Source organism: Escherichia sp. E4702 (assembly GCF_963883545.1).
Classification (GTDB): domain Bacteria; phylum Pseudomonadota; class Gammaproteobacteria; order Enterobacterales; family Enterobacteriaceae; genus Escherichia.
Map to the genome: position 1 here is coordinate 1 of NZ_CAWORF010000039.1, position 115,343 is coordinate 115,343.

Genomic DNA, 115,343 nt, shown 5'->3' on the forward strand with positions numbered 1-115,343 from the left:
GATCCATGTGAAAGGGGATGTTAACGAAGAGACGTTCAGCGAAGCCTATATGATGCACACCACGACTTCACCGCACTACGGTATTGTCGCATCGATGGAAACTGCTGCGGCAATGATGAAAGGAAATGCCGGTAAGCGTCTGATTGATGGCTCTATTAATCGTGCAATCAGGTTCCGTAAAGAGATTAAACGCTTAAAAGGCGAATCGGACGGTTGGTTCTTTGATGTCTGGCAGCCAGAGCAGATTGACCAGGTTGAATGCTGGCCGCTCAATTCTGACAACGGCTGGCATGGTTTCCAGAACATTGACAACGAGCATATGTATCTGGACCCGATCAAAGTCACTCTGCTGACACCGGGTATGACGAAAGACGGCACAATGGACGATTTCGGTATTCCGGCGAGCATTGTGGCGAAATACCTTGATGAGCATGGCATTATCGTTGAGAAAACCGGTCCTTATAACCTGCTCTTCCTCTTCAGCATTGGTATCGATAAAACCAAAGCTCTGAGCCTGTTGCGTGGCCTGACCGAGTTCAAACGCGCCTTTGATTTAAACCTGCGTGTGAAAAACATGCTGCCGTCACTGTATCTGGAAGATCCTGAATTCTATGAAGACATGCGTATTCAGGAGTTGGCGCAGAATATTCATAAACTGATTTCTCACCATAATTTGCCAGATCTGATGTATCGCGCGTTCGAAGTTCTGCCAGAAATGGTGGTAACACCGTATCGTGCATTCCAGAAAGAACTGCATAGCGAAGTGGAAGAAGTTTATCTGGATGACATGGTCGGTCGCGTGAACGCCAATATGATCCTGCCGTATCCTCCGGGTGTACCGCTGGTGATGCCTGGCGAAATGATCACCGCTGAAAGCCGTCCGGTACTGGAGTTCCTGCAGATGCTGTGTGAAATTGGCGCGCATTATCCGGGCTTTGAAACCGATATTCATGGTGCGTATCGCCAGCCCGATGGCCGTTATACCGTGAAGGTACTCAAGTAATTAAAGTGACAAGTTGATATAACAGTTTATTTCCTTCTGTCTTATATCGATCCATTGGAAGGGGCCGGTGAATACATGCTGTCGTTCACCGGCTTTATTTTTGCCTGCTACCCACATCTGTTTTGCACTATTCTTAATTTCTCTCTGTTATTTTATGGCCTCACAACTAAGGTTAAATCCTGATGGTTTTCTTTTACGTTGAATGCCAGTATGTGATAGTGCATATATAAAATCTTACTCAGAAAATCAAAGGCTATTTAAGTTATAAGGGAAAGATGTTCCCCTACTTAAGTACCACAGATAAATGTTGTTCTGTAAAAGAAACAACCGGTGTTAACCAGAGTAAACAAGGAGAAGCAAGATGGAAGGATATGAAATTACGATCAGCAACCGAAAAGTTAAGTTTAGCCATCAGGTATCGATAAGTTTTTTACTCAGTGTTATCGGTTTTTTTGCTTTTACGGCAGCAGTAATTTTGTTATGGCACAATTACAATATATAGGTAATGACTGGAAATTACGTATCACTATCAGGGATTCGATTGTGGAGATAGCTGACGTGAAGGTTTATTTTCTTTCACGTCAGCGAGTTGCATAGTCTGATGTTCACCAGACATGACCCGTTCAAAGTATCACGGGGTATCAAATTGTCTTATCTATTGGGATAAGAGTGTACTTTATAATGCGTTTATTTAATTGTCTGGTCTGACATGTTTTATGTCATGTGAAATGATACAAATTAGAATATTATATTTTACTTAAAAACTGCGCAAGCATTTAAATATAAATTACCTATTTCCGAAAAACAAGAACTACCCCCATTGCAAAAATATGCTTTCCCATTATCGAAACCGTGTATTGCCGCGATATCATTATCACCATCATCGCTAAACCAACTGTAAACTACCAGTTTACCCCACTCCTTAAAAAGCCCTCCATTGATTTTACGTTCTGCATAGGTCATTACATTATCCTGGAGTTCTAGTACGTGTGGAAGTTGCCCGTTTACACTTGCCACCCATAACTTGGTTTCTTCAACATTAAGTGTTTTCTCTGTATTATGTTTGAAAAAATTTTTAATAGTAAAACTATAGACTTGTACACGAGATGTCTTTCTGTCGCGTGCTTCTACATAAAACGTCTTTCCAGCAAAACTTTCATTAGCATTGTTAAATTTCACGACGCCGTCCTGATCCACAGAAACAGGATTTCCGGGTAAATCAGATCTACAACTCCAGATAACGTTTTGATTATTCTTAACATCACCATTAATTACCATTTGAAAATAAGCTTCCGGGAAAAGTGTGGTAGGGAAGCGATTTTCTTGCATATCCTCGATGCAGTTAAACATATGACCGTTGACTAAAACATCTGTAATAATATTCATTATTCACCTCTAAAAATTATCGATTAGTGTTACTGACATTTTTATCCACTCCGGGGATACTAAATGTACGAGGTATAGTTTGCACTTTTTCTGGAAGAGAAGAATGTATAATGTTATTATTTTTATGGTTAATAAATGACAAACTAATTATGTGTTTGTTTGATTGTTATAATTTCTATTATTAATTTAATATTATTGGTGACATCTAATTATTAATGAATGGGGAATTTGTTACTTCACGGGAAATACAGAGGAAGATATATCGCTGTGGGCATGACAGACACTAGAAGCGACGACAGTGCGGATGTTTCTGCAATATATTGAATTTACAGGGGTTTGTAGGCCGGATAAGGCGTTTACGCCGCATCCGGCAAGAAACTACGTCGGGCTAAATAGCCATTACCGCACATTCATGATGTCCGCGCGAAAACACCTACTCAAGATGTCTGGCGAGCACGTCATTAATTGACTGCTCCAGCTCGTCCATAACTTCTTTTGTCAGACGATTAAATTCAAAAGAGATTGTTCGGCCATTAATGCGTTTACGCGCGTATCGGTCTTTGTCATCAAAAGCCCACAGCGAAACCACCTTCGCTTTCTCTTTTTTAGGCAGCGAGATCAGCAAAGACGATTTTTTCTGAATAAGCTTCAGCAGCTTATTTTTAATCTCATCTTCCGCAAGGCCACCTTCGCTCAGAATAAGATCAATATCTTCTGAAATTTGTTCGATCAGCGTGCTCAGTTCGACATTTTTCTCGGCGAGACTTTCGTCCACTGCCGCCAGCAATTTGTAATCGGAAAAATGAAGCTCTGACTGTACCGGGAACAGTGAAACCAGCTCCTGCGGAACGGATGCCGCCTGCATGGCGCGGGAGACTTTGGCCGGTGACAGTTTTTCCTGTGCGGCTATCTGTTTCTGATTCAGACCAGACGCTTTAAGCGCCATCAAGCGTAACCCGACTTCACGCAGGTTATGTTCTTTCGCCGTCTGAATATCTGCCGCCAGTTTACGGGCTTCATCGGCAGATACCGTTGAAGTGGTGACCAGTACTTTCAGCGGGGTATGACACAAAATGGCCGCCGCGCGTCTGCGGGAACCATCAATAATTTCCACGCCGTCTTCCCGCTCAATGCCGATGCAAGGGAAAAACTGTTGCAGGCGAAGGGTGCGGGTAATGTCTTTCAGGGACTCGCTGGTCAGCGAAGTTTGATCGCGGCCATTGATCTCCTGAATGACATAGGTCCCATTTTCAACCTCGTTGGCCGGGATGGTGCGCAGCGAAAAAGTAACATGACGTCCGGTAGAGAGGGTAAAGATTTGCTCCTGAGACGGTCCGCCATCATCCTCGTGCAGTGCAGGGGTTTTGAAGGTTCGGCCTATGGTTATTCTCTTGGCGCTCATCATACACCTCCATTGGTTCTGATAAATTCAATGCGGTCGAAGACTGCCCGGGCGAAATCTTCAGCGGCATGGCGGGCATTTTTTAATGCCTCACTGCTGCCAATATAGGTGGCCGGGTTTGCTGAGACCACGGTGTCGAAAGATTCGCCACAACGCTCAAAGCCATCCAGTCGCGGTAACGCGACATCGAGCATATCGCCGCCAAAAATTTCTTTCGCCAGGCTATGGCAAAGCTTATGGTCGGCCTTATTCGACAGTTTTGACATAAAGCCGATATTGCCTTGCAGATTACACTTCATGCCAGATTCATTAATAATTTCAACCAGTTCAGGGAGTCTGGTTAAATATTTCAACGTCGAGTGAAAATCCACCTGCGCAGGCGGAACCGGCGTTAACAGCAGATCGGCTGAGGCGATGGCATTTTTGAGAAATGCATCAAGGTGTGGGCCGCTGTCGATAAAGATGAAATCGTAATCTTTGCGCAGTTTATCAATCACATTCTCTTTCAACACCGCGTGAATATTTTGCCCCGGCAGGTGTTCGGCGCATAACTCATCCCAGCGCGAGGCGATAAACGCATCTTCAATTGAGGCTGGCAGTACGTCTACGCCCGGCACAATGGAAGGCACGATAAATTCTGAGAGTAGCTCCTCGCGCGACACATTTTGCAGCATGGCCTGTGCGGAGGTGGCATCAACCATGCCAATGGCCCGGGTATGGTTGAGGAACATGGTTGCTGAAGACTGCGGATCGAGATCAACCACCAGGATGCGTAAGTCTTCATAAAGCAGGTGAGGGTGGGTGCGTAGCGCATGAGCCAGAGAAACGGTAGAGACCGTTTTTGATACGCCACCTTTCAGGTTGCCGATGAAAACGGCAAATGCCGATGGATAGCGGTCGCGATATTTGGGAACCCCACGGTGATGGTAAATGTCGATAATGTTCTGAATCGACATCGCATACTTGGTGGAACTACCTGCAGGGCGCTTATCAAACACATAGCCGCTTTCTTCCATCTCGTTGACGGCGTAGTCCACGCTGGCGCGCGTGAGACGGGGCAGCCGGGCAAGCGCCGCCTTGGCATAGACCTGATAAAACTTGTTTTCCTGCAACTCTTCTTTCTGTGACTGAATTTGTTCGGTGAGAGAAAACAGCATTTTCTCTGAACGTTGCGCAACTTTTAACAGATGGACAGGCGTATCCATGATTTTCTGCCTTTATGCTGAAATGATGAATTTCGTCAAGAATGCTACATACAAGTGGCAAAGTAAACATTTCAGATGCAATAAGGTAAAAATAGCGGGTAGCGTCTCACTTATCCGCTGAGTAGTGAGCGTCTCTGGGCGTTATTCGCCAGATCGGAGCGGGGCAGAAGGGCGAGTTATGTCGTGCTGATGACGTACATAAAGCGTCTGTCTGGATAATATCGTTGTTGCGTTGCGTTCAACCTGATGGAACTCTGATAGCACTATTTTCAGGCAATACTCATCAGGTCAATAGTCCAAAAACATCAGTAACATCAGGGTATTTTTGATAAAAAAAAGCCTGCGCAATAAATGTTGCGCAGGCTATTGGTACAACAGAACCTTTTATTTACAGAGAATAACTCCAGTAAATAAACGGATAAATACCCTTCGGCGCGAATGTCATACCATTGGTTACCAGCAGAAATACCGGGTGCCTTACTTAGGGCTGACGGGGAAATATGTTTACCAGGATTTTGATATCACTGCACAGTTTAAATTCAGTCCGTGGGTAGAAGCTCGCGACCACGATGAGCATTACATGCGTGACCTGAGTTTTAACGAAAGTGCCAGTAACTCAAACTATTACTCAGGTACTATCAACGCGGGATATAACATTACTTCCCAGGCTCGTGTCTTCACTGAACTGAGCTGGACGCGTTTCTCTGAAGGCAGGGGGGACTCAACTGTGCATGATAAAGTCACAGGTGACTCTGAACATTACAATGATGCTGCAGGTATTCAAAACTATAACTACGCCATTGGCGCAGGGATTGAGTACCGCTTCTGATGGTTAAATGCGTCTTCGGGGGCAGTAAACGCCCCCGAATTTAAATAAAAATTACGTAGTTACAACATCCTGATAATTTACCCATCCGTTGCAGCAGCCGTCTTGCCAACATTAAGTACCTTTAGTCAGTAACTCTCTGGTGAAAAATTCAGTTATCCGCTATGTATAGCAATTGCTACACAGCAATAATCTGCTATGCTGTATAGCAAATGCTATACGGAGTGTTACCATGAAATCAGATGTCCAACTCAACCTTCGCGCCAGAGAATCCCAGCGGGCGCTGATAGATACGGCAGCAGAAATTCTGCATAAGTCGCGCACGGATTTTATCCTCGAAATGGCTTGCCAGGCCGCAGAGAATGTCATTCTTGAACGCCGGGTGTTTAATCTGAACGAGGAGCAGTATGCCGAGTTTATCGATATGATCGATGCACCGGTTGAATCTAATCCTGCATTAGAAAAACTTCTGGCAAGGAAACCACAGTGGGATTTGTAACTCAGCCTGAACCTTTATCGAGTTCACATCAACTTGCGGAATTTGTTAGCGGTGAGGCTGTTCTGGATGAATGGTTAAAACACCGGGGATTAAAGAATCAGGCGCTTGGGGCTGCGCGGACGTTTGTTATCTGCAAGCAAGAGACAAAACGTGTAGTTGGTTATTACTCACTTGCAACCGGTAGTGTGAATCATGTCGAAGCAACGGGAAATATTCGCCGTAATATGCCTGACCCCATACCGGTGATTATCCTGGCTCGTCTGGCGGTCGATCTTTCGTTCCACGGTAAAGGACTGGGCGCCGATCTGCTTCATGATGCGGTATTGCGCTGCTACAGAGTCGCTGAAAATATTGGTGTTCGAGCCATTATGGTCCATGCGCTTACCGACACTGCCCGACGCTTTTACCTGCATCATGGTTTTAAAGCATCACAAACGCAGGAGAGAACGTTGTTTCTCAGACTGCCGTAATAATGGGGGCAAGGGAGATTGAAATGTGCATACTGAGGGCTTACAGATGTGTTATTTAACATAATCTTTGTTATATGTACATTAAATGTCAGCACAAAGCGTTATTGTCGTCTCAGGGGCTGCGGATGTTTTCCTGGACTGTTATGTTGTGATCCCAAGATGCTGTTGTTGTTTCAAGTGCCTGATCATCACTTTACCCTCAGGCATAAACTCGGTCCCATACCGTACAAGCCCGATACCTCTCAGCTCGGCATCGATGGCGTAGCGCAACTCACCTGGCACTTGCTGTTCGAGTAATGTCACATTGAGTGACTGCAAACGGGGTTCATACTTGAGCAGGACACCGGCCAGCGTTTCGATCAGCTCGTGGGTTGTCCCGGGCATGCCTTGCAGAATTTTGGTCATATCGGGCAAGCCATAATCTGGTTGATGGGATACGGCACCGGCTCGGGCGTTCAAAATTCGCTGGATGTTATCCAGTACAGATAAAATGACCTGGTCTTCTTCGTTTACAACTTCAAGGGGAAGATCCCCTGTAAAGTTGCCAGTAAGAATTTCATATAAAGATGGTGATTTTCTATCTGGCATTTTGACCTCAGGAATCAGTTTCAGAGTCTTTACAGAGTGGAAGGCCTTGGGCCTTTCTCCATTTCAAAACAGTCTCAAGCAATCCTTCTGGAGTACATTTTGAATTATCTTCTGGGTAAAAAATTAAATCGCTTTTTTCAGGATGCTCTGTGACTTTGTCAAAGTGATTCGACAGCGTTGTCAAATAATCACTAAGTGCTTCCCCCTTTAAATTCACTTTCCGTAAATCTTTAAAAAATTCATTCAAAAAAAAGCAAGAGTTCTTGTTGTGTATATTCTGAAAATGAATCTTTAAGTTCCATAAATTACCTTCTATACATTTCGTGTGGTTTTATGAATCTTTAAAAAGCGCCAATCCATGATTTTTTCTTGATTTTTTATTTCCTTGATTACGGATTCTGTAATGTTTTCTTCTGGGGTGTTAGGGTAATATATAAAATCACCCACAGTAACTGAGCCAGCTAAGTAAATGATTTTATCCAAAAGCTCGTCCAAATAATTTTCTAATTCTGTATTGCTTAATGATTTTTTTGATACCTGCTCGGGATAGAATTCACTTACAATTTCGGTAAATTCGCTCTCTGTATAATCGGAAATGTTTTTTTCTCATCTCAGTTACATTTATCATTTTGTGTCTCCTATTTACCGTAGTGAATGAATTTATGTTGTTTAGGGGTCGTGATTCTCAAATTGTCAATATCATACACTCCGCCCCCTTCCTCAATAGGTTTATTGTGATGGTTTTCGGTCCATATTGATTTTTTTCCACACTTTATGCTGGTAATGGATAAGGCAAATCAATTTCGGGTGCGTCTGGTAACCAACGGCCTGATTTTTTCATTAAATACCCCAAAATCTCATCATTAGTTAAATTGACGTCAGACATTGAATCATTTTTGAACCAGTATTCAGGATAGTAGAATAGGTCTGAGGCACGTGGCTCTGAGAAATTCAACTCTATCAGGCTAAGAGCATAACCTTGTAAGGCCTCATTACCTTCAGCTGTACTTATAAATTCTATTATTTGTTTCGCCTCATGGAAAGACAAGTCCGCTTGATATTTAGCTTGATAAAGGGCCGTCTTAACAAAGTTTTCTGTAGAAATCCATGAGTGGTAGTCACGAAAATCGCTAAATTCAAACTTAGTAACAGCAAAGACATTCCATTTTTCTATCAATGCATTCACTTTGCCAGATGTTTCGTCGGACCCAGTATCTATGAGATTCGTTAATTCTTCTGAAATTGCTGTCATAGATTGCATTTTATCATGATGGATTTCAGAGGGGGTTAATCTAACTGGCAATGGCATAATAACCTCATGTACATTACTAACTTGCTAATTTATAGCTTAAGACCGCTGTGCGGTAGCCCTGTTGTTGTTCTATTCATGATTTTGTTTGACCTGAGCGTCTTTAAATAAAGGAAGGCCTTGAGATTTCCTCCATTCTTTGACGATTTCAATTACCCTATGAGGTTCCCCGTCTTCGTCTTTTTCAGGGTAAACAATTAAGTCGCTGCCTTTAGGGTGTGCCGTTACTTGAATAAAGTTATCCATTAATTTATCAAGATAATCATCCAGCTTACTTCCCTTTAAATCTTTAGCCTGCCTTGTGCTTTTCCTAAATTCTTTAAGAATGGCTAAAAACTCTTGCTCTGTATACTCTTCAATTTTGTTCTTTAAAACTATTGAGCTCATAATTTCACCTAACGTCTGTAATGTATCTCGTCATGTAGTTTAGGAGTAACTATACGTAAATTATCCATGGCATAAACTCCTCCTCCATCTTTTATGGGTACAACATGATGTATTGCAAATTTCTTGACAATAGAGTTGGGTCCTATGTACTGGCCTTCTTTAGGTACCCAAGGAGCAAGACCATCTTCAATTCGATCTTTGTTAACTGTTGTAAAATCTTTAGTTAATTCAGGATGTCTTCCTATTTCGCTCCAAATTGTTTCACGGAAATCATCAAATGAGTTGAATTTCTGACCTCGAAGCTTGTCTGCAATCTGAGAAGGTATAGGAGCTCCTTCACCTGAGTTTGTTACAGACATATCAAGCCAAGATTTATCTCCTGATAGTTTTACACCATTCCCAGTTGCTTCTCCAGGTACGTTGCGAGCATCATCTTTCAAATAAACATAAATCGGCTTAATCCCTGAATCCGCAGGGAACACCAGAATATAATCGTTAAGATCACGTTCTTTAGGCACCGGGAATGGTGGTGTCGTGTATTCATCTTTGCCGTCAGGAATTGGCGTGACGAGTATTGTAGCCTGGTCTATTGGCTTGATGTCGCTGCCGGTATGTGAGGGAAGGTCACTGCCCTCAGGTCTCTCTGGCGTCCAGGTAATCAGCGGACCATCGGCACCGTGAGCTGGAGTGAACTCATATTGATTATGCTCACTATTCCACACCATGTTTGCTGTGCGGACACCTTCATACGGGGTACCTTCACCCGTATGGACGCCATAGACCCACATGTTGCCCTGTTCATCCTGGCGCCAGAAGAATCTCACCCGGGTTGTCGCTTTTGCCCCGGTGATGGCTTTCTGCCGCAGCTCTTCCTCGTACCAGAATTCATCCCGGCCAGGAACCCTGTCACTCCCCTCGCCCGCAGATGGAACGTAGAGTGCGGACATCATCGCTCCTACATACGGAATTCCCCGGGCCGCGCCCAATACGCCGGTCAGGGACCATTCTCCCCAGACCTGGGTCATCACGCCCGTAGCAGCCCCAAGAGCAAGTGGTGCAGCCGTTGCCTGAGCAGGAGCATTTGCGCCCCCGGTGTCAGGCTTACGTTTTTTGGCTGACTGGGCATGCTGAACGACTTCATCATCTGCATGCTCATGCTGATGGCCATAACCGCAGCAGTCGTCCTCGACAGGCTGGGCAAAAATTGTCATCTGTCCAAAGTTATCAACGGGCTCTTCGGCAGTACCGGCATCCGTGCAGCCTTTCTCCTTCAGGCAGGATTTTGCATAAACCGGCGTCACCCACGGGGTGAGCGTTTCGGGATTGAATTCTCTCATGGTCGCTGGAGGCGGTAAGGATACGGCCTCCGGAGGTTTAGCACTGGCTGATGCCGCCATCGTCCGCTTCACTTTGCGCGTATACGACGCTGTCGTACCATACTCGACCTTTCCGGCCTCAAGCTTCAGATAACTGCCACCACCAATCAGCGTGATACGTTTTTTTCCGGCAAAGGAGATGTCACTCGCTGAGCTCAGCGTCAGCTTCTTCTCAGCGAACAACCGCATACTGGCGTTTTGCGCCTGGACATCGATTGGCCCTTCCCCGGATTTCAGGCTCAGTTGACCGGTGCGGGCAAAGAGCCCCAGCTTCTCCCCGGTCAAAGCGGTCGCATTGCCCATCACTCCAGCACTGAAGTCTTCTCCGGCGTTAAGCGCCAGGTTCCGGCCCGCGGCCAGCTGCATATCTTCACCGCTGGTCAGAGCCATGCCTTCCGGCGCCGAGAAAAGCACCGCTTCATTGAGCGGTTTCAGCCGTTGCTCAAACATCTGTATCTGGCTGTCGACATCCCCTTTCAGCGCCTGGGCCTTTTCAGCGGCCATTTCCAGCTGTTGCAGTTGCTGATTGAGCCTGTCGATTTTCTTCAGCGCGGCATCCATGTCCAGAGCATCACCCTGGGCTTTCGCCTGGGCATCAGCAGCGACAAAGAGTCCTTTTCCTGCTCTCAGGACTCCCCACTCATCGGTGCGCAGCTCTGTGCCTTTACCGCGAAGTTGCCCCTTGCTGTCCACCAGGTGCCCGTTGTTGAGCTGCGTCTTGCCGTATTCCGTGGCGAGTTTGATGTGCTCCTCACCGCGCTTGTCTTCCATCCGTAATTTTGAGTTGGCAGGCGTCCGGAGGATGTTCCGGGTGTGATTGTCCCGGTTCACGAGGTCGGGATGTTCGGAGTCGTGCAGCGCAAAGGCGATGTACGGCAGATCAATATCGCCATTGCTGTACGCAATCGCCACTTCGGTGCCATCGATGAGCGGCGTATGCCAGCCCAGCGTTTCACCGGCATAAGGCTTCGCCATCCTCAGCCACAGGTAACCGTAACCGGGTTCTGTCCCCTCCCGGTCGAAGTCCAGCTTCACCCGATAGCGCCCCTGCTCGTCCAGGTGTGGGTAGGTATCATTTTTTTCGCGACTTTCGATCCGGGCCGGAAGCGTACCCGCGATGAGCGGACGCGGGATCTCTGCCGGACGGAAGCAGTAACGTTCGGTGTAAGGCAGGCCCCAGACCGACACATGCAGACGGGAATCACGGGCGCCCCTGAAGGTCACCAGCGTGAGGATGACGCCCTCTTGCAGGGCCGTAATGACGCTGCCCTGCGGCTCCAGCACCTGCCCGGGTGTGAGGTGTGCCGCATTGCTGAACAGGTGAATACGGGCCGACCTGTTGAGCTCCCGCTCGTGGTGAAGTCGGGCGTAAAACGCGCCAGATTCGGTTTTCGGCTCCGGGCTGGCGTCGTCTCCCGCTTCACGATAAGGGACTGCGTAGCGGTAATGTTCCCCGGTGGTGACCGCATCATTACGCACGCTGACCGCAGCATCCATCGGCGTGGTGGCTGTCCGGTAGTTGTAATCACGCGTGGTGACAGTGCCGGTGGCAATGTTGTGCCAGGTCCGCACATCCCAGACCGATTCTGCTGCGCCGTCGAACAACTCCGACGGCTCGCTGTAGGGCAGGTGCACATCAAACTGATAGTTAAGCTGGCTGTCGGCCAGTATGTAAGTATCCAGACCGCGCACGTCGTCCATCTCCGTGCGCCAGTAAATCCCCACCTCGGACAGAATGCGCTGGATGAACTGCAAATCCGTTTCCCGCCACTGAGTGATAATTTCACGCGGTGGGTAGGTGCGCTCCAGTCTGAATTCAAAATCGGGACCTTCCAGACCGTGTTTACGCAGCACCTGCTCAACCACCTCAGGAACGGACTGGTTCTGATAGACCGCGCACTGTCGGGTATATCCCAGGAGCGCCAGGCGCGAACTGAGCGTAAGCCGGTAGTGAGACTGGTCCTTTGAGGTGGAAAGCCATTCCAGGCGGGTCACCATGCCGTGCACACTTTTACCGCTCCGCATCCGGAAAGAGGCATATTTCATCAGCACCTCTTCCGGGGGGATATTCGCCTGAAGCGTTGTGAACTCGATGTCCCAACTGAAGGGTTCGCTCAGTGCTTCCCTGCCGTAAAAGCGCAGAACATCCGGCTTCACTGAGCTGTCAAAAATATCCAGAAAATATCGGGTCTGTCCGTCAAAAAGCGCTAACCAGTTATCCATCACGTCACTCCTTCACCGGCACGAGGCTGAGCCAGCCATCACCCAGTTCAATCGTGCGGGGGTTGTCCGGGTCCAGATCGTCACGGGTCAGCACCAGGCGCCAGCGGTTGTCCTTCTGATCCGGGCGGTTAAATAATCCCACCACCGCCACGAACTGAGCGTCTTCATCCATGGGCATATTGAGTGTCATGCTGCCTTTTGGCATCACCAGCAGCTCTTTAGACGCCAGTACGTCGTCTTTAAGTACCGTATCGGCATTGCGCAGCAGTGTCTGGTAATCGGCGGCATCAACCGCTTTACGATCCCTGAGCTGATAAACTCTCACCATCGTCGCCAGCGGTGTCTGTGCGCCATCAGCGTTAATGGCCGTGCGCGGGGTAAAATCCAGATGCAGCGTTTTGATTTTCTTGTAGAAGATGGATTTCGTGATGCTGACCGTACCGTCCGTGACAGTCTGAGTCAGACCGCAGCCAGCGAGCAGGCTACAGGCAATAAGCGTCAGCGCCCACCAACGGGTTACTGTTGCCATTCAAAAGTTCCTTTATTGAGAGTGGGAGTACGTGATTATTCGAAGCGGTAGTGCCCGTCTTTAGCGGACGGTAGCGCAGAACATTGCAACCCTTCATAGCAGCCCAGACTGACGGTCAGACTCCCCCGACTATTGCTGAGTTTGCCTGCTTTCAGGCCCAGCAAGCCGGTGCGGCCCAGCTGGATACGTCTGCCTTTGCCAAGGCGTGGCTCAGGCAGCAATCGTACGGGGACGGTGAGGCGCAGTCGGGCGTCACTGCGGTAGCCGAGATAAACGCGCAGCAGGACCAGTAAATCGGTATGGATAAAACCACCAGGTAACCACCCTTCGGCTTCCTCCGGATCTTCTGTCTCCAGCGTCACCAGTACCCGACTGCATGCTTCCTTTGCCGTTTTACCCAGCGTGGCTCGCTGAGAAAGACAGATGCGGTTCCCGGTACCCAACCCGCTACGGTTATCGATATGGACCTTAACCGGATCGGGCTCGGTGATAATTGCCTGGGTATTCGGTGCCAGCAGGCTCACCAGGGCCCGAATGCCTTCTGCATTGCGGGTGGGTAATCGCATGGTACCCAGCAAGGCCAGAAAGCGTGAAACCGGCGTTGCCACCTGTTCAGCGGTGCCCGGTATACCAAGGCCGACCAGCCCCAGCAGACACTGAGATGTGGCATCGCGGCCACCTGCCTCGAAGGTGGCCGGCCAGGCGTATTTCCGCCAGATCCGATAATACTGGGTGGTGATGCGGTGGCTGAAAATATCCAGAAACGAGGTAACTGCCTCGTGCCCTTCGCGGCGCTGCGCAATGTCGTCCAGCCAGGACGTCGGCAGAGGGGAGTCCACGCCATATATCCCCAAAAATGTCGTACGGACCGTTGGGGGTAATGCCGGGTGGTCTTCGTCAGTCTCCACCGCTTTGAGGGTACTGACCGGGAAACCCATACCAGGCCAGGGCCTGAAGCGGACCGGATCGTTGGCTGGATGGCTGGAGGCGCCCAGTTTCGGCGCGTCCGGATTTTCCTGCTCCAGCAGCTGGCAGAAACGATAAAAATTGGCCCGCCAGATATCTTTGCTCAGGACTAGTGTTAGCCCGGTACGTACTGGCTGTGATTCTCGTGCCATCTCAGTCGTTTTCCTGTCGGTTGCAGCACCAGCGTGAGCTGGTTGAAGAGGTGAATATCAGCATAGCGCGCGAAGAACCGGTGCAGCATTTCGCCGAAGAGATTCACATCCCCCTCGCCTGCAAAATTATCCATGTTTAGCGTGACCTCTATGTCTACGCCCCGGAGCATAAAGCCCTTCTCAAAACGGCGGATCAGGGTGTGCTTCACGGCGACGATAGCTTCAAGCCGACGTCGGTTCATTTCATCATCGGTCCAGTCGTACAGCGCCAGCGTTCCCCGCAGGACCTCCGGATTGTCCATCATGCTGAGGAAGTTTGAGCCGAGGTGGCTCATCACACGCCAGTGAAAACGGTCGTTGGCGGGCGGGTACAGCGGTATCGTCGGTGCGGTGACGTTCAGTACCCTGACGGGCACTTTGCCGGTTTTTGCCACCCTGTCCAGGAGCGTACTTTCCAGCGCTGTGCGCGGAAGCTGCCCGTTGGTACCGGTTATTCGCATCGAAAGGGATTCTGGTTTATCGGACAGCTGCTCCAGCTCGAACGAACGCCCCCCGAGAATCAACCAGGTGTCATACAGGCCAGAGGGGCCGCGTCTCACGCGGGTGTGGTAATAACGTTCAGGGGCATCGTGGCGCATCATTCCTCCCCGGTGCCGGAAGCTGGTGAATGGTACATAGGGATGTTTGCCATTCTTTACCGCGCCATGGATATTATCGACGCTGTAAATCTCGGTGTGACCATCCTGAAGACGCAACGGCCTGAGCAGGTATTCGTTATCCAGCGGGTTAAGCGTCAGCGGATCGGCTTCCAGAGTGAAGAGGTTGATGACCGGTGCACAGTGCAGCCGGAAGTTTTCCGTTTCAAAAGGCAGATCGGATGACCAGGCTTCACTGAGCACGATGTCGATTTCAAACCAGGAGCTGGCTTCAGTGAGCCCGATGGTGTCGAGGCCACGCAGTTCAACAAACATAAATTTCGGACGGAAGCTAAAATACTCCAGCAGCAGCTGGTAACCACTGAAGGCAATATCGGCTTTCTTCCACAGGCCGTCATTGTCGTCAAAGCCCATGGGTTTGCACCAGCCATCAAACTGATGACGTTCGGTGTATATCCCTGAATGGCGGGCGTACATGGCGTGAACGCGACGGGTCAATGCCAGGTGGAGTGCTGAACTGATCGGACTCTCTGCGTCGAGGAATATGGCGATTTTGTCGATCCCGGCTTTGCTCCAGTCCACTTTTTCAGGGCATTCGAAGCGCAAACGGATAGCAGAGCGGCCATCAGTTTCAGTATGAAGGTGGGCATCCGCAAGATGCAGTGGTTGCAGAGGAACATCGCGAGTTGTCCGGTACTGGCAGGCGGTTTTATGCGGCCCGACAGGGCGTGATTGTACGGAGAAACCTTCGGCAAGAAGTTCAGCCTGACGAAGGCCACGCCAGTCAGGAGAGAATTCGACGATGGCCAGCGACGGGATGGTTCGCATATAGTGTGGCCACAGCAGACTCACCAGCCCTTCGGTCAGTTCCGGCAGGTCATCATCCAGCTTCTGACGCAAACGGCCCATCAGGAAGGCAAAACCTTCAAACAGGCGCTCTACATAAGGATCGCGGGCGCCGGGTTTATCCAGATTAAGCATCGCTGCCCGATCCGGATGGGCACGGGCGAACTCTTTGCCCGCCTCACGCAGATAGCGCATCTCAGCCTCATAATAACGAAGGGTTAAATCATCCATGCATGGCATTCCTGAAAATTATTAAAGAGAATATTAGCCACAGAGCACCATGGCGCGGGCCGGGGCAATGGCGTATCCATCTCAGGCATCAAACGGGCTTTATCAGATTCACTGTGTTCATATTTACTCAACGCCTTCAGTGCCAGCGGCAACGTTAAAAATGGACGCTGGCAGCGTAAATCCCTGTAGCTTCAGTAAGGCAAGCGGACCGTCGCCCAACTCGCTGCGTATGATGAACTTCAGAGGATTGCCATCGGCGGTGATCCACACCAGTTGTGTACGGCTGGCATCGAGTGGAGTGATCAGGGCTTTGTCCAGCAGGCGAATGAAGCCCCAGTTACCCTGGTTACTGGCGAAGAGTTGCATACCGCTGTTTACACTACGCCAGATGAGCGACACACCTGGATAGTAAGTATTCCCCGGCCAGGTGAAGCTTTGCCAGCTTTCCATCTGATTGAAGTAATCCAGGTTCTGCTCATCGAGGGTAAGCTGCACTCTGGCAACATCCCGTGAAGGACGCGCCATCAGTTCGAAGTGAACACTCGCATCGCCCTGAGAGAACATGATATCTGACAGTTCCGCCAGCTGATTAATCGCCCGGAGAAAATCCGGACTCACAACCATCCCCTGACTTGCGGAAGGATCAACGACCCAGCGATTCCCTTCATGGCGGAGGATCCCGCCGAGATTAGTTTTCAGGAAGGTAGTGATTCGACCCGAGTCGCTACGCAGGAACTGAGCCAGTAGCGGCAGGGAGGCATCGCTGCCAGTGGCTTTAAACGGGTACCGTCCCGCAAAGGCCTTATTCCACTGATCGACAATGGTTGTCTGCCAGCGGACATTGAGGCTACCCGCTGCCGGGGCAATTACCTGCCGCCAGGCCAGATCAAGCGGTTGCACAAATAACGACTGGCCAAATCCACTCCACCCCTGCCCCAGACTCGCCGCAACCAGACTGCCGTAGTCGCGGGTATCGGTCAGGTCGATGGCTTTGCCCTGGAATACTGTCTGGGCCAGCATCTGCGACATAGCCTGCGGATCCGGGGCGCTGGTGACTTGCTGAAGCTTCAGCCGCACCTGAGTTACGCGGGCCAGCCAGGACTGGAAACTGAGGTTACCGTTGGCACCGGTACCCTCTTTACCTTCCATAAGCCCCATCAGCGGTCCAAACACGCCATCAAGCGGACCTTTAGGGCCCTGTGCCTGTTCAATAAACTGCCTGGCATTTTTTTTCTGACCGATCAGCTTTTTCGCTGAGTCCACTATCGAATCAGCCAGAGCTTCACCTTTCTGCCCCGTTTTCCCCTGCCAGGCCAGCGTGTTCATCAGTGCCACTAGCGGGGACTGTCGGACATCACCGATCAGACTGAGCTGGGCAATCGCCTCAGACAGTGACGTGGCTTCCTGCCACTGTATGCTGTTGACCATGTTGAGCCAGGCGTTACCAAAGTCGGTGAAATAGCGTTCAGTCAGGCGGGCTTTCAGCGCCTCCGGGGAGATATCGCTCCCTGTCTGATGTGTCTTGTCCGACAGTACCCAGTCAATTTCATCGCGGCGGGTTTTCACGACCTCGTCAATCGCATCCTGTACCTGCTCTTCCCAGGCCTGACGCGTAAACATTCCCGGGACGACTTCGTCAGTGCTGAATACTGTTGAGGCATCGGTGTCACTGGTCATATCCGCAAGCGTTAAATCAGGCCAGTTGCTGGCCACGCGCTTAAGCATCTCCTGATATAACCCGGACTCAGCGTTCCGCTGGCCTATTTGCTTAAGCAGAATTTGACGGACCGTGCTGATTAATTCAGTGTCAGGCTTAATTTTCCATTCCGGATGAGCCGGAAGGTTTTGCGCATAAAAACCCAGCAGTTTCGGTGCGATGTTCTGCCATGTGCCAGCCGGCACATTCTGGCGTTTCGGTAAGGCTTTCAGCGCGTTTTTTGCCAGCCAGCCGGCGTCCGCTTTGTCCGGACGCGCCAGCATCAGATAACTTTTGAGTATGTCATATGTATGCTGTGTGCCCTGCGTACGGGCATCACTGGCAGGAGGGAGTTGCACAAAGGCATTCAGCTGCTGCCTGAGACTGTCTGCTGTAGCATCCCTCATCAGCTGTGCGTTATTTTTCGCATACAGGGGCCAGAGTGCAGCCAGCGTATCGCTGTCCTGATTAAGACCAAAGCGGGTGTACCACGGCGTGCCGGTCGTCTCACGATGTTGCAGACGGGCAATGGCCTGCTGGAGTACGAGCTGATTGTGCAGACGTTCAGCCAGTGGTTTTGCAGTATCCGCTGCCTGTCTTGCCGTTTCCTGCGCCTGATAAATCTGAGTACGGTTAACGATCAGAGACAGCAGTGTAGCGGCCCCCCACAGGACAATCAGAGAAAGCAGAATTAACCGCATCATCTTCAGCCAGTCGAAGCCCAGCTTCCTGCCGCTGACGGCATCACAGTCATCAATGACGGCTTTCCAGGTCAGTGTGTCGGGGCGTGTGTTTGGGACCGAACCGACAACGGCCACTTCAGGACTGAACATGACCCCTCGTAAACGAAAGGCCGCAGATCCCTGCATCAGCCCGCCGAGCAAAACATCCAGACTGGCTTTCAGCTCCTGCCGCAGTCGGAGGGATAACTGAAGCAGGCCGCAATCAGCCGGATTATTCAGTATCTGTGCCATACCTGCTTTTTGCAGATGCAGTGCCAGTGTAGAAAATCCTTCACCCGCCCCTTTCACGGTGCCATCAGGCCCGAATATGACCCCTGTCGCAGCAGTTTCCGCGCCCTGCTGAGCATCGGTGGCGTTGTCAGTCAGCCACAGCCAGACAGGCACCTGCCAGCCCAACTGATGGTCGGCTTTCTGACGGTAACGCAGGAGGGCATCCCGTTCGCCATCCGTCGGGAGAGCTGAAATACTCATCACCTGAATGATGCCATCAACCGGTTGCCCGGATCGCAGGTGCTTCAGTTTTGAAAGGAAGATCTCATCCGGGAGTGACTGCGCGTCACCGCCATAAATCAGCACATTGCCGTCGCCTTCCTGCCAGAGGTCATTACACAGGCCCGGGGCAGCTTTGTGAACGTCGTCCCGGTTGCCCATCACCAGAAGGAGTCGCACTTTACGCTTCCAGCGACGTCCATAGCGAAAGCGCAGGTATTCGGCTACGGCGTCTTCGCTGAAGACCGGTTCATCATCGTCTTCTTCACCGGGAATGGTGTTCATTACCGGAGTGTCGCTCTCAGCCTTTATCCGTCCCCACTGGAAATACAACCCAGATTTACCGGCGAAGTCGAAAGCCTTCTCTGTCAGCCAGCCGAGTAAAAACATCGCAGCAACCAGTATGGCGCAGAATGTGAGTATCCGTTGGCCGTCATACGGTCCGAAGCCGGTGGCCGAAGCTACGTTTTCCGGAAAGGCATAAAACAAAAATGCCACGATGGCTGTCAGGAAAAAGGCGACAGTTACAACGGAGCCGATGAGTGTTTTTACTTTTACCTTAGACATTCTTGGGCGATTCCTTGCGAACTTCTTCTTTGGTGATGACGGCGATCCAGACGTCGTCTTTGTCAGCGGTGGGTTGGGCGGCGATAACCTGTGGGCCATTATCTCTGCATGCCACTGATGCAAGAATAATAGCAAGCCAGGGGGCGGCGCGGCTGGCATATCCCAGAACGGAATCAATTCCATGATTGTCTTTTGACAGACTGAATGTCACCCCATTATCTTCACAAGCCATATTCCATCCACTTCCGCCTGAAAGGACTGGACCTGTATACCAGGCCGTTTTTAGTGCCTCAGAGGCTGTTGCGGCCCATAACAGTGCCCTGTCCAGCGTTTTTACAAGCTGGGCTTCCTTACCCTTTTCTGGGCGATGAAGGCATACTGCATCCGGATAGCCAGCAGCCTTACGGTTGCTGAACACCATAAGAGTAATGGCATCGGCGTCACCTTCATCAGGTTGCGCGGGCAATGAAAACGTCACCTCTGCAAGAATGCCTGGTGTGTTCCAGCACTGGTCCAGCCAGGCATCAAATCCCGCCAGACCTTTGCCTGCAAGGAGTCTGAAGACCCTCCCGGTTCTGGTCGTGAGTTCATTTCTGAAGTGCTCCTCCAGTCTGGGGCGGATATCGTCGTCACAGTCCAGCATCAGGCAGCAAGAAATATCCTGCGAAAGGGTGTCGGTAATTTTTTGTACATGGGCGACGAGTGTTGACGTGACAGAGATGAGTTCTGTATCCAGAGCTGTCTGAAAACTGGGTAAGGCTGCATACCTGACAGCAGATTTGGAACCACGTGGCGTTGAGGTCTCTGAAGCTGGAACAGTATGATTAACTGCTTTAACCAGTGCAGCGGGACTATTTCCTGAAAAGTGTTGAACGTAGGTATCGAGTATCCAGCCACAGCGCTGACCACGACAAGTTTCGCTATCAATAAGCGCTTCGCGCTCCACATTCCTGGACTCAGCCCCCACCTGCTCTACTTTGTATGCAAACCTGCGCAGGGAGAAAAGAAGCCCCCAGAGACAGAAAGGCAATCCCAGCGCAGTAAACCAGAAAATAAAGCCAGTGCGTTCTGCCGTCCAGTTCCAGAGCTGTAACGCAATTCCTCCTGACATGACAAATGCCAGGAACAGCAGCCATCGGCGGGTATCAGGTCGTGGAACCTTCGCCGCCTTTTCAGGGATAGCATCCAGCAGGACTGGCATACTCAGGCAACCTTTGCAGGAGCAAAAGAACTGATCAATGTACAGCCACAACCACATTTATGGCCGTGAAAGGCGACCGGGATCCCGTTATCAAGATAATCAGGATTACCTTCGATGATGGTTGTCGGACCATGTAGAGGTATCGGGCAGAAAACCATATCACCTTTACGTGCCACGCCAATCCCACCAAATATCATGGTGCCAGAACAGGTCATAACTGAACCGCCGTGAGTGGTTTTGTCGCCTTTTCGAATAATTTGCAACATTTTTATCTCCATTAATTTATTGTTTACAGGGCGGAATAAATTAATATTTATTGTTCAAGCATCTCAGCCTTGACCCAAGAAATAAGAGGTGAACCTTTTTTATTGATATATCCAATATTCACCCATTCATTATCTGGAGATATCTGAATAATCCTTACCTTATCTCCGGGAACAAGGTAAGCACTGGTTTTGCTATTGTCATTTGGCAAGCTAAATAAATTTGACTTGGTTTTTACTGTTGATTTTTCGGTAATGCCGCTCAGGTATCCAGAAATATATTCTAAAACAACCCTTTTCATTTTTTTGTTTTCTTTTGCCATTCTTTGATATGCATTTATATTTTCCTTAGATGGAGAGTCACACCGAAGCATATTAGCCACCTCTCTTTCATCTATTCCAGAAAAATCATCTATTGTTTTGTTGATCATCGGGCGCATTGACTGGAAGTCAAATTTATCTGCATTTACATCACCTGAACTGGCTAATACATCTTTATTACCCACCCAACTATAACCACACGCCTCACCATCCCAGTCACTAACAATGCAACCATTGGTCATGTCCACGACACTACAATAAGCCTTATCGGTATATTTTTTTTCACCATCACCGAACTCTACATACCCTCCAGAAACACTCGTTACGATAAGATATTTTCCAGATGGCGATGGTTTTGATGAACCATTTTCTATATAATATCTGTCGCTGCGACTGAGATCTGCCGAATATGCATTGCGAGAAAAAACGATTTTCCCCCATGAATTATTATCATAGTGCTCCCCTTTTTTCTCCTGAGAAAAAATTAAGCGCCCGCCTTCTGGAGATTTAATTTCTATATCAGCATAACTTATATTCGTAGTAAAAATAGCCAAAAAAATAATACTTAAAAAGTAAGTTCTTGTCATAACTTTGCCTTTAATGAATTAAACCGAGCAGAAGAATTTGTCATTCTTCTTGTTAATTTATATTCATCCAGTAGTTTGTTTTCATTTGTTCCGCTCTCAACGCCCCATGTTTGTGGGTCTAAGCTTATAGCAGGATTATTGGCGTGGAAGTTTTCGATTGCTTTTTGAAAATCAGGAACAACATAAGCAGGACGATTTACTGAATGATCTAATACTACTGCCCTACCCAAATTACTCTTGACGAAATCCTTTATTTTTTTGCCATCAGAAGTTACGGTGTTTTCTTCGACTGCGTGGAGTCTTTCTATAAAATCTAAAACTTGAATATCTAAATACTCAGGTAGTTTCAGAATCTTGACCAACGCAGCCAGAGGTTTGTTATGTACGATTGTTCCGAAATTACTTTCGAAACATCCTCTCCTTAGTACAACCTTTAATTCTGAAGATGTTATTTTGTTCCCCTGAGTTAAAATATTATCGCTGTAATAAATAATAGCAGAAGTTCCTGTTCCCTCTACAGACCAGCCACAACTCACAGAATATTTTTCATACAAATCAGGGTGACTATCTCTAAATTTCGCTAATTGGGTTGATAGCTCACCTTTTCCCTCTCGCCCAGGTTCATTTTTCACGGTTTTCTGCATCGCTCCCGCTGTAATGACTTCACTATCATATGAATGCACTGCATCCAAATTCCCTTCATTCTCAGACATAGCAATCAGTATTGTTTTTTCATCAGCCGTAATTCTATTTTCAACAATGAGAACATCCCAGCGGCTATAGCTATTTAAAGAGACACTCCCCCAATAGACCGGACCGTATTGACTACCATATCTAGTAACTTTAAATTTATCAGCATAGAGTTCTTCGCAATCACATTTCGCGCCTCTAAACATGTTCATAAATGTAGTCGGATGCATATGCCAGGGCTCTGCCCCCAGTGCCACACCTTTTTCACACACCGCCTTCATCCACGTCATTTTATCCAGAAATGCTTCCAGATACGTTTTCCATAACGGTGCATCCCCGGTTAATGTATCCAGATAGTTTTTCCACAACGGGTCATCCTTACCGTAGTACCATTCACTGGCGTGTTTCGCAATTACACGGTATAAGCGATCGCGGTAAGAGATATTATGGACCGCCTGAAGATACTCCTGCTCCGAGTAATACCCGTCCTGGTTACTGTCTATCATCTCCAGCAGTTGCTGGTAGTTATATTTGTTCAGGGCATGAGTGGTACGCCTTTCATCCTGTGCCGCTTTATACAACTGCTCCAGAATCCCCTTCACCACGTTATCCGGTTGTTTTACCCCATCAATCAGGTCAAAGCTCACTGGTGCTTTATTCAGCGTCACAAACCCCAGTTCGCCTAACGCATACTGCGATACCTTTTTTACACTGGCAGCAGGTAACCAGCCACCTTCCGGGCGTATCTGATAATACGCAGCATCCTGGTTACTGGTCAGTGTATTCCCCCTGGCATCAACGGCAGGGACTTTTGCCAGCGTCAGAATCCCCGGGGCCCTTGTTTTTCGACTTCCCGCAACCATACTCCGCTCACCTTTATCAAATAAGGGTGCGTTGGTTTGCCAGGTCAGATAAACCGGTGCATCTTCTCCTGCATTTCCGGAATTGGTGATGAAATTTTCCATATCATCCATGCTCAGGCACTCTATATGCACCTGGTAACGCGAGCGTTTGCCGTTTTCTTCCGGTAGCTGATAAAAACCCATATGCCCAAGACTGTCTCCGGCATTGACCGGTACAGGCGCTGAAGGCACATACACATCATTAAAAACGGATCCACTACCGGATGCTGCTGGTGCAACCGGCGTCAGACTGTCGCCGTCTGATACTACCCAAACCCGGTCGTCCTTTTTCAACTTATCCTTATCCCGGCCCAGAGTGACCAGACTGAATGTTCTTGCTGCATCGCCTGGATCCTTACCCGGACGGATGATCTGCTGTGCGGTATTACCGGGCTCGTATGAAAGCGGGAAATCGGCTGTCAGTCTGCCTGCCTTTTTATCGTGCAGCACATCGTCACTGCTCAGATAGTATGCCCAGTCTGTACGCGAAGTGCAGTTCACCACGCCTTCTGACTCATTAGTGTAAGCAGGAGTACATTTTTCCCACCAGGACGGAACTGGCGCTGATTTAACAGCCTTCAGAGCCCCCCTGTCTGATACCGTCCAGACTTTTGTTTCCGCTGCAAGCGTGTCTCCCGCTGCATTTTTCGTCTCTCTGATAATGGTCACTTCGGTAAACTGACGCAGGTCGCTGGTGCGGGTCACAATAGCGTCACTCAACGTGACTACCGTGTCTTTATTCAGTTTTCCGGCTGCGCGGCATGTCTGCACATCTTCCGCACTGGTGTAATAGCGCTGGACGCCTGCCACTTTTCTGTCCGCCTGGCTACCCTGTTGTTCATAAGCAGCATAGGGCGCCAGATTCATGTACAGCGTAAAAAACGTCAGTCCACTTTCTGCGTTATCAGCCGGCTGGATATAATGTTTCACCAGCACAAAAGAGGTCGAAATGAACAACTTTTCACCTCGCCATTCAATCGCGGCACTCTCGTAATCCTTGCATACCCGCCAGGCAACGATTTCACCATCGGCCATACAACGAATAAATTGCTCCCCTTTATAAAGCTCACGACAATATTCATTCTCAGCTTCACTGTCAGTACTCAGGGCGCACCAGGGAATGGTGGCATCAGTAATATGAATACCGCCATGCCACATTCCCTGGCTTCCCACCAGATACAGTCCTGATCTTTCCCCTCCGATCATCGATAACAACGCTTCCACAGAGGAAAAGGCATGGCCATTTTTGTTTGACGGTACGGGGTAACTGATTTTGGGTAACTTTGCTGTCATAAATCCCCTTCCATGCTATTCACTGCTCCATTTGGCGGAATTTTTAGCCGTGACCGTAACGTCTGTCATTTTAAAGTCCGGTGTTTCCAGTGGCAGGCTGCTGCCATTTCCGGGCACCAGATAGCTCGCTACCTTCATCACCATATTCCCTTTGGAGCCATGCTCAATCCCGTTCTTACTCAGTCTCAGGTAAGACCCGCCACCGTTCAGCGTAAGCGTTTCCGGGGTGCTGATAATAATTTCGTCTTTACTACTGGTCACCGTCAGCTGTTTTTCAGAAAACAGGGCCATCGTGTTGTGCTGAGCCTGAATCTCGATGTCTCCCTGGTTGGCAACCAGCTTCGCCCCGTCTTTATGCACAAACAGACCCAGGGCTTTTTCCACCGTAACCGACAGATTTTTCATCGCACCGATATCAAGATGTTGACCGGCATTGATCATGGTATTGCGGGTACTGCTGAGCTGAAGATGTTCACCTGAGGTAAACGCCACCCCCTGCGGAGCGCTACCCAGCAGGACCGCAGACTGGAGGTCCCTGATTTTGTCGGTCACAAAACTAATCTGGGTATTGATGTCAGAGACCAGGGCTCCGGCGGCTTCAGCGGCGCTGTTCAGCGCCTGCATCTGGCTGTTGGCCTGGTTAATCTGACTTATCACAGGGGCCATTTCCAGTACCGGTCCTTGGGCTTTGGCCTGGGCATCAGCCGTCAGGAACAGCCCTTTTGCCGCACGTACAGCACCATGCTCATCCGTTCGCAGTTCGAAACCGGCTCCGCGATTTTCACGCTGGCTGTTGACCAGGTGTCCCATGTTCAGCTGTGTTTTGCCATATTCCGTCGCGAGCTTGATATGCTCTTCCTGGCGCTTATCCTCCATCCGCAGCTTATTGTTCGCCGGCGTGCGCCAGACGTTCCGCGTATGATTGTCACTGGTGACAGGGTCCGGATGTTCTGAGTCGTGCAGGGCATAGGCGATGTAGGGACGATCTGGGTCTCCGCCGTCAAATACGACGGCCACTTCCGTTCCGTCGATAAGCGGTGAGTGGAAGCCGTACGTATCACCGGCATAGGGCCTGGCCAGCCGCAGCCACAAACAGGCATAACCCTGTTCAGTACTGTTGCGGTCAAAGTCCAGTTTTACCCGGTAGCGCCCGTCCGGGTCGAGCCAGGAACAGGTGTCACCTTTCTGTGTGCTTTCCACCCGGGCCGGAAGCGAGCCGGATATCACCGGGCGATTGAGCAGCGCCGGACGATAACAGACGGTTTCGCTATACGGGATGCCTTCAAAGGTCAGCGTAAAGCTACTTTTGCGTGAGCCGCTGGTGCGCACCGTGGTGATGACAATGCCTTCTTTCACGGTGTCGGGAAGCGCTCCGTCAGTTTCCAGTACCTGACCCGGAGCCAGATGAGGGCTGGAGGAATGCCCGCTGACGCGATACTGCGCGTTCAGAATGCGTTCATGATGCAGGCGTGCGAAGTATGCCCCGGTCTCCGGGCTTTCAGCGTCACCTGCTGTCAGGAAAGGTTCAGCATAATGGTACGTTTCTCCGGTGGTGATCCCTTCTTTGCTGAAAATGCTCTCGATACTGTCCTGAGGTTGTAGCGCTTCACGGTAGTTGTAGTCCCGGGTGGCCACACTTCCGCTCACCACGTTATATGCGGTCTGAATATCCCAGATGCTCTCCTGCCCGTTGTCTCTCATCCCGGCCTGGTTGCGTAACGGTAGCGTGACACCAAATTCATACTGCTGCTGGCTGTCCTGGAAAATCACCACGTCCTGTTCAAGACGGCTGTCCATTTCATAGCGCCAGTAAATGCCCACTTCTGCCAGCAGACGCTGGATAAACTCAAGGTCTGTTTCCCGCCACTGGGTGATGAGCTCCCGGGAGGGGTATTCGCGGGAGAGCCGGAACTCAAAATCAGGCCCTTCCAGACCGTGTTTACGCAGTACCTGTTCAACCACTTCAGTGACTGACTGATTGAGGTAGATCTCGCTCCCTTTCGTATAGCCCAGAAGGGCAATACGGGGAACGATCGTCAGCGCGTAATGGGTCTCATCATTCGAGGTAGACACGCGGCGAAACGACTCAACTACGCCAAATACCGTCCTGACCGGCAGGGCCGGAGTTCCGTCAAACACGGGGGTCTGGAAAGTGAATGAAGCGGGCTTCAGCAGTAACGAGTCACAAGCAATATCCGCAGAAGAGCAGGTGACCGCCACATTATAGCGCCAGGGCTGGCTGAGTGATTCAACGGCGTTGTAACGTAACACATCCAGGAAATGGTCGCATTCATGCACTTCAACCTGGTACCGTGATTGCCCTAAAAGCTGATGTACCAGGCTGGTAGCCTTGTTGGAGAGGGAACTGCTCATGACGGCTCTCCTTCTGCCTGCTCCAGCAGTTTCAGCAGCCAGTGCTCAGGCGTGATTTCTGTATGCGCATGGGACTGACATAAAAAAGCCGCCCCCTCCAGTACTCTGGTGCAATAAGGGGTAAGTCGTCGTAGCAGGACTGCTGAATGATGTTCCATGTCGTTCCCTCTTGTTCAGGCACGCTACCGCCCCTGGCCGTCAACCGATGCCCATAAGGTTCATGCCGATAAATTGTGAGACTGCTCTGCAAAGCGTCCGTCTGACAGGCGCTGTGCGGAGTAAAAAAAGCGGACAGAAAGGATCTGCCCGCCAGAGTCTTAGTCACGTACATCCTGTGACGCGTGTTGTGCGCCTGGCTGACGACAGGCGTCAACCTGCGGTACCAGACTGATCTCGACACGGCGGTTATGCGCACGGCCATCAGGCGTGTCGTTTGATGCAACCGGTCGGCTGTCACCGTAACCCTGCACGTCAATGCAACTTTCCGGTACGTCCCAGGTATCACGCATCCAGTTACGAACGGCTTCCGCTCGTTGTAAAGACAGGGTCTGGTTGAGCTGAACGCTGCCGGTATTGTCTGTGTGGCCACTGACCACGATGAGCCAGCCTGGTCTGGCTTTGACCCCCGCCAGTGCATTGACGAGTATTTTGGTAGAGCCGTCTTTGAGTGCCGATTTGCCGGAATCAAACAGCGACATGCCGTCGAGACGAACAATTTTCGGTACTGGTTTTTGGTTAGGTACTGGTTTATGTATTGGTGGAGTCCAGGTATCGATAGCCTGTTGCACGGCCAGCCACAGGCGTAGCCCCGGGTAATAGCCCAGGCTGTAACGCAAAGGCTCTCCCTGACGCTGCCAGCGTTCAAGCAGGAGCGCATCCAGCTTCAGGGCGACCAGTGCTTCTGCTTTAGGGCGATAGTGGTTCATCGGGATTGCATTCCAGCGCTGCAAATCGGTGCTCACCTGACAGATCAGGTCACGGTTATTGAGCGCAGAAATACCCAATGCGGTCAGAGCACACACCCACATCAGCAGGACCAGGCGACGGGTACGGTGCCCCCCCTGCACCGGTGATGCAAAAGGTGCCAGCAGCGGCAGAACTGCATCCGGAAATAAACTTACCGGATCTGTCTGCCCAGGCTTTCGGGAAAACTGCAAACAGGTGCGGGAATATAGCCAGTCGGCCCAGACTGACTGGGGTTCGGGAAGGACGGTACCGAGGCGGAGTGCCACGGAAAACGCTCGTTCAGGAGGGGTTAATCGATCAGGTTTCTCAAGTTCATCAGTCAGGATTTTACGGATAAATGAAAATGCCTGACTGATCGTGGGTAGCGCCGTAATATTGTCATTAGCCTGCTGCCAGTCGATGAAAGCCTGCGGCGAATCATTTACCGGACATACAATCGGCTTGTCACCACGAACGATTATCCACGGAGTCTCAGGTCCGGAGAATTCGGCACTCACCACAACCGGTAGTGTGAAACCCGTCAGAGTTTTGATTTGTTTACTCTGCTGGCGGAGCGTCTTTAATGTGGAGCGCAGAACCGCTTCATCCTGATGATGGTCTGGCAGGCAACGGTACATAACCGAAAGCTGACCGACCTGGCGTGGGAACTGCGTCTGTATGCTGCGGACAACATCCGTTAACCGGCTGACGTCATCGGCCCGGAGCCACCAACCCTGAGCTGTTTTACGCAGAGGCCCCCCCTGAAACAGCGCACCCAGCCCGTCACCGCATACCAGTACAACGGGGCCCTGGGTGTCGAGTAGTGGCAGGTCAGCAGCTGAAACGGAGGTGTCGGATACCGACTGCTCCCGGCGGTAGTTCTTAAAAACATACCAGCCTGCCAGCAGGAGGATCAGCACCGTGGTCAGGCCTTTAAACACGTTCCCTGTTGGGATGAAATACCAGAGCAACCACAGCAATGTGGCAACAGCTGCAAAGGTGTGCAGGGCAACCGGAATAATGACTGATCTACGCATTAGTTACGTAGCTCCGGTATTTGTGCTGACAAGAGTGCCTGGAGCCACAGATGACCGCCCCACCAGATAACACCGGTAAGGATGATGGCAAGCGCTATCCAGAACCAGACTGAACGCATCAGACTCCAGCGATGTTTCCCCATCCGGTAAACAATCAGAGACAGGCCTGCATCAGGCGGAGAGCATCGCTCAGACAGGGCTTTGACGACTTCATCCCGCTGCGACTGACTGACCGCCTTCAGTCCGTACACCCCCTGAAAACCCAGTGCAATTACCCGGTGATAACACGTCAAAACGGCCGGGTTCGGTGAGGGCTGACGCAGGACCTCTGCAATGCTATCCCACAGAGCCTCACCTGCTCGAAGTGATCCGAAAAATCGTGCCTGAAGCGGGACTTTACGCCATGCCACCTGGCCCTCATCAACTTTCGGCTCTTCTCCTTCCTCGCACTTTTCAGGCTTACGGCTCATCACCGCCTCGTCCAGCAAGGCACATTGTGCGTAGGAAATATGCCCGATACTGGCCTCGTCATAACCGGCACGCCCCAGCGCTTCCCGCACACTTTCAACCTGTTTAACGCACTTGTCGTAAAGCGCACTACCATTGAGCGTGACGGCGCCTTTCTTCAGCATGGTGACGGTGAGCCAGGTCTCTGTCATCAGCTGGTCGATATCGATATCCTGTTTCATGAGCGCAATACCGCAAACAGTTCAAGTTCCAGTGCACCAAGCATTTCAGGCACATAGAACATACACACGCCCTGCGCCTGCATTTCATGCGCAGCGGGGCTTTCCATATCAAGCGCGAAGTACTGGTTTTCCATGCGTACAGGCAAAGCTGCCGGGACCCTGCTGACAGGGATCAGAGGGATCCCCTTGAGTGCAACACCATAGATCTCATTGACGTCATCAGGTGAACCCGCCTGACAAAGTGCCGGGAATTTATCGGCAACCTGCCAGGCCGGTATGTCTGAGCGAACAGAGAGGTAGAGGTCCGCCTCTTCGCGCAGACGAATATCGTGAAGGTTTGCTTTCCAGGTTTGGCCGTCCGGACGGGACATTTCCAGAACAATGACCCTGGATGGCAGACTTGCCTCAAGTAACCCCGAGATCAGGTCAAACAGCGGAGGAAACGTATTGGCGGGTTCCTCGTGGTCATATCCCGGAATGGCGTCGAGATCATGGTCCAGGGAAAAGGTCAGCATGCTTCCTGCCAGGCGTGCAAGCTCTGCCCACACCTGTTCAGGCGGACGGGAAGGAAAACGTTCGTATTCCGTCAGCACCCTGGCGTGGGAATTTAGCGCATTCAGCAACCAGAAAAGGGAAACGTCGGCGACGGCAAAATCGGCAAGTCTCTCGTTGCTCTCACGACGCATTGTCATCAAACGCTGGCGTCGGGAACGTAACTGGCGATTTAGCAGCACCAGACGTTCGCGAAGAACCGGGCTTGCCGAAAATGACGCAACGGGAGGAATGAAAGACGGGTCCAGTAGCCACGCATTATGTCCGTCCCGGATTAGCCTTGCTACAGGGCAGACTTTCCAGGAATCATTACTTTCATGGGCAAACCGGATGGAGAAATTGAACCGGGCAACTGCCATTGATTCTTCTTCAGGCCCAAATGCATCCGGCAACGTCACCCATTCTTCTCGATAGCGAAGCGGTCGATCCGGGAAGATGCCTTCCTGCTCAACGTTGGCAACGCCCGGCTGCATATGAGGCAGTGCGATAACGACAGTTACCGCATCAAGACCTGCCAGCTGACTGGCATCTAACTCACGTGGCGCCGGAGGCAGATCGCTTCTTTGCGCATCAATCAGCGTTCCATCTTCCAGCCAGAGACGTAACTGCGTAATCTGGATCAGACCCGATGAAAGAAGACTGTCGTTAAACTCAATCTTTTCCACACCCCAGGGGAATGCAGATGCCAGTGCGGTTGCACCGGCGCTGCGAAAAGACTCCCATTCTGCCTGCTGCTGGAACTGCTGAGGGGACAGTAAAGCCCCCTCGTTCCACAATGGACGATAAATTTTCATCTCTGCGCCCACCTTATGCTTTTGCTTTCGGCATCTGAGATACCAGTGACAGATTGACGTCCATACCCTCTCAGGGTGTTAGCAACATCAATACTGACCTCTGGGTTAAGCTCGGATAGAACGCTATTAACGTTGTGTTTTGAAATAGTTAACTTGCTGCGTTCAGAAAGCGGGAGAGTTTCTTTACCGTTGCTGAAATTTCCCACCGCGAGAAGTTTTAAGGGCAACTCTACTTTCTTTTGGGCAGAACCCGTGTGCAGGTCGAGCTGGATGTTGACGCGTGCTTTTGGCACTTCATTCTGGAAGCTGGAATCTGCCATATCATTCCCTTTGTTGGGCAGTGGTGATAGTTACCACGAGGTATCTTTACAAAGCGATGATAGAGCGTTTTGCTAAAAAATATCAACTTAGCAGATCAAAAATCTATGATTGGAATTTTATAAAGAATTTTAATCTGATATGTAACAGGGCGCATCTCTAAGTATTGGGGTAAAGGTTTTTTTGTTCACTGCTTATGTCGTCATTTACAGGGGGATTAACTATAAGTAGGTGCCTTGGTGGTTGAATGTTTCATATGTGACCTTTTATTGATTAAGATCAGTGCAATGAGTGTGATGACTGTCTGGTGCGGATGCGTGCCTTTGCACTGATAAGTCACTGTAACAGTTACATTTTTTGTTACATGGCGTTGTGATAAAAATCCGAAAGCGGACTTATAGGAAAACATTGTAAGTAATGGAGGGTATTTCGTTTTAAAAACTATCTGATTTGTATGACATTGAATAAGTTACGGGTTATGTGGCAGGTTTCAGCATCAAAATCGTTGTTTCTCAACCGGTCGTTTACGAAACCGCGCCCGTGGTTACTGGGCGCGGAAAAATCCAGGTTTCCGGTGAAAAAAAACTATACGGCATTTCTTAGGGGGTCTTGACTCAATCGGATAACCTAAATGCGATGACCACTGACTTTAAATCAGGCCATTACAAATCAGGAGTGGTTAAATAATGCGCTTAACGTACAAAATTTTCCATTTCCCAAACCGACCCCACATACGGCTCGCGAGTCCTGCGGACAGTGTCTGTTATGATGATGGATGCAGGGCTACCTGCGGCAAACTCCGATTCAGCCATGAAGCACACTATACCGGGTGCGCACTTTCACTGGATCCACTACACAGGGTACAGCTTTCACTTCAGTATCATCACGTTATCAGAGCCGATCATCATTCACGATACACTGTACCAGGTAAAGTTTCCTAACCGTGCCGTCATGCTATCAGGTATGGTGGCAATAACGTGATCCACTATACCGGGTGAGGATCACATTCTTGGCTAAAATACACACAAGACACCCAGAAAAGGCAGAAGAAAATGGACTGCATCGGGGTAATGGGGCTGATGCCACCCGGTGTAGTGGAGATACACTATACCAGGTAAATCAAAGCGAGAGGAGAAGGATATCCACTATACCGGGTAACACAGGCAACTACGTTATCAGGCATCGATCATGGCTTCATGTTTCTCTTCAGAATATTCAGCACGTAATCGACGTTTTCTTTGTCTATGGAGTATTCCAGAAAATCGCTCTCTTTAAGCTGGCCCAGTGCCTTTTTAACCGTGGCATTCTGGTTTCCAAGGTGTGAGGACAGTTGCAACCGTTCACGCTCGACGAGATTGCAGAGGCTCGGCGCTATATGGAGGCCAATGGTCAGGTAGGCAAAATAGTTATGGTCGTAGAGTAATTCTTACCGCAGTATTTTATTAATGATTTTGCTATAGCCTGGAAAATATCCAGCTTTTTTATTATCCAGTGCGCTTATATCCCCGTCCAGGTTTATGGGGTCAGTTCATTCAGGGCGGGGATATAAGGCGCGGTTTTTCACCTAACCAGGTGTTTGCTGTTGTTCAATGTATTGGCGGATGATGGATATTGGTGCACCACCGCAGCTACTGGCAAAATAGCTGGGGCTCCACAAAACGCCTTTGTAGTAATACCTGACTGCAATATCTGGTCGATCTCGCCGCAGTAATCTACCCGATACGCCTTTGAGGCTGTTTACCAGACTGGATATCGCCAGTTTGGGAGGATAGGTAATTAACAAATGGACGTGATCTGGTTCTCCATCCATTTCAACCAGTTCAGCTTCAAAATCAGCACATACATTTGAAAAGTAAGTGCGTAGTTTTTCTGTCGCGTCATAGTCAAAAATCTGACGTCGGTATTTAGTAACGAAGATCAGGTGAACATGCTTCAGGAAAACACAATGCCTTCCGCGTCGGATATCGGTTTCTTTGTAGTGGCATAGTGAATTTGGCCACCTGAATAGAGGTGATATCATCACCTCATAGTCAAAACAGGTGACATTATGACCGGACGTAACAGACGCAATTTTAGCCCCGAGTTTCGCCTCGAGGCTGCCCAGCTTGTACTCGATCAGCATTACACCGTTGCCGCCGCTGCCACTGCGATGAATGTCGGCAAATCCACGATGGATAAATGGGTTCGACAACTGAAAGAAGAGCGAGCGGGAAAATCACCCATAGCTTCACCCATGACACCTGAGCAGATTGAAATACGTGAGTTGAAGAAAAGACTTCAACGCGTTGAAATGGAAAGGGATATATTAAAAAAGGCTACCGCGCTCTTGATGTCAGACTCCCTGAACAATTCTCATTAGTTGAGAAACTCAGGGCGCGGTTTCCTGTTGCCGTTGTGTGCAACGTGTTTGGGGTTCATCGCAGCAGTTATAAATACTGGCGGCAGCCCAGGAAGCCTGACGCCACGAAAGTGGCATTACTGAGCCTTGTGCGTGAAGTTTATCACGAAAGTAACGGTTCAGCAGGAGCGCGAAGCATTGCCGCAATGGAAGGTATAAAACTGAGCCGCTGGCGGGCAACAAAGCTGATGAAAGCGCTCAATATTATCAGCTGTCAGCAACCTGGCCATCGTTATAAGAAGGCGTCTAAGGAACACATTGAGATCCCTAATTATCTGGATCGCCAGTTTGCTGTTACCGAGCCTAATCAGGCTTGGTGCGGTGATGTGACTTATATCTGGACGGGAAAACGCTGGGCTTATCTGGCTGTTGTACTCGATTTGTTTTCCCGTAAACCGGTTGGCTGGGCGATGTCATTTTTCCCTGATTCCGCACTGACAGGTAAAGCCCTGTCGATGGCCTGGGAAGCACGGGGGAAACCGGCTAATTTACTGTATCACTCGGATCAAGGCAGTCACTATACCAGCAGGAATTTCAGACAGTTACTGTGGAGATATCAGATAAAGCAAAGCCTGAGTCGCCGGGGAAATTGCTGGGATAACAGCCCAATGGAACGGTTCTTCAGAAGCCTGAAAACAGAGTGGGTACCGGATAATGGCTACGCGAATTTTAGCGAAGCCAGCACGGCAATAACGAATTACATCACAGGATATTACAGCCAGCTCAGACCTCATCAATATAATGGTGGTTTGACGCCGAATGAATCAGAACGATTGTTCTGGAAAAACTCTAAAGCTGTGGCCAGTTTTTGTTGACCACTACACTTTTTTCATGGGCCAAAGTATGATTTGGCCCATGAAACGACTACAAGCATTCAAATTCCAGTTAAGACCCGGTGGTCAACAGGAGCGTGAAATGAGGTGCTTCGCAGGCGCATGTCGTTTCGTTTTCAATCGTGCTCTGGCGCTTCAGAATGAGAATCATGAGGCCGGTAATAAATACATCCCTTACGCGAAAATGGCTTCCTGGTTGGTTGAGTGGAAAAATGCCACTGAAACACAATGGCTTAAAGATGCCCCATCACAGCCATTGCAACAGTCACTGAAAGACCTTGAGCGGGCTTACAAAAACTTCTTCCAGAAGCGGGCTGCTTTTCCCCGATTCAAAAAGCGGGGACAGAATGATGCATTCCGCTACCCGCAGGGCGTTAAGCTCGATCAGGAAAACAGCCGTATTTTTCTGCCGAAGCTTGGCTGGATGCGCTACCGGAACAGTCGTCAGGTCACGGGTGTTGTAAAAAATGTCACAGTCAGCCAGTCCTGCGGTAAGTGGTACATCAGTATTCAGACTGAAAGTGAAGTATCCACTCCTGTTCACCCTTCAGTATCAATGGTCGGACTGGATGCTGGCGTGGCTAAACTTGCCACGCTGTCAGATGGCACAGTCTTTGAGCCTGTAAACAGTTTCCAGAAAAACCAGAAAAAGCTGGCGAGACTTCAGCGACAGTTAAGCCGCTAGGTCAAACTCAGCAACAACTGGCAGAAGCAGAAACGCAAAATACAGTGTCTGCATTCCCGTATCACAAATATCCGCAGGGACTACCTTCACAAAGTCACAACGACAATCAGCAAAAACCACGCAATGATAGTCATTGAGGATTTGAAGGTCAGCAACATGTCAAAGTCAGCCGCGGGTACGGTCAGCCAGCCGGGGCGCAATGTCCGGGCAAAATCAGGTTTAAACCGTTCGATACTGGACCAGGGCTGGTATGAAATGCGCCGCCAGCTTGAGTACAAAGAGCTCTGGCGTGGCGGTCAGATACTGGCTGTTCCGCCAGCGTACACAAGCCAGCGTTGCGCGTGCTGTGGTCATAAAGCGAAAGAAAATCGCCCGTCACAAAGTAAATTCGAGTGTCAGGCATGTGGATATGCAGCGAACGCCGATGTAAATGGCGCTCGTAACATTTTAGCGGCGGGGCACGCCGTTCTTGCCTGTGGAGGAATGGTGCAGTCAGGGCCGCCCGTTGAAGCAGGAACCCACCGAAATGATTCAGGCGACAGCCTGAACGTAGCAGGGATCCACGGCCTTCAGGGCGTGGAGGATGTGTGCGCCCAGCATGGGCGCGATCTTGGAGGTGAAAGTCCTCCCGCGAGCTGACCACAGCGAGCGAAAGGAAGTGCAACTGCGTGAGGGCGACCGGGCGTGGGGAGGAAGCACGGAATGAACCCGTGAGCCGATGAACAAGAATCGGATATGAGGCGCGATGGAGCAAGGCGAGCAGGCACATCACTGCGAAGCTTTCGTGGTCAAGTCGAAGTCGCGTAGATCCGGCGGTTGTGCGGGGAAGGATCGCGTTCTTACCTGGGGAGATCTCGCCTCATGCCTGAAAGGGCAACGTCGTAAGACGGAGCGAGAAGTCAGCAGAGGCCGTAGTAGTCAGGACTCCGACGAAGGGCCGAACGAGAAGGAAAGCCAGAAGATATGACTCTTGACAGGACATTGCGTCAGAAGCCGGGGAAGCCCGGGCGCATCGTGGGCAGCGAGGGTGAAGCCCGCGCGGTCTCGTCGCGTGACGAAGCACTGTCGGCGAGCTATGACCCGGAAGGCTTGGGGCGAGCGGACCTGCTTCAACAGGTGCTCTCGCGCGAGAACATGGTCGAGGCGTGGAAACGCGTCAAAGCCAACAAGGGAAGTGCAGGTGCTGATGGATTGACCATCGAGCAGACTGTTGAACACCTCAAGACTCGCTGGCCATACATTCGGGAAGCGCTTCTCAACGGGACATATCGGCCTCAGCCTGTGCGTCGCGTGGAGATTCCGAAACCGACTGGTGGCACTCGGGAATTGGGCATTCCGACAGTTACTGATAGGCTCATTCAGCAAGCGTTGCTACAAGTCCTGCAACCGTTGATCGACCCGACATTCTCGGAGTTCAGCTATGGCTTCCGGCCGGGCCGGAGCGCGCACGACGCAGTGCTACAAGCACAGCGGTACGCGCAGGATGGATTCCGGGTGGTAGTTGATGTTGACCTTGAGAAATTCTTTGATCGGGTCAACCACGACATTCTGATGGACCGACTTGCCAGGCGAATCGCCGACAAAACCGTGCTACGGCTGATTCGGCGCTACCTGCAAGCTGGGATCATGGCGGATGGTGTGGTAATGGCGCGTGACGAGGGGACGCCGCAAGGCGGTCCACTGTCTCCGCTGTTGGCCAATGTGTTGTTGGACGAAGTAGATCGGGCGCTGCAACAGCGCGGTCATCGCTTCGCCCGGTACGCCGACGACTGCAACGTGTACGTTTGCAGTCAGAAGGCGGGCGAACGAGTACTGCGTTGGATGCGCAAGATGTATGAGCAGTTGCATCTGCGCGTGAACGAGAAGAAAACCGAAGTGGGTCCGGTATTCGGGCGTAAGTTCCTCGGCTATTGCCTTCGGCGCTGGTCAGGAAACACCGTCAAGATTGCTGTTGCTCCGAAGGCGCTCGACACGTTCAAACGGCGTATCCGGCTCATCACCAGACGCGTTGGAGGCCAGGGCATGGCCCAGATTGCCGAACAGATGCGGATATACCTTCGAGGCTGGAAGTCCTACTTCCGGCTGGCACAAACCCCGAAGATATTCAAAGATCTGGATTCGTGGATACGTCACCGACTCCGGGCTATCCAGCTGAAGCACTGGCGCACGGGAACGACTGTCTATAATCGCCTCCGCAGTCTCGGGGCTACCCATGAGCAGGCCGCACTTATGGCAGGAGGCGCCGGGCACTGGTGGAGACACAGCGAAGCTGGGCTGAACCGTATACTTACAGTCGACTACTTTGATGCTTTAGGCTTCCCTCGACTCGCATAACCTCAACTTCTCGAACCGCCCGGTGCGGACCCGCATGCCGGGTGGTGTGGCAGGGGCGCAGCCTTGTGCTGCCCCCTATGCCGATCAATAACTCCACTTCTTAAGTGTTGGTCCCATATAACTCACGTAGCTTTTCGGCTACTGAAAATACGGGGATCTCACCAGTGGCCGCCCCACGGTAAGGTCTACCAGCACGGGAGAATCATAGACCTGCACACCGTTACGGCGCAGAAATAACAGCGCACTGTTTAGCGCGGTGCGCTTATTTGCATAATTGAAGATACGCCATCTCGCAGTAGCCACCAGGTAGGTTGCGGAGACTTCAAAAAGGTCGATGATCTCTTCATATACAACTCTGGGCTGGGCTCTCCCGATAATGGTTTCTGCCCTACCCGGATCCGGCAGGCCGTAGTAAGCGCAATAAGCTCTTCCGGTGATATATGCCTAATTATCGGTTAACCAGTTCCTTGTTGGTGGAATCCAGTGTGTCAAACAGGGATGCAAATTCGGCATCCAGCGTCGCTTTTTTGTAGGCTTCGAAAGTAACCTTGTTGACAATTACAGCTGGCTCGCGGCCTCTGCGGGTGATTTCAACCTTTTCCCCGGCTTCAACATTTTTGAGCACTTCAGTAAGGTTGCCGCGTGCGGTACGTAAGTTGATGGATTGCATAAAAACCTCGTGTACTCGTTATGTGTATACAATCATGGGTTTTAATGACACAAAATACCACTTCTTTGCGCCTTAAATCACTGGGTAATCGTCAAATTTCCCACTCCTGGCATCATTGATGATGTGAGTGATCACACCAAACACGGCATTACTGCCCATGCATCCATCGTCATCCTTTGGCAACCTTCCTCCTTCCAGGCTCTTAAATTCTTCAGGTGCTGACGCGGATACTTTCGGTATCTCTTTACGCTATAGCACATACAAGCAGTGAACTATCAACTGGTGCGAGTGTAGGGGCTCAATGCTAATGTCTATTTGAGGACTGCAGATGTTTTCCTCGGCTGGGTAAGTTGTTAACCCCAGAATTTGGGCCAAGTATTGTATGTGGCGAAGCTGGTACAGGAACAAAGGGATAACCGTCGTTTTAAAGCTCTTCCATCGGTGAATAGCCCCGATGTGACCCGGAACAAGTCTCAGCATTCACGGGATGAAAACGATTTGCTTGATGCGATGATAAAACTACAGAACGGCTCTGGGCAGAAGGTCTAAGAATACACGCCTTGCTCTAGTCGTGTTATTAACGCTATTACCGTTTGGATTCCTGATTCGCTCCCCATAAGTTCTTCAGGGGGTTGCCACCGTAACGCTCGGTTGGGTTCATGGCACCACTTTTGGGCCGCACTTTCGTTACCTTCAAACAATTGCGTAGCCAGTTGATGGACATCTTCTCTGTTCAAGGAGTCAACTCCACTATTTAGTTATCGTTTTCTTAATCTGTTTAATGACTGGATATGAACTTCGCTACTCATTTTAGCAATGAGTAACAAGTCAATGTATCAGATGCATTCGTGACTAATACAAATAAATGCGTATAACCATTTGACAATAAAGGTTTAGATGAAAAAAGAGAGAGTGAAATCGAATTTCACTCTCTCCATTCGGGCGCTAGGCTGGTTAGCCTCATTAAATATGATGTAACCAACGCGTCCCCCTGTATGCTAGACGCTTACAACTATAATCACTGTACATCATGGATGCAACTTTTTTGCTAATAACATTCAGCAGAGGTTGCAATGAAGTGTATGTATGTCGAACGCTACCAACCTGCATCAGTCAATGGAACCTGTTGAGTTGTTCAGCTATATCGACGTTGTTTGATTTACTTTCCATTGCCCATACAGTACTGACCGCGTATCTATAGAAAGGAGTGGTTTATCATTGATTGTAAATCATAAAAAGGGCAGCCTCACCAATTATCAGACTCTGTTTGTCCGACAATATCTCAAATGATACAACCAGTTCTAATCAAGATAAAAGAAAGGTGGTTTAATATAATAACCCAGGCAGCACTCCGTTATATCCCTTTTATTATTAACGAAAACAACCGAACAATCGTTGGGCATGATCTTTTACATCCAGTATACCAAACAACTCTCAATTTAAACTGAGAATGTAATTTGATAATAACTATCCAGATACTGGCTGGCGAGAGAATTTAACATATGGTAATTATATGTTCTATAAATAATTATTTTGCCATTTTAAATTCTATTAATATTATCGGAATTATTTACGCTGAAAGGAAAATATTTACTTTATTAGTGGATGGTGAATGGCATTGTAAGTGTTTTAGTTGGTGGTTATATTTTTTTTGATATTAAAAATATATGATTGATGTCTATTATTTCCTCAACAATCTGTTCCCTGGAGCTACCATTTAAAATAGCCATGGATAATAGCAAGTAGCCCGTTTTAGTTCCAAGTGTTTTTTTATTGTGCCCAATAAAATAATGGTGTTGTTGATATTCTTCAGGCCTAATATGAAGAGGTAATGACATTAGATGTGCACGGTAGGTACGAATAATGGAAATATCGGTTCGTTATATTTTACAGAGTAAGTTATGCGTTAAACTATCAGATTCTTATATAAGCACATTGCCCTTGCATAAATACAATTGCAATAATTTTCTACTCGAATTAAAAGATCGGTTTTGGAGATGGAAAAGTAACTTTTATAAATTTTGAACTATCGATTTAAGCTTCTAAACCATCCATTAAACTATTGTCCTTACTTGTATCACTTTTTAACCAAAGTCTCCAGGGTTTTCTCAAAACCCCTGAGCCTGCTAACGAAAATTTTACTGCTTAAAAAAACGCAATACTGCAATCAGTATCTGCGATATGCCGAGAAACTTTCGCGAAAAAACGTCTTTGCATGATTATTTCTCTGATTGCTTAGGATGACTACGACATAGGGTCACTTTTTCCTTAAAAATGACCCTATGTGCACCTCGCATAGGGTCACTTATTGATGAAAAGTGACCCTATGTAATCACGATATAGGGTCACTTTTTTTAAAAGTGGCACTATGCACAAAAATCATAGGGTCATTTTTCTCGAAAAAGTGGCACTAGATATATGTATAACTTAAATGACAAAACAGTACTTATCAACTCACAATAATACCAATACCCATTGTCAAAAAAGTTACTTTTATGTAGCATTAGAAAATATCCTCATATGACTCTCCCGTTCCCATCTGACCTGCTTTTCGAACTGTTAACTTCCAGCTGCACTCCAGGCATTCAAAATGTCTCAAAAAAACACAAAAAAAAGTACCCATTTGTGAAAAGAAACTGATAATCTCTTCGGTATAGTGATTTTAAATCAGGAGGTCGCATATCTCATTCGAAACAATTAAAGTCATCGGAAATATCACGCAGCTTATTGCGTTCACAAATTTATGTGTTTCGGGAAGAAACTGAAGACATGATCACAATTTACTGGAGCGTGTGGAAGGAAAGGAGTCATCAGGAGATAATACGGTGAAGAAGGAGTATCTGGGTTGTATGTACCAAAAGTTGCATTATAATTGCTAATGTAAAGAAAGTTACAATTACATGGCATAAGTTTAGCACGTATAAAACGAGGTCACTGAGTTACATTTAAAAACTGGTTTCTGTAATGAAAATATGCGAAAAATACATTTTGTGAACCATGCGGTATGGGAATGTTGGATGATTGCGGGGATGGATGGATTTCTATAACCATTACGGCAAGAACGTTCTATTTTAACAGCGCGAAATTAAGAGGCTTTGATGATGTTAGTATCGCTATTTCATCATTATTTCGAACAATTAATGTTGACAAAAGTACCCCAGTTTTCTCATCTGCTAAATTTTCTCCTGTGTACAGTTAAACTTCGGCAATCAGAATACCATACGCTTTTACAAACATATTTTTGAAATGAACGACTTGTTTACTCCTGGTATATAAATTAAATTTTCTGGATTATTTGTCGGTTAGCGATTATAACGTAATGACTTACAATGCTACTCGAATTTTCAACATGTACAGCTAACGTATAAAGAAAACACTTAACGTTTAGTGTGTTAACAGTCCTGATTATTTTATCGAAAAAAAATAAAACAGAACAAAAGCGTGCAGATATATATTTCTGTGGACTGTCCACCACACTTAACATCAAAAGAGAAAACTACCGGCTAAAGAAAAAATGCAAAGTGGGAGTACTGGCAAAAAACGCTACGCTAATCAGTGATGATGAAATTGTGGAAACAAATATCTGAACCTGGATCTTGATATATTGTGTAATGGTTTATGCTAATGTCACACGTGATAATACCCAGCCAGAAAGGCTGGGTATTTCCGATGACTACGGATACATATCAATGAACACTTCGCGCAGATAAGAGTATTCCTGCTTATTCTGACAATAGTACTCCACTCTCAGCGTGCTCTGATCCACGCCCTGCGGCGGCGTGTCACAGCCCGCCAGATCATCTGCGGAAATAATATCCGTCAGATACCCCAGTTTTATATCAGCCTCTGTCACTGTGTAGAGCTGATTTAATTTCAACGGCGGGTTACTGTTTTCCATTTCCTGCGTCTGTTTATTCCACGCGTGCAGATATGCCGTGGCCATTATCTGGTCGCCCGCCACCAGGTGTTTTTGCCCGCCGGATAACGGAATACGGTATTCCAGCCCCTGATAACCGATTTCATTGCGCCCGAGCAGGACATCATCTTCATCAATCACCGCGCCGTCTTTACAGACAAATTCCGGCGCCCGATATGTCCGCTTCACCCCTTCCGGCACGGCGGGCTGCTCCTGTGGAATTTCAAATTTGATATCCTGCAGACGAAGGTAATTCACCCCCTTGTGCAGATAAGCATTTTCGACAAGACAGGCGTGGATGTAATAGGTCTTTCCGGCCTCGAAATTAGACTCGGTAAAATACAGGGCGATATCGGGCGCGCCACCATCGGCTTTAAGCGGGATCTGCGTTTTTCCCAGTAACATCAACGGGGTGTAGTGGTTCTTTTTCTGTATCTCTTTTCCGGCAAACAGATAGACTGCACCGCCCAGCAGATCGTGCGCCGTCACCGCCTCCCAGTTAGAAAGCAGCGGAAATGTCGCCAGAGCATAGCTGTCATCACCGGGGCGCGCCTGAGGGTTCTGTCCTTCCGTCACGCTGACAGCAGGAACACTCGCGGTTTCCCAGGCACTGTTGATAAAAAAGTTCGCGGTGCTAATCATCGTCCCGATACCATAAATCCCGGCGCTGAACGCGGTGAGCAGCGTGCGGTTTTCCCGGGGCTGTACATTAATGACGGCGCTCCCCTGGTCATCCAGCATGACGTAGAAATAATCTCCGCTGGTTCTGTCTGCCGCACAGGGGGTAATTTCACAAAACGATTCGTCACTGATAATGGCATCTTCGGTAATGCGGGTAATGAGGGGATAAAAACAGGCCTGGGTGTTACTCAGTCCCGGCACGGTCAGCCGCCAGGTCATGGCCGGACGTGAGGATAACGGTCGCGTGTTGTCATTGCTGTAATCAATTAATGCAGGCGTATCCGCGACAAAAGTGACCTCAACGTCGGTGTCGGCATCCCAGGCCACATTCCAGGTCACGGTTTCAGAGACAACCGGGATGCCGCTGTTATCCAGACAGCAGGAAACCGTCCACGACAGCCGGTCACCTTTCATCAGGCTGTCATCCACGGTCAGGAAGCAGCAGCCATACAAAGTATTGCCGTCCTGCCACCAGGAGATCTCAGGAGGATAAAAATTTCCTTTATTTAATTTAAACGGACATCCTTTTCCGGAAAAACTTTCACCGGCTTTCAGTTGATACTGAAACGTGGCATAAAGCGTCTGCCCCGGAAAGATATTACAGTTGTTTTCCGGGCTGACATGCAGTTGCCGGGATGAATTAGCTTCGCGGATACGCAGTGGCGATATCAGACACCACGCAAACGTTGTATATGCCCAAACCTCTCGATTGGCAATTTCCTCTTCTGTAAATGGCATTGTTGCCTGGTTATTGTTGTCTACATCTATAATAACTGCACCCTCTGCAGAGTTTTCTATTTCTAATTCCAACTCCCCACTAAAACAAAAACATACATTGTGTCCACAAGATTTGTTTCTGCCAGGAATTAATGTAACTGTATCAGTTAAATCATGGAAATCACCTGTGTTATTGATAACCATATCTACTTCATCATGTGAACATAAATCCTCGTAAAATGGAATGTCAATAATAAGATCTGTACTTATATTACCAAGATAAACGGTAAGGGTTATACTTTGTACATAAGGTGCAGTTGCTTTTTCTATTAGCGGTGTTACATTATTCGGTGTTAGATAGGGCAAAATACCAAATAAAAATTCTCCATTCTGATCTGTTTTTGCATTATAAAAACCATAATTATCAAGTTGTAATTTTTTTGCGTCACCCTCATAGGAGGTTTTTAGTATTGGGTTAGTACCAAGTGTAGTCCAGCCATTTTTGGTGATTACATCAACATGGTATTTAAAGGGGGCGTTTTTTACTGGATTGTTTTCATTATCAAAAGTTTTAATCAGATAATAAATGTGGTTGTTTTCAAGATTGCTTCCGTCAGTTGAATAGATGGAAGCACAGCAGGGACCTTTCCGTTGACTGATAGTCATTATCAGCCCATCTTTCTCTATCTTTTGGTATGTGGTATTAATTATATCAAGTGACATTTTTTTATCCTGTATTTTATATATTACTCATACCAGGTGCGATGCTATAAAATAATAGCTGCACTCCGTCTGTTCCAGCTTACCGTTGCGACGCCATCAATGGCGCAGATAATTAATGCCGCGCCTTTATTAAAATTGGCACTTATAAAGAGATTATGTTTTTATAATTGCGCTGGCACTGATTAATTTAAACATCAGTTTCTTGTCTGCTCGATCTTGTGCTATTCCATTTACTAACTTTTGTGGTTGGTTTTTTAAGATATTTATCTCCGAAAATAGGAATATTACCTCTTTTATTTATAAAATAAACCTGTAGTCCTTAAGTAAAATGCTATAGAAATAATGTACCAGATGGAGATGTTCATATCATTAAGGGATGAATAACATGAACAACGTATTCCGTGTTGTCCGGAACGAATCTACTGGCGCCTGGGTCGCGGTATCGGAGTTTGCAAAGAGTCGGGGAAAACGAACCGGACGTCGTATGCTGGCCGGCTCTGCGATGACGCTGGTTGTTTTCGTATTAACACTAAACTGTGTTACTTCGTCGCTCGCCGCAACGGTGTCGATCCAGCCGGGAGAGAGCGTCTATCTGTCACAAATCTATGGCACAGGCGCAAATCAGACAACGCGTTTAGCTGATCTTATTTTTAATGGTACGAGCTCTTCTCCGGCAACGCTTATTGTTGACCGCCATACGGTACTGGGGTCTGACAGTTGGTTGTTTAATGCCACAGGCAATGCTGTTAATTTAATTAACCTGAGTGGGACCCGAAGAGCAGTGATTAAACTGCTGGACGGTATTGATATAACAATAAGCAACTCCACGGGGGGAGCTGTTTATAATTCCGGGACTGCTTCGGGAATTGTGTATGAACTCGGCAATGGCAGTCAGCTCCGTTTTGTCGATAACCATGCCAATAATGGCTATCGTAGCCTTATCATCTCAAATTCAGATGTGCTTTTTCGTGGGGCGAACGGTACTGTTGTTTTTGACAATAACAGCGCCTACTCCTATGACCCCGCGATAGATACCACTAATGCCGATATTATATTTGAGGGCAATGTAACGCTGACCAATAATGTTAATCACGCTATTGCCGGCGGCGTCATTCGGTTACATGACTCGGGCAATTTGATTTTCAGTGGTACGGACGCAACCGTCATTATCGGTAATAACAGTGCAATAAGTTCGGGTGGTGGGCTATTTTCTGACGGAAGTGTGCAGCTTTATGGTAATGCTGATATCTATGGCAACCGGGCTGTCAGAGATACTGCGGGGGCTATCGTTGCACAGACCGGACTGGTGATGGAGACGAACGGTATTGATGGCATGAAAGTGCATGGAAACTATTCCAATGGCCAGTATGCAGGCGCTATTCTTATCGGCAACAGCGCGAATTTTACCGGCACGAGTCTGCTACATGCGAAAAAGAGCGATATTCAGTTCTATAATAATTTCACCGGGGTCGGAAATCTCTTAACGCCCAATATGACATATGCGGTTGCCAATGCGATTAATATCCGTCAGCCGAATGGCGTGCTGAATATTGCTGCTGACGCTGGGCGTCAGATTCTGTTTCGTGATCCGATAACCAGTTTCAACTCCACTGGCGTGGCAATAAATGTCATTGTTGGAATTAATACCACCAACGGCAGCGATGCTACCGATGGGAAAGTGACTTTTAGTGGCGAAGATTTCACGCCTGGTTCTCAAAATACGCAATCGCGGATTTATGCCAATACCACCGTTTATGGCGGCGTACTGGAGCTTAAAGATAATGCTCAGTATGGCATAAACACCAGCAGCACGCGGTTTACATTGCGGGACGGTGCCACTTTATTGTCAACCAGTACGGCGGCGAATACCGTGAATGTGCTTTCATCCGGCACCATGAATTTTGCCGATGGTTCGCTGATTAAGAGCAATGGCGACAGCAAATTGAATCTGAATGCCGGTAGTCGGCTGATTGGTACTGCAGCAGGTGACACGGTAGCGATTGAAACCGACGGAGCCGATCAACTGACACTCGGCGGAGTCCTGTCCGGCCCTGGTAAGCTGGAAAAGATCGGCACGGGAACCTTATCTACGGCTAACGCCAATCAGTTCCTCAACACAGGTGGATTCAATGTCAAAGAAGGGACACTGGACGCGCAGAACATGGCGCAGAGTTTCAGTTCGCTGGATATCCAGCATGACGCGTTGATGACGATGGGCAACAGCGGCGCAAACCTGTCGATCACCGATCGCGCCATGATTGCCGGTACGCTGGAAAACGTCCAGACGCTGAACAAATCAGGCAGTGGAGAGCTGCAGATTGCTAATTCCGTAGGCGCTAACCGGTTGGATATGTCTGGCGGTACGCTGAAAGTTGATGCCGGTGAAACGCTGACTGTCGCTGCGGACGCAAATTTTGGCAGCGGTGTAACTGCGCAGGTTGATATTGCCAGTGACCCGGCTCTGAGCGCCGATACTCTCCAGCTTACCGGGAACAATACGCTGGATATCTCCGGCTATGCCCCTGTTTCTGATGAGAATCAATATACCCTTATCCGCACCCACAACGGGATCAGCGGTGATTTCAGCTATACCGTCGCAGGACAGGCTTTACAGGATTATGTCGATACAGACCATTTTCTGATCGGATGGGCAAAGAAAGATAACGACAGCAAAAATGTTATTGCGCAGTTTGGTCTGGTCTGGCTTAACACCGAAGACTCCAGTGCACACGGTACGTTCAACGTAACGGACAGTCACAGTTTTACCCTGGGAGACGCGCTGCAAGATAATCTGAACTCCACCGCGTATGGTTTCGGCTGGGACGGCAAAAGCCTCAGCAAAACCGGTGGCGGTACGCTGATATTCTCCGCCATCAACGGCTATACCGGTAGCACTACTGTTAATGAAGGCACACTGCGGACCGATATCGCCGACACACTGAACAGCAGCAGCGATATTATCGTCAACGGTGGTGTACTCGATCTGAACGGCAACAATCAGCAGGCTAACCGCCTGAGCGGCAGCGGTGGCATTCTGATGCTCAACGGCGCATCGCTGACCGCCGTTAACGCCACGGACAGTGATAATTCGCATTTTGACGGTGACATCATCGATGGCAATGTGGCTGACGGCCGCTTCATCAAGAACGGTGATGGCAGCCTGACGCTGGCGGGACAGACGGCCTGGACTACAGATACTGAACTGAACGCGGGTGAGCTTGTCCTTGATGGTGCCAACGGTGGCGCACAACTGACCAGCAATATTATTGGTAATAACGGCAGCCGACTGACTCTACAAAACGGCGCACAACTGACCGGATGGATCGACCCGGCGAATGTCGACATTGATGCTGTCAGCCGCTGGAGTATGACTGCAGATTCTTTGGTTGACCATCTGAGCAGTGCCGGGACGATCGCGATTTCCACACCGACCGATAATGATTTCAAAACCCTGACCGTGGCAGGCAACTACACTGGCAACGACGGTCTGATTGTGATGAATACGGAACTGGGGGGCGACGATTCTCAAACCGACAAACTCATCGTTCACGGCGATACGGCCGGTAACACCAGGGTTGCGGTGCATAATGTCGGCGGAGTGGGTAAACAGACTGACAACGGTATTGAACTGGTTCATGTTGACGGCAGCTCTACCGGTCACTTCGCCCTGACCACTGGCACTGTGGAAGCTGGCGCTTATGTCTATACATTGGCGAAAGGCACTGACAGTGCGGCGCAAAACTGGTATCTCACCAGTAAGTGGAAAGGTCCCGTTTTACCTGTTCGACCCGTTGTACCGGAGGCTCCGGTCAAACCACCGGTAGTGGATCCGACGGCACCAGATGCGCTACGTCCGGAAGCGGGTAGTTATATCAGCAATATTGCAACCGCCAACACGCTGTTTAACCACCGTCTGCACGATCGTCTTGGTGAGCCGCACTACACCGACACGCTAAAAGAGGACGGACTGGCAGCCAGCATGTGGATGCGCCATGTCGGCGGTCATGAACGCTCTGTTGCCGGTGACGGTCAGTTGAAAACGCAGAGCAACCGTTATGTGCTGCAACTGGGGGGTGATATCACACAGTTGAGTACCGACGGCACCGACCGCTGGCATTTGGGGGTGATGGGAGGTTATGCAAACGGCGCGCAGCAATACCCGCAGCGACCGCGCCGGTTCACGGCTCTGACGGGCGTATCAACGGTTACAGCGCCGGGCTGTACGGCACCTGGAACCAGAATGAGGCGGATAAAACCGGGGCATATGTCGATAGCTGGATGTTGTTCAACTGGTTTAATAACAGTGTGGCAGCAGATAACCGCGCCAGCGACAGTTACAGTTCGAAAGGACTGACTGCCTCACTGGAAGCGGGTTATACCCTGAAATCCGGAGAGTTTTCCGCCAGTCGGAGCACGCTGAACACCTGGTATATCCAGCCGCAGGCACAGGTTACCTGGATGGGCGTGAAGGACAATGCGCACAACCGAAACGACGGGACCCGTATTGAAACCCAGGGCGCCGGTAACATCCAGACGCGCCTGGGTGTGAGAACTTACCTGAACAGTCATCACAAAATGGATGAGAGTAAGCAGCGTGAGTTCCAGCCATTCGTGGAAGTGAACTGGATCCACAATACCGAAACCTTTGGCGTGAAGATGGATGGCGTAAGCATCAGTCGTGACGGCGTGCGTAATCTGGGCGAAATTCGCACCGGGGTGGAAGGCAAAGTGAATACTAATCTGAGCATCTGGGGCAACGTTGGTGTACAAACAGGTGACAAAGGCTATAGCGACACTCAGGGAATGTTGGGGGTTAAGTACAGTTGGCGCTAACATTGCCTGATGCGCTACGCTTATCAGGCCTACATATAAATGCAATATATTGAATTTGCGCGACTTTGTAGGCCGGATAAGGCGTTTATGCCGCATCCGGCATGAGCAAAACGCACGTTGTCAGAAAACGGGGGCCTCGCTAATCAAAATTCAGTTTGTCGCGGGCGCGACGAAGCCGTTGCTCGCCACGGCGATCGTATTTTTGCGTTGTTGTGACACTGGCATGGCCCATCGCATCTTTTACCGTGATTAAGTCTTCGCCGTTTTCAAGCAACGCAGTAGCAAACGTTCTTCTCAAATCATGAGGAGCGCATTTTTCAATTCCCGCTTCACGTTGTCTTACCTGCAAAATGTGATAAACCGCCTGGTCAGTGAGTCTTGCGCAGGTCACATCATCAAAACGGCGGATGCGCGTAAACAACGGTCCCGGTGCTTCTCCCCTTACCTGCTCAATCCAGGTCTGTAATCTTACCCATGTCCCTTCCGGCATGTAAGCCAGCCGTTCTTTATTCCCTTTTCCTAAGACACGCAATGCGCGTTCATAAGTGACAATGTCACTTAAATCAAGCCCTACCGCCTCGGAACGACGCAATCCACAGCCTAATAACACCCCCAACATCGCGGCGTCTCTCGGACCACGACAGCTACGATCGGTTTCGCAGACCTGAAATAACTGCCGGATCTCCTCTCGATGCAACGCGCGTCCTCGCTGAAGTTTACTACCACGAAAATTACGTACTGCAAGAATGTGCTGGAAGCTTTCAACATCCATCAGCTTCAACATCCAGGCCTCTTTCGCTACGCCTTTAAGTGCAGACAAATAGGTATTGATTGTCGCCGTCGCCCGCCCCGTATCCCGTAGCAATTCAGCCACCGCCATGATGTGGTGGCGACGTAAACTTCCCCACGGGCAAGTTTCTGCATTGGCGGCTCCGAGCATTCTGGCAACTATTCCCAAAAAAGATGCCATGGTTTGCCGACTGCGTGGCGAATTTAGAGAGAGTAAATATGCTCTTGCCGGATTAAGGGGATTGCCACTTTCTACAGATGTTGGCCATAACTCGATCTCTGAGGGAACGAGAGGTTGAAAGTCATTCATCTCAGGATCAATGTCGGACAGATGGGTCATAGAGGACCTCACAACAGCGAAAAACGTCAGATGCGCTACGTAAAAAGTTAACCATAGTGTGCCACACAAGCACCATTCGGAAAATCTACTTTTTCAAAGGTACATTTTAATAAGTAGAAGCAATGATGGTTCCCCTGATCCGAAACAACCCCTCCCCATAGAAACTGCGACGAAACAGCCAAACCCAGATGCCATCCGGCAGGTGCATAAAGTCCGCTCACACAAGATGTTATAACGACAAAATTATTCGTAGTTTATATTTCAGACCAAATTAATACTCACTACTGATAATATTATAACAAATAAATGACAGCATTTATCTGTATAAAAATAATAATATCTTTATGCTGGTTATGTTTATTAACCCCATTTCAATTCAACAATTAAGGAGTTTTTTATGCCAAAAGTTACCGGTGTTCGGGTGAATTACTATGATTTCGATATGAAAAAAAATATGACCAATGGGTCTTTTCCGAAAACATTATTCCCTGGGGCAACATTTCAGATGATGGTTGATAATGATGTTGTCTATAATAATACGGTAGACTGGAGTGTTTCCTCCAATGCAGGAGATAACACTGTTGCTGTCAATCAGGATGGTGTAGTGTCATTTTCAAAAGATATTGATGAAAGTTGCATTGGTAAAACATTTGTTATTTTTGCTAAGGAAAAAGCCACAGGGAAATATATTTCAGCTTATGTGATTAAACCTCTTCGCTTCTTTAAGCCACATATCGAAACCTGGGATGGATTCAATAGCGCCTGGCGTTGGGTTGAAGATGAAAAAGGGACTTTCCCTGCCCGCCGTGATATCAACAATGTCCCTTACAATGAAATGGAAATTGAATCATATCATGATATAAAACGTGAAGTGAATTCTGGGCTTTTTCAGGAATGGGGATTCTTATTATTTAGTGGGTGGACTAATCCTTTGCATGGTGCAATTGGTAATCATGAATCAGCAATTTTCTCGGAAGAAAATAACGAAATATATATATCAGAAGTACGCTCCCATAACTCAAGAGATCTCTGGGATGATACGATGACTCTGTATGCGCAGGCTGTGGCGTTTTACGGACAATCTATAGTTGCTTGATGTTTTTTATGCACTTAATAATCAATATTTCTACTGCGTCATAAAATAGATAGAGAATTCATGAAGATACAAGACTCATCATTTGGTGTTTTTTTTGTCAGAATATTGAAAAACAGAACATCACAAGGTATTAAGTATCATTTGACCTGGCAAAGTGCAGAGTTTGACAGTCAAACCTATGACAGAAATATTTATGATAAAATTGTGTGTTATCAGGTGTATGATGCAACAACTGATACATGTATTATAGATAATATAAAAAAAGATACACTAATCGTAGATATTACATCATACGTTATACCAGGAAGAAAGTTCATAGTGAAAACTGTCATTCAGCATAAGGAGGGGGAGTATGAAATATATCCACAAGACAGTCCTGCTCTGCCAGTTTTCGTTCCGGATATACAATATGTACCATCACATGATCTTACTCATCCTAAATATCCTCTGTGGATTAACGAAATGTCTGCTGCAGAGCGAGACAAGTTAGAAAATGCTGATTTTTTCAAACAATGGTTATCAACGACGACAACACTTTACCCTGACCTGAGGAAGTGTCGCGATTATCGCGGTGGACAACCAAACCCGCCACAAATTCCTTTATGGGATTTAAAGTGGAGAAATGATGACTTTTTTCTTTTTCATGGTAATGAAGAGGGACGCCCAATTGCAGAAATTAAGCAACAAGGACTTACTCCTCCAGAAATTGATGGTGATCCTTTCCTTCATCAGGCAGTACATTATTTCTGCACAGAAAGTACGACGTATTCATTTGCCTGCAGCACTCTTTTTGCAGCACAGGACAGTACCGTTGATGCTTTCGATAAAGGCCCCAGGAACAGGTATGTCTATATGATAAATGCCCCTGGCGGGGTGGATGTCGATAAATCAACAATGGCGCCAGAAAGTGAACTTGAAATAGCCTTTCTCGGTGGGGTAGATGCCCAATATATCATTGGCGCGTTCACTTTTAAAATAGACCCTGAGAGTGAAGTTGGTATGGAGTTGACTGATTTTACCTATATGAATCGTGAAGCTTTCCCTCAGCCTCCAGAAGGGAAGTGCCATATCATTCTTGCGATTCAGGACTATGCTAATACAAACCTTACTGTTTATAGCAATGGCATTAATATCAATGAGGATAAGCAGCCTTATCTCACTGTAGATATCAATAAAATGTGTACTTTTGTTGTTGAATCAGAAAATAAATACAATTTTTTCATTAATGGTGAAAAGGTGAGTAGTTCCGCTGCCAGGATCTATAATTTAAAACCTGCAGATCATCTTATTAATGGGGTGGTTGTTTTTGAGTACTCAGATCTCCCATTCTTTTGAGTAATAAACAGAGTTAAAATGCAGATAGGCTGCGCTGAAGGTGTTAAGCAGCCATCAATAAATAGCCGGATCATAATATATGCCCGGCTATAACTCTATTTTGGAGTGTCTTTTGTCCAGAAAGATATCATAGAGAGTCTATGCCAGAAACGCCGAAATTTCCGACCGGCGTAACGATATAGTCAATGTTACGCATAGCTGTGTATGGTGATAGTCCCAGGGCAAGTATGCTCTGGTCATTGGGCGGCTAAGCGTACAAAGCTGGAATTACCAGTCATCGTGTTCCCCTTACGCCCCTGTGATGATCGTTGATAAACGCGGTGAAAAGCCCCGTCACTGACAGAACGGATAACAGGTGGATCCACGTCTGCTGGCATTGTCATTGTTAATGCCGCACAACAAATAGAACACATGAATGGAAAATAAAAGTTGCATAATCATAATGAATATGCGTTAATAGCATCGTTGGTTTGCAAGACAGACCTTATGAAAGCAGTTTTAGTAAAGCAGTCTCAGTTCAGTGTTATCTTCTGATTACCCTTCTTCGTGAGTCTCCTCCTTTAGTGCCTTAGTAAGTCAAAATCTTCATACAGATCACATTCTTGCCGCGTTGTGTGGCTCACAAATTTAGAAGGTAATATTTATGTCTAACAAAATGACTGGTTTAGTAAAATGGTTTAACGCAGATAAAGGTTTTGGCTTTATCACCCCTGCCGATGGTAGCAAAGACGTGTTCGTACACTTTTCTGCGATCCAGAGCAACGATTTCCGCACCCTGGATGAAGGTCAGAAAGTTGAGTTCTCGATTGAGAATGGCGCTAAAGGCCCAGCCGCTGCGAATGTTGTCGCGTTGAGCTAATTATCCTGATAATCAGCATATCTGCGATAACGAAGACGGCATAAGCCCGAGTAGACAGAATTGCAGTATTAATCAGATGAAAAAAAATAACCCGCCTTAATGGCGGGTTATTTTTTTTCATATCTACGCCGCCTGAAGTATTTAACGGGTAAAATTATCTGTGGCGGAGCCTCTATATCAGAGGAAATACATAAATTTATCTGAGTAAATTACTTTACTCTATTGGCTAAAATGGTCAGTAAACATGCAGTTAGATAGATAATGTAATTATGAATGCAATTTAAAATCTCCAATAGTATCATAGATATATTCCTAATTTTTTATAATGTTTTGTTATTTTAAAATAACCAACATCAAACAGATATATAAGCCACAAATAACAACAACGCTTGTTTAATTCCTCTAATATCGATGGTGTTATTTTTCTTTGAAATAAAACATTTGTGAATATAGGCAATAAGAATTTATCTTTGAATGAAGTTACGGCTGCTTTAAGGTTATCAGTAATAATGGGGATATTGGTAACAGCAAAGTGATGTAGAGTTGTAATCGTATTCTGCTAAATAATGCCACAATATTGTTTTATGTTTAGGATTAATGAATTAACACTTTATTCCACTACCTGTACAAAACAGGTAGTTCATCAGCAACCTAATGATTTTTAGGCTGCGAATTACTACTTGAACAGAGGTTATTATGCAAAATAAAGACGCTACGTTTAGTTGGGATCCTAATAATCAGCAGACTTTTAGGTATTACGATGAAACCATTTTGAGTGGATCTGCGGAAACATTTAATAAAATACAAGGTTGCGGGCTTGATGTTTACGGTATAGCTCTAGATGGTACTCAATCTGGCCCTCTTATTCTTCTCCCGGATAGTACAAAATCTAACGAGATTAACTGGGCTGTACCATCTACGGTGGCTGGAAATTCCAGGTTCCAATTTTGGGAAAAGGCTGATTTTCGTATTTTAGGTAACCGAAAATCAAACGATATAACGTTAACTGATGCCTCGGGACATCACGGTACTTATGCAATTACTTTCAATTTGATTGACGATAGTCGTGTTATGCTGGAAAATCTAGATTGTGTTTATCTCGCAATGTCAAGGCTGGAAACAATGACAAGCCCGGAATTTTCTGGGGTTCAGAATTCAAATTTTTCCATTGTAGCAAAATATATTGATTTATTTTATAACGCCATGCTATCCGGGTATAGCATGCTTGATGTACAAGCCAATGTAGTTTCAACAAGTGACCCTACTGGCGGATTGCTATTTAATAATAATTCATCACTCTTACTAAATGTTAGGTTAGCTCAAGATATTGAATCAAAATTAGAACTTTTCAGTAGTTTGTCCTTTTGTGATTCATCTCATGGATATATTTATGCAACGTCTATCTATAATTACATGCCTGACAATTATTTTGGTGATTATGTTGCGATAGATGCTTTTGATAACTCGACAGTGGATATTCATACCACTCAATTTTCACAGGAGAATGGGACAGGTAAGATTATTCAATTATCAGGTAATGCAACAGTAACAATTAATCCATTGAATAATATTATTCCGATTAATCCTGTGGTAGAGTTACAGAAACCAACAGGAAAATGCTGGCCAGGAATGATTAACTTTAAATCTGGTTCAAAAGCAACTCTAACATTAGTTGGAAAAACTCTTCAAAATATTTTTGACGTAATGGCGTTAAATGATTTAAAAATTGTGTACGTAGATGGGAAACCTGTTGATATTCTTAATGACTTAAATGTTTCATTTAAAAATGGGATTGTCATTAAGTTGAAATGATTTTTGTTTTAATCTAAATTTATGTTTATAAATTATCATTTTGTGGTTTAATTTATTGAATGTGACAGAGTTATAAAACAACTCTGTCACATTAATCATCCAAGTATGGAAATGTCAAAACCTTTAATTCCCTGGATACCGGAAGATGGCTAACTTTCGCTATTCAAACTCAATGTTAAATTGAATAACATCCATTCAATTTTATATTATTCACTATTTGTAAAAAATTATCCCTGGCAACATCATCTATTTGCGGATTCCAGGTAATACCTATATTCCATTTGGTATAATTACCCTCTGGCCTAATAAGTGATACGCCCTTAGGTAAAAAATAGTTGGTTCCTGCGGGTAGTAAAGCTACACCGTTCCCCGTAGCAACTAAAGCCAATAAAGTATGGATATCATTTGCAGCAGAAGAAGGCTTACCTTTGTAATTATTTTCTTGCAGAAATTTTTCTGTTTGTTCAACCAGTCCCCGACCTCTGTCTGGGTTCATTTGCAACAGTTGATATTGGTTCAGTATTGATTGAATCTTTTGCGACTTAAGTGTAATTCCCGCAGGAATAGCCAAAACCAGACTTTCTGTAATTAGCGGACTGAAGTTAAGTTTATCTGTTAACGGTTCACGGGTAAATCCAGCCAGAAGTTTCCCTTCCAGTAACATATCCCATTGAACTTTAGAAGGTACATCATCAAGTAATACCTCGACGTCAGGATATTTTTCCCGAAAGAGGCTTACACATCTGGGTGCTAGCTGAAACGAGGATATCCCAAATCCAAGAGTCAGTTTACCTGAACTTCCTTTTTGCAAATTTTGTGCATATTCTGAAAACTCTTCATAATGTTTCAACAAGTTCTGCGCCCGGGAAAGAAGCTGTTTTCCTGGTTCTGTCAGTTTTGCTCCCTGGCGGCCCCGTTGAAAAAGGGCAATTCCCGTTATTTTTTCCAAAGACTGTATTTTCTTTGTTAGTGCTGGCTGAGTGATGTACATGGCCTCAGCTGCATCATGATAGCTCCCTAACCTGGCAAGTGTTACAAAGGCGCGTAGCAGCTTCATATCCATTCCCGTTGCTTATCAATTTTTGAAAAAAAGGAATTATACATACTATACCTGCATGGTTCATATTGTTATACAAGGTTTTTATCTGAGAATAAAAATCTATTGTTTTTATATTTGATGAACATCCTTTTATTTTTAATCTTCTGGTATAGCCCTGTACAGATAGTTTCAGGGTGCTTCATTTATGTCTGAATGAATTATTAACCTTTAAAATTATTTAATAAGGATATAAAGATGCCAAATATCGCTGTTCTGACAAATGATTTACAATATGAATTTACTTATAAAATAACAAATGACCCGCAAGAACTTGATAAAAAACTGAAAGCATTTAATAAATTTCTTGATGGTGTAAGAAACCAGGGGCAAGCCGTTATACATCTGCAACTTATTCATGATCCTGATGACCCGGCTGTTCAGCGTCGATACCGAAATCGCGCGGCCGGAATACCAGCAATAGCGGGCACACCAGGCAATCAAATCATTAATACCGTTTACCATCCATCAGATTTTATTGTGGTCAAAGGCAGGGATAGTGGCTTCTTTGAAACTCAATTAGATCAAAAACTCCAGGAACTTGGGGTCAAAACAGTGATTGTTACCGGATTGCAAACTCACGTATGTGTCCAGACGACAGCAGCAGACGCCTTCTTCCGTGGTTATAACGTCTGGGTTCCTGATGACTGCGTTTTTGCCCCCTCATCAGATGATACCGACAGAGCGCTTCAATGGCTTGCTGGATATTGTGCGACCGTCGCACCATCCACTGAAATACTGTCGTTACTGGAGAAAACAGGTGATTTACCTGAACGTGGTGAAAGGACAACAGCATGAAAATGACTGAAGCAACGCCTGATAACGAACTTGGCGAGAATTTATTTGCGCCATTGAATGAAACAATCATATTGGATCATGGTACAGGTGCAAAATTAAGCAGAGAGCTGGTTGAGCGTATCTCAGAAACATTGAAAGAAACTTATCTGGGAGAGATGGAGGACAGCGCTCTATTAGAATTACCAACGAATAAAATTGCTTTCACTACCGACTCTTTCGTTGTAACGCCTCTTATCTTTGGCAACGGCGATATTGGTAAGATAGCCGTGTGTGGAACAGTTAATGATCTGGCGGTAAGTGGAGCCCGCCCGCTTTATCTCACGCTGAGTCTGATCATTGAAGACGGGATGCCTGTCTCAGATTTATTAAAAATTATCGCATCCGTTCGTGAAACTGCGCGTTTAGCCGGTGTGAAAATTGTTGCCGGTGATACCAAGGTTGTTGGAAAAGGCGAGGCTGACCAGCTTTTTATCAATACTGCCGGAATAGGCGTGCTGGAGCGGCCTCCTGTTTCGATAACTCATGTCAGGCCGGGTCAGAAAATAATCCTGAGTGGCTATATCGGGAATCACTCTATTCATCTTTTATCGATTCGGGAAGGTTTAGGGTTTGAACGTAATATATTAAGTGACTGCGCACCACTGAATCATATGATTGAAAACATTTTGCTTAATACTCCTACAGGAAAGATAGCTTCCATGCGGGACGTTACTCGTGGTGGTCTTTCTGCAGTATTGCACGAATACGCCAGAGCCACTTCATGCCCTATTGTTTTTAATAAGGATGCGTTGCCTGTTCAGCCAGAGGCAGCTATGGCTGCTGATATGTTAGGTGTTGATGTCATCAATCTGGCCAATGAGGGATGTCTTTGCCTGTTTGTTGAGCCAGATGTGGCAGAGCATGTTCTGGAATTACTCCGCGCTCATCCATTTGGTAAAAATGCAGCGATTATTGGAGAAGTTAAATCAGGCTCGCAGCCGGAAGTCTGCATGGTCGAATCTGACGGAACGCATACTATTATTGAGGAACTTTACGGTGCAGAACTACCAAGACTCTGTTGATTCTGAAAAAAAAGACACTTGCCGGTTTCGAGTTTGCGGCATTGTCCAGGGAGTAGGATTCAGACCTTTTGTTCATCGATTAGCCAGAACGCATGGTGCAACCGGTTGGGTTCTTAATGATTCCGAAGGTGTTTTGCTGGAACTGCAGGCATCTTCACAGACCATAAATAACATAATTGATGAACTGATCTCTCAGCCACCGCCTCTGGCACGGATCACTGATATATATAAGGTCGAGCTGGAAAAACCAGCGCCATATTATTCAGGCTTTGATATCAGAAAAAGCAATAGTTTATCCAATATGGATACAATTGTTCCCCCGGATTCCAATGTATGTAAAGACTGTCTGAGGGAAATGAACGATCCGTCAAATCATCGTTATCGTTATGCCTTTATAAATTGTACCAATTGTGGTCCGCGTTATTCTATTATCTGTGGAATGCCTTATGATCGTGCACAAACGACCATGCAATCTTTTATAATGTGTCCACAATGTAATAAGGAATATCATGACATTGAAGATCGCCGTTATCATGCGCAACCCAATGCGTGTCCTGTTTGCGGACCACAACTACAGCTAACTGATAAAGACGGCGTATCAATATCAGCTAATGACATTATACGTTTTACCATCGACAGGCTAAAAGAAGGCGCTATTGTTGCCATTAAGAGTCTTGGCGGCTTTCATCTGGTCGTGGATGCATCCAATGTCGACGCTGTGCGAGAGTTACGTCGGCGTAAACGACGTGATGCTAAACCGTTCGCTGTTATGGTTGCAGACAGTGAAAGCGCGGCCCGGTGGGCGGTTGTTACCCCTGACGATATCTCTTTACTTGAGAGCGGGCCTCGCCCTATCGTTCTTTTGCGCAAACGCTCTCAGACGTTGCCAGAAGTGGTGGCACCCAAAAACCCCAATTTGGGTGTAATGTTGCCCTCTACGCCTGTACAACATATGTTGCTTGCTGATCCTGAACTCCCGGTCGTTATAATGACCAGCGGAAATATTTCCGGACAGCCTATTGTCATTGATAATAATGATGCAATTGAACAATTAGGAAAAATTGCAGACTACTTTGTACTTAATAATCGCGATATTCGTACACGAGTAGATGACTCCGTTGTTCGCGTTATTAAGCGAAAAAACACCCCCGATGCACAAATATCATTTTTGCGTCGCTCACGAGGTTATGCTCCCTACCCTGTTCACCTTCCTTATTCAGTTGGCAATGTTGTGGCGTTTGGTGCCGAACTGAAAACCACAATAAGTATTGGGAAAGGTAAACAAGTGTTTATTAGTCAACATATTGGAGATTTAAAAAATGATACAACATTTAAATCTCATCTCGACTGTATAAAACATCTGCAAGGATTACTGGCCATAGAAAAAGCCGATATTCTGGCCTGTGATTTACACCCGGCCTTTCGTTCAACCCGCAGTGCTCTCGAGAATGCTGAAATCAGAGTCATTCAGGTTCAACATCATCATGCGCATATGGCCGCATGTATGGCAGAAAATGGTCTTTCAGGTAAAACCATTGGCGTGATTTTCGATGGTACAGGCTATGGTTCTGACGGAACAATATGGGGCGGCGAATTTTTATTTGGTGACTTCGAAAGTGTGGAGCGTGTTGCTCATTTACGCCCAATGTTATTACCAGGGGGAGATAAAGCGGTTAAAGAACCTATTCGAATGGCAATATCATTGCTGGTCGAAACATATGGTGAAAATGTTGAGAGTTATATCACCTTACCAGCAATTCTCGATTTATCTGAAAATCGCCGTGAAGTCTTTACCAGGATGGTAGCAAGGAAAATTAACACAACGATGACTACCAGTATGGGGCGTCTTTTCGATGGTGTTTCAGCGCTTATTGGTATTTGTTCAGAGATTGAGTATGAAGCACAGGCTGCCATTGAAATGGAAGCGCTTCTAAAAAAAGATTTTCATATGGTTGAACCATTTACCTATATAATCGATGAAATTCACAATGGTGATATAAGTGTTGATTATCGCCCGTTAGTAAAAGAATTAGTTCACTCCATACTGGCCAATAATATCAACCAGGAAGATCTTAGCCGACGTTTTCACTCAACCATTGTGCATATTATAGCAACCGTGTGCTCTCTCCTTTCTGAACGTTATGGAACTGACCAGATTGTATTGAGCGGAGGCGTTTTTTTGTAATGAATTCTTGCTGGTTAACACTCTTGATGAACTTGAATCAAGAGGTTTGAAGCCATATTGCCATAAGCTGGTACCTGGTAATGATGGATGCATATCGCTGGGACAGGTCGTCGTAGCAGCGAACGATATGAAAATATAGATATTTATTATCATTGAAGGAGAATAGAGTGAATAAAAACGGAGAAAAATTTTCAGCTGTTTTATTTGATATGGACGGAGTGCTGATTGATTCCCGGACTGTTATTGAAAATGGATGGCGTGAAGCGGCTCTGATGTATGAACGTCATCTCACCGACGAAGATATACAGAAGCATATTCACGGACATCCTGGACCCTATACCATCCGGACATTATTTGGCGATCTCCCGGAATCCGACCAGCAAAAAGTTCAGGCACATATTATTCATGTTGAGAATACGACTGACTGTGAACTTATACCAGGCGTTGCCAGCCTCATTGCTTCTTTGGGAGAAGCAGGTATTTCTGTTGGTATTGTAACCAGCGGATGGCGAAAAAAAATTAACAGAGTCATAGAGTTACTTCATGCAGAGCCTTACATTTCCGTTATTGTAGAACGTGATGATGTTACCCGTGGCAAACCTCACCCTGATCCCTATCTTCTTGCTACACAACGTCTGGGTATTCCTGCAAATCAGGCAGTTGTCTTCGAGGATGCTAAAAGCGGCGTTGCATCGGCAGTCGCAGCGGGTTGTTATTGCGTTGGCGTAGGCGATGAAGATCTCATGCCATTAGGCGCAAAAGTCATTATTCCTGATTTTCAAAATGTACAATTAATCAGAAACAGTGAAGATAGCTATATGCTTAAATTATGCACTGGCCACTCTATTTTATTAAATAGTAATTAATCATGATAGTAATAAACGGCTAACACAGCAGGAGTAATGTTCATGGAACGGCTACAAAAATCCCGATGGGCCGTTACTGTACTGTTTTTTGTCAACGGATTTATACAAGGAGGATGGGCTGTGCAGATAGCACAGCTTGCCCCTCGTTTTGGCGCCGATGATATAACCATTGGTCGACTTATTTTGACATTCGGTTTGGGGGCTTTATTTATGATGCCTCTATCCGGTATGTTAATCTCAAGGTTTGGCTCACAAAAAGTTGTTCGATTATTTGCCGTGTTAGCATCTGTTTCGTTAATACCCGTAGGCATTGTAAAAAATATTTCTTCATTAGTATTCTTTTTATTTCTCTTAGGTGCGATGATTGGTTCGATGAATGTAGCCATGAACGCAAATGCTGTTATCGTTGAAAGAAAATTAGCTAAAGCAATACTATCAATGTGCCACTGTTCATGGAGCATTGGTTTATTTGCATCGGGTTTTATAGGTGGTTATGCAGTTAAAAACTATGGATACCTTGGTCATATTTTTATAATTTCTGGGATCGCTTTTTTTCTGGTTTTGACAGCACTTCATTTTATCACTAATGATCATCCACAAGAGAATCAGAAAAATAAATCATCATCGAGTTTACCCCGCCAGGCTAAAATCTATATTATAGGAATAATGGCTCTTCTGGGAATGATACCAGAGTGTGCGGTTGTCGACTGGTCATCACGTTATCTAATGAAAAACCTTAATGCTAATATAGAAATAGCCAGCCTTGCTTTTTCTTTTTTTGCATGCACCATGTCAATGGTTCGATTCGTTGGTGATGTGATACGTGATCGTTATGGGCCGGTGAAAACTCTTCGTGTATCCAGTATTCTGGCAGCAGCCGGTATGCTAACAGCAGCCCTGTCACCGTCGCCGTGGCAGGCAATTCTGGCTTTTTCTCTGGCTGGCGGTGGTATTGCCAATATTGTTCCTGTCATCTTTTCATCCGCAGGCCATCAGCCCGGAATTGCTGTAGGTACTGGAATCAGTATTGTTACAAGCATCGGTTATTTAGGTACATTAATGGCGCCAGCACCAATAGGTTTTTTTGCACAACAATTCGGTTTTTCAATGATATATACAGCAATGGCTTTTATACTTGTTATGAATGCTGTGCTTGCACCATTATTACGTAATAATAATAACAAATATTAAAAACTTTCGTTGACGATAAAGAGTTAGACCTCTCGAGGCCTTTCTGGCCATTGTTCAGGATACAGATCTTCTTCTTTAACTTTTTGAATAATCAAAAGAGACGAGTGATTTGTCCGCATTAATCATGGAAATTTCCTGGTGTTGTTTATAAAAATCCTTATTTTATATCGCTAACAATTTTATTAATCGCTCATTCCGTTTGTTAAACCATTTTCACTTTAACTAGTTGAAATTTGTATAATAACTATCGTTTTCTGATCCCGAACGTGTATTTATTTGAGTATGAAAATGTTGATTTTTATCACTGAATGATATTTTAACCAAAAGTTCAATATTTCTTATTTACAAAATTAATGGGGCGTATAGACTCTTAACCTAAACCAAATGCGTTGCGTGTGGTATTGCTCTCGTCGGTTTTATTAAATGGATAAATTTCATCAGGATGAGCTATTATGGATAATAGATACAATCGGTGCTATTCAGAAGGGAACATTGAAAAACCTAAAATAGCGCTACAGAATGTACACTATCACGCCGGTCAAAATCCCTTTAACAAAACCCTGGTTGCAGGTGCTATCTTTCTGGCTTTCAATACCGCCTATGCCGCAGATTCTTGTGATTATGTCAGTACCAGACCTGAAACGAGCTGTGTCTATGCTGATAACAAAATAAATATCCATATTCATACTGACATAAATAACCCTACTAGTACCCCAGCCTATCAATACGAAACTGATTATATGACTACGGATAAATCAGTTATCCATTTAGAGGCTGGCACAACCATTCATTCGGACGCTACGGGTATAGAGGCATTAGGTCGTAGCAACACTGAAATTGAAGTGAGCACCTCTGGCAATATTTATACCGGAAACACCGCTGATGTTGATGTGCAGGAACCTAAGGCCCCCATCTCCGGGCCTTCCGGCGGTATAATCTTTGATATAACCAACGTCCGTGGAACCCAACATGCCAGTATTTATCTGGCGGGGGCATCCGGCGGTCTATTAGCGTTGGGGGCCATGACGCAATATTCCGATAGTCAAATTGTTAACCAGAGTGCCAGTAAAGATACAGCCGCAATATATTCTCAGGCGCTGGAATCTCGGGTGACAACCTCAGGCGTTATTCGCTCTCAAGTTGGAGATGCGATTCGTTTACAGGATACCGGCCCTGAATATTCCTATAGTAGCGGCGGCTACATTATTCTCGATCCTCAGAGTGTGTTTGATGTTCACTTACAGGAAGGTAGTGTAGTTGATGGCGGCTCTGAAGGTGCGGGGATTAAAACCATCGGTGGAGCAACTTCCAGTATCACGATTGATGAAGGTGCAACGCTGGGGGCATTGTCTGATGTCGCGATTAGCGCAACGGGCTATGATTATTATGATCTCAACTACACGAATAATCCGTCGGGTATTAATACCTACCAATACACCGGGGCGGCTACCAGCATCACCAATGCCGGAACGATGACTGGTGTTATTCAATTAACCAGCGGTCAGGATAAGATCGTGAATGACACAACGGGCGTCTGGAATATTCGTCAGTGGTCAGATTCCGATCGGGATGGTGTCCGGGATACGGTTGCTTCTGTGGCAACCAGTGATTTTGGTGGCGGAACGACTGAGTTAAATAACCTCGGTCAAATTATACTGACCGCTAATGCCGATGGCAGCGCAAACAGCGCGCTGTTGCAGAATTTGCCCACCTTCAAAAACCAGGGCCGTTTAATTCTCGCTAATAACGTCGTAGGCGATCGTTTTACTATCGACGGTGATTATGTGGGTAATAATGGCACTGTTGAGCTGGATACTTACCTTGGGGATGACAGTTCTCCTACAGACAGAGTCATCATTAATGGCTCAACCTCCGGACAAAGTTATCTGCTGATTAATAATTCTGGCGGAACTGGGGCTAAAACCAGTGAAGGGATCAAAGTTATTGAAGTTAACGGTGATTCCTCCGGTGAGTTTATTCAGCAAGGTCGTGTCGTCGGCGGTGCATATGAATACTATTTGCATAAAAATAGTGTGAATAACCAGGATGGTGACTGGTATCTGCGTTCACAGCTTCCGATTGTCACGCCTGAAGATCCGGTTATACCGAACCCGGAACCTGATCCTGACCCCGAGCCTACGCCAACTCCAACTCCAGAACCGAAGCCTGAACCTGAAAATATCAATCGCCCCGAACCGGGTAGCTATATGTTTAACCATATGGCCGCCAATAGCCTGTTCCTGATGCGCCTTCACGATCGTATGGGGGAAACCCAATATACTGATGCCCTGACCGGTGAGCAAAAGGCGACCAGTTTGTGGCTGCGCCAGGTTGGCGGTCATAACCGTTCTCGTGATAGCAGTGGTCAGTTAAAAAATCAGGGGAATCGTTACGTCTCTCAAATAGGTGGCGATATTGCACAATGGAGTAGCAATGGTTTCGACCGTTGGCATTTGGGCGTAATGGCCGGATTCGCCAGGCAAAACAGCAATACGGAATCAAAATATTCAGGATATAAATCCACAGGTTCTGTGGAGGGGTACAGTGCGGGATTATATGGCACATGGTATGCCAATGAGCATGATAAAACAGGCAGTTATGTTGATGCCTGGGCTTTATATAACTGGTTTGATAACGAAGTAAAAGGTGATCAGCTGGCGACGGAAAGCTATAAATCCCGGGGTGTTACGGCATCAATTGAAGCTGGATATACCTTCAAACTGGGGGAACGAATCTCTGACGGTGTGAAATATTATTTGCAACCTAAGGGACAACTGACCTGGATGAACGTTCGCGCCAATGACCACACTGAACATTCAAGTAGTGGTGGTTCACGAGTTTCCTTTGATGGTGATGGCAATATTCAAAGTCGTCTTGGTATTCGTACTTATGCCAACGGACATAGTGCTATTGATAACGGTAAAGACCGTAAATTCCAGCCATTTATCGAGGCCAACTGGATCCACAATACTCATAATTTTGGTGCAACCATGAATGGCTATAAGAATAGTATTGATGGAACCAAAAATATTGGCGAAGTAAAAGTGGGACTTGAAGGCCAGTTATCTCGTCGCCTGGATCTTTGGGGTAACGTCACGCAGCAAATGGGTGACAGTGGCTATAGCGATACTCTGGTTATATTAGGAATTAAATATCGTTTCTAGTGGAGAGCCATTGTTAAATGGAAGCCTGTCGGTTTTTATTGACTGGCAGGCTATCCGTTGCATTTGATAATAGGATTTGGTATGCAACCACGAGTTTTAATTGTTACAACTGAAGCCCCGGACGTGCTGTTTAGCGGTCTTGGTTTTTTTAATGAACACTTTTGGACGGAATTAAAACGGCGTAATTATCCTTTTAAAGTGTTGTATCTGAATAATCAAAAGACAGCACATTCTCAGTTAGCTGATTATGAGATTGCAGTAGAACCGGCCTTACCCCTCGATTCATCGCTGGAGTCGCTCAGTCTTAACGTGGCCTGGAGTACAGCGCAAAAAATTCAGCCGATCCTCAATGAGTTCAAACCTGACATTATTTCGGTACATGAAAACTCGCCGCTATTGCCGTTCTTTTTTGAGCTAAACCGCGTTCAGTTCACGCTGCATTCCAGCTATATCGGTATGCAACACTATCTGACCCGGACACAAAAAGGAATGCAGCATTATTGGGAGCAAAGGATCGCCGTGCGGCAAAGTGGCGCGGTGGTTCTTCATAGCGATTGGGCCCATCGCTCTGTTATTCAGCATGTCTCGGCGGATATCGTCCCTCCTCACCTGTTTCCGATCGGTGTGAATTTTGCAGATTATCCGGCGGATAAAATTCCCCATCCTGAAGGTAAAGTCGTGATTAGCTTTTTTGGTCGCTTTACCGATATTGTGAAGAATTTCCTGATTTTCCGTGATGCCATCAATACACTTCCACCAACCTATCGGCAGCGCATAGAAGCCCGGGTTTATGGGCCTGAAAAAATCCCCGATTATATGGAAAAAGAAGGTTTTAAAGGTTTAACCTTTGTGCAAGGGGAAGAGAAAAAACGGGCGCTGGCGGAAACTGATATCGTCGTTTTCCCAAGTATGCAGGAAAGCTACGGTATTGTTGGTCTGGAAGCATTGTTGTCTAACTGCGCATTAATCGCCACGCCAGGATTAGGTATGGATAGTTATATGCAGCCGGAATATGCTTGCGAACCGACGATCGCCGCGATCCAAAAGCGAATTATTACTTATCTTTCGGATGTCGAGCAATTACGTAAAGACCAGAAGGCGCAGATATTCCGTAATAGTGTTAATCGACCGGAGTTTACGCTAAGCAAGATGACTGAGTCATATATTGGCGTTTGGCAGGAATTGCATAAGACGTTACAGAAAGAACAACAGTGAATTATTTTATTCAATATTCCCATAAACGCTGTTTTTCTTACAGCATAAATACTTGACCCAGACTTGATTGTGGGTCAGAGGCGGTCAATGACAAGTTGCCACGGTTACTTATCTTGTACTGTACCAAGTAAAAAACTCATTTACCTGGTACTCAACAACGATACCCTTAAATTGAGTATGTCGTTCCAGAACTGGCTGTTGATGATGATCCGTTTTATTATTGAGTTCGGTGACCGCCTGAGCGATCACCTTTAACATGACAGCAGTTATACAGCCCTACCATAACACCGGTCTTTACTTACTGACGAACGTAATGGCCGCCTACGGAAAGAACTGTTATATCATTACCTCGCTTGACGAAGACAACCCTATGCTCTTGAGTCAGCCGAAATGAATAAGTATCAGTAAAACCGTGAAGCTTTTCACAATTTGCATCCGAAACAGATTTCGCCGCTGTTTTTGGATCGTGCCCATAGTCCCTGACAAGACGACGCCATTCATAGTATTTTCTCATAGCGGCTTGCGGTACTTCGATATGTTTGTTTTGGCTATATCTGGTTCTTTGTTCAAGATCATCAAACTTGTAATACATAAATTCTCATCTCCTTGAAAGTGGCCCATGGTGAGAAGCGCTGCTCATTACAAAATTTAGCCTAATAATCTAACTATTCGTCGGTTAGAGCAACAATTGTTTTGATTAAGCGATCATGTATTACATGGCGATATTTTAGAATCTGGAGTTTAAGGGGCGGTGATTTCGACAAACAATAGGATGTTGTAACTATAATTTCCGTTAATAGTGGCAACTTTATTTCCAGACTGGAAATATTCCGAACATAAACGACGGCGTAAAAAAAACTAATGAATTGAATATACACGCTTATTTATCTGGCATAGCAATTGCTAAGTCATTAACGAGTCGTTTATAAAATTAAGGAAAGAGTATGTCTAATAACCGCAATTATCGATTCGATACCAAAATTGTTCACGCAGGACAACACCCGGACCCCGCGACAGGATCGCTCAGCACGCCAATTTTCCAGACATCAACATTTGTCTTTGATAATGCCGAACAAGGCGCTGCACGTTTTGCACTTGAAGAACCAGGTTATATTTATACTCGCCTGGGTAACCCCACCACAGATGCCCTTGAGCAAAAAATGGCCGTCCTTGAAGACGGAGAAGCCGCGCTGGCAACCGCTTCCGGAATTTCAGCAATTACGACAGCCCTGCTTACTCTGTGTCAGCAAGGCGATCATATTGTCTCTGCCAATGCAATTTATGGTTGCACGCACGCTTTTCTTTCCCACAGCATGCCGAAATTTGGCATTACCACAAGCTTTGTAGACGCAACCAATATTGCTGAACTAAAAGCAGCAATACGGCCAGAAACGAAGGTTGTTTATATCGAAACCCCAGCCAATCCAACACTGACACTGGTCGATATCGAAATGGTCGCGGGTATCGCGCATCAGCACGGCGCGCTGTTAATTGTCGATAACACCTTTATGTCGCCTTACGGTCAACAACCATTACGTCTGGGAGCAGATATTGTTGTACATAGCGTCACTAAATACATTAACGGTCACGGCGATGTAATTGGCGGTGTTATTGTTGGTAAAAAAGATTTTATCGATCAGGCGCGTTACGTTGGACTTAAGGATATTACAGGCGGATGTATGAGCCCGTTTAATGCCTGGCTGACCTTGCGTGGCGTTAAAACTCTCGGCGTCAGGATGGAACGTCACTCCAGCAACGCCATGAAAATTGCGCAGTTCCTTGAAAGCCATCCGGCAATTACCCATGTCTATTATCCTGGATTACTGGCTCACCCTCAGTACGATTTATATAAGCGACAAATGACTTTACCCGGCGGCGTCATCAGTTTCGAAATAGCCGGAGGATTTGAATCTGGCAGACGGATGATTAACGCGGTCAATTTATGTTTGCTGGCGGTAAGCCTTGGGGATACCGAAACGCTGATCCAACATCCGGCATCGATGACCCACTCTCCTGTGCCGCCAGAAGAACGATTAAAAGCAGGAATTACGGATGGAATGATTCGGCTTTCTGTAGGTCTGGAAGATCCTGACGATATTATTGATGACCTTCAGCAGGCAATCGCCACAGCCATCGCCGGAAATTAATTTAAAATATCAATGCCTGCCCTCTGCTTTATTGGCAGAGGGATTAGGATGGAGGCTCATTATGCAAATCAGCACGCAACAAACGGATAATTATGTAAATATTTCTCACACACTCACCAATAAACTCCCCTTTACACGCTATGACTTTGGTTGGGTCTTATTATGCATTGGCATGGCAATTGGCGCAGGTACTGTTTTAATGCCGGTGCAGATCGGGTTAAAAGGGATATGGGTTTTCATTACAGCATTTATTATTGCTTACCCTGCAACTTATATTGTGCAGGATATGTATCTTAAAACACTTTCTAAAAGTGAAACCTGCAACGATTATACTGATATTATAAGCCACTACCTGGGGAAAAACTGGGGCATTTTTTTAGGGGTTATCTACTTTTTGATGATTGTTCATGGAATATTCATCTACTCTCTTTCCGTCATTTTTGACAGCGCTTCGTACATCAGACACTTTGGTTTAACCGATAGCGACTTGTCACAATCCATTATCTATAAAATCATTGTTTTTTCTGTTTTAGTTGCCATTGCCTCTCGTGGAGAAAAAATATTATTTAAAATTTCCGGGCCAATGGTAATCATCAAAGTAGGGATTATTGTTATCCTGGGTTTTATCATGATTCCACACTGGAATTTTAATAATATCACTGCATTTCCGCCAATGAGTGATTTTTTCCGCGACGTTCTGTTGACCATCCCGTTTTGTTTTTTTTCAGCCGTCTTTATTCAGGTGTTGAATCCGATGAATATCGCGTATCGAAAAAGAGAAAAAGACAGGGTGATGGCCACCAGAATGGCCATCCGCACGCATCGAATCAGTTACATTGCACTGATAACCATCATATTATTCTTTTCATTCTCATTCACTTTTTCCATCAGCCATGAAGAAGCGGTTTCCGCATTTGAACAGAATATTTCCGCCCTGGCGCTGGCAACGCAAGTGATACCTGGAGAAATTATTCATCTTGCGTCGACAATATTAAATATCTTTGCAGTCCTGACCGCTTTTTTCGGTATTTATCTTGGTTTTCATGAAGCATTGAAAGGCATTGTGCTCAATATTCTAAGTCGGGTAATTAATGTTGAGAAAGTCAGCCCGCAAATGCTCACAGCAGGAATTGGGGTTTTTATTGTTGCCACACTGGTTGTCTGGGTTTCGTTTCGTGTATCCGTCCTGGTGTTTTTCCAGCTTGGAAGTCCATTGTACGGTATCGTCTCTTGTTTGATCCCAGTTTTCTTAATTTACAGTGTCAAGGCGCTAGAAAACCTGCGCGGAATCAGAACCTGGCTTATTTTTATCTACGGTATTCTACTCTGCCTCTCACCGCTGCTGAAACTCATCGAGTAGTATTTCGGACGCCCTCATTTTTTAGATGGGGGCGTTAATAAACCACATCTTGTTGGTAGCTGCGTATTTTATTCAAAACGGTAGTGTGCGAAACGCCCAGTACTTTAGCGATGCTGCGTGCAGAATTATTATCATCTAACATCTTTTCGATAATTTTACGTTCAGTTAAACGAACTTGCTCTTTTAAAGGCCCCATATTCTCACTGTGGCTTTGTAGGTTCTCACGGCATGTAGAATTCATCCATTTCAGCTCTTCCATTGTCACTATTCCACTGTCCGACATATGCATCAAACGGATTATAATATTCTCCAGTTCTCTGATGTTACCCGGCCATGTGTAATGCTGCAAAAATTCCAGACTATGTTTATCAAAAACCAATGCTCGCCTGAACTTGCAAGCATGCTTTTGCAGAAAATGATCAATTAATAACGTAATATCTTGCGGATGCTGGCGAAGCGGCGGGATCGTTAACGAAAGAATATTTATTCGATAGTAGAGGTCGGCACGTAACTGACGATTCAACATCATCTCTTCCAGGTTTGCATTAGTGGCTACGATAACCCGGGTATCGAAAGAGACAATCTGAGAACTGCCTATACGCCGGATACCGCTATCCTGCAAAACGCGCAGTAGTTTTGCCTGCATACTTAGTGGCATTTCGCCAAATTCATCAAGAAACAGCGTGCCTTTATCCGCCATTTCAAACAATCCTTTCTTCCCTTTACCATCGGCCCCGGTGAACGCGCCTTTCTCGTAACCAAAGAACTCACTTTCCATCAGTTCTTCAGGAATAGTCGAACAGTTTACCGGAATAAAAGCGTGTAAACGCCGTGACCCACAATTATGAATAGCGCGCGCCAGCAACTCTTTCCCTGTTCCCGTTTCACCGCGAATCAATACGGTAAAACGACTTTCGGAAAACTTTATCGCTTTTTCTATAAGCGATTGCATTTGCTGGCTTTCACTAATGATATCAGTAAAATACTCGCTCGGTTTTACTGATATATGAGAAGAGATCCCACCATCGGTACTAAAATGCTCAATATTAATAATGTCAGGATGATTACTTAACCGTGTCACCACACTATTTATATCTCCAGTATGACGACACATTGATTTAATCAGAATACGACCGGCTGTCACTTTCATTGAAATAATATTAAAATTATAAAATGAAAACTCTTTTAAAACGTCTTCTATCATTGAAATACGGTCAATGGTTTTTATATTCCAGCGTATTGTAAACACATAAGCTCCATTGCATTTATTGAACACATCGACTGGCATTTTACTGCAAGGAGGAGGATGTTCTGCCAAAGGCATCACAGAGTTGAGGAAAATCTCAATGAAGAACGACGTTAAAGGAGAGGGTTGCGTAAAATCCAGAGACTGAAAAAAAGAATATAGTGTAACCTGTTGAGAATAAAAAATATTGTTAATGCCCATGACTCCTATGGACATTAACTAATGTTAACACTGTTCATTTGCCGCCCTGGAAATGCAGTATAATCAATGGGAATTAACGTCTTGCCGCATCAAAAGCGGTATACATTTGACTCACTTTTGAACCCTGATGCAAGGACGACATGTTTTGCTTAAGCGTTTCGAGTCTGATATTGACTTTACGGATCAACTCTTCAGTACCGTTCATAAGTTCGCGTACCTGGCTTCTGATACGCTCGCGTTCGATTTCAGACAGCGTTACCCCACTGGTGCCAGTCATTAAGTCTTCCGCTTTCGCCAGAAAGATATCCAGAAGCGCTAAAAAGGCATCCCATTTTTCTTCACGCACCATCGTTAACATCGACTGGTTCATGTCGAACAAATTATCATAATGTGAAATCAAATTAGTCACGTCTCCCCCGGGTTTGCTGTGGGTCAATTTCTTCCCAGGTTTCTGCAAGCCGCATTAATAGTTGATCGACATGCTTCAGCAATTCAGGATCGTTCGTCCGGTTAGCCTGAAACAATGTACGTGACATATACTCATAAAGTTGTTCGAGTTCGTCTGCAATATGCAGACCTTTTTCATGATCGAGCGAGGTCCGTAAGCCATTATCAATAATATTAATCGCTTTTGAGATCATCTCCCCGCGACGCGCAATATTACCCTGCGCAAAATAGATAATCGCTTTCTGGATTGCGCTATGAATACCATCAAACAGCATAGAAATAAGCTGATGTGGGGTTGCTCCTGCCAGTTTGCTCTGTAGCGAAACTTTTTTGTAGGCTTCTGCGCCCTGTGAAGTGTACATATGTGACTCCTGCGAGGCTGACGGAATATCGCTCCGTCAGCCTTTACTCTATTAAAGAGTTGATAAAAGAGAGGTTAATTGCGAGTTCATGCTGTTCATTTTTGACATCGCGGTATCCAGATTCTGGAACTGGATGCGATAACGCTCAACCTGAGCATCGATCAGCTTCTGGGTCTTATCAATTTGCTGCTGAACCACCTTGTTTTGTGAATCAAGACCGTCAGTGGTGGTCTTGATCAGCCCGGTTTTATCATCGCTACCAGTACCAATATAGCTACTGATGATATTTCCCAGCGTGGTTGCCATGCCTTCATTACTGCCATGACCCACAAACATATTGGCGATCTGGTCCGGATCGTCAGCTATCGCTTTATCCAGCTTGTCTTCATCCAGCGTCATCTGTCCGGTTGCGGCATCAATTTTTGATACCCAGATCGGCTAATGAACCATAATCAGCGCCAGAATCACCGTAAACGCCGTTTACCGTAGAACGAATTTGACTGACCATTCCGCGCAGCGTGGAATCGCCCATCAACGCCCCGCTCTTGGTGCTGGGCGTTGCGACAGCATCATCACTCAGGCCGGAGGTATCATTTTTGACATATTTACTGGCGGCAGTTGTTGCTGACAACAGCGCATTGTATTGCTTAACAAAATCCTTAAGGTTGGTTTTAATGGCGGAGGTATCAGCCGTTAATGTCAACTGCTCGGATTGTAATTTGGTTGGATCATTTTTATCGGCTTCAGAAACGGCATTCAGCTTCAGGGTCACGCCGTCAATGATGTCAGTAATGTTGTTATTGGAACGGGTAAAGTCAGTACCATCAACAGACAGTTTGGCGTCTTTAGCATCCGACACCGAAATCATCTTGTCACCGAAACCGGGCTTCCCCGGATCAGGTACACCTTGATCGTCCTGATGCTGGCCGCCCGCCGAGGTATCCATGATGTCAGCAAGATTCTGGTCGCCATCGACCTTAACGCTCATTTCACCGTCGCTGCCGGTGGTTTTTGAACTCAGAACCAGTTGATAACCATTGTCTGCGTGCTGAACGCTGGCACTGACATCGCCATTTTGCTTGTTGATAGCCTTGGCGATGCTGTTTAACGAAGTCTCATCATCATTAAGCTCAACTTCGGTGGTTTTTCCGTCTTTTTGCGTAATGGTGATCTTTCTTGTTCCACCACTAGTTGTCGTCCCCAGAGCAGTGTCACCACTGGTTTGGGTTGCCGTTTTCAGTTTATGGGCAGATGCCAGTTGTTCCACGGTAATTTCATGAGTATCCGCCAGCGCGCCAGTACCTGCCGTTGCGGTAAAAGCTTTGTTGGTACTCACTTTCAGGGTATTAAACGCATCACCACCTAATGACTTCACCGATTTTTGCAGCGTAGACAACAGCCCTGAGAGCGTTCCCCAGGCTGAAATCTTCGCTTTATAGCTGTTCTGAAGACTGGTATAGGGCGTCAGGCGCTGCTGTTCGCTGGCTTTCAGTTGCTCCAGCATTGATGCGGTATCGATCCCTGAACCGATTCCCAGTGATGATATACCCATGTTGTTTCTCCTGAGGGGTTGTGATTTTTAAGAATCTCTACCCTATATCGGCATAAAAACAGACTGGATAAATATTTAACCTTTTTTCAACAAAGTAATAAATGAAATGATTAACCTTCTTTATTTTGTCCTCTTACATTTCCGCCAAATTTTTTACTTTTTTTTATCTCATTCGCTTTAGCCACTTTATTTCCACGCCGATATCTGTGGTATGCGGGAGTTACAACGCATATTCAGTTTAAATTCTATTCCGGGCGGATCGCACCGCCAAGTTTTAATTGAGGATATATCATGTCACAGGTCATTAATACCAACGCGCTGAGTCTGGTTGCACAGAACAACCTGAATAAATCTCAGTCCACTCTCGGCACTGCGATCCAACGCCTGTCTTCTGGTCTGCGTATTAACAGCGCAAAAGACGATGCTGCTGGCCAGGCTATCAGCAACCGTTTCACCGCCAGCATCTCTGGTCTGACTCAGGCTTCCCGCAACGCTAACGACGGTATCTCTATCGCTCAGACCACTGAAGGTGCGCTGAACGAAGTGAACGATAACCTGCAGAACATCCGTCGTCTGACTGTTCAGGCACAGAACGGCACTAACTCCGATTCTGACCGTCAGTCTATCCAGGACGAAATCGATGCCCGTATGGCTGAAATCAACCGTATCTCCGATCAGACTGAGTTTAACGGCGTTAAAGTCCTCAGCCAGGATCAGTCTCTGTCTATTCAGGTGGGTTCTAACGATAGCGAAACTATCGATATCGATCTGACCAAAATGGATGCAAACACTCTCAATATGACTAATTTCACCGTTGATGGTGCAACCGGTACATTGACTAAAGCCACCTCTATGCAGGTGGATGAAGGTTATAAATACGATGCTGCACATCTGAAAGATGCAGGTGCTGGCGCAATTTCTGATATCACGGATATTGTTAAAGATGACACAGGCAAGCTGTATGCGGTTGATCCTTCAAAAGGTGCAGCTAATGCATACTGTGAAATCAAGGATGATGGCAATGGTAATTTAAACTTTGACAGCACGAAAGGCGTTGCTGCACCGGCTAAATTTACGTCTGTTATGGGCGAAACAGCTCAGCAGTCAGTCGCTCTGACTGCTCCCGCAAATTCAGAAATTGATACCGATGGTAAAGGCAATTACTTTATCAAGAACACAACCACCGGTAACATGACCAGAGCAAAAATCGATATTGATAAAACGACTGCCGTATATACAGCAACAGTGGCCGATACCGGTAAAAATGCAACCAACACTGCCGATCCGCTGAAAGCTATCGATTCGGCGCTGTCTCAGGTTGACAAACTGCGTTCCGGCCTCGGTGCCGTACAGAACCGTTTCGATTCTGTTATCAGCAACCTGAACAACACCGTTAACAACCTGTCCGAGTCCCGTTCTCGCATTCTGGACGCTGACTTCGCGTCTGAAGTGTCTGAAATGAGCCGCGCGAACATTCTGCAGTCTGCCGGTACTTCTGTGCTGGCACAGGCTAACCAGGTTCCGCAGAACGTTCTGCAGCTTCTGCGTTAATCCTTTATTGACAAAATAGTTCTGTCGATAATTCCAACCAGCCCGGTATCCCCGCGGGCTGGTTTTATTTTTATCCAGTCGTTAATATTTATTATTGCCTGACAGCCATTTTGCTCAAACAATCCGAAAACAAATATTTCCTCTCCTGCTGCCTGCGCCCAACCTCACTCCCTAGCTCAGATTATTAATAATCTAAAATAAAATTTTTTATATTTCTGATAAATGCTCTTTAGCCATTTTATGGCTGCGCCGATATATAGGGTATGCGGCAGTTACAACGCATATTCAGTTTAAATTCTATTCCGGGCGGATCGCACCGCCAGGTTCTCATTGAGGATATATCATGTCACAGGTCATTAATACCAACGCGCTGAGCCTGGTTGCACAGAACAACCTGAACAAATCTCAGTCCACTCTCGGCACTGCGATCCAACGCCTGTCTTCTGGTCTGCGTATTAACAGCGCAAAAGACGATGCTGCTGGTCAGGCTATCAGCAACCGTTTCACCGCCAGCATCTCTGGTCTGACTCAGGCTTCCCGCAACGCTAACGACGGTATCTCTATCGCTCAGACCACTGAAGGTGCGCTGAACGAAGTGAACGATAACCTGCAGAATATCCGTCGCCTGACTGTTCAGGCACAGAACGGCACTAACTCCGAGTCTGACCGTCAGTCCATCCAGGACGAAATCGATGCCCGTCTGTCTGAAATCAACCGTATCTCCGATCAGACTGAATTTAACGGCGTTAAAGTTCTCAGCCAGGATCAGTCTCTGTCTATTCAGGTAGGTTCTAACGATAAAGAAACTATCGACATCGATCTGACCCAGATGGATGCCAACACTCTCAATATGACTAATTTCAACGTTGCGGGTCCGGACGTTGCGACTCTTCATAACTCCGAAGATGCCAACGGCAAAATAACCGTTGACGAAGGCTATAAGTATGATGTGGCTCAGGCTGCAGACAAGAATGTCGCCCCCGTCAAAGCAGATGATATCGTTAAAGATGATGCAGGTAAGATCTATGCCCAGGTTGGTACCGATGCTAATCCGGCAAATAACAAGTACTATGAAATCATTGATGACGGGAAAGGCAGTTTTTCCTTCGATAGTACAGGTGGTGTAGGTACGGCTTTCACTCAAGCTACCGCTCCTAAAACAGTACAAGGTCAGGAAGCAACTCAGCTGATTACGCCGGCAGGCGTACCGGCCGGCTCTACCCTGAAAGACGATGGTAAAGGTAACTACTATCTTGATGACGGTAAAGGTGGTTTAACTAAGGCTGATGTCACCATTGACAAAGCTGTACCGACAGCATACAAGGCTACAGTAACCGATACCGGCGTAAACGCAGCCAATACCACCGATCCGCTGAAAGCTATCGATGCTGCGCTGTCTCAGGTTGACAAACTGCGTTCTGGCCTCGGTGCCGTACAGAACCGTTTCGATTCTGTTATCAGCAACCTGAACAACACCGTTAACAACCTGTCCGAGTCCCGTTCTCGCATTCTGGACGCTGACTTCGCGTCTGAAGTGTCTGAAATGAGCCGTGCGAACATCCTGCAGTCTGCGGGTACTTCTGTGCTGGCACAGGCTAACCAGGTTCCGCAGAACGTTCTGCAGCTTCTGCGTTAATAGGCCCCCCCCCTGGCAGAATGATTCTGCCAGCGTGCCCCCCGACCAGCCCGGATCTTCCTCCTGGGCTGGTTTTTTATCATTAAGTACCCGCCATCATCTTAACGACTGGAAATAAAACGCATTAATACTCGGAATAGTCATTTTCTTGATAAGAATATTTATCGTAAGTAATAATAAAAATGATTACACCTGGCCATTTTGAAAAAAATGCAGGATCGAACACATCGACATTGCCGCCAGCTTATCTCTATTACGAATAATTATTGCGTCTTAGTATTAAACTCTGAATATATTTCATATCGAAGTTTCTCAATCATGATTTCCTTAATATAGTGTATTATACTGACCACTAAGGATGTTAGATCCCAACAGTACCTTTACTACTGATGAACAACACCAGTCAGGTAATCAGGAATATACGCGAGGACCGCGCACTAATGGAAATCTGTACTCATTCTACACCACCTGTATTTGTCATGGCCCTGTGTGAGTATTTCACATTTGGGATGAAGCATCTTTTCTCCGACAACAACATTAACTTGTCGTTTATTCATCGAATTGATCAAGTCACTATCGGTATGGATGATACGCTGACCATTATGCTAGTGCTTGATATGTCAGGGACCGAATCGCTGCGTATCTTCAAAGACGCCGTCGACTTTCTTATCCAGATTAATAGCCGTAAACGCGTTGGCGTGCTGGTCAGCCGCTATAACTCCTATCTGACGTATTACATCTCGCGCAAGTTTGCCGGTAAGGTGACTTTTTTTAACTCTCATAACCTGCGCTCCGGTCTTTTTCAGCGTAACTTCCAGACCTGGCTACGGGGTAAAACATTCCGTCCGATGCATACGATTAATCGCTACCGGGACGAACGTTATGGTTTTTCCCTGAAAGAATGGATTTGTCTGGTGCTTCCCCTTGCCGGGGAATCAATAAGCGAAATGTCCCGCTGCATGAAAATACCGGAACCGACGCTGTATCAGATCAGACGCGGCGCGCTAAAAAAATTAGGTCTGAGTTCATACAGGCAATTTTGCGAACTGTATATCAGCGGGGAGATCCGCACAGAAAACGACAAAATTTTAAGACAAAAATACTGAGGCTTCCGGGTTCACAACGGCTGTGAGGCTGGGCTATCTCATCGCAGTCATAATTTGTAGAAGATTATCAAAGATGGTAGCCATCAGGCTTTCAAAAAGCGGACCAAAAGAGTACATCATCAGCGATAACGCCAGTAAGCCAACGCTGAGTGAAATAGGAAAACCGATCACAAAAACTGAAAGTTGCGGCGTCAGACGGTTAATAATGCCAAGTGTCAGGTTAATGCAGAGCAGTAACGCCACAATAGGTAACGCCAGTATCAAGCCGCTACTAAAAATAAGCCCCGCCAGTTTTACAAAAGCCAGATAAGCAGACGCATTGGGTAACGAGGCCGCAACGGGCAAAATATCAAAGCTTCGGGCGATAATCTCCAGAAGGTAAAGATGTCCGTTGGCGATTAAAAAGATCAGCGTAGCCAGTAAATTAAGAAAGCGGGCAATAACGGGCATATTCTGCCCACCGGCACGGTCATAGAAGGTGGCAAATGAAAGTCCCATCTGCAGGCCAATAAGTTCGCCCGCGTGGCGGACAGCCACAAAAATCAACTGAATGATTAAGCCGGTGATAAGGCCAATAATGAGCTGCCCCGCCCCTGTCAGAAATCCCTCATACGAAACAATACGAATATTGCTCTCAGGTAATATGGGGGCTATCTGAAAGGCTATGAGTGCCGACAGCGCAATTTTGACCTTTTTATTGATCGATTTGTCATTAAAGATCGGCGCTGACGTAAAAAGAGCCAGGATACGCAAAAACGGGAAGAAATACTGACCGATATGCAGGTAAAGATCAGCCAGAGAGAGTGTGAGCATAACTAACGAATCAGATAAGGCAGGCTGTTAAATAGCCCGTGCATATAATCAAGCATGACGCTTAACATCCAGGGGCCAAGGGCAATAATGACCACCACGAGCAGCAATATTTTGGGAATAAACGATAATGTCATCTCGTTTATTTGCGTGGACGCCTGGAGAATACTGATAACCAACCCGGCAACCAACGACGCCAGTAATAACGGGGCAGCAATCATCAGACCGACTTTAATGGCCTGGAATCCCATCGCCATAACTTGTTCTTCTGTCATCTCTTCTCCTCGTCAGCTAAAAAAACTTTGAGCCAGTGAACCAATCAGCAACTGCCAGCCGTCGACCAGAACAAACAACATCAATTTAAAAGGTAATGAGATTGTCGCAGGCGGCACCATCATCATCCCCAGCGCCATCAACACACTGGCGACCACAAGGTCGATAATCAAAAACGGAATAAAGATGGTAAAGCCAATCTGGAAACCTGTTTTCAATTCACTGGTGACAAACGCCGGAACCAGCAGACTTAGCGGCACATCTTCCGGTCCGGCGAAGTTTTGCTGATGAGCGATGCGGGTATACAAAGCCAGATCATCCTGACGCGTTTGTTGCAGCATAAATTCCCGCAGCGGCTGAATGCCTTTATCGATGGCGACCTGAGCGGTGATTTTATCCTGACTTAAAGGCATCCACGCGTCGTCATAGATTTTATTAAACACGGGCGACATAACATAAAAAGTGAGGAACAGCGCCAGACCTAACAGCACCTGGTTTGGTGGTGTTGATGACGTTCCCAACGCGTTACGCAGCAATCCCAACACAATGATGATGCGCGTAAAACCGGTCATCATCAGCAAAATAGCGGGCAGAAAGGTTAGCGACGTCAGCAGGACCAGCGTCTGTACCGGTAAAGACCAGCCTTCCCCACCTGCAGGGCGAGTTAACAGAATGTCGCTATTAGCAGCGAATGCGCTATGTACAGGAAACCCGATGCCAAACACCATGACCAACAGGCCACAGATAATCGACATTACCCGCCATGACGGTTTTATTTTATTGCTGATTGCCATAACGCCCTCGCAGACTGTTTGCCAGCACTGTCTGAAAACAGTCAACCAGCGAGCTACGGGACTGCGGTTGATCAACAGCCGCAAAATTTTCTTCGACTGTTTTTTTGTCGATGGCGCTCAGACAGGAGATATTTTCTGCCGTCACGCCAAGCAGTAACCATTGATTTCCCACTTCCACAAGAACCAGGCGTTCACGCGGCCCCAGAGACTGGCTGAATTTAATATTTAACAGCGCATTGCGGCCATTTTTTTTCCCTGAGATACCGCCAGAACGACGTAAATACCAGAGTAAAAGAAGTAACCCGAATATTATCAGGCAGAGGATACCGCCGGTATGCATCCATACCGACGACATGCTGGTTGTTGAAGCGGTGGGTAAAACTGTATGGGTACTATTGATCATTATCTGCTCAGGCGATAAATACGTTCAGATGGCGTAATAATATCGGTAATACGAATACCGAATTTATCCGACACCACAACCACTTCTCCCTGTGCAATAAGATAACCATTAATCAAAATATCCAGAGGTTCACCCGCCAGACCTTCCAGCGCAACCACAGACCCCTGGCTCAGTGCCAGAAGTTCCTTGATGGTCATACGGGTTCTGCCAAGTTCTACCGTCATTCTGACCGGAATATCCATAACCAGATTCAGGTCAGAGGCAATCGCTTTCGCCCCGTCCATCACGCCCGTCGTTCCTGCGGATTCGCGCTGTTCTTCCAGTGCGTCTGCCCAGGCCGTATCTGCGGGAGTAGAGGTAGTGCCCGCCTGTTCATTCTTGCTCATGCGAGCTCTCCTTAGAAAAAGGTGCTAATGCTGTATTAAAAAGTTCTTCTACCTGCAAGGCGTACTGATTGCTTGCGCTGCCATATTTCCCGGACAGTACCCGCACGCCATCAACATAAGCTTCAGCGATTTCAGGTTTATCTAACGGTAAAATATCGTGTTGCTTGAGGCTCATAATTTGTGACAGTCGCATCTGTACGTCGGATAAATTCACCACCAGTTCCAGTTCCGTATTTCTGACCTGTGAAGCCAGCGTATTACGCCAGTTTTGATCTTCCTGCCAGGCGTTTTCCTGTGGTGGACTGGTAAGCAAAGAACGTATTGGCTCAATAACGTTGAACGGGATGCAGATATCCATCTGGACACACTCGGAACCCAGTTCGATATAAAACGGCGTTGTAATCACAATATCATTCGGTGACGACGTAATATTGGTGAATTTCACCTGCATTTCTGAGCGAATATATTCTGTTTTAAGGCCATAAACCGTACTCCAGGCAAAGTCATAAGACTCCAGAGCAATTGACAAAATACGCTGAATAATACGTTGTTCAGTGGGGGTAAACTCCCGCCCATCCGCTTTTGTTTTAAAACGTCCGTCACCGCCAAATAAATTTTCCACCAACATAAACACCATATTGGGAGAAAAGACGAACAGCGCCGTCCCGCGCAAAGGTGACAGATGAATCAAATTAAGATTGGTCATCACCGGCAAATTACGCGCAAACTCATGATAAGGCTGGACCCGAATATTACCGGTAGTGACGTCCAGACTGCGGTGCAACACGTTGAACGCGCCGACACGAAACTGGCGGGCAAAACGTTCATTAATGAATTCCAGCGTGCTAAGTCTTTCATGAACAACGCGTCGTTGCGTCACCGGATCGTAAGGACGGATATCATCCTCAGGAGTCATGGCAGATAGAGTGTTTTCAGATGCGCCGTTACCACCGCCATTCAGAAGACTATCCACCTCATCCTGTGACAAAATATTGTCAGACATAGCGATTACCGTAAAATAAAGATGTTAAATAAAACATCGGTAACTTTAACCGTCTGTTTCCCGGATAGTGGATTTGCCAGTTCTTGTTCAATTTCATGAACCAGTTGCTGTTTACCTTCGCGTGTGCTCAACTCATCCATCGTCTGCTGTGAAAATAGCATAACAAGGCGGCTACGAATTTCTGGCAGGTAACGCTTTAACAATTCCTGGGAGCGAGGATCTTTCAGACGCAGCGTCAATCCAACATACAGAACATGTTCTGTTCCATCGACACCAGGCTTCAGGCTGACAGTAAACGTATCCAAAGGTGTATAAATAGGTACTTCAAAGGTTTCCTCTATTTCTTCAATTTCCTGCTCTATTGTGCCTTTTTTAACATTGTTCTTTAAACTCTCCAGTTCTGTCCAGGTATAACCAAAACATGCGCTGGCAAAAACAAATGCCAGGACGGTCAGCACTATGCGACTCTTGCTTTTTTTGCCACTCTGAGTGGTATCCAGGTTTTTTTTTGACATCACAAAAATATACTCAGTAATTTGTACCCCGTTACACCCGGGACAGGAGCTGTATTCTATTACATAACCAGGTATTAATAATCCGGCAAAAAAATGTCGCTGCTGGCATTAAATTGATAGATAGATTTGACTTCAGACAACATTGTAAACGTTTGCCTGCATCCTTAATAAAAATCAATGTTGCATAAATGATAAAAAACACACCATCTGAGTGAGATTTATAACTATTTGAAATTTAATGAAATTAAAGACCAGGATCGCTATCAACAGCCAGCAAAGAAGCATGTTTAAACCCGGCAGAAATACCACCAGAATAAAACAACAAAGCCCGGAAACCGGGCTTTCAGATAAATGACAAAATTAAAGTATCAGACAAAAGTATTTATTCCGCCGGAACGACTGAGCGTATGCAGAATTACGCCTGGTTCATCCGGTACGCTTTCCGCACCATCATCGGATTGCATATCCTGTTCTGCTGCCTGATTTTGCGAACCGTTCTCCCACGAAGGTCTGGAGTCCGCAGCAACATTGGTTTGCCCAAGAGAGATCCCTGATTCTGCAAGGGAGTTTCGCAAATGCGGCATCGCCGTTTCAAGCGCATTGCGAACCTGGTGGTCGGCTGCGGCAAAATGAAGCTGCACCTGATCGTTATTTATCCGCAGGCTAATGTGCAGACTACCAAGATCTTCAGGGTGCAATCTCAGTTCCGCATGATGAATCCCTTCACGAGTAAAGCAGGCCAACTGCTGACTCAAATTCTGCTGCCATTCCGTAGTCCCCACAGACGCGGTCAATACCGAGGGTTGCGCAGATGGGGATACACCCACGGGCTCACGGATTTGAATACTCATATCCCCAATGGTTGGGATATGTAGAGCATCAGCCATATGGCTATCCTGATGCTGTACAGGCATCTGTGCCGCCGATTTATCTGCTATTGCTGAATCAAGAGACGTTGCCAACTGTTCTGATGACTGAGGCAGTGCCTTATCGGTATTTGTTGCCGACTCGAGATGCAAGGAGCCCTGATTTTGTGGCAGCGATGAAGGTAGATGCGCAATCGGCTTGCCTACTTTCCCCGCCAACGCAGAATATGCAACGACTTTGTTCAGCTTTTGAGAGCGACTATCGAAAGTGCCAGTTTGTAACTCATCCCCATTCGGAGTCGGTAAAAGTTCAGTGTCAGCCACACTCACGCCTGAATCCGCTTTTTCTGTTTGGGATGCCACATTTTCTGGCGACACCACCGGGTTTTTCACGGCAGAAACCAGTCCCGCGCCCTCAAAAAACGGTGATTGTGTCATTTCCTGATTGATCCCCGCCCCCGGTAATGGAGCACTTTGCGCCGGGAGCATGTAAAACAAACCATCCACTATACCTGGCTGTTCCACATCAGAGGATTCCTTTCCTTTTTCTTCTTCAGTCGGTAACAGATTTACCGTTCCTCCCGGCGGAAGATGAAGCTTCGTACTGGAATCAGGAGGCAATTTACTGCCGAGTTCGTCTGCAAATGATGGCGCATCTGTATCATTCTGGGGTGCAGAGGGTCCATGCCCCAAATTGCCAGTATTCATAGGTAAAGAAATTACCTGCATTTTATTTTCCCCTCTGGCTGGCGCGGCGGGCAAATTCATCCATCATTTTTTGTTCCTGTCGGTTTTCTTTCAATAGACGCTGAGCTTCGGCCCGGCTTTTTAATGTTTCAAATGCGTTTAACCGCTGACGATCTTTTTGCCAGTCGTTGAGCGAGGCATCGACAATCTGTTGGCTGTTATTCACCTGATGTACCTGCTGCAAAACGACCTTTTCCAGCGCACCAATAAAACTTTGCCATGACTGGAGCGTAGACACTGACATACCCTTATCGGCAATGGTGTTTTGCAGTTGTCGGCGATATTCAGATTCATATGTCTGTAATTGTTGTAAACGGGAGATTTCATTCTCATGCAACTGGCGCGCACGCCCCAGCCGCACCGTAGTGTCATTGAGTTTCTTTTCGGCCAGATCCCGCAAAACATCCATTGGTGCTGATGTTGCCATGATTATTCACCTGCTTCAGGGCCTCTATTCTCCGGGAATAACGCATCGAGCTGGCGACATGAAACATCATATTCCTGGCGTTCATGGATGCCCTGTTGCAGATAGCGCTCCATTTCTGGATATAAGGTGATCGCCTGATCCAGTAAAGGATCGCTGCCTCTGGCATACGCCCCTACGCTGACCAAATCCCGGTTCCGCTGCCACGAGGACAGAAGTTGTTTAAAACGCTGTACCTTTTGAAATTGCGCTGGTTGCGTAATTTCCGTCATCACACGGCTGATAGAAGCTTCAATATCAATGGCCGGATAGTGACCTGACTCCGCCAGTCGGCGTGACAGAACAATATGTCCGTCGAGAATGGCGCGAGCGGAGTCCGCAATCGGGTCCTGCTGATCGTCGCCTTCCGTCAATACGGTATAGAATGCAGTGATTGATCCACCGCCACGGATACCATTCCCGGCTCTCTCCACCAGGGCCGGTAAACGGGCGAAAACAGAAGGCGGATAGCCTTTGGTTGCTGGCGGTTCGCCAATGGCTAATGCTATCTCACGTTGTGCCATCGCATAACGCGTCAGCGAATCCATGATCAGCAACACATTTAATCCACGGTCACGGAAATCTTCCGCAATACGGGTTGCATATACCGCCCCCTGCATACGCAGTACCGGCGATACATCGGCAGGCGCAGCAACAACCACCGACCGCTGTAAGCCATCCTGTCCGAGGATATTTTCAATAAAATCTTTAACTTCACGGCCTCGCTCGCCGATGAGTCCCACAACCACCACATCTGCGGTGGTATAGCGCGCCATCATGCCTAACAGGACACTTTTGCCAACCCCGGAACCTGCAAACAGCCCCATGCGCTGGCCTCGCCCCACGGTCAGTAATCCATTGATCGCCCGAACGCCGACATCAAGCACATTGCGAATGGGGTCGCGTTGTAACGGGTTAAACGGAGCGGTAAATAATGTTGCCCGATCACTATTACTGGGAGGAGGAAGGCCATCCAGTGGTCGAGCGCTGGCATCCAGCACACGCCCCAATAATCCAGGCCCAATAGGAAGCTGCTTGCCTTGTGTTAACTTATCACCGCTATCCGGCGCCCAGACCCTGGCGCCAGGCAAGATGCCGTCCACATGTTCCAGCGGCATCAGATACAGCGTTTGTCCACTGAAACCAACAACCTCACTTTCTACACAACGAATACCCTCCGGGCCGTCACGTTCAACAATGCACAGCGTTCCGATGGGTAATTTTAGTCCGGTGGCTTCCATCACCAGTCCAGTCGCGCGGATCAGCCTGCCGTACTGACGAAAAGCGGGTAACGTCGTCATCCGCGTTTCTTGCTGTTCCAGAGCACCCAGCCAGTTTTTGAGATGCGAAGTCATACACCTTCCCTGTTGCGAACCAGTTGACACAACGACTGCCAGCGGGTTTCCAGCGATGCGTCCAGTTCCCCTTCTTCCGTACTGATCCGACAACCACCGGGGAGAAGATGGGGATCAGCACACAATTCCCAGTCATAGGATGAGAGCAACGTCTCAAGCTGTTGGCGAACCTCTTCTGGTTCTTCCGCGCTAATGGTCAGGCGAAATTTACCTTTCAGTAAGCGGTCTTCATTGAGTAGCGTGCGAATGTGATTCATCAGTCCGGTATGCATTTTATCCGTAACGCCCTGCTCGCCTAGCAGAGTTCGCACTGCCATCAGCGCCAGTTGCACCAGGCGGGCAGGGATGACGCTGTCCATGTTTTCAACCGAGATCTGAAAACTTTCCATAACGCGGGAAAACTGCGAAGTTAACAAAGCCTGTTGAGCATGAACCTCCACTAATCCCTGGTTAATGCCTTCCGTTTTTCCCTGCTGTAATCCTTCTTCATAGCCGCGACGACGCCCCTCTTCCTCGCCTTTTACCAGCCCCTGCGTAAAGCCTTTTTGCCCTTCCTGTTGGCGAACACGGGCAAGCTCGGCCTGCCGGTCCGGGTCAGACATTGGATCTACATCTGCGTGGTTTTCAGACTCCAGATTTGGCCATGAAGAACTGCCCTGCCCGAGCAGATCATCAGGCCGCCAGGGTTTCCAGGTTGTCTCAGACGTAGACATCCTCACCTCCCCCAATCACCATCTCTCCGGCTTCCACCAGACGACGTACCACCAACAGAATGGATTTCTGTTCTGCTTCGACCTGGGTCATACGTACCGGACCACGTGAATTGAGATCATCACGCATAATTTCGGCCTGACGTTTGGACATGTTGCTGAAGAATTTCTCACGCAGTACTTGATCGGATCCTTTCAACGCAACCAACAGAGACTCGCCATCGACATCCTGCAACAGGCGCTGGATGCTGCGGTCGTCCATATCCACCAGATTTTCGAACAGGAACATCTCATCAATGATTTTTTGCGCCAGTTCAGGATCAAATTCGCGGAATGCAGTAAGCGCCGCTTCTTCCTGCTGAGTTTTCATCAGGTTGAGAATTTCAGCCGCCGGACGAACACCGCCCATATTGTTGCGCTTCAGTGACTGACCGTGGAGCAGATTGTTCAGTACATCCGTCAGTTCTTGCAGTGCCACCGGCTGGACGCCGTTAAAGGTGGCAATACGCAACATAATGTCGTTACGTTCGCGTTCTTCAAATTTCGCCAGCACATTTGCTGCCTGAGCACGTTTCAGATGCACCAGAATCGTCGCAATAATCTGCGGATGCTCTTCCCGAATCAGGTCATAAACCATATACGGTTCCATCAGCCCCAACGTTTCAATACCGTTGTTTTCACCACGGGCATCCAGCAGATTATCTAATAATGCTTCAGCCTGGGATTCTCCCAATGCTTTAACCAGCACATTGCGTAAATATTCATCCGTATTGATGCTAATAGATGCGTACTCTTCGGAGTCGCGTTTAAATTCGCTCAACACCTGAGCAATCTGCTCATGGGTATAAGTATTAATGCTGACAATGGCACTGCTTATCTGTGCCACCTCCTGAGGACTGAGATGGCGGAAGACATCGGCTGCCCGGTCATCGCCGAGCGTTAGCATAACAATGGCGCTTCGCATGGCGGCATTCATGATGGTTTCTGCTCCTTATTCATCCACTGGCGGATCACCAGTGCAATAATCTGCGGTGCCTCATCGGCCATTTCACGCAGTTGCTGAGTAGTCAGTTCTGTATCCATGCGCTGTTGCGCTTTGGCACGTTCGCAGTGTTCTTTTTTCTGTCGCTGCGCCGTTGCTTCAGCCTGACGTGCTTCTTTTTCCATTTCGAGTCGCTGGAGCAGCATTTCCTGATGTTTCACCCAGAATGGCCATACGGCTTTACGCCACAGCACCCAGGCAACCAGAGCGACTAAAAGATAACGCAGTACGGAAAGAACTAACTGAATAACATCCTGCTGTTGCCACAGTGGAAGAGCGATGTCTTTATCTGCCTGGCTAAATGGCGTGTTAACCACATTTACCGAATCCCCACGGGAAGCGGTATAGCCCATTGCCTCTTTAACCAGATCGTTAATTTGCTTCATCTGCGCTGGCGTCAGAGCCGCCGGTTCTCCGGCCTTTCCTGGCAGATAATTAATAACAACCGCGACCGACAAACGTTCCACATTACCTGTGTTACGGGTGATATGTTTTAGCGTTCTATCCAGCTCGTAATTGGTAATGTCGTCATGGTTCTGACTGTAGGGCTGTAGCTTTTGAGTTGTCGTCTGAGAAACCGGGTGGGCTGCGCTATCTTTAGCGCTGCGCGCTGGCGTTGAGGTGGTAACCGGAGCGCTGGCTGCCGTAGGCGGTAGATTACTTAACGCGCCAGGTACGCCGCCAACGCTGCTTTTCCCGCCTTGCTCATCATGAACAACGTGGCGACTGCGGATGGACATCTTGTCTGGCGACGTGTTGGGAGCATATTCCTCAACAGTTTGCTCATTCTGGGTGAAATCAACTTGTGCCGTAACTTGTGTGCGAACGTTGGCGCTACCGACAACGGGCGTCAGAATGGCCTGAATACGGTTTTGATAGTCATCTTCAACTTCGCGGATATATTTAAGCTGTGTTGTCTGGGTATTGTGAGTGTCACTGCCGGAAAGCAAATGGCCAGACTGATCCACAATGGTGACATGAGCGGCATCAAGGCCAGAAACCGCGCTGGCTATCATGTAACTGATGGCGTTAACCTGGCCATCATCTAGTGTTCTGCCATTTTGTAAAGTCAGGGTCACTGAGGCGGTAGGCGCTTTTTGTTCGCGGACAAACAGTGACGGTTTCGGTATTGCCAGGTGGATACGGGCGCTCTGTACTGGACCTAACGTCTCAATAGTGCGAGCCAGTTCTCCTTCAAGCGCACGCTGGAAATTAACCTGCTCGTTAAACTGGCTAATACCAAATTTTTCCTGGTCGAGCAGTTCAAATCCTACAGAGCCACCTTTCGGCAACCCCTGCTGCGCGAGTTTAAGTCGGACCTCATAAACCTGGTCTTCCGGGATCATGATGGCGCCGTTATGATCGGCAAAGCGATAAGGAACCTGCATCTGGCTAAGCTGAGTAACAATCGCTCCGCCGTCCTGTTCGCTAATATTACTGTAGAGAACGCGATAAACTGGCCCTTGCATCCAGAATAGCAAGGCGACAACAATTGAAATTGCCGCCGCCGCTGCGATCATAAAAATAATTCTGGGATTTGCCCGAATTCGTTCCAGTAGTGCCTTAAAATCAAAGGGACTATTTTTTTTATTACCCTGGGTTGTGGCATTCATGCCATATTCCTGTAAAGTTAAATGGTACGACTTCAACGCAGGTGTCATATTGCAGATGCAGATGAACAAACTGGTGATGAGTATTATTCGCGACAATTTTTCATTTCAGAAAATTTGCCAGATAAGAATTATCGCCTGAAACTGCCCTAAACCTAATCTGCAATAAGAACAGGTTTGTGCTGACTTTTCCCACAATGCTGCTGAACTTCCGCCATGATAAAGTACGCCTAAATTAAACAGAACTGATAAGACATTAGTATCAACTATCTGTTGTTAAGCGTCAGTAAGGTGAAATAACGATATGTCCCTAAATACAATCAATGGGGTAGTAAATCAGATTCAGCGTCAGGCAGGCCAGGTTTCTGCAATGCAGAATCAGTTTGCTCCGACAGGAACAAATGACACAGAAAATAAAACACAATTTTCTGATGTGTTATTTAACAGCCTCAATAATATCAGCCAGCTCCAGAATCAGGCCAAACAAGGCTCTGAAGACTATCTGGCAGGCGTGCCGGGGGTTGGCTTAAATGATGTTATGGTTTCGATGCAGAAGTCATCTGTAGCACTTAACCTTGGTGTTCAGGTACGCAATAAAATGGTTAGCGCGTATCAGGACATCATGAATATGGGTGTCTGATTGTCGATTTTTCGGTTTAGTCACTCCGTTAATCCTGATTGTTATTTTCTGTTTTCCCGTATCACCTGATCACCGCCTGGCGGTGTTTATGATCGGGTGATATGCATTGAAATCCTGAGCGCATGTTGAAAATAACTTTCAATTCCCCGCTAAAGGCGGAAACACTGAGAAATAAAATTCCGCAATATGGCTAATCACACTGAATTCCCCGCGCAAGGTCTGAACACTCTCACGGATAAGGATTTAACACGCGTCAGCGAGTTAATTTACCGTAGGGCAGGTATTGTCCTGAATGGCCAAAAGAAAGATATGGTTTATAATCGTTTATCCCGCCGAATCACTCAGCTAGGGATGAACAGTTTCAGCGAGTATATGGCGCTGCTTGAAAGCAGTTCAGAGGCGCCGGAATGGCAGGCATTTGTCAACTCGCTGACCACTAACCTGACCTCTTTTTTTCGTGAAGCGTACCATTTCCCTATTCTTGCAGAACATGCGCGGAGTCGACGCGGTATGTATAACGTCTGGTGCGCTGCGGCATCCACCGGCGAAGAGCCGCTGTCAATTGCAATGACGCTGGAAGAAACGTTGGGTCGTAGTATTACGGGGCCTCGTATACTGGCAACCGATATTGATACCGATGTTCTGCGTCATGCCAAAAAAGGAATTTATCAATTATCCGATTTAGCTAGTCTGAATGAAAAACAGAAAAAAGACTGGTTTTTACGGGGAACCGGAAATCACGGGGATAAAGTAAAAGTAAAAAGAGAGCTGTTGTCTTCGATTCATTACCAACAGCTTAATCTCGTGGATCCGCAGTGGGATATTCCTGCACCTTTTGATGCTATTTTTTGTCGCAACGTAATGATTTATTTTGACAGGAATACACAGAATATTCTTATGCGCCGTTTTGCAGAAATACTGAAACCAGGTGGAATACTGTTTGCTGGCCATTCAGAACATTTTAATACCACAAATAGTCATTTCCGCCTGCGCGGGCAATCTGTTTACTGCCTGGCAAAGGAGTAACAAATGAAAAAGATAAAAGTGTTGTGCGTGGACGATTCGGCGTTAATCCGCAACATCATGACGCGAATTGTTAATCAACAACCGGATATGGAAATGGTCGCCACGGCGCATGACCCCATCATGGCCCGTGATTTGATTAAACAACATAACCCGGATGTGCTGACGCTGGATGTTGAAATGCCACGCATGGATGGTCTGGATTTTCTTGAGCGCTTAATGCGTCTGCGTCCAATGCCGGTATTAATGCTTTCATCACTGACCAGCAAAGGATCAGATATCACCCTCGCCGCGCTGGAACTGGGAGCGGTAGATTTTATTACTAAACCTCAGCAAGGCCTTCAGGAAGGTATGGAAAAATACAGCGATATGATCGCTGACAAAATTCGTATCGCGGCGAGCGTGCGGAGTTTCCAGAAAAGAACGGTTCCCCCAGTAATTCGCGCACCGCTTATTGGCAGTGAAAAAATTATTGCCATTGGCGCATCGACCGGTGGTACGGAAGCATTAAGCCATGTCCTGTTGCCAATGCCTCCGACATGTCCGGGGATCGTCATTGCACAACATATGCCGCCAGGTTTTACCCGTTCTTTTGCCCAACGTCTGGATAAGTCCTGTCTGCTGTCAGTAAAGGAAGCAGAGCATGATGACCGCGTGCTGCCGGGTCATGCTTATATTGCACCAGGTGGCAGACATATGGAGTTGGTACGTAGCGGGGCTAACTACCATATCAAACTTAGCGACACACCGCCTGTTAACCGCCATCGTCCGTCAGTAGATACGCTGTTTGAATCCGTTGCCCGCGTCGCAGGACGAAATGCCGTCGGGGTGATCCTGACCGGGATGGGTAACGATGGTGCGAAAGGCCTGCTGGCGATGCGTAACGCAGGCGCCCGAACCCTCGCCCAGAGCGAACGCTCATGTGTGGTATTCGGTATGCCCCGTGAAGCACTGGCATTAGAGGCAGTAACAGAAGTCGCCGACCTGGATGAAATGAGCCAACAAATTCTCAATAACATAACCGGGCAGTCTCGCCGTATTTAACAGCCTGTTTCGTACTTAGAAACATTTCAGGATATACCATGACAGATAAGAATTTACGTTTCCTCGTTGTTGATGACTTTGCCACCATGCGTCGCATTGTCCGCAATCTCCTTAAAGATCTCGGCTTCAACAATGTTGACGAAGCGGAAGATGGTCATGACGCACTGACACGTCTGAAAAAAGAACCATTCGATTTTGTCATTAGTGACTGGAACATGCCGAACATGGACGGTTTGCAGCTATTGAATGAAATTCGCCAGGATAGCGCGCTTAAAGCGCTGCCTGTGCTGATGGTTACCGCAGAAGCGAAGAAAGAAAACATTATCGCGGCAGCGCAGGCCGGCGCCAGCGGTTATGTGGTTAAACCTTTTACCGCAGCCACTCTTGAAGAAAAGCTGAACAAAATCTTTGAGAAGCTCGGGGGATAATCATGACCGCGTCTGCGCAACTGCCACCAAAGAATCACGATCCAGACGTCTTTACCCGTATTGGTAATATCACACGGATGCTAAGGGATAGTCTGGTCAGTCTTGGCCTTGAGCGAACCATCATGGATGCGGCTGAAGCGATCCCTGATGCCCGCGAACGCCTGAATTATGTGGCAAAGAAAACATCGCAGGCTGCGGAGCGTGTTCTGAGCTGTGTAGAAGAAACAAGACCAATGCAGGACTATATCACCAGCGAAGCTGAGCAGTTAACGCAACGCTGGGATGCCTGGTTTGATGCGCCTGTTGAACTGCCTGAAGCGCGTGAGTTGGTAAAGGATACCCGACATTACCTGAAACAGGCGACCAGTCTGGCGGGCAAAACTAATAATCAACTCATGGAAATCATGATGGCGCAGGACTTTCAGGATCTGACCGGTCAGGTTATCCAGCGCATGATGACCATTATTGAAGTTGTTGAAAAAGAGTTGATCCGGGTTCTCGTAGAGAACATTCCTGAAGAGACTGTACCGACGAAAGAAGTCGCTAATTCATTAATCAATGGTCCGCAAATCGATAACACCCAGGCAGGTGTGATGACATCCCAGGGCCAGGTTGATGACCTTCTCCAGAGTCTCGGCTTTTAATCTATGTAATGTCATTTCCTCTGATAACCAGGGCTTTAATGGCTATCAGAGGAAATAAATCCAGGCAGGCGTATGTCAGAAGAAAGCGATCAGGAAAAAACAGAAGAACCCACAGCTCACCGAAAAGAAGAAGCTCGGAAAAAAGGGCAGATTCCTCGTTCCAGAGAACTCACCTCTCTGCTGATCCTGCTAGCAGGCTGGTCGCTGATGACGGGTAGCGGAGAAAACCTTGCCCGCACGTTATTACAGTTATTGCATTCCGGGTTAACCCTCAACAGAAATCAAATTGAGGACCCGTTAAGTATGATTCACCAGCTTTACGACATGCTGGTAATGATGATTCAGGCATTGATGCCCTTTCTGCTTGGGCTGTTTGTCGTGGGGATTGCCGCGCCATTACTGATTGGTGGGCTTCACCTGGGCGGTGGCCTGAAAGTAGATTTAAAACGCTTAAATCCACTTTCAGGAATGAAACGGATGGTTTCAGGACAAATGGTCGCTGAATTATTAAAAGGATGTCTGAAAGTTACTTTAGTAGGAACAGGCTGCACTTTGTATCTTATTAATAATAAAGAGCATTTCATCCAGTTAGTGAGTGCTCCACTGCCTGAAGCGATTGGCCGCGCGATGGACCTGATTCTGCACTGCCTGATGATGGTACTACTGTGCATTATCCCGATGGTTGGCTATGACATTTTTAACCAGATCTTCAGCAACCTGAAAAAGCTGCGTATGACCCGCCAGGAAATACGCGATGAATTTAAGCAGCAGGAAGGCGATCCGCACATCAAGAACAGAATCAAGCAGATGCAGCGCGCTATCGCCAGAAACCGCATGATGTCCGATGTGCCTGAAGCTGATGTGATTGTCAATAACCCAACGCACTACTCCGTCGCCCTGTCATACAAAGAAAACAGTATGAGCGCACCCATCGTGCTGGCCAAAGGCGCAGGGGAAGTCGCGCTGCGCATCAGAGAGCTGGGGAAAGAACATAAGATCCCGATGCTGGAAGCGCCACCGCTGGCGCGTGCGCTTTACCGACACAGCGAGATTGGCAGACCGATCCCGACAGAACTTTATAGCGCGGTGGCAGAAGTGCTCGCGTGGGTCTACAGCCTGCGTCGCTGGCGCCACACCGGCGAAACCAAACCCGTCCCCCCCCGGAACCTTCCTGTACCGGAAAAACTGGATTTTAACTACGAGATGAATACCGATGTCTGATATCGCCACTAAATTACGTTTACCACAGTTGAAAGATACCCAGTGGCGAATACTGGCCGGCCCGGTGCTGATCATGATGATCCTCGCCATGATGGTCCTGCCGCTCCCGGCGTTTCTTCTGGACACCCTGTTTACGTTCAATATCGTCCTTTCATTGATGATCCTGCTCGTATCCATGTTCACCAAAAACACGCTGGAGTTCTCGGCATTCCCGACGGTCCTCCTGTTTGCCACCCTGCTTCGACTGGCGCTGAACATTGCCTCGACGCGTATCATCCTGATGGAAGGCCACACCGGCGCTGCGGCGGCGGGTCGCGTCGTGGAAGCGTTTGGTCATTTTCTGGTAGGCGGTAACTTTGCTATCGGCATCGTGGTGTTTGCGATTCTGATCATCATTAACTTTATGGTTATTACCAAAGGTGCCGGACGTATTGCCGAAGTGGGCGCTCGCTTCGTTCTCGACGGGATGCCTGGTAAGCAGATGGCCATTGACGCCGACCTTAACGCCGGTCTGATCGGTGAAGCCGAAGCCAAGCGCCGTCGTAACGAAGTGACCCAGGAATCCGACTTTTACGGCTCAATGGACGGTGCCAGTAAGTTCGTGCGCGGCGATGCCATCGCGGGCCTGATGATTATGGCCATTAACATCATCGGCGGCCTCGCTATCGGTGTTCTGCAACACGGCATGGCGATCGGACAAGCCGGTGAAACGTATACCCTGTTAACCATCGGCGACGGTCTGGTTTCCCAGATCCCTGCCCTGATAATCTCCACCGCTGCCGGTGTTATTGTGACGCGCGTAGCGACCGAACAGGATGTCGGGGAGCAAATGGTGGGGCAGTTGTTCCACAATCCTCAGGTGATGCTGCTGGCGGCTGGCGTAATCGGTCTGCTTGGGTTGATCCCGGGTATGCCTAATCTGGTATTTCTGCTCTTTACCGCTGCACTGCTGGGGTTAGCCTGGTGGTTACGCGGTCGTCAGGAGAATAACCAGTCGGCCAGCAAAGAAGATAAAACGCGTGACGAAATCCACGCTGAAGCCGCTCACGCTACAGCCGAAGCCTCCTGGGCAGACGTACAGATTGAAGACGTACTGGGGCTGGAAGTGGGCTACCGTTTAATTCCGCTGGTTGATAGCGATCAAAACGGTCAGCTACTGACGCGTATCCGTGGCCTGCGTAAAAACTTTGCGCATGAAATGGGTTTTCTCCCGCCGTCGGTGCACATCTGTGACAACCTGAGTCTCGAACCAGGCAGTTACCGGATCCTGCTGAAAGGCGTGGAAATTGGTCATGGCACGATTCATCCTGAACGCTGGATGGCGATTAACCCTGGCTGCGCCGAAGGAGAGCTGGACGGTACGCCGTGTAAAGATCCGGCATTTGGTTTCCCGGCATGGTGGATTGATGAAGTGCAGCGTGAGCAAGCTCAGGTGCAGGGTTATACCGTGGTTGACCCGGCCTCCGTGGTGGCAACGCATCTGAACCATCTGATTACCCAGCACACTGGCGAACTGTTTGGCCGCAATGAAGCCCAACTGCTGCTCGATCGCCTTGAAAAAGATATGCCACGACTGGTAGATGGCTTGATCCCAGGCGTAATCTCTTTAACGCTGTTCCATAAAGTGCTGCAAAATCTCCTGGTGGAACAAGTTTCTATCCGTGATATGCGCACTATTATCGATACGATGGCTGAATTTGCGCCGACAATCACCGATCCTGATGATTTAACCGCTCAAATCCGTAGCCGCCTCGGTCGGGCAATTACCCAACATTGGTTCCGTAATAATAAAGATATCGACGTGATTGGCCTCGACAGCAACCTTGAGAAGATTCTCCTGCAGGCAATCCAGAATAACAGCATTATTGAACCGGGTATTGCCGACAACCTGATCCGCCAGACAGAACAGGCAATCCTTGAGCAAAACGCGCGTAATATTCCGCCGGTACTGCTTGTCGCGCCGCCGCTCAGAACCATGCTTTCCCGTTTTCTGCGCCGGATTTACTCGCAGTTGGTGGTGCTGTCCACGCAGGAGATTGCACACGACCGAATTTTACATATGTCGACCTGTATCGGCGGACAAAAATAATGAAAGCCATTAAGACAGCACTTCTGTTGCTGACGCTCCATTCATCATTGTGCCTGGCTTCCGCAGGAAGCTGGAGCCAACAGAGCAGCGGCGGCACGCTGACGACTGGGGAAGAATTACTGGTTGGGCGTGTTCTTCACGCCCCCATTACCGTACCGCATAACGCGCCCGTGAAATATATTACGTGGAAAATAAACCTACTCACTCCAGCGCCGCAGGGACTGGAGATAAATTTATGCAGTACGACCTGGTGTCAACCTCTGCCTGCTCTCGCCGGTCATTTAGCACCTGCCCGCCATTTATCGGCGGGAGGCGTTTTTCACTTTATTTACAACGTGCGCTATAAAGGGCAGTTAATACCAGCCATGACGGTGGTGAAAAACCAATTAACAATTGGCTACGGCTCACAATCATGAGGGCGGGGATGTAAATTTTCGTGGCAATAATCCACCGTCAAACACATCGATGGGTATGCATAGCCACATTATCCTCTCAGCGGAAAATCATTATTAAGCGCAGAGATTAACTCTTTCAGAAAATCACATTGGTTGCAGTTGCGTTTTGTTTTCGACGCTGCGTAATAGACAGCGTCTGACGCCGCAAATTCATAACCGGCTAACGTGCGTTTTTCTTCCATTAACTGTACAGCACGGCAGGATGCATAATATTCGCTATTTTTAGTGGTATCAGATACTGTAGCGTTAACGTCTATGACGAATCTGTATCCTTTGCCGTAAACGGTTTCAATAAAGATATTTTCTTTGTTCTGACCAAGAGCATTACGAATACGATAAATGCTTCTGGTCAGGGACTCGTCACTCACCGCAGAAGACCAGACATCATTAATAATTTTATGTTTACTGACTACACGTTTTGCATTCGCTAATAAAACCTTAAGCACGCCAGCTTCTTTAGGCGGCAGATAGACTTCCTCCGCTCCGCAACACAAAAAACCATCATCTGTAAAAGAGAAATCACCAAACTGAAAAGTGGTATGACGTTCTTGTGTATTAATCATATTCACCATAGCTCCCTTATGTGAATCATTATGGTAGGGACATCATCCCCACTGTTAGCACTGTTCTACGCTTTCACAACCGGGCTGAAATAGTGATCGATAATTCTTTGTGTTCCGGTTAGTGAACGTTGTCACACCTCACTTGCATCACTAAACTTTATGACAGAATTATCCAATTTTGATGTGATATTATTTTAAATCGCCAGATTAAGATGTAATTGATTGTTTTAAAACGATTATTTGTTTTTCATGTAGCAGGATATTGCAATTTAAGATGTGAATTATGGATTCAAAGAGATACGGCAGTCTGCAGTCTGGCCTCGCTACAGCAAATGATGAAATACATGAGAGGAAAAAGAAGAGACTGTAACACGGTTACGGTTTAGTATTAACCGGAATGTTGATTTTATACTGACAAACTTATTGAAAGAAATGACCGCATAAGCGGCCACTCAAAATAGAACGATTAATATTAACGACATAAAACATCAGTTGGCGAAGGCACACTAGCTGTTCGTATAAATGTGGATTCTGCATATTTTCCGTTAATTTTATTAACAAATGAATACTTACCGGAACCAGTTGGGTAACCATAAGCACCATCGAGCGTATTAACCTCATAGAAAATCCCTGCCCAAAGGGCCCCTTCATGTAACCCATTATAATCCCAATTTAAAAAAGCATTTCTTGCCAGGCCGTCGTGAGAACCTGCTGCTATTGCTGCTGCTGAAGATTTACAGACATTTTCAATACCGCCATAGGGTGATACATTTACATTAGAAAATTTAATATAACTCACAAAATGAAATGATTGAGACGTTTGTACAATACCCGTCATGGTATCAGTAAATTTCATTAAACCTTCCATACCGACACCGGGTTTATTAGTAACCTGAATTTCCGTATTTGTTGCATCTAATATGATTTTTTGTTCGCCTACGGGAGTTACTCCTTCAACTTTCCAGCGATGACTATCCAGTTTTTTCCCATTTGCGCTTGCAAAACCCACGGTACTGTTAATCGGCAAATAAGCACCATGTGCAATAAGCCCGCTCCAGTCTCTTGCTGTATTATTCACTTTATCGTACAGGTCGACTATCGGTGTAACCTTGACTTTTATCCTGGGTAAGACCTCAACATTATTCACGGTTATCACAGATTCTGCGTCTTTATCCTCCGCAGCATCAACGACTTTATCCGGGTGTACAATAACGGTCGTTTGACCGCTACTGTCTGTGGTCCCCGGCACTGTTTTTGCAGAATATCCCGGCTGAATATCAATAATCGCACCACTGACAGGTTCGCCGAGGCTATTGATCAACGTCACGCTGCATTTAATATCTGTATCGGCCAGCCCAACACAATCTGGCAATGATGACTTTGTACTGCTGATTACGCTGTAGGTATCAACAGACGCGGAGGCAACCTCATCGCCCTCAAAGGGAATGGTATTATTACTGTCTGTCCGCGCTATGACTTGCGCGCGTAGTACGTGGCCTTTATTTGTTGAAAAAGGTGTGTATTGAGTCGTAGTCTGTCCTGGAATATCCTCCCACTGCCCGGGGGTCGTTTCCACCTGCCACTGATACGTCGTTCCTGACGGTGAATTATCTTCAGTATCCCCATCGGGATCGCTGAATTTGGGATCCAACGTTAATGTATCCCCCAAGGTAAGCACAGGTGTAGACACGGGTTTATGTCCAGTAATAATCGCCAGTGTTTGCGCTTGTACTGTTGCCGCATAAACGGATATTGAGGTTGTCAGGGCAACCGCGGCAAGCACCGACAGTGCCAATATTTGCCGTGTATTAATAATCATCGATAATCTTTTCATTGCACTACATCAACGTAGAAAAGGTGTATGAACATTACTGTCCACATCTCTTGTAGCAGAGTAGTTTCGGATAATCCCAGGTGATTACTTAACTTCTCTTGATACTTTACAAAGCCAGGTCAGGCACAAAATAAGTTATCGTATTGTACAACAGGTGAGAATAAAGCTAATTCTGCGATATGAGCACATAAAGAAATGCTACTCCCTGTTTAGGGATTATCAATAACAGCAAATTCGTTTAATTGCCCTGGCGTAAGAAACCATTCGTTTTACGACAGAAACAATAGAAGTTGAAGAATAAAAAGGAGATAATAACAAATCTAACAACCAGGATATTTATCAAGCCAATGAAAATTATGTTGATAAAACAACTCATTATAAAAAGGATATATCAGCATTCCTGGATTGATTGCCAGAAGAAAACATAAAACACAACCTACAAATATATTAACTTCAGACATAAAAGCTAAAAATGTACCACATGAAGCATTATCGCAATTATGTCTGTTCCATCGCGAGAAAGCGTATGATATGCAAACCAGACATTTTGACGAACAAAATGTGATGTAGCTCTATTTCATAGCAGGTCTTTTAAAGTGAATGTCTATGTCTGAAATTTCATCTATATTTATTAAAATGTGCTTATCGTCGTTGCTCCTGATAGTCACTCTGGTCTGGACTCTCGTTTCGGCTCCGGCATGAAACGAGACGATTTGCTGAATCTCTTTCATCATATTCTCTAGTGCTTCATGATCGTTCATAGCATCACCTCACAGATTACATAGGTTGTTTAATAAAATATCGGCCCAAAGAAGATTTAGATAAGCCAGAAAGTGCTGACATATCCAAAACGTGTTGGCGTTAATCCATAGGTTAGCTTTCCCTGTCGCACAGGATAAATGGTGATATAGCAGGTGATTTAATAGGATTTTAACCAAACATTCTGTTATCAGAGAATATTCGCTTTTTGGTCATCGTTATAAAAAACCCTTGCGAGCATTATTTTTCTTCTCTCTAAAAAAAATAACACATCATATTATCTCCTCCTTCAACTGAATCTGCACGCGCATACTGATTTATAACTCCCGGATGAATCTTTAAGTTATACAACACCCAAAATACACCACTGTACTAATTACAGAACTAACGTCCCTTTAACAAAAAGTTACATCAATGCAAGAATAACCTTCTATTCATAGCATTTATTCAGGATTTAACTTAATGAGTTTCGCCTATAAAATAATAAATATATCTATTCTATTATCCCTAATCCCCAAACCAAAATCATTTATTAACTTAAAACGACTGACCTCGAGAATATGTACAACACCAACAAAATTATAAACCCCAGTTTTGTTATTAAAAGTCTAACGGTCGTGCTCACCTCGATTTGCCAGGTCATGTTTCCGGCGATTGCCGGAGACGATATCGCTTCGCTCGCAGATCAAAAAAGCACGCCTTACGAGACACAACGAGACAGTTCTCGAGTGGATTCAGACGCTGAAAATAGTGATGAAAAACAACAAGAAAATGCTGAACTAACTCAGTTAGCCGCTTTCGCTTCTCAGACTGGAGATTTGCTTTCTGGCCATACCAATAGCGACATGGCAAAAGCGATGGCCAAAGGCTTTGTACTGGGTAAGGCAAATCAAAGCGCCGCTGAATGGCTGCAACATTACGGAACAGCACAAATAGAAATCAACGCCGACGATAACTTATTGCTAAAAGACTCTTCTTTTATATTGCTTCATCCGTGGTACGACGTACCTAACAATCTGCTGTTTTCTCAAAGCGGCGTCCACCGTGTGGACGGACGCGGTATTGTGAATCAGGGCATTGGTTATCGCCACTTCAACCAGCAAACGATGTATGGCCTCAATACCTTTATCGATTACGATTTATCTGGTGATCATGCCCGGGCGGGGATTGGCGCCGAATACTGGCGTAATTTTGTTAAATTTTCTGCCAATGGCTACATCGGGCTAACCGGATGGAAAGCATCCCCGGATGTTGAAGATTATGAAGAGCGGCCTGCCAATGGTTGGGATTTACGTCTGGAAGGATATCTTCCCGCTCTCCCGCAACTGGGTACCAGGCTAACGTATGAGCAGTATTTCGGTCGGGAAGTCGCGCTGTTTGGCAAAGAAAACCGGCAGAAAAACCCCCGAGCTCTGACTGTCGGCGTGAATTTCACACCATTTCCGTTGCTGACATTAAGCGCGGAGCATCGCACTGGCGAGAGTGGGAAACATGACACTCAGCTAAAAGCGGATGTGAACTGGCGCATTGGCACCCCGCTTCGCCAGCAATTAAATACCGATGCGGTAGAAGGCATCCGTACTCTGAATGGCAGTCGCTATGATCTTGTTAATCGTAATAACGACATCGTTCTTGAGTATCGGAAACAGAACGTTATCAAATTACATATCCCTGAACGAGTAACAGGAAAATCAAAACAGGTCATTCCATTATTACTTGAGGTGAAGGCGAAACATGGTTTGCAAGATGTTGAATGGGATGACGCCTCATTTTTAGCCGCTGGCGGTAAGTTGGTCGGTCAGGGAATCCACTGGCAGATGGTGTTGCCGGAATGGAAAGATGACGAAATCAATGCCTGGGGAATCTCTGCGATTGCACATGATACCCGTGGTAATGCATCGCAACCCACCGAAATGCAGGTGGTTCTGACACCACCGATAATAAGTAAGAAATATTCCAACCTTAGCATCGCCGTTTCGCATCTGCTGGCAGATACAAAAACACAAACCACGTTGACAATTACTCTACTTGATGATGAGAAAAAACCGATAAGCGGTAAAGTAGATCAGATAGTCCTCAATGGTGCATTTACACCAATCAACTCGCTGGTAGACAGTATGACTTTGGCGAAAGGAACCGCCACATTAAAGCCTCAGGCTCCGGTTTTGCCGCAACTGGGAAAACTCACAGAGTCTGGTAATGGCATTTACACAACAACGGTAACTGCCGGTGAAAGCGCAGGAAAATTTACTATTACTGCGAGTCTGGAAGATACAACGCTGGCCTCCGCTGACATCATTTTTACGGATACATCAGCCGCACTTGAGCAAAGTACGCTTACTGCTGATAAGACAACGTTTTCTGTCGGAGGCACTGACAAGTCGACTCTGACCCTTACCTTGCAAGACAGCAAGGGCCAGCCAATTAGCAACGAAAAAGAACGCATAACATTCTTTATTGCTGACAGTACTGTAGATACATCGAAATATTCCTTCGATACCGTTCAGGAAAGCAGCCCTGGACATTACACCACAACATTTAGTGGTCTTTTGGAAAACCCGAAGTTACCTGTTGGGGTCAACATTAATGGCAAGGATACAGGCAAACGCCTTATCTTTAACCTTATAGCGGCTCCTGTCGCAACGGTTACTGGTGCGCCTGTAGTGGGAAATACGCTGTCAATAACAATGCCTTGTAGTACGGACTGCAACTCGTTGACTTACCAATGGCAGAGAGAGGATCAGGTAGGTAGTAATCATTATGTCGATATATCTGGTGCCACGACGATGACATATATTCCTTCCGCCGCAGATCAAAAACGAAAAGTACGGGTACAAATTAGCAAATGACTTACTCCTGAATCAGAAAGTCGTTACCCCATATCTTTATTGGGTGTTTGTTATTAAATGATAAGACAAGAGAATATGAAACTAAGCTTGAAAAAAAAGACTGCCGCCAGCATTACAATGGGCTTTTTACTCAGTATGAGTGTTAATGCCGTCGCAGCAATAATCACCTCTTCCGCAACAGTACCCATTACAGGTCATGAGCCAACCCTGACTGCAGGTGATATTACTTTTGAGGATAAAAATGCAAATGGTATTCTTGACCACGGCGATGTCGTAAAAATCGATCCCGCTCATGACTTTGCATTTGCCGATGTTGATGGAGATAAACCCGATACAACGACGCCTCGGCTCTATAGCTGGAAGATTGGCTCTACGGAAGTGGCAACAACTGAAACTTATACCATTCAGGAAAATGATTTAGGCCAGACGATAACGCTCTTTGTTACTCCACAAACTGACAAAAATATTACTGAACCATTCCAGGGAAAACCTGTTCAGGCTATGGGAAACGGAACCGCAGGTGGTCTGCAAATTTCTGGAAGTGACGACGTTAATAGCGTTGCGATAAGCGGTGGTACCGGAGCTTCTGGCGCGCCAGTCGTTAATGACACTCTGACAGCAACACCAACCTGTACAAAAGCGTGCGGCGTATTGAACTACCAGTGGCAGGAAGAGGACCCAGTTAATAGCGGTAAATATATTGATATAGCAGGGGCAACAAACAGTACCTGGAAAGTAACTAAAGAGACTCAGAAACGAAAAGTTCAGGTAGTTGTATCTAATCCTTAATTCCCTTGTAAAGCCAGAAAACCACCATACCACTCGGTATTGGTGGTTTTCTGACAAACTTAGGCTATTTCCCTATGGAGTGTAAAATAATAATGAATAGACTGCCTTATGATTCATCATAACTGTTATTTTGCTACATTTATCGCTTGTACTGTACACGCTGAATTACCACATTTATCCCAGTGTGGATGCACAACATAAGCACACCCTGCCAATGAGGATAATATGCCACCAATGATTAATAATTTATACTTTGACATATTAATACCAAAACACTATTGCAATAAAATATAAATATGGGTACCAGCATTATTACTGGTATCCATTTTGGACTTACATTACTGTATCGATATAAAGAATTAGCGTAGAAGACACAGTTTTAATACTCCCCTCAGTCTCATACCAGATAATTAAATTGCTACTGACTTGGCCTAAAGGATCACTGTTGCAATTACAAAGATCTTCATACATAACCTCAACCCGTAGGTAACCTAGCGTAACATCTGCTGGCGTAATTTCGTAGGAATGAAGTAACCGACCAGGTAAATTTGAATAAACATAATTATCATCATCGTAATACGATAACTCAATTTTAGAATTAATAACATCTCCCGCAGTAAGGTTTCCAGTAACCGGGATCCGATAGTACATATGCTCGCCAGGCAGGCCGTTGCCAATACGATGCTTATTAATTATCCTTCCTGATACCATTTCCGTGCCACTAACATCAATAAAGGTTGGTGATTTTAACGTCCCTTTTTTCGGCGGCGTCACTGGAGTTGCCTGCGTGACAATAAGTCTTTTATGTTCAGAAATCCCTACGTTGCCGCTACGTTCAGCAACAATGTATGAAATCCTGTTTTTGGCTTTATTTACGTTATCCTGCACCATTAACTCTGTAGTATCAAATTCAAAGGGATAAATCGTTTTCTGCGGTTGTGAAGGAACCTCGTAACGTCCCAAAAAGGCTTGAGTACCCATAACTTGTGTTCCCATAAGGTCAACATAAGTTGGATCGTTAAATACAAGAACAGTATCATTTATAAAGCCGCCATAATTTGGCTCAGATTCCGCATCCTCCAGAGATTTGAAATGCATATTCACTGTCTGTTGACCTTCTTCGAGAACATCGCCCTCAGTATTTTCAAAGTACATAGAATACCCCATATACTCTGGTGCAATACCTTCAATAAACAGCCCATTAGAGTCAGAAGTATCAGTATCTGATGAACCAGAACTGACGGTTATCACCAGGAAACCAGCATCTTTAGCACAGGGGTAAATACGGAACTTTGCTACACCAGTTTTCGATACAGGATCATTTTCAAGATTAATGACAAAGCCATCAATATTACTCGTAGTTAAATGATTAACATAATTATATTGCATATCAGGATATAATTTAGCGCCCCCCTGATTAGTATCAGACATCATAAAAAACACGTCCTCGCATACCGCCTGGAGCATATTCGCAGGTCGCAAATACAGTTGGATATCCTGGTGATTTTCATCACCAGGATATTTCGTCAAATTACGTTTAAATGTTACCGTACCAGTAAGATAGGTGACGCCAGACAGATTTGAATAACTATCATTAAGAGTTTCCGGGGCATTCAAATCAATAACCTGAGAGTTATCGAAAGAGATGGTAACCTCATCATCGAAATCAGTATTTGACTCCAACACATAATATTGGCAGTTACATGTTACTGGCGTAGCTGCTCCCAGGGCTTGTACAGTCAATGTCAAGTCGATCGCTTTATCGCCCGGAGCAACCTTGTTAGTTACCTTGAACGAATACTTGTACATATACACTTTATTGCCATCAGTATCCGTAAATTCCCCCTCACCTTGTAGTTCTGGAGAAATATTTTTGCTCGTCACATCCATTTTTATTGCGTTAGGATCCATGGCAATTTCCGCATTCTGGTATTTATAATAAAATTCCAGATAAACAGTCTGCCCTCGCACTATCCCTTTCTGGGAAGGGAAGCTGCATGTTAATGCCCCTGGAGTGAGGGCGTTAACATGAGAACTCACCGGATGAACATCTCTGAGATGTTGTTCAGATTTAAACTTCTCTACAGCTTTAATTTTACGCATATTTAACATGACATCACCTTTAACTTTATTAATTACATTGTTATATCAATAAATACTTCACGCAGATAAGAGTATTCCTGTTTATTCTGGCAGAAGTATTCCACTCTCAGCGTGCTCTGATCCACGCCCTGCGGCGGCATATCACAGCCCGCCAGATCATCTGCGGAAATAATATCCGTCAGATAGCCCCGGTTGATATCAGCCTCTGTCACTGTGTAGAGCTGATTTAATTTCAACGGCGGATTACTGTTTTCCATTTCCTGCGTCTGTTTATTCCACGTGTGCAGATATGCTGTGGCCATTATCTGGTCGCCCGCCACCAGGTGTTTTTGCCCGCCAGATAACGGAATGCGGTATTCCAGCCCCTGATAACCGATTTCATTGCGCCCGAGCAGGACGTCATCTTCATCAATCACCGCGCCGTCTTTACAGACAAATTCCGGCGCCCGGTACGTCCGCTTCACCCCTTCCGGCACGGCAGGCTGATCCTGCGGAATATCGAACCTGATGTCCTGCAGACGGAGATAATTCACCCCCTTGTGCAGATAAGCGTTTTCAACAAGACAGGCGTGGATGTAATAGGTCTTTCCGGCCTCAAAATTAGATTCGGTAAAATACAGGGCGATATCGGGCGCGCCACCATCGGCTTTAAGCGGGATCTGCGTTTTTTCCAGTAACATCAACGGGGTGTAGTGGTTCTTTTTCTGTATCTCTTTTCCGGCAAACAGATAGACTGCGCCACCCAGCAGATCGTGCGCCTTCACCGCCTCCCAGTTAGAAAGCAGCGGAAATGTTGCCAGAGCATAACTGTCGTCACCGGGGCGCGCCTGAGGGTTCTGTCCTTCCGTCACGCTGACAGCAGGAACACTCGCGGTTTCCCAGGCACTGTTGATAAAAAAGTTCGCGGTGTTAATCATCGTCCCTACACCGTAAATCCCGGCGCTGAACGCGGTAAGCAGCGTGCGGTTTTCCCGGGGCTGCACATTAATGACAGCGCTCCCCAGGTCGTCCAGCATGACGTAAAAATAATCACCACTGATTCTGTCCACCACACAGGGGACAAATTCACTGAACGACTCGTCGCTGATGATGGCGTCTTCGGTAATGCGGGTCACGAGGGGATAAAAACAGGCCTGGGTGTTTCTCAGTCCCGGTACGGTCAGCCGCCAGGTCATGGTGGGACGTGAGGATAACGGTCGCGTACTGTCATTACTGTAATCAATTAACGCGGGTATATCGGCGGCAAAAGTGACGTCAACATCGATATCGGCATCCCAGGCCACATTCCAAGTCACGGTTTCAGAGGCAACCGGAACTCCTGTATTATCAAGGCAGCAGGAAACCGTCCACGACAACCGATCACCTTTCTTCAGGCTGTCATCCACAGTCAGTAAGCAGCCGCCATATAAGGTATTCCCGTCCTGCCACCAGGAAATATCAGGAGGATAAAATGCCCCCCGGTTTAATTTAAATGGACATTCCGTTCCGGAAAAAACTTCACCGGTTTTCAGTGCATACTGGAAAGTGGCATAAACCGTCTGCCCCGGAAAAATATTGCTGTTGTTTTCAGGACTGACGATGATTACGGGTTTGAACTGCGAATTAGCTTCGCGACAACGCAACGGGGAGGATAGCCAACCTGATCTATTAACACCGTAAGCCCACACGGCTCTATTATTAATCTCTTTCTCAGTAAATGGTATTTGAGCTAGATTATTTTTATCTATTGAAACCCCGACGAGATCAGATTCCATAGGCAGGTAAACCGCATCCTCACGAAAACCAAAATACACTTGTTTTCGTGACGGAGGCTGCGCAAAATCAAAAACTGATGGATAATAGATTACTGTATCAGTAATATCTCTGTAGTCACCTGTAGAATTAGTAACCACTGGATATGATTCCAACATCCCCATATGTAACTGGTCAAATTTGTTATTAATATTAATAACAGCTCGAACATCAACATCATTAACAAGAAAAATTAATTCAACGACTGCGTAAATAAGCGGCCCACCGGCATCCTTTTTGAATTGGCCTGCCCCCTTTTCTATCAGAGAGGGGAGTAACCCAGCGAGATATTCACCATTGCTATCAAGGTTTACATCAGTCCAGGCACTAACTATTGGATTATCTCTCTTTAAATCCCCTGAGTAACACATTACGGGTTCATAATCTTTATAATCACTGGTAGTAGGAAATGCAATGGTGTTGACATTCACTGTAATTCGTTTCCCAGAGACAGGATTACCATATCTGTCACTTACCTTCAAAATATAATAAATATGATATTTTTCAAAGTCCCCCAGGTATTCCCAGCTACTATTCCGGATGTAAACATCTCCATCGTAATTACCTTTACGCATGCTTAATGTGACTGTTAACCCATCATACGTAGTTTTTTTTTTCATATACTGTTGAAGTCATATCAAAACCTTGAACATTTACTCTCTGATTAGATTCAATAAGGCTAATAAAAATCAAAACAAATAAAAAATCATAAAACAGTCATAATTAACAGCAATAATTATTACAGACTATCATTTAAATTAATTATCAAAATATAATAAAAATCACATCCATATAAACTGGTTAGACATAGAGCTGAAAAGGGGGATGTGTCTTGGATTGAAACAATGGATGTATAATGATATAAAATATAGTATCAGCCGTGCTATGCATAATGCTATGCATTTAATCTTGAAAATGGTGGTGATATAAAATTAACTAAAGCCTAATAATAATATATCCCCACATATGCTTTAGCAGTAATATCTCTGGGATTTCCGCTGTTATCCTTGATTTTCCATCGCGTAGTGTAGTTTTTTGTATTCTCAGTCTGTCCCTTTTTAAACCACATAACATCACTCATAGTAAAACCGGTTTGCGGGTCATCGCCGGGATCAGCAACACCACCAGGATAAGAATCATATTCACCCAGTAACGAACAATCAGTAGAACAATTGAATTGACTAAATCGCACAGAATAGCCCAGTACAGCTTCCTTCGTACTGGTGGCTGCCCCAGAACAACTAACCCCAATATTAATGCTCACCTGTTTCGACTCACTATTTGGTTTTATAATCCCCATATCAGTGGTGTCTGGAGGAGTAATAAGATAACAGAAAACAGAACCAGTCTCTGCTGGTACGGTCTTATAATTGATTGCGACATAACCAGGCAATTCCCATACATCTGGCTGGTTTTTAAAATTACTGAATAATCCAGCAATGTATAACCCGGGTTTTAACATTAGGCTGGAATTATTAAAAGATATCTGACATACAGCTTGCCCAGCCCCCACATTAAACAGATATCCCGAAGAGTATAGAGCGCTCACATCCTGTTCTGCAGGGGGGGACGTAGTGTTAATCACTGTTCCCAATGGTGAAGATTGCACATTCTGGGATCCATTACAGTTCACAGAAACAGCACCAGGAGCAGACCACCCCAGAGTCAGGGCAAATATTCGATTATTTTGTGTGTGGTAACTACAGAGAACACCAAGTTCAGCAGGAGAAGTAGCACCTTGGGTATGACTTATACCAGTAATTTCGCATTGTGCCTGACTTCCATCAGAGACAGATTTTGCTAAGAATGATGATGCATGGGAACAAGAACAGACTATAAGGAACAGCAGAAGCATAAATCTGAACATAAGTTTATCTCGAGGAAAGAGGGTGTTGATGACAAGTCAGGGTTAATTCATCTAAATAACGCCCGGAATCATGCGGGAGCTTGAAAGAGGTACTGCACTGTTTATTTATTTCATTACCCCATATAACCTTTAAGTCTCCTTCATCAGTTAATCCGGATAAGTAAACTTCACCATTTTCGCCGACAATCCCCGCATTCCCTTTATTATGATCCGTCGCTAAACTTACCATCGCACCAAACGGAACAACACCTCGCTGATAATGCAACGTTATAATGGCCTGCCTTCCGGTGCGTACGGGATATTCTGCAACAACAACAGCCCCTTTTGTCGGTACAACTCGTCTTCCGGTTTCCGTTAACATAACATGGCTATCAAGACCATCAGGATCGAGATTAATCGCGTTATAACGATAATTTGTGAGTGAGGGAACCACGGCATAACCTCGCCAATCGGTATTTTCGTGAGTATTAACGATATGAACCCCGGAAGCGCCGGGGGCGCGGATCAGAGCAATACTTTCCCCTAAGACAGGTGCAAGCGTCACTCCCCAGGGATGGATGACAACGCCGCCAGTAGCACTGGCGCTCGCCGTCTTCTGATGATGACTCCAGTCATAGGCAAATTGCGCATTACCCGTACTTCCGTCATATCCCATGTTTAACATTGTCATCGCATACTGGCCTTGTGACGATGACTGTCCAAACTCATAATTCCAGTTGTCATTTAACATTCCGGAAAGGCTGGCCATTTGACTGAAATCCCCACGAGAGTCGCGAATTGCCTGGTAACTGAGATCACCATAACGGGAATTTGAATTGGATGAGAAGGTATCAAGCGGTACTGAAAGATTAAAAGAAACCTCACAATTCTTTTTCTGCCCTGGCATGGTGAGCTGATTTTTATTAACGGAAACGTTAATCGACATAGAAACTGCACTAACAGACAATCCATATCCAAAACTAAAACGGTTATCAGTTTCGCTTGAATTCCAGTAATCCTCATGAATTGCGCTAAGATTCATATTTCCCCAGTGACCAAAATTTTGTCGCAAAATAATTTGTTGTGAATTTCGGTGACGTCTACTGTTTCTGTATAATGCACCTAAAACCGGGCGACCCATTAAAGAGCTCATAACAGGTAAAGTCTGACTATCCATAAAGGATATATAACCACGAGACGCATAACGAAAATCATAGATATCAATCGTTGTACCCGTAGTAAGAAGATTTTTTGAGTACTTAAGTCGCCATGCATTACCCGATATCGTAGAACTCTGAGGCTGGCTTGCATGCGACCAGGTATTATCAATCGATACAGCACCCAACTCTCCCAGTGAAACGCCAGCACCTGCCGTCATGGCTATATATTTTCGAGAAAGCAAAAAGCCGCCATAGCCAGTGGTGTTTGCAGGTAAACCATAAATAAGAGTTCCCTGGCCAAATGTAGGTTGAACATCCTTATGATAAGAGTTAAATATTGCCTTCCCTATCTCAAACTCATATTCAGCATGGCCATTTCGCTGCATGATGGGGAGTCCGGTATAGGGCTGGACCCACTGCTGAGTATTACCATTCGCTTCTCTGACAATTACCGTCAACTCACCGCTATTCATTGTCTGTGGAATATCTGTTAAGCGGAAATCTCCAGCGGCAACGGATGTCTGATAGATGAGATTATGATTCTGATAGATACTAACCTGCGCACGCGAGCTGGCAATACCAGAAATAACAGGAGCAAAACCACGTAGATTGTCAGGTTTCATGCCATCACTGGATTTCAACTTAAGACCTGTAAAATTAATACTGTCCAGTATGTCATTTTGTGTCCATGTTTCACCCAGAGTAAGTTCACTCTTTATTTTTTTTAGATCTCTCGCAATATATCGGTTAGAGAATATCGGTGAATTTGCCTGTTGCGACCATGTAATGGAACTGCGTAACCGCCATGGCCCCCAGTTTGCACCGCCTTGCGATGAAAGAAAAAGTGAACGCATTCTTGCATGTCTGTTGGATAAATCAGCATCACTTTGCATACCACTGAACATATAATTAAACATCAGAGCGGGTATGCCGTCATCCCATTTGTCGACTGCAGGAAGCTGAGAAGATACGGATGGTTTCATTACTATTTGTGGAATCTCAACATTAAGTTTTAGTTTCTGCTGTTCAAAACGAATCGTTGCGCCGGGAATAACACGTGACAAATCATCAACATATTCACCGTTTTTTAAACCTGCAAGGGCATCGTTACTATTAGTATTAACTCCCCAACGGCTAAGTTGTTCGCGGTTTAACTGTGCGGTCAGTTTTCCTCCGTGAGGAGATACTTTAAACTTAACCATTTCTGAGGATATCCATACAGTATTAACAATAACATCAACAAGATATGTTCCTTCAGCAAGTGATGATTCCTTTTCAAACTGACTAAGATCTATTTTTTCTGTGCTTCCCTGCTGGTCGGTCATCAGCAGGTCAGGATCGAAATAATCTTCAGCATGGCTCGATTTCTGGAAAAGAAAAGGCCCAACAATCATTAATATTAATGATAATCTGAGAAGGTTTATTTCGACTCTGAATAAGAGCTGATCAATAATTTTCTTATGATTCATGATTAGATGAAGAATAATGTGATATCTAATGCAGCGTGAAATTGACCATTTCCTGAATCACCATCAAGAGGAATACAAATACCTGTGAATAGTTTTGCCTTACTATTATTCAATGAGTGGAGTTCACCTGAAGGCGCAGGCTTTACAGGCCAGGGAAGTAAATTTGCAGTAAGATTATTATAATTAATTACATTAGCCTGACTGCAATGTGCAATGTTGGGTACCGTTAATTGATCGGTAAAATTAAAAACAGCGGATAGCTTAACATTTTTCGAATCTGCTGCACGGAAAGTATAATCGGTATCGGCCTCCTGCCCACTAAAACCAACCATCACATTCTTTCCCGCATCAATAAGGCCTGTGCAGTTATTCAACGTTAGTTCAAGAATCTCAAGTGGATAAACATTATTAGGACCTACAGCAGTCAGTATCGATTTGTTTATCGACGTTTCAACCTCCGTTTTATCCAAAGAGATATCGCATGTTGTGGCTTCAACAACTGCATGAAAATTTAAATATGCGTATTCCTGCAAAGGAGTAGATGCCAGAGTTGCCTGCGAAAAAACAGAGACAACAAACAACAGAATGCCACAAAATTTTCTTATCAAAACATTCATACCATGACTCGCTAAAAATCCATTTGATATAAATCAGATGGCACACCAGAATCATCACGAAAACGCCATGAAACCTGATGCATACCTGATGAGCAATGTTGAACAGAAGTATTTATTCCCAATTTGCCATAAGGTGGTACGGGTCTAATAAGTATTGACTTTTTGATCTTAAACTTATCAATAAATAGCTGTGTCACTTCTCTGTAATAACCTGAGCGATTGAAAATATTCAACTCACCATTATTGCAAGAGAAGTAAATTTCTTTTCCATTAATTGGTTCAAGCATCGGGCGCCAGTAGACCCTGATGTTATAGGCAGTGACTAAATGTAATTTAACTGAGTTGTACACTTTAATTTCAGATGGTATTAACCTTAGCGTCAAATAGTATAAACTCTCTCTATCTGATGGTAAGAGCGTTGCGCGTGATGGCACGACAAGTAAAGACAAAAAAATATTATCACCGGCACGTAGTTCGTGAAGTGGAGGCGAAACCATAAAGGGTGTGACTTGATTATCATTAACTGCCATCCCCGTTTTAGGATCGTAATTTTGAATTACTGCCTGTAATAAATAATGTTCGGCAGTATTGTTAACCATCCTGAGAACAACTTTATTTAAATGTGAAGAGAAGACCAGTTTTGTTTTATTAATGAAAATACCCTGCGAACCCTCATCACACAGCCCTTTGTTTGTTATTACTATTAACAGAAACATAACTATCTGGCGCAAAAAGGGCATAGATATCCTTCGTTATAATAAATTGCAAGTCATCATCCTGGTTTCGCCGCCCTGATCGTTGACGATAGTCCATTTTATTTCATCCCCTGGCGATGTTATTACCTTATCGAGAATAGTTTTACTAAAAGGGGTAATCATTCTCTGTTTTCCTTCTAATGCTATTTCTGTTCCATTGACAAAAACTCTGCTAAGCGTCAGAAAGTAAGGACTGGCATTGCTGATCGTCAATGCATGAACATTTTTCGTAAATGATAATAATGAAACAGACTTCTCCCACGATACATTAATGTCAGCGGGACGTGAAAGAAGCTTAATAATCAAACTCAGTGATACCGATAGCTGCTGTTTGACCTTGTTCAGTTCAAAAAACGTTTTATCAATTGCCGGTATACTCTTGAAAACAATATACTGTAATGTTTCTTGATTATGTTGTTCTACAGGCTGTCGACGAATTATCCGTACTGTTTGCGACTGACCTGATGGTAATTTGAAAATTGGCGGTAAAATGTAAAAATTTGCCGATGGCGTTAGTTTCTCTGCACTGCCAGGAGAATTAACAATTCTACTCTGCACAAGCCATGTATATTTACTGGTATTGCTAATTACTATCTCTGTGCTGTGCAATGCAGAGCTCATAATAACTCTGGTATGATCAACACTTAACCCATCAGCATGACTTATCACAGGTAACCATAAGATAATTAACAAAAAGTAAAAGGCGCGCATATTAATGAATTTTTCGCTCATGCATTTCTGCCATACCAAGATCGTTAAGAGTCACCCATGACACCTGTCTGCTATTCGCTATTTTTGTGGAAGTCAACTCTATAGACTCAAAGGGGGAGATCATCCCCATATTTTTCAGACCAAGAGTCGCTATACTATTGTGATCAAAAAAAAGGTCATGAAGCGAAACGTAATACGGACTATTATTCATGATTTTGACGCCCGCAGCAGTTCGATTAAATACGATTTCTTTGGCTGCTTGATCAGCCCCCTCTTCCGTTAATCCAGCTGGGCGGTAAAACATTTTTATTTGTGAGGATAAGGAAAATATAATTCCAGCCTGAGTTTTCGTAGAGATTTCTACTTCTAATGGGTTTGATGCGACAATGCCTCGAGAAATAAAGTAGAATACTGATTCTTTATCGCCAGGAAGTTTATCAGTTTCCTCTGTCGCAATAACCCTGATCGCTGCGGCATTTCTTGGGGAAATTTTTTCAATTCCAGGAAGTACCTTAAAATACTGCCCGTCTGGTTTGCCAGCACTCACTCTAGTAATATAACTCTGCATCAACCAGGTACTGTCAGTATTATTTCTCAAGCTTACTGAAACGGACTTCTTTTCTGCTGGATAAATTATTCTTAGCGCATTAATCCCAATACCATCTGCCCATGCAGATGGCAACAGGAACAAAAACAATAATAAATACCTTTGCAAAAAATTAAACACTTTAGCCTCTTACCTCGTGCTTATTGGTAGACCATCATGAAATCTACAGGTACTTTAATATGCTGCGCAGCAGCAGTATAAGCAGTTATCGCCTGCAATGATGCGGTTATAATTGCTTGTTTTCCATCAA

The 115,343-nt window shown here is 46.3% G+C and carries 92 protein-coding genes and 9 pseudogenes (1 of these 101 running past the window's edge); 38 read left to right on the top strand and 63 right to left on the bottom strand.

The window, feature by feature from the left end; translation table 11 throughout:
* Positions 1-1,003 (top strand): annotated as a pseudogene (cadA, locus tag AACU94_RS23295) (lysine decarboxylase CadA); the annotation flags it as partial.
* Positions 1,004-1,756: 753 nt separating this feature from the next.
* Here the strand turns inward: cadA and AACU94_RS23300 are convergent.
* From AACU94_RS23300 to AACU94_RS23310, 3 genes are all read right to left on the bottom strand, one after another.
* A complete protein-coding gene (locus tag AACU94_RS23300; RefSeq protein ID WP_135488310.1) occupies positions 1,757-2,389 on the bottom strand; it encodes a hypothetical protein in 633 nt (210 codons plus the stop codon).
* Between the two features lie 433 nt (positions 2,390-2,822).
* Positions 2,823-3,794, bottom strand: coding sequence for a ParB family protein (locus AACU94_RS23305; RefSeq protein ID WP_240726337.1), 972 nt, complete (start codon positions 3,792-3,794; stop codon positions 2,823-2,825).
* Positions 3,791-4,996, bottom strand: coding sequence for an AAA family ATPase (locus AACU94_RS23310; protein ID WP_135488311.1), 1,206 nt, complete (start codon positions 4,994-4,996; stop codon positions 3,791-3,793). Before AACU94_RS23310 ends, AACU94_RS23305 begins: the two co-directional genes overlap by 4 nt.
* A 325-nt stretch (positions 4,997-5,321) precedes the next feature.
* Between AACU94_RS23310 and AACU94_RS23315 the strand changes: the two genes are divergently transcribed.
* From AACU94_RS23315 to AACU94_RS23325, 3 genes are all read left to right on the top strand, one after another.
* A complete protein-coding gene (locus AACU94_RS23315; protein ID WP_276606025.1) occupies positions 5,322-5,825 on the top strand; it encodes an omptin family outer membrane protease in 504 nt (167 codons plus the stop codon).
* A gap of 229 nt (positions 5,826-6,054) precedes the next feature.
* Positions 6,055-6,321 (top strand): type II toxin-antitoxin system TacA family antitoxin, encoded by a 267-nt coding sequence (locus tag AACU94_RS23320; RefSeq protein WP_130209503.1) that lies wholly within the window; start codon positions 6,055-6,057, stop codon positions 6,319-6,321.
* Positions 6,309-6,791, top strand: a complete 483-nt coding sequence (locus AACU94_RS23325) for a GNAT family N-acetyltransferase (RefSeq protein ID WP_130209501.1) — start codon at positions 6,309-6,311, stop codon at positions 6,789-6,791. Before AACU94_RS23320 ends, AACU94_RS23325 begins: the two co-directional genes overlap by 13 nt.
* A 141-nt stretch (positions 6,792-6,932) precedes the next feature.
* Here the strand turns inward: AACU94_RS23325 and tssE are convergent, their stop codons facing one another.
* From tssE to tnpA, 23 genes and pseudogenes are all read right to left on the bottom strand, one after another.
* Positions 6,933-7,379 carry a type VI secretion system baseplate subunit TssE gene (tssE, locus tag AACU94_RS23330; RefSeq protein ID WP_135488312.1) on the bottom strand — a complete coding sequence of 149 codons (447 nt, stop codon included), beginning with the start codon at positions 7,377-7,379 and terminating at the stop codon, positions 6,933-6,935.
* Between the two features lie 7 nt (positions 7,380-7,386).
* Positions 7,387-7,596, bottom strand: a complete 210-nt coding sequence (locus AACU94_RS23335; RefSeq protein WP_240726358.1) for a bacteriocin immunity protein — start codon at positions 7,594-7,596, stop codon at positions 7,387-7,389.
* A gap of 95 nt (positions 7,597-7,691) precedes the next feature.
* A complete protein-coding gene (locus AACU94_RS24815) occupies positions 7,692-7,976 on the bottom strand; it encodes a bacteriocin immunity protein (protein ID WP_135488387.1) in 285 nt (94 codons plus the stop codon).
* Between the two features lie 41 nt (positions 7,977-8,017).
* Positions 8,018-8,164 carry a hypothetical protein gene (locus AACU94_RS23340; RefSeq protein WP_339379201.1) on the bottom strand — a complete coding sequence of 49 codons (147 nt, stop codon included), beginning with the start codon at positions 8,162-8,164 and terminating at the stop codon, positions 8,018-8,020.
* The gene (locus AACU94_RS23345; protein ID WP_135488313.1) at positions 8,152-8,688 is read right to left on the bottom strand and encodes a hypothetical protein; all 537 of its coding nucleotides are present in this window, start codon (positions 8,686-8,688) and stop codon (positions 8,152-8,154) included. Before AACU94_RS23345 ends, AACU94_RS23340 begins: the two co-directional genes overlap by 13 nt.
* A gap of 72 nt (positions 8,689-8,760) precedes the next feature.
* Complete coding sequence (locus tag AACU94_RS23350) at positions 8,761-9,075, bottom strand: bacteriocin immunity protein (protein ID WP_135488314.1); 315 nt, start codon at positions 9,073-9,075, stop codon at positions 8,761-8,763.
* Between the two features lie 8 nt (positions 9,076-9,083).
* Positions 9,084-10,412: an S-type pyocin domain-containing protein gene (locus AACU94_RS23355; protein WP_339379202.1), complete on the bottom strand. Its 1,329-nt coding sequence runs from the start codon at positions 10,410-10,412 to the stop codon at positions 9,084-9,086.
* A 30-nt stretch (positions 10,413-10,442) separates the two neighbouring features.
* A pseudogene (locus AACU94_RS23360) lies at positions 10,443-12,674 on the bottom strand (type VI secretion system Vgr family protein); the annotation flags it as partial.
* A 4-nt stretch (positions 12,675-12,678) separates the two neighbouring features.
* Complete coding sequence (gene tssJ / locus AACU94_RS23365; RefSeq protein WP_135487889.1) at positions 12,679-13,203, bottom strand: type VI secretion system lipoprotein TssJ; 525 nt, start codon at positions 13,201-13,203, stop codon at positions 12,679-12,681.
* 35 nt (positions 13,204-13,238) lie between these two features.
* Positions 13,239-14,321, bottom strand: coding sequence for a type VI secretion system baseplate subunit TssG (gene tssG, locus AACU94_RS23370; RefSeq protein WP_135487888.1), 1,083 nt, complete (start codon positions 14,319-14,321; stop codon positions 13,239-13,241).
* Entirely contained in the window at positions 14,285-16,054 is a 1,770-nt protein-coding gene (gene tssF / locus AACU94_RS23375) for a type VI secretion system baseplate subunit TssF (protein ID WP_135487887.1), read from the bottom strand. The genes tssG and tssF overlap by 37 nt, the downstream gene beginning before the upstream one ends.
* A 123-nt stretch (positions 16,055-16,177) precedes the next feature.
* Positions 16,178-19,549 carry an ImcF-related family protein gene (locus tag AACU94_RS23380; protein WP_135487886.1) on the bottom strand — a complete coding sequence of 1,124 codons (3,372 nt, stop codon included), beginning with the start codon at positions 19,547-19,549 and terminating at the stop codon, positions 16,178-16,180.
* On the bottom strand, positions 19,542-20,750 hold the full coding sequence (locus AACU94_RS23385) for a hypothetical protein (protein ID WP_135487885.1): 1,209 nt from the start codon (positions 20,748-20,750) through the stop codon (positions 19,542-19,544). Before AACU94_RS23385 ends, AACU94_RS23380 begins: the two co-directional genes overlap by 8 nt.
* Before the next feature lie 2 nt (positions 20,751-20,752).
* Positions 20,753-21,016: a PAAR domain-containing protein gene (locus tag AACU94_RS23390; RefSeq protein ID WP_135487884.1), complete on the bottom strand. Its 264-nt coding sequence runs from the start codon at positions 21,014-21,016 to the stop codon at positions 20,753-20,755.
* Positions 21,017-21,063: 47 nt separating this feature from the next.
* Complete coding sequence (locus tag AACU94_RS23395; protein ID WP_135487883.1) at positions 21,064-21,921, bottom strand: hypothetical protein; 858 nt, start codon at positions 21,919-21,921, stop codon at positions 21,064-21,066.
* Positions 21,918-24,806, bottom strand: a complete 2,889-nt coding sequence (locus AACU94_RS23400) for a hypothetical protein (RefSeq protein WP_240726340.1) — start codon at positions 24,804-24,806, stop codon at positions 21,918-21,920. Before AACU94_RS23400 ends, AACU94_RS23395 begins: the two co-directional genes overlap by 4 nt.
* Positions 24,807-24,821: 15 nt before the next feature.
* Positions 24,822-27,179, bottom strand: a complete 2,358-nt coding sequence (locus tag AACU94_RS23405) for a type VI secretion system Vgr family protein (protein WP_135488316.1) — start codon at positions 27,177-27,179, stop codon at positions 24,822-24,824.
* Positions 27,180-27,184: 5 nt separating this feature from the next.
* Positions 27,185-27,337 (bottom strand): annotated as a pseudogene (locus AACU94_RS23410) (Clp protease N-terminal domain-containing protein); the annotation flags it as partial.
* Between the two features lie 159 nt (positions 27,338-27,496).
* Positions 27,497-29,161, bottom strand: coding sequence for an OmpA family protein (locus AACU94_RS23415; protein WP_135487882.1), 1,665 nt, complete (start codon positions 29,159-29,161; stop codon positions 27,497-27,499).
* Positions 29,161-29,850, bottom strand: coding sequence for a type VI secretion system protein TssL, short form (gene tssL, locus AACU94_RS23420; RefSeq protein ID WP_135488317.1), 690 nt, complete (start codon positions 29,848-29,850; stop codon positions 29,161-29,163). The genes AACU94_RS23415 and tssL overlap by 1 nt, the downstream gene beginning before the upstream one ends.
* Positions 29,847-31,196, bottom strand: coding sequence for a type VI secretion system baseplate subunit TssK (gene tssK, locus AACU94_RS23425; protein WP_135487881.1), 1,350 nt, complete (start codon positions 31,194-31,196; stop codon positions 29,847-29,849). The genes tssL and tssK overlap by 4 nt, the downstream gene beginning before the upstream one ends.
* Before the next feature lie 14 nt (positions 31,197-31,210).
* Positions 31,211-31,516: pseudogene (locus tag AACU94_RS23430) on the bottom strand (type VI secretion system contractile sheath small subunit); the annotation flags it as partial.
* Between the two features lie 1,562 nt (positions 31,517-33,078).
* Entirely contained in the window at positions 33,079-33,534 is a 456-nt protein-coding gene (gene tnpA, locus AACU94_RS23435; RefSeq protein WP_135488318.1) for an IS200/IS605 family transposase, read from the bottom strand.
* A 27-nt stretch (positions 33,535-33,561) separates the two neighbouring features.
* Between tnpA and AACU94_RS23440 the strand changes: the two genes are divergently transcribed.
* The 3 genes and pseudogenes from AACU94_RS23440 (at position 33,562) to ltrA (ending at position 37,764) form a co-directional block, all read left to right on the top strand.
* Positions 33,562-34,727 (top strand): IS3 family transposase gene (locus AACU94_RS23440; protein WP_135488319.1). Its coding sequence is split into 2 segments (ribosomal slippage): positions 33,562-33,820 and positions 33,820-34,727, totalling 1,167 coding nucleotides; the frame shifts between segments, so codons are not numbered across the junction.
* Between the two features lie 40 nt (positions 34,728-34,767).
* Positions 34,768-35,977: pseudogene (locus AACU94_RS23445) on the top strand (RNA-guided endonuclease InsQ/TnpB family protein).
* Between the two features lie 416 nt (positions 35,978-36,393).
* On the top strand, positions 36,394-37,764 hold the full coding sequence (gene ltrA, locus AACU94_RS23450; RefSeq protein WP_135488321.1) for a group II intron reverse transcriptase/maturase: 1,371 nt from the start codon (positions 36,394-36,396) through the stop codon (positions 37,762-37,764).
* A 100-nt stretch (positions 37,765-37,864) separates the two neighbouring features.
* Here ltrA and AACU94_RS23455 read toward each other — a convergent pair.
* The 4 genes and pseudogenes from AACU94_RS23455 to AACU94_RS23465 all read right to left on the bottom strand — a co-directional run bounded on the left by AACU94_RS23455 (position 37,865) and on the right by AACU94_RS23465 (position 39,171).
* Positions 37,865-38,213: pseudogene (locus AACU94_RS23455) on the bottom strand (type II toxin-antitoxin system death-on-curing family toxin).
* Positions 38,213-38,434 (bottom strand): type II toxin-antitoxin system Phd/YefM family antitoxin, encoded by a 222-nt coding sequence (locus AACU94_RS23460; protein ID WP_135488322.1) that lies wholly within the window; start codon positions 38,432-38,434, stop codon positions 38,213-38,215. Before AACU94_RS23460 ends, AACU94_RS23455 begins: the two are co-directional and overlap by 1 nt.
* 72 nt (positions 38,435-38,506) lie before the next feature.
* A pseudogene (locus AACU94_RS24820) lies at positions 38,507-38,726 on the bottom strand (DNA repair protein); the annotation flags it as partial.
* Between the two features lie 253 nt (positions 38,727-38,979).
* Positions 38,980-39,171, bottom strand: a complete 192-nt coding sequence (locus tag AACU94_RS23465; RefSeq protein ID WP_135488323.1) for an MbcA/ParS/Xre antitoxin family protein — start codon at positions 39,169-39,171, stop codon at positions 38,980-38,982.
* 2,730 nt (positions 39,172-41,901) lie between these two features.
* On the opposite strand from AACU94_RS23465, the pseudogene AACU94_RS23470 reads away from it, so the two are divergent.
* Positions 41,902-42,021: pseudogene (locus AACU94_RS23470) on the top strand (AAA family ATPase); the annotation flags it as partial.
* An 86-nt stretch (positions 42,022-42,107) separates the two neighbouring features.
* On the opposite strand, the gene AACU94_RS23475 reads toward AACU94_RS23470, so the two are convergent.
* The gene (locus AACU94_RS23475; RefSeq protein WP_135488324.1) at positions 42,108-43,769 is read right to left on the bottom strand and encodes a hypothetical protein; all 1,662 of its coding nucleotides are present in this window, start codon (positions 43,767-43,769) and stop codon (positions 42,108-42,110) included.
* Positions 43,770-44,856: 1,087 nt separating this feature from the next.
* On the opposite strand from AACU94_RS23475, the pseudogene AACU94_RS23480 reads away from it, so the two are divergent.
* Positions 44,857-48,561: pseudogene (locus tag AACU94_RS23480) on the top strand (autotransporter outer membrane beta-barrel domain-containing protein); the annotation flags it as partial.
* 128 nt (positions 48,562-48,689) lie between these two features.
* Positions 48,690-49,304: an autotransporter outer membrane beta-barrel domain-containing protein gene (locus AACU94_RS24825; RefSeq protein WP_445298357.1), complete on the top strand. Its 615-nt coding sequence runs from the start codon at positions 48,690-48,692 to the stop codon at positions 49,302-49,304.
* Between the two features lie 139 nt (positions 49,305-49,443).
* On the opposite strand, the gene AACU94_RS23490 is transcribed toward AACU94_RS24825, so the two are convergent.
* Positions 49,444-50,433, bottom strand: coding sequence for a tyrosine-type recombinase/integrase (locus AACU94_RS23490; RefSeq protein ID WP_135488325.1), 990 nt, complete (start codon positions 50,431-50,433; stop codon positions 49,444-49,446).
* A gap of 397 nt (positions 50,434-50,830) precedes the next feature.
* Here AACU94_RS23490 and AACU94_RS23495 point away from each other — a divergent pair, with 397 nt between their 5' ends.
* The 4 genes from AACU94_RS23495 (at position 50,831) to AACU94_RS23510 (ending at position 55,535) form a co-directional block, all read left to right on the top strand.
* On the top strand, positions 50,831-51,529 hold the full coding sequence (locus AACU94_RS23495; RefSeq protein ID WP_135488326.1) for a hypothetical protein: 699 nt from the start codon (positions 50,831-50,833) through the stop codon (positions 51,527-51,529).
* Positions 51,530-51,589: 60 nt separating this feature from the next.
* The gene (locus AACU94_RS23500; protein ID WP_135488327.1) at positions 51,590-52,864 is read left to right on the top strand and encodes a scabin-related ADP-ribosyltransferase; all 1,275 of its coding nucleotides are present in this window, start codon (positions 51,590-51,592) and stop codon (positions 52,862-52,864) included.
* Between the two features lie 643 nt (positions 52,865-53,507).
* A complete protein-coding gene (cspG, locus tag AACU94_RS23505) occupies positions 53,508-53,723 on the top strand; it encodes a cold shock protein CspG (protein WP_130224581.1) in 216 nt (71 codons plus the stop codon).
* 696 nt (positions 53,724-54,419) lie between these two features.
* The gene (locus AACU94_RS23510; RefSeq protein WP_135488328.1) at positions 54,420-55,535 is read left to right on the top strand and encodes a hypothetical protein; all 1,116 of its coding nucleotides are present in this window, start codon (positions 54,420-54,422) and stop codon (positions 55,533-55,535) included.
* A 175-nt stretch (positions 55,536-55,710) separates the two neighbouring features.
* On the opposite strand, the gene AACU94_RS23515 is transcribed toward AACU94_RS23510, so the two are convergent.
* Complete coding sequence (locus tag AACU94_RS23515; RefSeq protein ID WP_240726342.1) at positions 55,711-56,592, bottom strand: LysR family transcriptional regulator; 882 nt, start codon at positions 56,590-56,592, stop codon at positions 55,711-55,713.
* A 237-nt stretch (positions 56,593-56,829) separates the two neighbouring features.
* On the opposite strand from AACU94_RS23515, the gene AACU94_RS23520 reads away from it, so the two are divergent.
* The 9 genes from AACU94_RS23520 to AACU94_RS23555 all read left to right on the top strand — a co-directional run bounded on the left by AACU94_RS23520 (position 56,830) and on the right by AACU94_RS23555 (position 67,366).
* On the top strand, positions 56,830-57,429 hold the full coding sequence (locus AACU94_RS23520) for a cysteine hydrolase family protein (protein ID WP_130224574.1): 600 nt from the start codon (positions 56,830-56,832) through the stop codon (positions 57,427-57,429).
* On the top strand, positions 57,426-58,490 hold the full coding sequence (gene hypE, locus AACU94_RS23525) for a hydrogenase expression/formation protein HypE (protein ID WP_240726344.1): 1,065 nt from the start codon (positions 57,426-57,428) through the stop codon (positions 58,488-58,490). Before AACU94_RS23520 ends, hypE begins: the two co-directional genes overlap by 4 nt.
* On the top strand, positions 58,465-60,675 hold the full coding sequence (gene hypF, locus AACU94_RS23530) for a carbamoyltransferase HypF (RefSeq protein ID WP_240726346.1): 2,211 nt from the start codon (positions 58,465-58,467) through the stop codon (positions 60,673-60,675). Before hypE ends, hypF begins: the two co-directional genes overlap by 26 nt.
* A 46-nt stretch (positions 60,676-60,721) precedes the next feature.
* Positions 60,722-60,814, top strand: coding sequence for a hypothetical protein (locus AACU94_RS24830; RefSeq protein WP_445298358.1), 93 nt, complete (start codon positions 60,722-60,724; stop codon positions 60,812-60,814).
* Positions 60,815-60,842: 28 nt separating this feature from the next.
* Positions 60,843-61,541, top strand: a complete 699-nt coding sequence (locus AACU94_RS23535) for an HAD family hydrolase (protein WP_240726348.1) — start codon at positions 60,843-60,845, stop codon at positions 61,539-61,541.
* Between the two features lie 42 nt (positions 61,542-61,583).
* Positions 61,584-62,732: an MFS transporter gene (locus AACU94_RS23540; RefSeq protein ID WP_135488330.1), complete on the top strand. Its 1,149-nt coding sequence runs from the start codon at positions 61,584-61,586 to the stop codon at positions 62,730-62,732.
* Between the two features lie 452 nt (positions 62,733-63,184).
* Positions 63,185-65,896: an autotransporter outer membrane beta-barrel domain-containing protein gene (locus AACU94_RS23545; protein ID WP_135488331.1), complete on the top strand. Its 2,712-nt coding sequence runs from the start codon at positions 63,185-63,187 to the stop codon at positions 65,894-65,896.
* A gap of 123 nt (positions 65,897-66,019) precedes the next feature.
* Positions 66,020-67,111, top strand: a complete 1,092-nt coding sequence (locus AACU94_RS23550) for a glycosyltransferase family 4 protein (RefSeq protein WP_339379193.1) — start codon at positions 66,020-66,022, stop codon at positions 67,109-67,111.
* 87 nt (positions 67,112-67,198) lie between these two features.
* Complete coding sequence (locus AACU94_RS23555) at positions 67,199-67,366, top strand: hypothetical protein (RefSeq protein ID WP_167856163.1); 168 nt, start codon at positions 67,199-67,201, stop codon at positions 67,364-67,366.
* A 43-nt stretch (positions 67,367-67,409) separates the two neighbouring features.
* On the opposite strand, the gene AACU94_RS23560 is transcribed toward AACU94_RS23555, so the two are convergent.
* Entirely contained in the window at positions 67,410-67,703 is a 294-nt protein-coding gene (locus AACU94_RS23560; RefSeq protein ID WP_135488333.1) for a type II toxin-antitoxin system YoeB family toxin, read from the bottom strand.
* 352 nt (positions 67,704-68,055) lie between these two features.
* Here AACU94_RS23560 and megL point away from each other — a divergent pair, with 352 nt between their 5' ends.
* Together megL and AACU94_RS23570 are read left to right on the top strand one after the other, a co-directional pair.
* Positions 68,056-69,258 (top strand): methionine gamma-lyase, encoded by a 1,203-nt coding sequence (gene megL, locus AACU94_RS23565; RefSeq protein ID WP_135488334.1) that lies wholly within the window; start codon positions 68,056-68,058, stop codon positions 69,256-69,258.
* Positions 69,259-69,319: 61 nt separating this feature from the next.
* Complete coding sequence (locus AACU94_RS23570; protein WP_135488335.1) at positions 69,320-70,618, top strand: aromatic amino acid transport family protein; 1,299 nt, start codon at positions 69,320-69,322, stop codon at positions 70,616-70,618.
* A gap of 34 nt (positions 70,619-70,652) precedes the next feature.
* On the opposite strand, the gene AACU94_RS23575 is transcribed toward AACU94_RS23570, so the two are convergent.
* The 5 genes from AACU94_RS23575 to fliD (AACU94_RS23595) all read right to left on the bottom strand — a co-directional run bounded on the left by AACU94_RS23575 (position 70,653) and on the right by fliD (AACU94_RS23595) (position 74,426).
* Positions 70,653-72,065 (bottom strand): sigma-54 interaction domain-containing protein, encoded by a 1,413-nt coding sequence (locus AACU94_RS23575; protein WP_339379195.1) that lies wholly within the window; start codon positions 72,063-72,065, stop codon positions 70,653-70,655.
* Between the two features lie 73 nt (positions 72,066-72,138).
* A complete protein-coding gene (locus tag AACU94_RS23580; RefSeq protein ID WP_135488336.1) occupies positions 72,139-72,474 on the bottom strand; it encodes a flagellar protein FliT in 336 nt (111 codons plus the stop codon).
* Complete coding sequence (fliS, locus tag AACU94_RS23585; protein ID WP_135488337.1) at positions 72,467-72,874, bottom strand: flagellar export chaperone FliS; 408 nt, start codon at positions 72,872-72,874, stop codon at positions 72,467-72,469. Before fliS ends, AACU94_RS23580 begins: the two co-directional genes overlap by 8 nt.
* 51 nt (positions 72,875-72,925) lie before the next feature.
* Positions 72,926-73,273 carry a flagellar filament capping protein FliD gene (fliD, locus tag AACU94_RS23590; RefSeq protein WP_276606026.1) on the bottom strand — a complete coding sequence of 116 codons (348 nt, stop codon included), beginning with the start codon at positions 73,271-73,273 and terminating at the stop codon, positions 72,926-72,928.
* 16 nt (positions 73,274-73,289) lie between these two features.
* Positions 73,290-74,426, bottom strand: a complete 1,137-nt coding sequence (gene fliD / locus AACU94_RS23595) for a flagellar filament capping protein FliD (RefSeq protein ID WP_276606027.1) — start codon at positions 74,424-74,426, stop codon at positions 73,290-73,292.
* Between the two features lie 291 nt (positions 74,427-74,717).
* On the opposite strand from fliD (AACU94_RS23595), the gene AACU94_RS23600 reads away from it, so the two are divergent.
* From AACU94_RS23600 to AACU94_RS23610, 3 genes are all read left to right on the top strand, one after another.
* The gene (locus tag AACU94_RS23600) at positions 74,718-75,977 is read left to right on the top strand and encodes a FliC/FljB family flagellin (RefSeq protein ID WP_135488338.1); all 1,260 of its coding nucleotides are present in this window, start codon (positions 74,718-74,720) and stop codon (positions 75,975-75,977) included.
* Positions 75,978-76,320: 343 nt separating this feature from the next.
* Positions 76,321-77,613, top strand: a complete 1,293-nt coding sequence (locus AACU94_RS23605; RefSeq protein WP_135488339.1) for a FliC/FljB family flagellin — start codon at positions 76,321-76,323, stop codon at positions 77,611-77,613.
* Positions 77,614-78,053: 440 nt separating this feature from the next.
* Entirely contained in the window at positions 78,054-78,719 is a 666-nt protein-coding gene (locus tag AACU94_RS23610; RefSeq protein ID WP_135488340.1) for a hypothetical protein, read from the top strand.
* A gap of 33 nt (positions 78,720-78,752) precedes the next feature.
* Here AACU94_RS23610 and fliR read toward each other — a convergent pair whose 3' ends face one another.
* From fliR to fliF, 13 genes are all read right to left on the bottom strand, one after another.
* Entirely contained in the window at positions 78,753-79,532 is a 780-nt protein-coding gene (gene fliR / locus AACU94_RS23615) for a flagellar biosynthetic protein FliR (RefSeq protein ID WP_135488341.1), read from the bottom strand.
* Positions 79,533-79,534: 2 nt separating this feature from the next.
* Complete coding sequence (fliQ, locus tag AACU94_RS23620) at positions 79,535-79,804, bottom strand: flagellar biosynthesis protein FliQ (RefSeq protein ID WP_130224542.1); 270 nt, start codon at positions 79,802-79,804, stop codon at positions 79,535-79,537.
* A gap of 12 nt (positions 79,805-79,816) precedes the next feature.
* On the bottom strand, positions 79,817-80,578 hold the full coding sequence (gene fliP, locus AACU94_RS23625; RefSeq protein WP_445298359.1) for a flagellar type III secretion system pore protein FliP: 762 nt from the start codon (positions 80,576-80,578) through the stop codon (positions 79,817-79,819).
* Position 80,579: 1 nt separating this feature from the next.
* The gene (fliO, locus tag AACU94_RS23630; RefSeq protein ID WP_135488342.1) at positions 80,580-80,999 is read right to left on the bottom strand and encodes a flagellar biosynthetic protein FliO; all 420 of its coding nucleotides are present in this window, start codon (positions 80,997-80,999) and stop codon (positions 80,580-80,582) included.
* The gene (gene fliN, locus AACU94_RS23635; RefSeq protein WP_130209631.1) at positions 80,999-81,385 is read right to left on the bottom strand and encodes a flagellar motor switch protein FliN; all 387 of its coding nucleotides are present in this window, start codon (positions 81,383-81,385) and stop codon (positions 80,999-81,001) included. The genes fliO and fliN overlap by 1 nt, the downstream gene beginning before the upstream one ends.
* Positions 81,372-82,388: a flagellar motor switch protein FliM gene (gene fliM, locus AACU94_RS23640; RefSeq protein WP_135488343.1), complete on the bottom strand. Its 1,017-nt coding sequence runs from the start codon at positions 82,386-82,388 to the stop codon at positions 81,372-81,374. The genes fliN and fliM overlap by 14 nt, the downstream gene beginning before the upstream one ends.
* A gap of 5 nt (positions 82,389-82,393) precedes the next feature.
* A complete protein-coding gene (fliL, locus tag AACU94_RS23645; RefSeq protein WP_135488344.1) occupies positions 82,394-82,903 on the bottom strand; it encodes a flagellar basal body-associated protein FliL in 510 nt (169 codons plus the stop codon).
* 368 nt (positions 82,904-83,271) lie between these two features.
* Positions 83,272-84,498 carry a flagellar hook-length control protein FliK gene (locus AACU94_RS23650; protein ID WP_167856164.1) on the bottom strand — a complete coding sequence of 409 codons (1,227 nt, stop codon included), beginning with the start codon at positions 84,496-84,498 and terminating at the stop codon, positions 83,272-83,274.
* 1 nt (position 84,499) lies between these two features.
* Positions 84,500-84,943, bottom strand: a complete 444-nt coding sequence (fliJ, locus tag AACU94_RS23655; RefSeq protein ID WP_135488346.1) for a flagellar export protein FliJ — start codon at positions 84,941-84,943, stop codon at positions 84,500-84,502.
* Between the two features lie 2 nt (positions 84,944-84,945).
* Positions 84,946-86,334 (bottom strand): flagellar protein export ATPase FliI, encoded by a 1,389-nt coding sequence (gene fliI, locus AACU94_RS23660; protein ID WP_135488347.1) that lies wholly within the window; start codon positions 86,332-86,334, stop codon positions 84,946-84,948.
* Positions 86,331-87,047, bottom strand: coding sequence for a flagellar assembly protein FliH (locus tag AACU94_RS23665; protein WP_135488348.1), 717 nt, complete (start codon positions 87,045-87,047; stop codon positions 86,331-86,333). Before AACU94_RS23665 ends, fliI begins: the two co-directional genes overlap by 4 nt.
* Positions 87,034-88,020 carry a flagellar motor switch protein FliG gene (fliG, locus tag AACU94_RS23670; protein ID WP_135488349.1) on the bottom strand — a complete coding sequence of 329 codons (987 nt, stop codon included), beginning with the start codon at positions 88,018-88,020 and terminating at the stop codon, positions 87,034-87,036. The genes AACU94_RS23665 and fliG overlap by 14 nt, the downstream gene beginning before the upstream one ends.
* Entirely contained in the window at positions 88,017-89,699 is a 1,683-nt protein-coding gene (fliF, locus tag AACU94_RS23675) for a flagellar basal-body MS-ring/collar protein FliF (protein WP_135488350.1), read from the bottom strand. Before fliF ends, fliG begins: the two co-directional genes overlap by 4 nt.
* Before the next feature lie 301 nt (positions 89,700-90,000).
* Between fliF and fliE the strand changes: the two genes are divergently transcribed.
* The 8 genes from fliE to AACU94_RS23715 all read left to right on the top strand — a co-directional run bounded on the left by fliE (position 90,001) and on the right by AACU94_RS23715 (position 97,201).
* Positions 90,001-90,336, top strand: coding sequence for a flagellar hook-basal body complex protein FliE (gene fliE, locus AACU94_RS23680; protein ID WP_135488351.1), 336 nt, complete (start codon positions 90,001-90,003; stop codon positions 90,334-90,336).
* A 186-nt stretch (positions 90,337-90,522) separates the two neighbouring features.
* Positions 90,523-91,362, top strand: a complete 840-nt coding sequence (locus tag AACU94_RS23685) for a CheR family methyltransferase (protein WP_135488352.1) — start codon at positions 90,523-90,525, stop codon at positions 91,360-91,362.
* A 3-nt stretch (positions 91,363-91,365) separates the two neighbouring features.
* A complete protein-coding gene (locus tag AACU94_RS23690; protein ID WP_135488353.1) occupies positions 91,366-92,403 on the top strand; it encodes a protein-glutamate methylesterase/protein-glutamine glutaminase in 1,038 nt (345 codons plus the stop codon).
* Between the two features lie 38 nt (positions 92,404-92,441).
* Positions 92,442-92,831 (top strand): chemotaxis response regulator CheY, encoded by a 390-nt coding sequence (gene cheY, locus AACU94_RS23695; protein WP_130209609.1) that lies wholly within the window; start codon positions 92,442-92,444, stop codon positions 92,829-92,831.
* Between the two features lie 2 nt (positions 92,832-92,833).
* Complete coding sequence (cheZ, locus tag AACU94_RS23700) at positions 92,834-93,475, top strand: protein phosphatase CheZ (protein ID WP_130224516.1); 642 nt, start codon at positions 92,834-92,836, stop codon at positions 93,473-93,475.
* Between the two features lie 72 nt (positions 93,476-93,547).
* A complete protein-coding gene (gene flhB / locus AACU94_RS23705; protein WP_135488354.1) occupies positions 93,548-94,696 on the top strand; it encodes a flagellar biosynthesis protein FlhB in 1,149 nt (382 codons plus the stop codon).
* Positions 94,689-96,785: a flagellar biosynthesis protein FlhA gene (gene flhA / locus AACU94_RS23710; RefSeq protein WP_135488355.1), complete on the top strand. Its 2,097-nt coding sequence runs from the start codon at positions 94,689-94,691 to the stop codon at positions 96,783-96,785. The genes flhB and flhA overlap by 8 nt, the downstream gene beginning before the upstream one ends.
* Entirely contained in the window at positions 96,785-97,201 is a 417-nt protein-coding gene (locus AACU94_RS23715; protein ID WP_135488356.1) for a flagellar protein FlhE, read from the top strand. Before flhA ends, AACU94_RS23715 begins: the two co-directional genes overlap by 1 nt.
* Before the next feature lie 68 nt (positions 97,202-97,269).
* Here AACU94_RS23715 and AACU94_RS23720 read toward each other — a convergent pair whose 3' ends face one another.
* Both AACU94_RS23720 and AACU94_RS23725 read right to left on the bottom strand, forming a co-directional pair.
* Positions 97,270-97,803, bottom strand: a complete 534-nt coding sequence (locus AACU94_RS23720) for a winged helix-turn-helix domain-containing protein (RefSeq protein WP_135488357.1) — start codon at positions 97,801-97,803, stop codon at positions 97,270-97,272.
* Between the two features lie 472 nt (positions 97,804-98,275).
* Positions 98,276-99,622 (bottom strand): hypothetical protein, encoded by a 1,347-nt coding sequence (locus AACU94_RS23725; RefSeq protein WP_135488358.1) that lies wholly within the window; start codon positions 99,620-99,622, stop codon positions 98,276-98,278.
* A 1,334-nt stretch (positions 99,623-100,956) separates the two neighbouring features.
* Here AACU94_RS23725 and AACU94_RS23730 point away from each other — a divergent pair.
* Both AACU94_RS23730 and AACU94_RS23735 read left to right on the top strand, forming a co-directional pair.
* On the top strand, positions 100,957-103,245 hold the full coding sequence (locus AACU94_RS23730) for an inverse autotransporter beta domain-containing protein (protein WP_135488359.1): 2,289 nt from the start codon (positions 100,957-100,959) through the stop codon (positions 103,243-103,245).
* Between the two features lie 75 nt (positions 103,246-103,320).
* Positions 103,321-104,034, top strand: a complete 714-nt coding sequence (locus tag AACU94_RS23735) for a ZirU family protein (protein ID WP_135488360.1) — start codon at positions 103,321-103,323, stop codon at positions 104,032-104,034.
* Positions 104,035-104,367: 333 nt separating this feature from the next.
* On the opposite strand, the gene AACU94_RS23740 is transcribed toward AACU94_RS23735, so the two are convergent.
* The 9 genes from AACU94_RS23740 to AACU94_RS23780 form a co-directional block, all read right to left on the bottom strand.
* Entirely contained in the window at positions 104,368-106,146 is a 1,779-nt protein-coding gene (locus AACU94_RS23740) for a hypothetical protein (RefSeq protein ID WP_135488361.1), read from the bottom strand.
* A 23-nt stretch (positions 106,147-106,169) separates the two neighbouring features.
* Positions 106,170-108,548, bottom strand: coding sequence for a hypothetical protein (locus AACU94_RS23745; RefSeq protein ID WP_135488362.1), 2,379 nt, complete (start codon positions 108,546-108,548; stop codon positions 106,170-106,172).
* A gap of 323 nt (positions 108,549-108,871) precedes the next feature.
* Positions 108,872-109,795, bottom strand: coding sequence for a hypothetical protein (locus AACU94_RS23750; RefSeq protein ID WP_135488363.1), 924 nt, complete (start codon positions 109,793-109,795; stop codon positions 108,872-108,874).
* 4 nt (positions 109,796-109,799) lie between these two features.
* Positions 109,800-112,403: a fimbria/pilus outer membrane usher protein gene (locus tag AACU94_RS23755; RefSeq protein WP_135488364.1), complete on the bottom strand. Its 2,604-nt coding sequence runs from the start codon at positions 112,401-112,403 to the stop codon at positions 109,800-109,802.
* Between the two features lie 2 nt (positions 112,404-112,405).
* Positions 112,406-113,020 carry a hypothetical protein gene (locus tag AACU94_RS23760; protein WP_135488365.1) on the bottom strand — a complete coding sequence of 205 codons (615 nt, stop codon included), beginning with the start codon at positions 113,018-113,020 and terminating at the stop codon, positions 112,406-112,408.
* An 11-nt stretch (positions 113,021-113,031) separates the two neighbouring features.
* Entirely contained in the window at positions 113,032-113,760 is a 729-nt protein-coding gene (locus AACU94_RS23765; RefSeq protein ID WP_135488366.1) for a fimbrial biogenesis chaperone, read from the bottom strand.
* Between the two features lie 12 nt (positions 113,761-113,772).
* Complete coding sequence (locus AACU94_RS23770) at positions 113,773-114,507, bottom strand: fimbrial biogenesis chaperone (RefSeq protein ID WP_135488367.1); 735 nt, start codon at positions 114,505-114,507, stop codon at positions 113,773-113,775.
* A complete protein-coding gene (locus AACU94_RS23775) occupies positions 114,488-115,213 on the bottom strand; it encodes a fimbrial biogenesis chaperone (RefSeq protein WP_135488368.1) in 726 nt (241 codons plus the stop codon). Before AACU94_RS23775 ends, AACU94_RS23770 begins: the two co-directional genes overlap by 20 nt.
* Positions 115,214-115,233: 20 nt before the next feature.
* Positions 115,234-115,343, bottom strand: the final stretch of a protein-coding gene (locus AACU94_RS23780; RefSeq protein ID WP_135488369.1) for a fimbrial protein. Its footprint extends 508 nt past the window's final position; the window shows 110 of its 618 coding nt (coding positions 509-618); its start codon lies off the right edge, out of view; its stop codon occupies positions 115,234-115,236.

What these genes read in the sequence shown, in the direction of transcription:
- AACU94_RS23300 (WP_135488310.1), bottom strand. Translation starts at nt 2,389, where the DNA reads ATGAATATTATTACAGATGTTTTAGTCAACGGTCATATGTTTAACTGC.
- AACU94_RS23305 (WP_240726337.1), bottom strand. Translation starts at nt 3,794, where the DNA reads ATGATGAGCGCCAAGAGAATAACCATAGGCCGAACCTTCAAAACCCCT.
- AACU94_RS23310 (WP_135488311.1), bottom strand. Translation starts at nt 4,996, where the DNA reads ATGGATACGCCTGTCCATCTGTTAAAAGTTGCGCAACGTTCAGAGAAA.
- AACU94_RS23320 (WP_130209503.1), top strand. Translation starts at nt 6,055, where the DNA reads ATGAAATCAGATGTCCAACTCAACCTTCGCGCCAGAGAATCCCAGCGG.
- tssE (WP_135488312.1), bottom strand. Translation starts at nt 7,379, where the DNA reads ATGCCAGATAGAAAATCACCATCTTTATATGAAATTCTTACTGGCAAC.
- AACU94_RS23345 (WP_135488313.1), bottom strand. Translation starts at nt 8,688, where the DNA reads ATGCCATTGCCAGTTAGATTAACCCCCTCTGAAATCCATCATGATAAA.
- AACU94_RS23350 (WP_135488314.1), bottom strand. Translation starts at nt 9,075, where the DNA reads ATGAGCTCAATAGTTTTAAAGAACAAAATTGAAGAGTATACAGAGCAA.
- AACU94_RS23355 (WP_339379202.1), bottom strand. Translation starts at nt 10,412, where the DNA reads ATGAGAGAATTCAATCCCGAAACGCTCACCCCGTGGGTGACGCCGGTT.
- tssJ (WP_135487889.1), bottom strand. Translation starts at nt 13,203, where the DNA reads ATGGCAACAGTAACCCGTTGGTGGGCGCTGACGCTTATTGCCTGTAGC.
- tssG (WP_135487888.1), bottom strand. Translation starts at nt 14,321, where the DNA reads ATGGCACGAGAATCACAGCCAGTACGTACCGGGCTAACACTAGTCCTG.
- tssF (WP_135487887.1), bottom strand. Translation starts at nt 16,054, where the DNA reads ATGGATGATTTAACCCTTCGTTATTATGAGGCTGAGATGCGCTATCTG.
- AACU94_RS23380 (WP_135487886.1), bottom strand. Translation starts at nt 19,549, where the DNA reads ATGTCTAAGGTAAAAGTAAAAACACTCATCGGCTCCGTTGTAACTGTC.
- AACU94_RS23385 (WP_135487885.1), bottom strand. Translation starts at nt 20,750, where the DNA reads ATGCCAGTCCTGCTGGATGCTATCCCTGAAAAGGCGGCGAAGGTTCCA.
- AACU94_RS23390 (WP_135487884.1), bottom strand. Translation starts at nt 21,016, where the DNA reads ATGTTGCAAATTATTCGAAAAGGCGACAAAACCACTCACGGCGGTTCA.
- AACU94_RS23395 (WP_135487883.1), bottom strand. Translation starts at nt 21,921, where the DNA reads ATGACAAGAACTTACTTTTTAAGTATTATTTTTTTGGCTATTTTTACT.
- AACU94_RS23400 (WP_240726340.1), bottom strand. Translation starts at nt 24,806, where the DNA reads ATGACAGCAAAGTTACCCAAAATCAGTTACCCCGTACCGTCAAACAAA.
- AACU94_RS23405 (WP_135488316.1), bottom strand. Translation starts at nt 27,179, where the DNA reads ATGAGCAGTTCCCTCTCCAACAAGGCTACCAGCCTGGTACATCAGCTT.
- AACU94_RS23415 (WP_135487882.1), bottom strand. Translation starts at nt 29,161, where the DNA reads ATGCGTAGATCAGTCATTATTCCGGTTGCCCTGCACACCTTTGCAGCT.
- tssL (WP_135488317.1), bottom strand. Translation starts at nt 29,850, where the DNA reads ATGAAACAGGATATCGATATCGACCAGCTGATGACAGAGACCTGGCTC.
- tssK (WP_135487881.1), bottom strand. Translation starts at nt 31,196, where the DNA reads ATGAAAATTTATCGTCCATTGTGGAACGAGGGGGCTTTACTGTCCCCT.
- tnpA (WP_135488318.1), bottom strand. Translation starts at nt 33,534, where the DNA reads ATGATATCACCTCTATTCAGGTGGCCAAATTCACTATGCCACTACAAA.
- ltrA (WP_135488321.1), top strand. Translation starts at nt 36,394, where the DNA reads ATGACTCTTGACAGGACATTGCGTCAGAAGCCGGGGAAGCCCGGGCGC.
- AACU94_RS23460 (WP_135488322.1), bottom strand. Translation starts at nt 38,434, where the DNA reads ATGCAATCCATCAACTTACGTACCGCACGCGGCAACCTTACTGAAGTG.
- AACU94_RS23475 (WP_135488324.1), bottom strand. Translation starts at nt 43,769, where the DNA reads ATGCCATTTACAGAAGAGGAAATTGCCAATCGAGAGGTTTGGGCATAT.
- AACU94_RS23490 (WP_135488325.1), bottom strand. Translation starts at nt 50,433, where the DNA reads ATGACCCATCTGTCCGACATTGATCCTGAGATGAATGACTTTCAACCT.
- AACU94_RS23495 (WP_135488326.1), top strand. Translation starts at nt 50,831, where the DNA reads ATGCCAAAAGTTACCGGTGTTCGGGTGAATTACTATGATTTCGATATG.
- AACU94_RS23500 (WP_135488327.1), top strand. Translation starts at nt 51,590, where the DNA reads ATGAAGATACAAGACTCATCATTTGGTGTTTTTTTTGTCAGAATATTG.
- cspG (WP_130224581.1), top strand. Translation starts at nt 53,508, where the DNA reads ATGTCTAACAAAATGACTGGTTTAGTAAAATGGTTTAACGCAGATAAA.
- AACU94_RS23510 (WP_135488328.1), top strand. Translation starts at nt 54,420, where the DNA reads ATGCAAAATAAAGACGCTACGTTTAGTTGGGATCCTAATAATCAGCAG.
- AACU94_RS23515 (WP_240726342.1), bottom strand. Translation starts at nt 56,592, where the DNA reads ATGAAGCTGCTACGCGCCTTTGTAACACTTGCCAGGTTAGGGAGCTAT.
- AACU94_RS23520 (WP_130224574.1), top strand. Translation starts at nt 56,830, where the DNA reads ATGCCAAATATCGCTGTTCTGACAAATGATTTACAATATGAATTTACT.
- hypE (WP_240726344.1), top strand. Translation starts at nt 57,426, where the DNA reads ATGAAAATGACTGAAGCAACGCCTGATAACGAACTTGGCGAGAATTTA.
- AACU94_RS23540 (WP_135488330.1), top strand. Translation starts at nt 61,584, where the DNA reads ATGGAACGGCTACAAAAATCCCGATGGGCCGTTACTGTACTGTTTTTT.
- AACU94_RS23545 (WP_135488331.1), top strand. Translation starts at nt 63,185, where the DNA reads ATGGATAATAGATACAATCGGTGCTATTCAGAAGGGAACATTGAAAAA.
- AACU94_RS23555 (WP_167856163.1), top strand. Translation starts at nt 67,199, where the DNA reads ATGACAAGTTGCCACGGTTACTTATCTTGTACTGTACCAAGTAAAAAA.
- AACU94_RS23560 (WP_135488333.1), bottom strand. Translation starts at nt 67,703, where the DNA reads ATGTATTACAAGTTTGATGATCTTGAACAAAGAACCAGATATAGCCAA.
- megL (WP_135488334.1), top strand. Translation starts at nt 68,056, where the DNA reads ATGTCTAATAACCGCAATTATCGATTCGATACCAAAATTGTTCACGCA.
- AACU94_RS23570 (WP_135488335.1), top strand. Translation starts at nt 69,320, where the DNA reads ATGCAAATCAGCACGCAACAAACGGATAATTATGTAAATATTTCTCAC.
- AACU94_RS23575 (WP_339379195.1), bottom strand. Translation starts at nt 72,065, where the DNA reads ATGGGCATTAACAATATTTTTTATTCTCAACAGGTTACACTATATTCT.
- fliS (WP_135488337.1), bottom strand. Translation starts at nt 72,874, where the DNA reads ATGTACACTTCACAGGGCGCAGAAGCCTACAAAAAAGTTTCGCTACAG.
- fliD (WP_276606026.1), bottom strand. Translation starts at nt 73,273, where the DNA reads ATGACGCTGGATGAAGACAAGCTGGATAAAGCGATAGCTGACGATCCG.
- fliD (WP_276606027.1), bottom strand. Translation starts at nt 74,426, where the DNA reads ATGGGTATATCATCACTGGGAATCGGTTCAGGGATCGATACCGCATCA.
- AACU94_RS23600 (WP_135488338.1), top strand. Translation starts at nt 74,718, where the DNA reads ATGTCACAGGTCATTAATACCAACGCGCTGAGTCTGGTTGCACAGAAC.
- AACU94_RS23605 (WP_135488339.1), top strand. Translation starts at nt 76,321, where the DNA reads ATGTCACAGGTCATTAATACCAACGCGCTGAGCCTGGTTGCACAGAAC.
- AACU94_RS23610 (WP_135488340.1), top strand. Translation starts at nt 78,054, where the DNA reads ATGGAAATCTGTACTCATTCTACACCACCTGTATTTGTCATGGCCCTG.
- fliR (WP_135488341.1), bottom strand. Translation starts at nt 79,532, where the DNA reads ATGCTCACACTCTCTCTGGCTGATCTTTACCTGCATATCGGTCAGTAT.
- fliQ (WP_130224542.1), bottom strand. Translation starts at nt 79,804, where the DNA reads ATGACAGAAGAACAAGTTATGGCGATGGGATTCCAGGCCATTAAAGTC.
- fliO (WP_135488342.1), bottom strand. Translation starts at nt 80,999, where the DNA reads ATGATCAATAGTACCCATACAGTTTTACCCACCGCTTCAACAACCAGC.
- fliN (WP_130209631.1), bottom strand. Translation starts at nt 81,385, where the DNA reads ATGAGCAAGAATGAACAGGCGGGCACTACCTCTACTCCCGCAGATACG.
- fliM (WP_135488343.1), bottom strand. Translation starts at nt 82,388, where the DNA reads ATGTCTGACAATATTTTGTCACAGGATGAGGTGGATAGTCTTCTGAAT.
- fliL (WP_135488344.1), bottom strand. Translation starts at nt 82,903, where the DNA reads ATGTCAAAAAAAAACCTGGATACCACTCAGAGTGGCAAAAAAAGCAAG.
- AACU94_RS23650 (WP_167856164.1), bottom strand. Translation starts at nt 84,498, where the DNA reads ATGCAGGTAATTTCTTTACCTATGAATACTGGCAATTTGGGGCATGGA.
- fliJ (WP_135488346.1), bottom strand. Translation starts at nt 84,943, where the DNA reads ATGGCAACATCAGCACCAATGGATGTTTTGCGGGATCTGGCCGAAAAG.
- fliI (WP_135488347.1), bottom strand. Translation starts at nt 86,334, where the DNA reads ATGACTTCGCATCTCAAAAACTGGCTGGGTGCTCTGGAACAGCAAGAA.
- AACU94_RS23665 (WP_135488348.1), bottom strand. Translation starts at nt 87,047, where the DNA reads ATGTCTACGTCTGAGACAACCTGGAAACCCTGGCGGCCTGATGATCTG.
- fliG (WP_135488349.1), bottom strand. Translation starts at nt 88,020, where the DNA reads ATGAATGCCGCCATGCGAAGCGCCATTGTTATGCTAACGCTCGGCGAT.
- fliF (WP_135488350.1), bottom strand. Translation starts at nt 89,699, where the DNA reads ATGAATGCCACAACCCAGGGTAATAAAAAAAATAGTCCCTTTGATTTT.
- fliE (WP_135488351.1), top strand. Translation starts at nt 90,001, where the DNA reads ATGTCCCTAAATACAATCAATGGGGTAGTAAATCAGATTCAGCGTCAG.
- AACU94_RS23685 (WP_135488352.1), top strand. Translation starts at nt 90,523, where the DNA reads ATGGCTAATCACACTGAATTCCCCGCGCAAGGTCTGAACACTCTCACG.
- AACU94_RS23690 (WP_135488353.1), top strand. Translation starts at nt 91,366, where the DNA reads ATGAAAAAGATAAAAGTGTTGTGCGTGGACGATTCGGCGTTAATCCGC.
- cheY (WP_130209609.1), top strand. Translation starts at nt 92,442, where the DNA reads ATGACAGATAAGAATTTACGTTTCCTCGTTGTTGATGACTTTGCCACC.
- cheZ (WP_130224516.1), top strand. Translation starts at nt 92,834, where the DNA reads ATGACCGCGTCTGCGCAACTGCCACCAAAGAATCACGATCCAGACGTC.
- flhB (WP_135488354.1), top strand. Translation starts at nt 93,548, where the DNA reads ATGTCAGAAGAAAGCGATCAGGAAAAAACAGAAGAACCCACAGCTCAC.
- flhA (WP_135488355.1), top strand. Translation starts at nt 94,689, where the DNA reads ATGTCTGATATCGCCACTAAATTACGTTTACCACAGTTGAAAGATACC.
- AACU94_RS23715 (WP_135488356.1), top strand. Translation starts at nt 96,785, where the DNA reads ATGAAAGCCATTAAGACAGCACTTCTGTTGCTGACGCTCCATTCATCA.
- AACU94_RS23720 (WP_135488357.1), bottom strand. Translation starts at nt 97,803, where the DNA reads ATGATTAATACACAAGAACGTCATACCACTTTTCAGTTTGGTGATTTC.
- AACU94_RS23725 (WP_135488358.1), bottom strand. Translation starts at nt 99,622, where the DNA reads ATGATTATTAATACACGGCAAATATTGGCACTGTCGGTGCTTGCCGCG.
- AACU94_RS23730 (WP_135488359.1), top strand. Translation starts at nt 100,957, where the DNA reads ATGTACAACACCAACAAAATTATAAACCCCAGTTTTGTTATTAAAAGT.
- AACU94_RS23735 (WP_135488360.1), top strand. Translation starts at nt 103,321, where the DNA reads ATGAAACTAAGCTTGAAAAAAAAGACTGCCGCCAGCATTACAATGGGC.
- AACU94_RS23740 (WP_135488361.1), bottom strand. Translation starts at nt 106,146, where the DNA reads ATGTTAAATATGCGTAAAATTAAAGCTGTAGAGAAGTTTAAATCTGAA.
- AACU94_RS23745 (WP_135488362.1), bottom strand. Translation starts at nt 108,548, where the DNA reads ATGAAAAAAAAAACTACGTATGATGGGTTAACAGTCACATTAAGCATG.
- AACU94_RS23750 (WP_135488363.1), bottom strand. Translation starts at nt 109,795, where the DNA reads ATGTTCAGATTTATGCTTCTGCTGTTCCTTATAGTCTGTTCTTGTTCC.
- AACU94_RS23755 (WP_135488364.1), bottom strand. Translation starts at nt 112,403, where the DNA reads ATGAATCATAAGAAAATTATTGATCAGCTCTTATTCAGAGTCGAAATA.
- AACU94_RS23760 (WP_135488365.1), bottom strand. Translation starts at nt 113,020, where the DNA reads ATGAATGTTTTGATAAGAAAATTTTGTGGCATTCTGTTGTTTGTTGTC.
- AACU94_RS23765 (WP_135488366.1), bottom strand. Translation starts at nt 113,760, where the DNA reads ATGCCCTTTTTGCGCCAGATAGTTATGTTTCTGTTAATAGTAATAACA.
- AACU94_RS23770 (WP_135488367.1), bottom strand. Translation starts at nt 114,507, where the DNA reads ATGAGCGAAAAATTCATTAATATGCGCGCCTTTTACTTTTTGTTAATT.